This window comes from Paratractidigestivibacter faecalis (assembly GCF_003416765.1).
In the GTDB taxonomy this organism is placed as follows: Bacteria; Actinomycetota; Coriobacteriia; order Coriobacteriales; family Atopobiaceae; genus Paratractidigestivibacter; species Paratractidigestivibacter faecalis.
Window position 1 is genome coordinate 1,887,023 of the sequence record NZ_QSNG01000001.1, and the last position, 115,343, is coordinate 2,002,365.

At 64.1% G+C, this 115,343-nt stretch carries 93 protein-coding genes and 9 tRNA genes (1 of these 102 cut by a window edge); 78 read left to right on the top strand and 24 right to left on the bottom strand.

Annotated elements, in window-relative coordinates; translation table 11 throughout:
- Positions 1-2,761, bottom strand: the 5' portion of a protein-coding gene (locus tag DXV50_RS08480) for a helicase C-terminal domain-containing protein (protein WP_117205776.1). Its footprint begins 167 nt before the window's first position; 2,761 of the gene's 2,928 nt are visible here — the first part of the coding sequence; the start codon lies at positions 2,759-2,761; its stop codon lies beyond the left edge, outside the window.
- Between the two features lie 69 nt (positions 2,762-2,830).
- Entirely contained in the window at positions 2,831-3,784 is a 954-nt protein-coding gene (locus tag DXV50_RS08485) for a D-alanine--D-alanine ligase family protein (protein ID WP_117205777.1), read from the bottom strand.
- 138 nt (positions 3,785-3,922) lie between these two features.
- Here DXV50_RS08485 and rlmN point away from each other — a divergent pair, with 138 nt between their 5' ends.
- Positions 3,923-4,990 carry a 23S rRNA (adenine(2503)-C(2))-methyltransferase RlmN gene (rlmN, locus tag DXV50_RS08490; protein WP_117205778.1) on the top strand — a complete coding sequence of 356 codons (1,068 nt, stop codon included), beginning with the start codon at positions 3,923-3,925 and terminating at the stop codon, positions 4,988-4,990.
- Positions 4,991-5,098: 108 nt separating this feature from the next.
- Here rlmN and DXV50_RS08495 read toward each other — a convergent pair whose 3' ends face one another.
- The 9 genes from DXV50_RS08495 to rpmH all read right to left on the bottom strand — a co-directional run bounded on the left by DXV50_RS08495 (position 5,099) and on the right by rpmH (position 10,191).
- Complete coding sequence (locus DXV50_RS08495; RefSeq protein WP_117205779.1) at positions 5,099-5,341, bottom strand: hypothetical protein; 243 nt, start codon at positions 5,339-5,341, stop codon at positions 5,099-5,101.
- A 2-nt stretch (positions 5,342-5,343) separates the two neighbouring features.
- Complete coding sequence (locus DXV50_RS08500) at positions 5,344-6,216, bottom strand: ParB/RepB/Spo0J family partition protein (RefSeq protein ID WP_332871124.1); 873 nt, start codon at positions 6,214-6,216, stop codon at positions 5,344-5,346.
- Positions 6,209-7,009 carry a ParA family protein gene (locus DXV50_RS08505; RefSeq protein ID WP_117205781.1) on the bottom strand — a complete coding sequence of 267 codons (801 nt, stop codon included), beginning with the start codon at positions 7,007-7,009 and terminating at the stop codon, positions 6,209-6,211. The genes DXV50_RS08500 and DXV50_RS08505 overlap by 8 nt, the downstream gene beginning before the upstream one ends.
- 198 nt (positions 7,010-7,207) lie before the next feature.
- A complete protein-coding gene (gene rsmG / locus DXV50_RS08510; protein ID WP_232817494.1) occupies positions 7,208-7,945 on the bottom strand; it encodes a 16S rRNA (guanine(527)-N(7))-methyltransferase RsmG in 738 nt (245 codons plus the stop codon).
- A gap of 104 nt (positions 7,946-8,049) precedes the next feature.
- On the bottom strand, positions 8,050-8,634 hold the full coding sequence (locus tag DXV50_RS08515) for a Jag family protein (protein ID WP_117205782.1): 585 nt from the start codon (positions 8,632-8,634) through the stop codon (positions 8,050-8,052).
- Between the two features lie 74 nt (positions 8,635-8,708).
- On the bottom strand, positions 8,709-9,464 hold the full coding sequence (locus DXV50_RS08520; protein ID WP_117205783.1) for a YidC/Oxa1 family membrane protein insertase: 756 nt from the start codon (positions 9,462-9,464) through the stop codon (positions 8,709-8,711).
- Positions 9,465-9,487: 23 nt separating this feature from the next.
- The gene (yidD, locus tag DXV50_RS10000; RefSeq protein WP_408634268.1) at positions 9,488-9,679 is read right to left on the bottom strand and encodes a membrane protein insertion efficiency factor YidD; all 192 of its coding nucleotides are present in this window, start codon (positions 9,677-9,679) and stop codon (positions 9,488-9,490) included.
- Between the two features lie 46 nt (positions 9,680-9,725).
- Positions 9,726-10,046: a ribonuclease P protein component gene (gene rnpA / locus DXV50_RS08530; protein ID WP_117205785.1), complete on the bottom strand. Its 321-nt coding sequence runs from the start codon at positions 10,044-10,046 to the stop codon at positions 9,726-9,728.
- Between the two features lie 10 nt (positions 10,047-10,056).
- Positions 10,057-10,191: a 50S ribosomal protein L34 gene (gene rpmH, locus DXV50_RS08535; RefSeq protein ID WP_117205786.1), complete on the bottom strand. Its 135-nt coding sequence runs from the start codon at positions 10,189-10,191 to the stop codon at positions 10,057-10,059.
- 588 nt (positions 10,192-10,779) lie between these two features.
- Here rpmH and DXV50_RS08540 point away from each other — a divergent pair.
- The 7 genes from DXV50_RS08540 (at position 10,780) to gyrA (ending at position 21,673) form a co-directional block, all read left to right on the top strand.
- Positions 10,780-11,778: an ATP-binding protein gene (locus DXV50_RS08540; RefSeq protein WP_232817495.1), complete on the top strand. Its 999-nt coding sequence runs from the start codon at positions 10,780-10,782 to the stop codon at positions 11,776-11,778.
- Between the two features lie 82 nt (positions 11,779-11,860).
- Positions 11,861-13,567, top strand: coding sequence for a chromosomal replication initiator protein DnaA (locus DXV50_RS08545; protein WP_232817496.1), 1,707 nt, complete (start codon positions 11,861-11,863; stop codon positions 13,565-13,567).
- 326 nt (positions 13,568-13,893) lie between these two features.
- A complete protein-coding gene (dnaN, locus tag DXV50_RS08550) occupies positions 13,894-14,994 on the top strand; it encodes a DNA polymerase III subunit beta (protein WP_117205788.1) in 1,101 nt (366 codons plus the stop codon).
- Between the two features lie 15 nt (positions 14,995-15,009).
- The gene (gene recF, locus DXV50_RS08555) at positions 15,010-16,098 is read left to right on the top strand and encodes a DNA replication/repair protein RecF (RefSeq protein ID WP_117205789.1); all 1,089 of its coding nucleotides are present in this window, start codon (positions 15,010-15,012) and stop codon (positions 16,096-16,098) included.
- Positions 16,088-16,636: a hypothetical protein gene (locus DXV50_RS08560; protein ID WP_117205790.1), complete on the top strand. Its 549-nt coding sequence runs from the start codon at positions 16,088-16,090 to the stop codon at positions 16,634-16,636. The genes recF and DXV50_RS08560 overlap by 11 nt, the downstream gene beginning before the upstream one ends.
- A gap of 140 nt (positions 16,637-16,776) precedes the next feature.
- Positions 16,777-18,804 carry a DNA topoisomerase (ATP-hydrolyzing) subunit B gene (gyrB, locus tag DXV50_RS08565; protein WP_117205791.1) on the top strand — a complete coding sequence of 676 codons (2,028 nt, stop codon included), beginning with the start codon at positions 16,777-16,779 and terminating at the stop codon, positions 18,802-18,804.
- 91 nt (positions 18,805-18,895) lie between these two features.
- Positions 18,896-21,673 (top strand): DNA gyrase subunit A, encoded by a 2,778-nt coding sequence (gene gyrA / locus DXV50_RS08570; RefSeq protein ID WP_117205792.1) that lies wholly within the window; start codon positions 18,896-18,898, stop codon positions 21,671-21,673.
- 133 nt (positions 21,674-21,806) lie between these two features.
- Here the strand turns inward: gyrA and DXV50_RS08575 are convergent, their stop codons facing one another.
- Positions 21,807-22,346: a bifunctional nuclease family protein gene (locus DXV50_RS08575; RefSeq protein ID WP_117205793.1), complete on the bottom strand. Its 540-nt coding sequence runs from the start codon at positions 22,344-22,346 to the stop codon at positions 21,807-21,809.
- A gap of 141 nt (positions 22,347-22,487) precedes the next feature.
- On the opposite strand from DXV50_RS08575, the gene DXV50_RS08580 reads away from it, so the two are divergent.
- From DXV50_RS08580 to typA, 7 genes are all read left to right on the top strand, one after another.
- Positions 22,488-22,564 (top strand) — tRNA-Ile (locus DXV50_RS08580).
- 79 nt (positions 22,565-22,643) lie between these two features.
- A tRNA-Ala gene (locus DXV50_RS08585) sits at positions 22,644-22,719 on the top strand.
- Positions 22,720-22,970: 251 nt separating this feature from the next.
- A complete protein-coding gene (locus DXV50_RS08590) occupies positions 22,971-24,431 on the top strand; it encodes a helix-turn-helix transcriptional regulator (RefSeq protein WP_117205794.1) in 1,461 nt (486 codons plus the stop codon).
- A gap of 104 nt (positions 24,432-24,535) precedes the next feature.
- Entirely contained in the window at positions 24,536-31,546 is a 7,011-nt protein-coding gene (locus DXV50_RS08595) for a Spy0128 family protein (protein WP_117205795.1), read from the top strand.
- 253 nt (positions 31,547-31,799) lie between these two features.
- A complete protein-coding gene (locus DXV50_RS08600) occupies positions 31,800-32,984 on the top strand; it encodes an MFS transporter (protein ID WP_232817497.1) in 1,185 nt (394 codons plus the stop codon).
- A gap of 71 nt (positions 32,985-33,055) precedes the next feature.
- Complete coding sequence (locus tag DXV50_RS08605) at positions 33,056-33,520, top strand: hypothetical protein (RefSeq protein ID WP_117205796.1); 465 nt, start codon at positions 33,056-33,058, stop codon at positions 33,518-33,520.
- A 99-nt stretch (positions 33,521-33,619) separates the two neighbouring features.
- Entirely contained in the window at positions 33,620-35,458 is a 1,839-nt protein-coding gene (typA, locus tag DXV50_RS08610) for a translational GTPase TypA (RefSeq protein WP_117205797.1), read from the top strand.
- Positions 35,459-35,614: 156 nt separating this feature from the next.
- On the opposite strand, the gene DXV50_RS08615 is transcribed toward typA, so the two are convergent.
- Positions 35,615-36,337 carry a trimeric intracellular cation channel family protein gene (locus DXV50_RS08615; protein WP_232817498.1) on the bottom strand — a complete coding sequence of 241 codons (723 nt, stop codon included), beginning with the start codon at positions 36,335-36,337 and terminating at the stop codon, positions 35,615-35,617.
- Positions 36,338-36,474: 137 nt separating this feature from the next.
- Between DXV50_RS08615 and DXV50_RS08620 the strand changes: the two genes are divergently transcribed.
- From DXV50_RS08620 to DXV50_RS08695, 17 genes are all read left to right on the top strand, one after another.
- Positions 36,475-36,565, top strand: a tRNA-Ser gene (locus DXV50_RS08620).
- Positions 36,566-36,605: 40 nt separating this feature from the next.
- Positions 36,606-36,696 (top strand) — tRNA-Ser (locus tag DXV50_RS08625).
- Positions 36,697-36,853: 157 nt separating this feature from the next.
- Entirely contained in the window at positions 36,854-38,044 is a 1,191-nt protein-coding gene (locus DXV50_RS08630) for a DUF4013 domain-containing protein (protein ID WP_160118133.1), read from the top strand.
- Positions 38,045-38,459: 415 nt separating this feature from the next.
- Positions 38,460-38,753 carry a 30S ribosomal protein S6 gene (rpsF, locus tag DXV50_RS08635; RefSeq protein WP_117205800.1) on the top strand — a complete coding sequence of 98 codons (294 nt, stop codon included), beginning with the start codon at positions 38,460-38,462 and terminating at the stop codon, positions 38,751-38,753.
- Positions 38,754-38,798: 45 nt separating this feature from the next.
- Positions 38,799-39,290 (top strand): single-stranded DNA-binding protein, encoded by a 492-nt coding sequence (locus DXV50_RS08640; RefSeq protein ID WP_117205801.1) that lies wholly within the window; start codon positions 38,799-38,801, stop codon positions 39,288-39,290.
- A 63-nt stretch (positions 39,291-39,353) separates the two neighbouring features.
- Positions 39,354-39,626, top strand: a complete 273-nt coding sequence (rpsR, locus tag DXV50_RS08645) for a 30S ribosomal protein S18 (RefSeq protein WP_117205802.1) — start codon at positions 39,354-39,356, stop codon at positions 39,624-39,626.
- Positions 39,627-39,660: 34 nt separating this feature from the next.
- Positions 39,661-40,689 (top strand): DUF2232 domain-containing protein, encoded by a 1,029-nt coding sequence (locus DXV50_RS08650; RefSeq protein ID WP_117205803.1) that lies wholly within the window; start codon positions 39,661-39,663, stop codon positions 40,687-40,689.
- 33 nt (positions 40,690-40,722) lie between these two features.
- Positions 40,723-41,244, top strand: a complete 522-nt coding sequence (gene rplI, locus DXV50_RS08655; protein WP_117205804.1) for a 50S ribosomal protein L9 — start codon at positions 40,723-40,725, stop codon at positions 41,242-41,244.
- A 472-nt stretch (positions 41,245-41,716) separates the two neighbouring features.
- Positions 41,717-43,111, top strand: a complete 1,395-nt coding sequence (gene dnaB / locus DXV50_RS08660; protein ID WP_407418589.1) for a replicative DNA helicase — start codon at positions 41,717-41,719, stop codon at positions 43,109-43,111.
- 132 nt (positions 43,112-43,243) lie between these two features.
- Complete coding sequence (locus tag DXV50_RS08665) at positions 43,244-44,155, top strand: MalY/PatB family protein (protein WP_232817499.1); 912 nt, start codon at positions 43,244-43,246, stop codon at positions 44,153-44,155.
- A gap of 63 nt (positions 44,156-44,218) precedes the next feature.
- The gene (locus DXV50_RS09890) at positions 44,219-44,449 is read left to right on the top strand and encodes a hypothetical protein (RefSeq protein ID WP_232817500.1); all 231 of its coding nucleotides are present in this window, start codon (positions 44,219-44,221) and stop codon (positions 44,447-44,449) included.
- Positions 44,450-44,510: 61 nt separating this feature from the next.
- Complete coding sequence (locus tag DXV50_RS08670; RefSeq protein WP_117205805.1) at positions 44,511-45,797, top strand: adenylosuccinate synthase; 1,287 nt, start codon at positions 44,511-44,513, stop codon at positions 45,795-45,797.
- A 5-nt stretch (positions 45,798-45,802) separates the two neighbouring features.
- Positions 45,803-46,753 (top strand): DegV family protein, encoded by a 951-nt coding sequence (locus DXV50_RS08675; RefSeq protein ID WP_157966997.1) that lies wholly within the window; start codon positions 45,803-45,805, stop codon positions 46,751-46,753.
- 13 nt (positions 46,754-46,766) lie between these two features.
- Positions 46,767-48,059, top strand: coding sequence for a phosphoribosylamine--glycine ligase (gene purD, locus DXV50_RS08680; RefSeq protein ID WP_117205807.1), 1,293 nt, complete (start codon positions 46,767-46,769; stop codon positions 48,057-48,059).
- Between the two features lie 135 nt (positions 48,060-48,194).
- A complete protein-coding gene (locus DXV50_RS08685) occupies positions 48,195-48,869 on the top strand; it encodes an NUDIX domain-containing protein (RefSeq protein ID WP_117206039.1) in 675 nt (224 codons plus the stop codon).
- A 545-nt stretch (positions 48,870-49,414) separates the two neighbouring features.
- The gene (locus DXV50_RS08690) at positions 49,415-52,291 is read left to right on the top strand and encodes a Spy0128 family protein (RefSeq protein WP_269801657.1); all 2,877 of its coding nucleotides are present in this window, start codon (positions 49,415-49,417) and stop codon (positions 52,289-52,291) included.
- An 84-nt stretch (positions 52,292-52,375) separates the two neighbouring features.
- Positions 52,376-52,633, top strand: coding sequence for a hypothetical protein (locus DXV50_RS08695; RefSeq protein WP_117205809.1), 258 nt, complete (start codon positions 52,376-52,378; stop codon positions 52,631-52,633).
- Between the two features lie 60 nt (positions 52,634-52,693).
- Here the strand turns inward: DXV50_RS08695 and DXV50_RS08700 are convergent, their stop codons facing one another.
- On the bottom strand, positions 52,694-55,864 hold the full coding sequence (locus tag DXV50_RS08700) for a SpaA isopeptide-forming pilin-related protein (protein ID WP_157966998.1): 3,171 nt from the start codon (positions 55,862-55,864) through the stop codon (positions 52,694-52,696).
- Positions 55,865-56,151: 287 nt separating this feature from the next.
- Between DXV50_RS08700 and DXV50_RS08705 the strand changes: the two genes are divergently transcribed.
- The 17 genes from DXV50_RS08705 (at position 56,152) to DXV50_RS08785 (ending at position 72,519) form a co-directional block, all read left to right on the top strand.
- Positions 56,152-56,226: transfer RNA gene (locus DXV50_RS08705), tRNA-Gly, on the top strand.
- A gap of 114 nt (positions 56,227-56,340) precedes the next feature.
- A complete protein-coding gene (locus DXV50_RS08710) occupies positions 56,341-57,621 on the top strand; it encodes an aminopeptidase (RefSeq protein WP_117205811.1) in 1,281 nt (426 codons plus the stop codon).
- Positions 57,622-57,668: 47 nt separating this feature from the next.
- Positions 57,669-57,744: transfer RNA gene (locus DXV50_RS08715), tRNA-Lys, on the top strand.
- A gap of 65 nt (positions 57,745-57,809) precedes the next feature.
- Complete coding sequence (deoC, locus tag DXV50_RS08720; RefSeq protein ID WP_117205812.1) at positions 57,810-58,451, top strand: deoxyribose-phosphate aldolase; 642 nt, start codon at positions 57,810-57,812, stop codon at positions 58,449-58,451.
- 143 nt (positions 58,452-58,594) lie between these two features.
- Positions 58,595-59,086 carry a helix-turn-helix domain-containing protein gene (locus DXV50_RS08725; protein ID WP_117204406.1) on the top strand — a complete coding sequence of 164 codons (492 nt, stop codon included), beginning with the start codon at positions 58,595-58,597 and terminating at the stop codon, positions 59,084-59,086.
- 20 nt (positions 59,087-59,106) lie between these two features.
- On the top strand, positions 59,107-59,958 hold the full coding sequence (locus DXV50_RS08730; protein ID WP_198666371.1) for an IS3 family transposase: 852 nt from the start codon (positions 59,107-59,109) through the stop codon (positions 59,956-59,958).
- A 715-nt stretch (positions 59,959-60,673) separates the two neighbouring features.
- The gene (locus tag DXV50_RS08735; protein WP_117205813.1) at positions 60,674-61,903 is read left to right on the top strand and encodes an argininosuccinate synthase; all 1,230 of its coding nucleotides are present in this window, start codon (positions 60,674-60,676) and stop codon (positions 61,901-61,903) included.
- Between the two features lie 128 nt (positions 61,904-62,031).
- Positions 62,032-63,414 (top strand): argininosuccinate lyase, encoded by a 1,383-nt coding sequence (argH, locus tag DXV50_RS08740; RefSeq protein WP_117205814.1) that lies wholly within the window; start codon positions 62,032-62,034, stop codon positions 63,412-63,414.
- A gap of 305 nt (positions 63,415-63,719) precedes the next feature.
- Positions 63,720-65,192: an ATP-binding protein gene (locus DXV50_RS08745; RefSeq protein WP_117205815.1), complete on the top strand. Its 1,473-nt coding sequence runs from the start codon at positions 63,720-63,722 to the stop codon at positions 65,190-65,192.
- Between the two features lie 177 nt (positions 65,193-65,369).
- Positions 65,370-66,716: an adenylosuccinate lyase gene (gene purB / locus DXV50_RS08750; protein ID WP_117205816.1), complete on the top strand. Its 1,347-nt coding sequence runs from the start codon at positions 65,370-65,372 to the stop codon at positions 66,714-66,716.
- 132 nt (positions 66,717-66,848) lie between these two features.
- The gene (locus DXV50_RS08755; RefSeq protein WP_117205817.1) at positions 66,849-67,136 is read left to right on the top strand and encodes a TIGR03905 family TSCPD domain-containing protein; all 288 of its coding nucleotides are present in this window, start codon (positions 66,849-66,851) and stop codon (positions 67,134-67,136) included.
- Positions 67,137-67,145: 9 nt separating this feature from the next.
- Complete coding sequence (locus DXV50_RS08760; RefSeq protein ID WP_117205818.1) at positions 67,146-68,354, top strand: Tat pathway signal protein; 1,209 nt, start codon at positions 67,146-67,148, stop codon at positions 68,352-68,354.
- A gap of 98 nt (positions 68,355-68,452) precedes the next feature.
- Positions 68,453-69,169 (top strand): response regulator transcription factor, encoded by a 717-nt coding sequence (locus tag DXV50_RS08765; RefSeq protein ID WP_117205819.1) that lies wholly within the window; start codon positions 68,453-68,455, stop codon positions 69,167-69,169.
- Between the two features lie 22 nt (positions 69,170-69,191).
- Positions 69,192-70,718, top strand: coding sequence for a HAMP domain-containing sensor histidine kinase (locus DXV50_RS08770; RefSeq protein WP_332871125.1), 1,527 nt, complete (start codon positions 69,192-69,194; stop codon positions 70,716-70,718).
- A 147-nt stretch (positions 70,719-70,865) separates the two neighbouring features.
- Positions 70,866-71,747 carry a phosphoribosylaminoimidazolesuccinocarboxamide synthase gene (locus DXV50_RS08775; RefSeq protein WP_408634269.1) on the top strand — a complete coding sequence of 294 codons (882 nt, stop codon included), beginning with the start codon at positions 70,866-70,868 and terminating at the stop codon, positions 71,745-71,747.
- Positions 71,734-72,393 (top strand): APC family permease, encoded by a 660-nt coding sequence (locus DXV50_RS08780; RefSeq protein ID WP_117205820.1) that lies wholly within the window; start codon positions 71,734-71,736, stop codon positions 72,391-72,393. Before DXV50_RS08775 ends, DXV50_RS08780 begins: the two co-directional genes overlap by 14 nt.
- A 50-nt stretch (positions 72,394-72,443) precedes the next feature.
- Positions 72,444-72,519: transfer RNA gene (locus tag DXV50_RS08785), tRNA-Arg, on the top strand.
- 108 nt (positions 72,520-72,627) lie between these two features.
- Here DXV50_RS08785 and DXV50_RS08790 read toward each other — a convergent pair.
- Positions 72,628-73,902 (bottom strand): tyrosine-type recombinase/integrase, encoded by a 1,275-nt coding sequence (locus tag DXV50_RS08790; RefSeq protein ID WP_157966999.1) that lies wholly within the window; start codon positions 73,900-73,902, stop codon positions 72,628-72,630.
- Positions 73,903-74,121: 219 nt separating this feature from the next.
- Between DXV50_RS08790 and DXV50_RS08795 the strand changes: the two genes are divergently transcribed.
- From DXV50_RS08795 to DXV50_RS09625, 6 genes are all read left to right on the top strand, one after another.
- Positions 74,122-74,340, top strand: coding sequence for a helix-turn-helix domain-containing protein (locus tag DXV50_RS08795; RefSeq protein ID WP_117205822.1), 219 nt, complete (start codon positions 74,122-74,124; stop codon positions 74,338-74,340).
- A gap of 2 nt (positions 74,341-74,342) precedes the next feature.
- Entirely contained in the window at positions 74,343-75,020 is a 678-nt protein-coding gene (locus DXV50_RS09620; protein ID WP_147556714.1) for a zinc ribbon domain-containing protein, read from the top strand.
- A gap of 32 nt (positions 75,021-75,052) precedes the next feature.
- Positions 75,053-75,427: a hypothetical protein gene (locus DXV50_RS08800; RefSeq protein ID WP_198666452.1), complete on the top strand. Its 375-nt coding sequence runs from the start codon at positions 75,053-75,055 to the stop codon at positions 75,425-75,427.
- Positions 75,428-75,883 carry a terminase small subunit gene (locus tag DXV50_RS08805; protein ID WP_117205824.1) on the top strand — a complete coding sequence of 152 codons (456 nt, stop codon included), beginning with the start codon at positions 75,428-75,430 and terminating at the stop codon, positions 75,881-75,883.
- 28 nt (positions 75,884-75,911) lie between these two features.
- Positions 75,912-76,460, top strand: a complete 549-nt coding sequence (locus tag DXV50_RS08810) for a hypothetical protein (protein WP_117205825.1) — start codon at positions 75,912-75,914, stop codon at positions 76,458-76,460.
- Between the two features lie 223 nt (positions 76,461-76,683).
- Positions 76,684-76,762, top strand: a tRNA-OTHER gene (locus tag DXV50_RS09625).
- 77 nt (positions 76,763-76,839) lie between these two features.
- On the opposite strand, the gene DXV50_RS08815 is transcribed toward DXV50_RS09625, so the two are convergent.
- From DXV50_RS08815 to DXV50_RS08845, 7 genes are all read right to left on the bottom strand, one after another.
- Positions 76,840-77,928 carry an alpha/beta hydrolase gene (locus tag DXV50_RS08815; RefSeq protein WP_117205826.1) on the bottom strand — a complete coding sequence of 363 codons (1,089 nt, stop codon included), beginning with the start codon at positions 77,926-77,928 and terminating at the stop codon, positions 76,840-76,842.
- Between the two features lie 312 nt (positions 77,929-78,240).
- Complete coding sequence (pknB, locus tag DXV50_RS08820; RefSeq protein WP_117205827.1) at positions 78,241-80,238, bottom strand: Stk1 family PASTA domain-containing Ser/Thr kinase; 1,998 nt, start codon at positions 80,236-80,238, stop codon at positions 78,241-78,243.
- A gap of 121 nt (positions 80,239-80,359) precedes the next feature.
- Complete coding sequence (locus tag DXV50_RS08825; RefSeq protein WP_117205828.1) at positions 80,360-83,341, bottom strand: FtsW/RodA/SpoVE family cell cycle protein; 2,982 nt, start codon at positions 83,339-83,341, stop codon at positions 80,360-80,362.
- Between the two features lie 3 nt (positions 83,342-83,344).
- The gene (locus DXV50_RS08830; RefSeq protein ID WP_117205829.1) at positions 83,345-84,625 is read right to left on the bottom strand and encodes a Stp1/IreP family PP2C-type Ser/Thr phosphatase; all 1,281 of its coding nucleotides are present in this window, start codon (positions 84,623-84,625) and stop codon (positions 83,345-83,347) included.
- Entirely contained in the window at positions 84,622-85,035 is a 414-nt protein-coding gene (locus DXV50_RS08835) for an FHA domain-containing protein (RefSeq protein WP_117205830.1), read from the bottom strand. Before DXV50_RS08835 ends, DXV50_RS08830 begins: the two co-directional genes overlap by 4 nt.
- Positions 85,032-86,192, bottom strand: coding sequence for an FhaA domain-containing protein (locus DXV50_RS08840; RefSeq protein ID WP_117205831.1), 1,161 nt, complete (start codon positions 86,190-86,192; stop codon positions 85,032-85,034). The genes DXV50_RS08835 and DXV50_RS08840 overlap by 4 nt, the downstream gene beginning before the upstream one ends.
- Positions 86,189-87,952, bottom strand: coding sequence for a serine/threonine-protein kinase (locus tag DXV50_RS08845; protein WP_232817502.1), 1,764 nt, complete (start codon positions 87,950-87,952; stop codon positions 86,189-86,191). Before DXV50_RS08845 ends, DXV50_RS08840 begins: the two co-directional genes overlap by 4 nt.
- Before the next feature lie 121 nt (positions 87,953-88,073).
- Here DXV50_RS08845 and DXV50_RS08850 point away from each other — a divergent pair.
- A tRNA-Leu gene (locus tag DXV50_RS08850) sits at positions 88,074-88,160 on the top strand.
- Positions 88,161-88,405: 245 nt separating this feature from the next.
- Here the strand turns inward: DXV50_RS08850 and DXV50_RS08855 are convergent.
- Positions 88,406-88,600, bottom strand: a complete 195-nt coding sequence (locus DXV50_RS08855; RefSeq protein WP_117205833.1) for a DUF6724 family protein — start codon at positions 88,598-88,600, stop codon at positions 88,406-88,408.
- A gap of 122 nt (positions 88,601-88,722) precedes the next feature.
- On the opposite strand from DXV50_RS08855, the gene serS reads away from it, so the two are divergent.
- From serS to DXV50_RS08955, 20 genes are all read left to right on the top strand, one after another.
- Positions 88,723-90,009: a serine--tRNA ligase gene (gene serS, locus DXV50_RS08860; RefSeq protein ID WP_117205834.1), complete on the top strand. Its 1,287-nt coding sequence runs from the start codon at positions 88,723-88,725 to the stop codon at positions 90,007-90,009.
- Positions 90,010-90,132: 123 nt separating this feature from the next.
- A complete protein-coding gene (locus tag DXV50_RS08865; protein WP_117205835.1) occupies positions 90,133-91,899 on the top strand; it encodes an ABC transporter ATP-binding protein in 1,767 nt (588 codons plus the stop codon).
- Between the two features lie 99 nt (positions 91,900-91,998).
- On the top strand, positions 91,999-92,799 hold the full coding sequence (locus DXV50_RS08870) for a hypothetical protein (RefSeq protein WP_198666453.1): 801 nt from the start codon (positions 91,999-92,001) through the stop codon (positions 92,797-92,799).
- 198 nt (positions 92,800-92,997) lie between these two features.
- Positions 92,998-94,662 (top strand): DUF6273 domain-containing protein, encoded by a 1,665-nt coding sequence (locus DXV50_RS08875; protein WP_157967001.1) that lies wholly within the window; start codon positions 92,998-93,000, stop codon positions 94,660-94,662.
- 202 nt (positions 94,663-94,864) lie between these two features.
- Positions 94,865-95,326, top strand: a complete 462-nt coding sequence (gene purE / locus DXV50_RS08880; protein WP_117205837.1) for a 5-(carboxyamino)imidazole ribonucleotide mutase — start codon at positions 94,865-94,867, stop codon at positions 95,324-95,326.
- Positions 95,327-95,329: 3 nt separating this feature from the next.
- Positions 95,330-96,376, top strand: a complete 1,047-nt coding sequence (gene srtB, locus DXV50_RS08885; protein ID WP_117205838.1) for a class B sortase — start codon at positions 95,330-95,332, stop codon at positions 96,374-96,376.
- Positions 96,377-96,399: 23 nt separating this feature from the next.
- The gene (purF, locus tag DXV50_RS08890; protein ID WP_117205839.1) at positions 96,400-97,953 is read left to right on the top strand and encodes an amidophosphoribosyltransferase; all 1,554 of its coding nucleotides are present in this window, start codon (positions 96,400-96,402) and stop codon (positions 97,951-97,953) included.
- A gap of 1 nt (position 97,954) precedes the next feature.
- Positions 97,955-99,025, top strand: a complete 1,071-nt coding sequence (gene purM / locus DXV50_RS08895; RefSeq protein ID WP_117205840.1) for a phosphoribosylformylglycinamidine cyclo-ligase — start codon at positions 97,955-97,957, stop codon at positions 99,023-99,025.
- Complete coding sequence (purN, locus tag DXV50_RS08900; protein ID WP_117205841.1) at positions 99,022-99,720, top strand: phosphoribosylglycinamide formyltransferase; 699 nt, start codon at positions 99,022-99,024, stop codon at positions 99,718-99,720. Before purM ends, purN begins: the two co-directional genes overlap by 4 nt.
- Positions 99,721-99,893: 173 nt before the next feature.
- Complete coding sequence (locus DXV50_RS08905) at positions 99,894-100,721, top strand: GntR family transcriptional regulator (protein WP_232817503.1); 828 nt, start codon at positions 99,894-99,896, stop codon at positions 100,719-100,721.
- Positions 100,722-100,921: 200 nt separating this feature from the next.
- Entirely contained in the window at positions 100,922-101,626 is a 705-nt protein-coding gene (locus tag DXV50_RS08910; RefSeq protein WP_117205842.1) for a triose-phosphate isomerase, read from the top strand.
- 3 nt (positions 101,627-101,629) lie between these two features.
- Entirely contained in the window at positions 101,630-102,151 is a 522-nt protein-coding gene (locus tag DXV50_RS08915; RefSeq protein WP_117205843.1) for a YjbQ family protein, read from the top strand.
- 71 nt (positions 102,152-102,222) lie between these two features.
- The gene (locus DXV50_RS08920; RefSeq protein ID WP_117205844.1) at positions 102,223-102,522 is read left to right on the top strand and encodes a PTS sugar transporter subunit IIB; all 300 of its coding nucleotides are present in this window, start codon (positions 102,223-102,225) and stop codon (positions 102,520-102,522) included.
- A 124-nt stretch (positions 102,523-102,646) separates the two neighbouring features.
- Positions 102,647-104,032: a PTS galactitol transporter subunit IIC gene (locus DXV50_RS08925; protein WP_117205845.1), complete on the top strand. Its 1,386-nt coding sequence runs from the start codon at positions 102,647-102,649 to the stop codon at positions 104,030-104,032.
- Between the two features lie 98 nt (positions 104,033-104,130).
- On the top strand, positions 104,131-104,730 hold the full coding sequence (locus DXV50_RS08930) for a hypothetical protein (RefSeq protein WP_117205846.1): 600 nt from the start codon (positions 104,131-104,133) through the stop codon (positions 104,728-104,730).
- Entirely contained in the window at positions 104,731-105,414 is a 684-nt protein-coding gene (locus tag DXV50_RS08935; protein WP_117205847.1) for a class II aldolase/adducin family protein, read from the top strand. It begins immediately after the preceding gene.
- A gap of 89 nt (positions 105,415-105,503) precedes the next feature.
- A complete protein-coding gene (locus tag DXV50_RS08940) occupies positions 105,504-106,385 on the top strand; it encodes a class II fructose-bisphosphate aldolase (protein WP_117205848.1) in 882 nt (293 codons plus the stop codon).
- A 59-nt stretch (positions 106,386-106,444) separates the two neighbouring features.
- Positions 106,445-106,918, top strand: coding sequence for a PTS sugar transporter subunit IIA (locus tag DXV50_RS08945; RefSeq protein WP_117205849.1), 474 nt, complete (start codon positions 106,445-106,447; stop codon positions 106,916-106,918).
- Between the two features lie 98 nt (positions 106,919-107,016).
- Positions 107,017-107,721, top strand: coding sequence for an L-ribulose-5-phosphate 4-epimerase (locus tag DXV50_RS08950; RefSeq protein WP_117205850.1), 705 nt, complete (start codon positions 107,017-107,019; stop codon positions 107,719-107,721).
- Positions 107,722-108,078: 357 nt separating this feature from the next.
- Positions 108,079-109,353, top strand: coding sequence for an ATP-binding protein (locus DXV50_RS08955; protein WP_117205851.1), 1,275 nt, complete (start codon positions 108,079-108,081; stop codon positions 109,351-109,353).
- 747 nt (positions 109,354-110,100) lie between these two features.
- Here the strand turns inward: DXV50_RS08955 and rlmD are convergent.
- Entirely contained in the window at positions 110,101-111,282 is a 1,182-nt protein-coding gene (gene rlmD / locus DXV50_RS08960) for a 23S rRNA (uracil(1939)-C(5))-methyltransferase RlmD (RefSeq protein WP_117205852.1), read from the bottom strand.
- Positions 111,283-111,517: 235 nt separating this feature from the next.
- Here rlmD and DXV50_RS08965 point away from each other — a divergent pair, with 235 nt between their 5' ends.
- Positions 111,518-112,987: a radical SAM protein gene (locus tag DXV50_RS08965; protein ID WP_117205853.1), complete on the top strand. Its 1,470-nt coding sequence runs from the start codon at positions 111,518-111,520 to the stop codon at positions 112,985-112,987.
- A gap of 229 nt (positions 112,988-113,216) precedes the next feature.
- Positions 113,217-115,292, top strand: coding sequence for an elongation factor G (locus tag DXV50_RS08970; RefSeq protein ID WP_117205854.1), 2,076 nt, complete (start codon positions 113,217-113,219; stop codon positions 115,290-115,292).
- Positions 115,293-115,343 lie beyond the last annotated feature (51 nt).

The window sequence follows — 115,343 nt, forward strand, 5'->3', positions numbered from 1 at the left end:
TGAGGCGCCCGGCGGCCTGCTTGACGGAGATCACTGCCTCCGGCAGCGAGTACCTCCACCAGGCACGCTCCTCGCGGGCATCGCGCTCGCGGACCAGCGGGTCATTGGGGCTGGCAAACGGCAGCTTGGGAATCACCACGCAGCGCAGCGTGTCTCCCTGCGCGTCAAACCCCTCCCAGAAGGACTTGAGCGCCAGCAGAGAAAGGCTCTCCTCCTTCATGAAGCGGTCGCGAAGGCGGCGCGGGCTGGTGCCGCGCTCCTGGCAGGCCAGGTCAAGGCCCTCGGCGGCCAGACGCGGGCGCAGCCCCTCGTAGACGCGCTCCATGTCGCGCCTGTTGGTGAACAGCGTCAGCACCGAGCCGCCCATGGAGACGTGCACGTCAAACAGCAGGTCCTCCAGCGCGCCGATGTAGGCGCGGTCGCTGGGCGCCGGCATGTCCTTTGCAACCACCGCGGCCATGTGCGAGTCGTAGTCAAAGCTCGAGTCAAGCCGCAGAGCGCGGTGCTTGCCCTCCGGCAGCCTGGAAAGGCCCACGCCCTCGTTGAAGTGCTTGAAGTCGTCGCCAACAGCAATGGTCGCGCTGGTAAAGACAACGCTCTCCATCTCGGGCAGCCAGCGCTCGGCAAGGTCCGCGCCCACGTCGATCTTCTCGGCAACAAGGCGCTCGGCGGCCATACGGCGCTTGGAGCGGCTGAGCTGCGCAGAGTAGACGTAGCGGTCGTCCTCGCCGTCGCAGATAAGGCGGATGCCGGCCAGCAGATCACCCAGGAACCTGCAGGACTCGCCCAGGTCGGCCGCCAGCTGGGGAGAAGCCCCCGCCAGAAACGCCTGCGCCTCCTTGAGCTGCTTGACGCCCTCTGCCAGCACGGACGCAGCCTTCTGGCCGCAGTCGCGCACGGCTCCCCACTCTTCGCTGGCGCGCACGTCGGCGTCAATCCACAGGGTCATGAGGTCGTAGCCGCCGTCGGAGCGGGCCAGGCCGGCCAACTCGTGCACGGCCACAAAGAGGTCCGCCACGTCCACGGAGGCGCGGGCCACCGTTGCGGCGGCTTTGGTCAGAAGCCCCTGGATGGTGGTGGACCCGTCCAGCATGGCGGACTGCACCAGCAGACTGTGGATGACGCCGGTCTTGGTGCCGCCGAGCAGCTCAAACGCCATGCGGGCCTCTTCGCCGGAGACCTCCACGGCCCACTGGCGGCGCGCCTCGGACTCAAACGCGTGGGCCTCGTCGATGACCCAGTGGCGCACCGGCGGCAGGATCTTGCCCTCGGCCTCCACGTTGCGCAGCAGCAGCGAGTGGTTGGTCACCACCACGTCCGAGCTGGCCGCACGGCGACGGGCACCGTGGAGCAGGCACTCGTTGGGGTAGTACGGGCAGCGCGCGTGCAGGCACTCGCCGGACTTGATGGTGAGCATCTGGCGCGGCACGTATCGCCAGCGAATTCCCAGCGCGTCCAGGTCTCCGTCGGGGGACTGGCAGGCAAACGCATAGGTCACGGCTATGGCCGTGAGCATGTCCCCGCCCACGGCGTTATCGGAGCGGCCGTCGTGCTGCGCCAGCGAGAAGGGCAACTCGTCCTTGACCGCGCGGTCAAGGCGGTGCAGACACGGGTAGTGGTCGTAGCCCTTGAGACTGGCGAAGGTCAGGCCGTGCGGCAGGGCCTCCGCCAGGGCCGGCAGCTCGTGGGAGACCAGCTGGTCAGTGAGGGCATTTGTCTTTGTGGCCACGCCCACGGTGACATTGTTGCGCTGGGCAAAGAGCACCTCGGGCAGCAGGTACGCCACGGACTTGCCCACGCCGGTGCCGGCCTCTATGGCGCGGTGCGTGGAGGTTGCCAGGGCGTCGGCCACCTCGCAGGACATCTGGACCTGCTCGGGGCGGCTCTCCAGGCGCTCGTACATGCGGGCCACGGCGCCCGCGGAGCCAAACTCCTCGCGCACCTCGGTGGCGGCGACGGGCTTGACGTGGTCCTTCTCGGCTGCGTCGTCGCGCTGCTTGGCCACGGACTCTCCCAGCAGCTGCGCGCGCACTCCCTTGAGCGAGAAGCGCACGGGGCCGTCGGCGAGCGCCAGGTGAGAGAGCACCGGGCGGAAGGGCCAGTCAATCTCGGGGTGCATGTCTGCCAGGTGGCCGAGCAGCCCCGCCGGCAGGTCGGTGAGGGCACACAGGATGATGCGCCACATGCCGCAGAGGGCTGCCACGTCGTCGCCGGCGCGGTGGGTCACGGAGGCGCAGTCAAAGGCCTCCGCCATGTCCGCAAGGCGGTGAGAAGAGAGGCGCGGCAGGGCGATGCGTGACAGCGCCAGCGTGTCTATCCAGGTGTCCGAGACGTTCACGCCGCCGGGGACGGCCTCCACGAAGGTGCGGTCAAAGGTGGCGTTGTGGGCCAGCACCGGGGCGCCACCCACAAAGTCCGCCAGGGCCGCCACGGCCTCGCGGGCGTCCGGGGCGTCTGCCACGTCCACCTGGCTGATGCCCGTGAGCTGCACGATCTCTGCCGGGATGAGGCAGTGCGGGTTGACGAAGGTCTCGAAGGTCTCCACGACCTCGCGGCCGCGCAGGCGGGCGGCAGAGATCTCTATGAGCGTGCAGTCCTTGAACGAGAGGCCCGTGGTCTCGGTGTCAAGGACCACAACGTCGTCCTCGAGCAGGCCAAACTGCTGGGTATGGGCACGCTCGGCAAGCGTCGCGTAGGCCGCGCGGACAGAGGCCGGCGTGCAGGGAAGGATGAGGTCATCCAGCGTCTTGGATTGGGTCATCTAGGTGTCTACCTCGGGTTCTCTAGCGGGTTGGGTGCCTGAATGAGATAAAGGGACTGTCCCTTTTTCTCAGGCCTCGAGGGCAAGCTCGACGAAGCGGGTGCAGAGCTGCGGGAACTCTATGCCGGCGTGGCGGGCGGAGTCGGGCAGGAGGCTGCTTGCGGTCATGCCCGGGATGGTGTTGGTCTCCAGGATGACGGGCTCGCCCGCGGCGGTGACGATGAAGTCGCTGCGAGAGCAGCCGCGGCAGCCAAGGGCCTTGTGGGCGCGGCAGGCCATATCCTGCGCAAGGGCGTAGACCTCGGGAGAAAGGCGCGCCGGAATGATGTGGTGAAGCGCGGAGGGCTCGTACTTGACCTTGAGGTCGTAGAACTCGGCGTCGTAGGCAATCTCCACCACGGGCAGGGCCTCGGGCTCGTCGTTGCCAATGACGGGCACGGTGATCTCGGTGCCCTCGATGCACTCCTCCACAAGCACCCTCTGCCCGGCGGAGCCGGCCAGCTCGATGGCGGCCGCAAGCTCCTCGCGGCTGTTGACGCGGCTGATGCCAAAGCTGGAGCCGTTGCCGCAGGGTTTGACAAAGAGCGGCAGGCCCAGGTTCTGGATGACGGCGTCCACCTGCTCCTCGGTGAGGACGGTGCCGGGCCTCATGTCAAAGCCGCGCGGCGCGCGAATGCCCGCTGAGCGGTAGACGGCCTTGGCAAACTCCTTCTCGGTGCCCACGGCGCTGGCAAGCACGCCAGAGAACGCGTAGGGGATGTGGAGTATCTCGAGGAAGCCCTGGATGCAGCCGTCCTCGCCGTAGCGGCCGTGAAGCGCGGGGAAGGCCACGTCGTAGCCGCCGGCCACGAGCCTCTGCGGAAAGTCCTTCTCGGCAATGTCATAGAGGTCTACCTGCGCAAACCCAGCGTCGAGAAGTGCCTGGCGGCACTGAGTGCCAGACTGCATGGAGATGTCCCTCTCGTCTGACCAGCCACCGGCCAGAACGGCCACCCTGAGGGTCTTGAGTTGCTCTGCGTCCATTGAAGCTCCTTAGCGGCAGGCCCACGAGCTGGTATGCTCTTCAGGCAGTTAGTAAGTATCGTTCCCGTTGGTTGCCAACAGTGGTTTAGCTCTGTTGAGAATACTCCACCACGGGGATGCCACGCTGAGGGGAGCGTCATGACCAATTCCACCAACGGTGGTTCCGGGGCGGCCGCGGGTCTTGTCAACCTGAAGTCGCTCTCTCACAAGGAGCTTGCGGAGCTCATCGAGTCCCTGGGGCAGCCCAGCTTCCGCACCAAGCAGGTCGAGGACTGGATCTGGAACAAGAACGTCAGTTCTCTGGACGAGATGACCAACCTGCCCAAGACGCTGCGCGAGGCACTTGCCGCCAAGGTCAGCGTGGGAGGCGTGGAGGAGGTTGCCCGCCAGGTCTCTTCTGACGGCAGCCGCAAGTACCTGCTGCGCTACCCCGACGGTGTCACCGTCGAGTGCGTCGGCATGCCCACCAAGAACCGCCTTGCCGTCTGCGCCAGCACGCAGGCCGGATGCGCCATGGGCTGCGCCTTCTGCGCCACCGGCGCCGCTGGCCTCACGCGCTCCCTCACGTCCGCAGAGATCTACGAGCAGGTCATGCACGTGCGCGATGACTTCAACACGCGCGTGACCAGCGTCGTCCTCATGGGCCAGGGCGAGCCGTTCATGAACTACGACGCCACTCTGGGCGCCCTGCGCAAGCTCAACAACCCTGACGGCGGCGGCATTGGCGCCCGTCACCTCACTGTCTCCACCTGCGGCGTCATTCCCAACATCATCCGCTTTGCCAAGGAGCCGGAGCAGTTCACGCTGGCCGTCTCCCTGCACTCCGCGGTGCAGTCCACCCGCAACGCGCTCATGCCGGGCGTCAAGAAGTACTCCCTGGTCAACCTGTACAACACCATGGGCGAGTACGTGAACAAGACCGGTCGCCGTCCCACTTACGAGTACGCGCTCATCGGTGGCGTCAACGACACGGGAGAGGAGCTCAACGCGCTGTGCGACTTCTGCAAGGGCACGCTGGCGCACGTCAACCTCATCCAGCTCAACGAGGTCAGTGGCTCCAAGTTCAAGCCTTCCACGCCGCAGCGCGCTCAGGACTTTGTGCAGCGCCTTGCGCGCGTTGGCGTCGAGGCCACCATCAGGAACTCCCGCGGGTCCGACATTGACGCAGCCTGCGGTCAGCTCCGGCAGCGCATGGCGGGAAAGTAGTCCCTCTTACTGCCCGAGTGACGCAAAGGTCGGTTACCTGCATTTCGCTGGTGACCGACCTTTTTCTTTCACCTTTTGCCCTTTAGGCGAGAAGAACACGTGTTCTGTTTAGAATCCCAAAGCCTGCCATTGAGCTGCAGTTGACTGGGCGTTTGGCAGCGGACTCTCGTCTTTCATCGTCACGCCCTGGGCATCCTCAACGATTTGACTGATTTTGTCGTAGGAGGACTTGACCGAGGTGGCAGCTGACTTGAGCTGTGACTTGGCCTCATCGGAGAGACAGAACTTATAGAGATAGGCAGCCCCGATGGCGAGCAGACCCGCAGTTACAAGCGTTGTCTTCACGCGCACGGCTATTCATCTCCATACGGGTTCTGAGCAGCAATCATCTCCACGATGTGGGCAAGCATGTCCTCGTCGGCAAACTCTATTTCAATCTTGTTCTTGCCGCGGACGTTCTTGATCTTGACGTTGGTGTTCAGAGCCTGACGGAGCTCGCGAGCCGCCCTCTTGAAGGACTGAGGGGCTGGCTCTCTCCTGGGCTTGGAAGGCTCTTCTGTGCCAGAAAATAGCGGGGCAAGACGTTCTGTCTGACGGACCGACAGATTCTCGTTGACGACCTTCTCTGCCAGTCTGATGCGGCCTTCCTCAGTGGGCACGGCAAGGATGGCACGGGCGTGCCCGGCAGTGATGCGGCCATTCTCAAGGAGATCCTGCACCTCACTAGGCAGGTCCATCAGCCTCAGCGTGTTGGTGATCGCGGACCTGGACTTTGAAAGAATCTTTGAGAGCTCCTCCTGTGTGAGGTCCTTCTCGTCAAGGAGCTGGCGGTAGCCACGGGCCTCCTCAAGGGGAGTCAGGTTGGAGCGCTGCAGGTTCTCGATGAGGGCAAGCTTGAAAACGTCCTCATCGGAAATCTCCCGGATGACAACGGGAACCTCTTCAAGGCCCGCCAACTTTGCAGCCTGATATCGGCGCTCGCCAGCAACGATCTCGTAAGACGTTCCGTGCTTGCGAACAAGAATAGGCTGAAGGATGCCGTTCTGCTTGATTGAGTCCGCCAGCTCAGAGAGCTCGGTCTCATCAAAGGTCTTTCTTGGCTGTCCCTTGTTGGGCTTGACCTTGGAGATGGGAAGAACCGAGTCTGACTTCATTGCTGCAGTCTCAGCATCAGCCTCACCCATCAGAGAGACGAGACCTTTTCCCAAACCAGCCTTCTTAGCCACGGTTAATCACTTCCTTTGCAAGCTTTGCATAGGCAGAAGCACCCTTGGAAATGCGGGCATACATAGAAACTGGCATGCCATGGGAAGGCGCCTCAGCAATTTTGACGTTACGCGGAATGATGGTCTTGAACATCTTCTTACCAAAGAAGGCCTGAACCTCATCCACAACCTGCTTAGAGAGCGTTGTACGACTATCGAACATAGTCATAACAACGCCAAAGATTTCCAAATCAGGGTTCATGCGCTTCTTTACCATGTTCATGGATTCAAGAAGCTTAGTAACACCCTCAAGTGCGTAGTACTCACATTGAATCGGAATAATCAGCGAGTCTGCTGCGATGAGTGCATTGATTGTCAAAAGGCCTAAAGACGGGGGACAGTCGATGATTACGAAGTCAAACTCGTCCTTAACCGTCTCGAGGGCCTCTTTGAGCACAGATTCACGAGCCATCGTGTTGACAAGCTCGATTTCAGCACCTGCTAACTGAATGGTAGCTGGTGCAACAAACACCTTCGGCTCGCAAGTCTCCTGAATTACATCGGCAATGGGCACGTTATTGAGAATGACGTCATAAATGTCGTTCTCAAGCTCATCCTTCTCGATGCCAAAACCGCTGGAAGCATTTCCCTGCGGGTCAAAGTCAACGATAAGCACCTTTTTGTTGGCCTCGCCAAGACAAGCAGCAAGGTTAATCACCGTTGTAGACTTGCCAACACCGCCCTTTTGGTTAATCGTCGCAATAACCCTCGTGTTGCGACTGGGAAGTCCTCGTTTCACGTCTGTATAGCTCACGTGACCCTCCAAATGCAGTTCGTTGGCCTATGTAGATGGTGATTGGACTACATCATACGAGAATGTTCCACGTGAAACATTGTGATTCTCAACCTCTTTTGATTGGCATATGTTTCACGTGGAACATGAATGGCCCTAACGTTTCACGTGAAACGTTAGGGCCCTTAATATCAGTGAATTCGAATTGGACTTATACGACTAAATACCCAGCGGCTGATTCTTAGCCATTCCGTTCTGTCTCGGCAGCTTGATCTTAGACATGGCAATCTTCTGATACTGCAGAATCTCACGATGCCCAAGACCGTTAGGCAGCTCGCATGTTTCACGTGAAACAAACTTCATGCCACAGATCTTTGCCGCACGGTTGGCAGCAGACAACTCGTCCTCAGTCGGATTAGCCTTCTCAAGAACAAGAAACCCGTTCTTCTTGAGCAGCGGAGCCGCATACTCAACCAGAACATTGGACTGAGCCACGGCACGTGCAAACACATACGAGAAGGACTCAGGCCTCTCCAAGGCCAACTCTTCAGCCCTCACATGAAGAGCTTCGACGTTGTCCAACCCAAGCACCGTAGCAAAGTCATTGACTGCATTGACCTTCTTGCCAACAGAGTCAATCAACACCGCATGGGCACCCGTAGCAATGGCCAGAGGGATGCCAGGGAAGCCAGCACCAGTGCCTACGTCCAAAACGACGTCCTGAGAGCCTATCTGAGACGAGATAAAGGCAAGGGGCATAAGAGAGTCCAGGCAATGCAAGACAAGGCCTTCAGCAGGCTCCGTGATCCTCGTAAGGTTGACAACTTTGTTCTTCTCGATAACGAGGTCCAAATGGGCAACCATGAGACAGGCCTGATTCTCAGTCAAAGGGATGCCATAGTCATTCACATATTCAAGGAGCCTCTGCTCAAGGTCTCTTCTAAGCTCAATGTCCAAAATATGCCTCCTGCCAAAAACTCACGACACAAGAAGTTTTGTCATATAAGAAAAGGGAGGGTGAGAAACTCACCCTCCCTAGAGAATAGCCTATGTAGCTGGTCTTACCTGACGGCAGTCACAACCACGCGACGGTTGGGGTCCTCACCCTCGGAGTGGGTGGTGACGGACTCGTTGCCCAGCAACGTCATGTGGACGATGCGGCGCTCGTAGGCGTTCATGGGGGCCAGGGCAACGCGACCCTGCTTGCAGGCACGCTCTGCAGCGGAAAGAGCAATGGTCTCAAGCTTCTTCTTGCGACGGGTCTTGTAGCTCTCGATGTCCACCACGATGGGGTAGTAGAACTTGATGCGGCTGCTCATCAGGGAGGTCAGCACCATCTGAAGGGCATCCAGGGTACGGCCGTGACGACCAATGAGAACCGCGAGGTCACCACCGTTGACGTCAAGAATCAGTTCGCCCTCGTCACCGTCGTACTCGTCAATGGAAGACTCGGTCTCGCCAAAGAAGGCCAGAATCTTCTTCAGATAGTCAACGGCGAGGTCGGCGACCTTGTCGGTCTCCTCGTCAGTAAGGGCAATGCCGGACTCAAAGTGCTCGCGAATCTCTGCAAACTCGTCGTCCTCGGCAGTATTGAGGGTTCCCTCCACCAGAGTCTCCACCTGGTTCTCAGGGATGCTCTCCTCCATACCAACCTCCTGTAATAGCATCAAAAACGATGCTAATAAACGTAGTCTAACAGCAAATACTAGTAGCTAACTAGTTAGTTCTTCTTGTGGGGGCGAGGCTTCTTCTCCTTGCGCACCACATTGACCTCGACGGGCTTGTTCTTGGCAGCCTCCTCGGCCTCCTTGCGGGCCTTCTCCATGACCTTGTTGGTCACCAGCTGCTGCTGGGCCACCTGCCACAGGGAGGAAGTCACGTAGTAGAGAAGGACGGCAGCCGGGCAGGACCAGCCAAACCAGAGCATCATGATGGACATGACGGCGCCCATGGTGATGGACTGCATGCGCTGGTCACCCTGCATCTGGGTGTTCATCAGCATGGGGACGAGGGTCAGCACACCAAAGAGCAGGTCAAAGATGATGTAGGGGGCAGCAGCGGCCCAGCCGGAGGCGGCAAGCACGCCAGCGACGGAATCGGAGATGGACGGCAGAATACCAAAGAAGGAGGCGTCCACAGGCACGTTCTTCACGACGGTGAAGAGGGCGAAGAAGATGGGCATCTGCAGGAAGAGAGGCAGGCAACCCATGATCGGGTTGAAGTTTGCCTCGGAGTAGAGCTTCATCTGCTCCTCCTGCATGCGAACGGGGTCGTCCGCGTACTTCTCCTGAATCTCCGCAATCTTGGGCTGCATGACCTGCATGTTGGCCGTGGACTTGACCGACTTGGTCTGCAGCGGGGTCAGGATGAGGCGAATGATGAGGGTCAGGATGATGACAGCCAGGCCCCAGTCGCCAGAGACGCCATGGAGCCCCTCGAGCACCATGGTCAGGAAGTTAATGAACCAATCCCACATGTTTCCTCCGTGGCCGTCCCCGGTCAGGGAACGGGATCATACCCGCCATTATGGAAGGGATGGCACCTCAAGATCCTGCGCAGCGCAAGCCAGCCGCCCTTTGCCAGGCCGTAGCGCTCTATGGCCTGGCGGGCATACTCGGAACATGTCGGCATATAAATGCAGTGGGCCCCCATCAGGGGAGAGACTCTCCTCTGATAGAAGGCCACGACCACAAGTACGGCTTTGGCAGCCGCCGACTGCGGGCGGTTTTGGCCCACGTCAGATGCCGGCCTTGGCGAGCATCTTCTGCAGGGCGGCAGCCACAAGCTCGGGTGAGCTGTCATGGGTTCCCGCCGTGGAGAAGAGAATCACGTCATAGCCGTCACGCGGCATGTCGCAGGCACGCGCCGCCTCTCGGAGGACGCGCTTGCAACGGTTACGGTAGACGGCATTGCCTAGACGCTTTGGCGCGACGAAGGCGACCCTTCCGGTGTCGCCTTCGTCGCGTCTAGCTACACGTATGCGCAGGAGGGAGTTGCTAATCCTCTTCCCACGGGAGAAGACCAGCTCAAAATCTTGCTTTGATTTGATGGTCTTCATGCTTTGTTATTTAGACGGTGAGCTGGTGACGGCCCTTGGCACGACGACGAGCGAGCACGGCACGGCCGCCCTTGGTGGCCATACGAGCACGGAAGCCGTGGGTGGTGGCGCGCTTGCGCTTGTTGGGCTGGTAGGTACGCTTCATAGCTATTCCTCCCGGTTGGGTTTAGACGTCGGTAATAGAGCAATAAGCCCAAAGATTGTAAGGGTGTCAACCTCCAGATGTCAATTTCCTTCTCGCACACATCCCGCCCATATTCACAATCTCTTCCGAGGTCAAAGAGGTAGGACGCCACCCCTAGCGGATGGGCTTTCAGACAACACTATATGTAGTGAGATTGCCACGGCAGGCACTTCTCGGCGAGAAAAGTCCCCACAGACCGTCGCGACGTTGATGAAAGAAACGTTCCACAGAAGCGTGCAATGCGGCGGAACGCGGTGAAAAGTTTCGGTTGCATGCTATGATTTTCCAGCCGATTTCAGTGATGAATCCCGAGTTTTCAACAGGCTTTCACAACGTGTTGAAAACTTTCCTTCACATCGAATCTTGCGCGAAAAGTTTTCTTCAAGTGTCAAAACGTTGTTGAAAAGAAGGTTGGAGAGCATGGCCAGAGACTTCTATCCATTTGTGGAGAAAGACCCCTCTACCAGCGATTCTTCCCAACCTCGGGACGTTGTCAAAAACGGCGTCCAAAACCCTGATGAAAACATTTCATCACCCTCCCAGGCGCCCATGGAGGTCAGCACGCCCGCCCGCATTGCCGTCTACGACGACGCGGCGGCGGCCCCGCGCGTGGTCATGGTGGAGCCCAAGGACGTCCGCAGCTTCCTTGAGGAGATTACGGCCACGGTCAACCGTCTCTCGCACGAGCAGGGCGGCACCATCCCCTTCATGGTCATCAGAGAGATCGTCGAGAACTTCATCCACGCCTACTTCAAGGCGCCGACCATAACCATCCTGGACGGCGGAAACACCATCCGCTTCTCTGACCAGGGGCCCGGCATCAAGCAGAAGGACCTGGCCCTTGAGTACGGCACCTCCAGCGCCACCGAGGAGATGAAGCACTACATCCGCGGCGTGGGGAGCGGCCTGCCCTACGCGCAGCAGTACATGGTGGACAAGGGCGGCAGCCTGGACATCGAGGACAACCTGGGCGGCGGCACCGTGGTCACCATCTCCACGCACCCCCGCGAGGAGTCACCGGCCCCGCAGGCGCCCATGGCGGGGGCGTACGGACAGCCCTACCAGCAGCAATGGCCCCAGCAGCCTCAGCCCTTTGGCCAGGCGTACGGCCAGCAGTGGCCGACCCAGCCCTGGCCGCAGCCGTACGGGCAACAGGCTCCGGCAGGCATGCCGCAGCAGCAGCAGACGGGCTGGCAGCAGCCCCAGCCCTACGGCCTGCCCTGGCAGCAGCAGACTCCGGCCGGCATGCCCACCCAGCAGCAGCCCTGGCAGCAGGCAGCGCCGATGGGGCAGCCCGCGGCCCAGCAGCCCTACGCGCCCATGGTTGGCATGCCCGCGGCCGCGCCCCAGCTCAACGAGCGCAGCCAGGCAATCCTGGGCTTCCTGAGCGCCCACGAGCTCTGCGGCCCCACGGACCTGGCAAACGCCCTCGGCGGCTCAAACGCCACGTGGTCCCGCGCGCTGCAGGACCTGGCCGGCCAGGGCGTGGTGATAAAGGACTCCCAGAAGTACCGCCTAACCGGCTACGGGCAGTCTCTTCTCGGCTAGTTTTCAACATCGCGAGGAAGTTATCAACAATCGCGTATACTAGACGGCACTGGTTATAGGCACCCTAGGAAACGCAGCCAAAATGGAACTATCACTGGAATCAGATGCCGAGGCCCTGTGGCAGGACTCCCTTGACCTGCTGACGGGCGAGGGCGCCCCCGCCGCCCTGCTGGCCATGCTGCAGAAGTGCACTCCCGTGCAGCTGGAGGACGGCGTCCTCCACGTGGAGACCCCCATGCGCATGGTGGCAAAGAGCGTGGCAAAGAACGCGGCCGTAATAGAGGCGTGCCTCGAGCAGGCAGCCTTCGAGCCCGTAAGGCTTGACGTGCAGTTTCGCCAAGGGGCGGCTGTTGCCGCCGTGCCGGCCGCGGCGGCGCCCGCGCAGCCCGTGCCCGTTCCGGCCCCGGCCCCGGCCGCGTCAGTGCCGGAACCCGCGGCCGCCACGCCCTTCTCGCCGGTAAAGAAGCCCGGGCCCGCGCCGGAGCCGCGGGCAGAGAGGCCGCGCGGCCACGTGCTCATGGGCGCCGCCGGCTCCGTCATGACGCCCGAGGAGCTCAGGCGCTGGGACGCCGCCGTCAGCGGCGCCCCCGCAGCCACAGCCTCCCCAGCGGAGGCGGACGCCTGGGACGAGGAGAGCGAGGCCCAGGCCCACGAGCGCCTGGCCCGAGAGCGCCGCGAGAAGAACCCGCTGGCAAACGAGGAGGTGGCCGCGGACTCAAAGCTCACCTTCGACCGCTTTGTCATGGGAGACGAGAACGAGTTTGCCTACAACGCGGCCCTGCAGGTGGCCAACGGCAACAAGGACAGCTACAACCCGCTGTTCATCTACGGCAAGAGCGGCCTGGGCAAGACCCACCTGCTGCGCGCCATCCAGAACTACATAGTGACCAACGACCCGTCGCGCATCTGCGTCTACCGCGACGCCTCGCAGTTCATCAACGAGTACGTCGGGGCCATGCGCGAGGCGGGAAGCGCCGCAGACGCGTTGCGGCGCAACTACGAGGACATAGACGTCCTGATCATCGACGATGTGCAGGGGCTGGCCGGCAAGGCGGGCACCATCACGTTCTTCTTCAACATCTTCAACACGCTGAAGTCAAACGGCAAGCAGGTCGTCATCGCCGCCGACCGCACCCCCGCCGAGCTGGGCATGGGCAAGGACGGCTTTGACGAGCGCGTGACCAGCCGCATTGGCGGCGGTTTCACCGTCAGCGTCCAGGTGCCCAGCTACGAGCTCAAGCTGCGCCTCATCGGCACCTTCTGCGACCGCATGCGGGAGGACAGCGCCCGCGAGCACGTGGGCGAGCCCCTGCCAGAGATCCCCGAGCACCTGCAGGGCCTCATGGCCGAGCGCGCCGGGACAAACATCCGCACCATCGAGGGCTTCTGCCAGAAGTGCCTCATCACGGCCGCCATGTGCCGCAAGCAGGGCAGGGAGCTCACCGAGGACGACGTGCGCACCATAGCCAAGGAGAGCTGGCCCGAGAACGCCCGCGGCGTGACCATAGAGAACGTGCAGAAGTACGTGGAGAAGGTCTACGACGTCTCGCACGAGGACCTCGTCGGGCCCAAGCGCGTGAAGGAGATCATGATGACCCGCCACGTGGCCATCTGGCTCTGCCGCGAGCTCTGCAACCGCACGCTGGCCGACATCGGCAAGAAGTTCGGCGGGCGCAGCCACGCCACCATCAAGCACAGCATCCACACCGTTGAGGAGCTTGCCAAGGACGACAAGGTCTTCTTCGACCAGCTGCAGCGCATGAAGGAGGGCATCACCAGCGAGGCCTAGCAACCGCAGACGAGCGCGTGCCGTTGGGGACGGGGGTGAATGGCACGCTGGGGGTACGTGTGCCATTCACCCCCGTCCCCAATGGCACGACCGCGATGTTCAGAAGCGGTTGAAGAGCGTGTGAGAACGTGTAGAAAACCGTCCAGTTGGTGTAGACAATTTTGGGAGGGGTTGGGAAATGTTGAGGAGCGTTGGCTCTCAGACGAGTTTCTCGACAAGCAGGTTAAGGCTCTGAGCTGGGAAGACGCAGGTTTTAGACTTTTCTACAACCCCTATTACTACTGTTGTTCTTTGTTATTCATTAAGTACATATAGAAAGGGAAGCCATGAAATTCACCGTAAGCCAGAGTTCCCTCATGAAGGCTCTCTCCGTGGTCTCCAAGGGAATGGGTGCCAACTCCACGCTCCCCATCCTCTCGGGCATCTACATCAAGGCGGCCGACGGCACCCTTGAGTTCCAGACCAACAACCTCACCATCAGCATCCGCCACCTCATTCCGGCAAACGTCGAGGAGCCGGGCGAGACCGTGGTCTCCGGCAAGGTGCTCTCCAACATAGTGAAGAACCTCTCCGACGCCGCGGTGACCTTCGAGGGCGGCGAGAGGACCATCGAGATCTCCTGCGACAAGTCCACCTTCCGTCTGAACACCCTCTCCGCCGGCGACTGGTCCGGCTTCCCGGAGGTCAACCCGGAGCGCCAGATCGAGCTTCCGTGTGACCTTCTCTCCACCATGGTGGACAAGGTCTACAAGGTCACGTCCAAGGAGAGCTCGCGGCCCATCCTGCAGGGCATCCTGCTGACCGTCGAGGACAACACCATCCGCCTGGTGGCCACCGACTCCTTCCGCCTGGCCGTCTGCGACGCCTCCGTGGAGTCCCCGGCCGACGAGGCCTTCCGTGCCATCGTGAGCGGCAACGTGTTCCACGACGTGCTCAGCATGCCCACCCTGGAGGACAGCATCCAGATCGGCATCACCGAGAGCCAGGTGGTCTTCACCTTTGGCACCACGACGTTTGTCTCCCGCCGCATCGAGGGCAACTTCCCGGACTACAAGCAGCTGCTGCCGGCCTCCTGCGCCACGGCGGTGGACATCGACGTGGCCGAGTTTGCCGCCGCGCTCAAGCGCGTGTCCGTCATCGCGCTCACCAACGCCTCCGTGCGCTTTGACATCGACGCCGACGGCAGGCTGATGAAGCTCTCCGCCAGCTCCCCGGAGCAGGGCGAGTCCTCCGAGATCATGAACACCGACGTGGAGGGCCAGAGCCTCTCCATCGCCCTCAACTACCACTACGTCTTTGACTGCGTGAACGCGGTCTCTGGCTCCAAGAGCCTGCGCCTGGAGCTTCAGGGCTCCACGCAGCCGGGCATCTTCAAGTCAAACGGCGAGGTCAACTACCTGTACCTGCTCATGCCGGTGCGCCTCTAGCGGAGCGGCGGGCTCGTGGGACTTCTGGTCAAGACGCTTGAGCTCCAGGACTTCAGGAGCTTTGGGGAGAAGGTCGTCGGCCTCGCGCCGGCGACCACCATCCTGTGCGGCCCCAACGCGGCGGGCAAGACCAACACCGTCGAGGCCCTGCAGCTGCTGACGGCCGGCTACTCCTTCAGGCACCCCACGCCAGCCCAGCTGGTGCGCGAGGGTGCCCAGACCGCCCGCGCCTCGGCGCGCCTGGAGGGGGACGGCCGCGTGGTCGACCTGCGCTGCGACGTGGTCTCGGGCCGCAGGCAGTTCTTCCGCAACGGAAAGCGCATCCAGGCCTCCGAGGTCTCCGGCACCCTGATGAGTGTGCTCTTTACCCCCGACGACCTGCAGCTGGTCAAGCGCAGCGCCTCCTTCCGGCGAGACGAGCTCGACGACTTTGGCCGTCAGGCAAACCGCGGCTTTGCGAGCGTGCTGGCAACCTACACGCGTTCCATCGAGCAGAGGAACCGCCTGCTCAAGGAGGAGAGGCCCGACCTTGACCTGCTGGACGCATGGGACGCCTCGGTGGCCCTGGGCGGCGCCACGCTGCTCCACGGCCGCCTACGGCTCTTCGAGCGGCTGCGGGCCAAGGTCTGCGAGGTCTACGGCGAGCTTGCCGCGGGGGAGGGCCTGGAGTGCCGCTACCTCTGCAGCCTGGGCGAAGAGGCCCTGGGCCTCTCCAAGGACGAGCTGCGAGAGCTCTTCTGTGCCCGCCTTGCCGCGGCGCGCCCCGACGACCTGCGCCGCCAGCAGACCACGGTGGGCCCGCACCGCGACGACGTGGCGTTTCTCATCGAGGGCCGCGACGCCCGCGCATACGGCAGCCAGGGCCAGCAGCGCTCCGTGGTGTTGGCGCTCAAGATGGCCGAGGTGCTGCTCTCGGCCGAGGTGGTGGGCAACCAGCCGCTGCTGCTCCTGGACGACGTCATGAGCGAGCTTGACGAGCGCCGCCGCGAGGCCGTCACGCGCTTTGCCCGGCGCGGCGTGCAGACGGTCATCACCACCACCAACCTGGGGTACTTCTCGCCTGAGCTGCTGGACGGGGCGGAGGTGGTTGGCTATGGCGACTGAGATGGACTGGCGCGGCCACGACGAGAGCCTGGGAGGCGTGCTCTCGGACTTCTTTGAGAGCCCGGAGGTGCGCGCCAAGATGGGCGCCGGCCACGCTGCGGGCCTGGCCTGGCACTCCGTCATCGGCGACATAGAGCGCAAGCACACCACCGGCGTCTTTGTGGGCAAGCCCAAGGCGCCCGGCATGGCGCCCGCCCTGTGCGTCTACGTGGACAGCCGCATGCGCATGGTGGACTTCAACGCCAACCGCGAGATCTACCTGGCGCGCCTCCAGACCGCCGGCTTTGACTACTCTGAGGTCCGCTTTCTGCAGAACAAGCGGCCGCGGCCCAAGGCCCAACCGGCGCCACCCGAAAAAGGATACGAAGGGACTGTCCCTTTTTCTCATTCCGAGCCGCTGCCGGAGCTGAGCGAGGCGGAGCGGGCGCAGATTGAGGCACAGACGGCGGGGCTTTCCCCAGCGCTGCGCGAGAGCGTCTCTAAGGCCATGGCCGCGTGCATGCGCCGCCAGAGGTATGAGGGACGCAAGAACTTGTGAAGGGGCCTCAGAAGGCCTCTCACGGCCTTTTGATGGGCTATCATGGTCTGGCTATGCCTGTTTTTGGCATCAGCCCGTAATTCAACAAAGGTTGCGTGAACAGCCGATGCGGGGAGAAGAGCCCCGAGAGAGGACGACGCGTGGCAAAGAAGAACAGCTACGACGGCAGCGAGATCAAGATCCTCGAGGGTCTTGAGGCCGTTCGCAAGCGCCCGGGCATGTACATCGGCTCGACGAGCGCCAGCGGACTGCACCACCTGGTGTACGAGATCGTGGACAACGCCGTTGACGAGGCCCTTGCCGGCTTCTGCAACAAGATCCAGGTGACCATCCACGCCGACAACTCCATCACCGTCGTAGACAACGGCCGCGGCATCCCCGTGGACAAGCACCCCATCAAGAAGATTCCGACCCTTGAGGTCGTCCTGACCATCCTGCATGCGGGCGGCAAGTTCGACAACGCCGCCTACAAGGTCTCCGGCGGCCTGCACGGCGTGGGCAGCTCCGTCGTCAACGCCCTCTCCAAGCGCCTCGTGGTGCAGGTCAAGCGCGACGGCAACATCTACGAGATGGAGTTTGCCCGCGGCAAGACCGTCAAGAAGATGACCGTGGTGGGCAAGTCCCAGGCCACGGGCACCACCATCACCTTCTGGCCCGACGACGAGATCTTCGAGACCACGGTCTACAGCTTTGACACGCTGCACGACCGCCTGCAGGAGATGGCCTTCCTCAACCGCGACCTCAAGATCGTGCTCACCGACGAGCGTGAGCTCACCCCGCGCGTGGAGGAGTTCTGCTACTCCGGCGGCATCATCGACTTCGTGAAGTTCCTGAACGAGGGCAAGGAGGTTGCCGACGGCCTCAAGCGCCCCATCTACCTGGAGGGCAAGAACGAGGCGGACAACCCCGCCAAGCGCGGTGAGGTCGAGGTGGCCATCCAGTGGAACACCTCCTACTCCGAGAACGTCATGAGCTTTGCCAACAACATCTACACCCCCGAGGGCGGCATGCACCTCGAGGGCTTCCGCACGGCGCTCACCCGCGTGGTCAACGACTACGCCCGCAAGCAGAACATCCTCAAGGAGAAGGACGCCAACCTCACCGGCGACGACATCCGCGAGGGCCTGACGGCCATTGTCTCCGTCAAGCTGGGAGACCCGCAGTTCGAGGGCCAGACAAAGGCCAAGCTGGGCAGCTCCTTCATGCGCCCGCTGGTCATGAAGGTGGTCTCCGACGGCCTTGCCGAGTACCTCGAGGAGCACCCCAAGCAGGGCCGCACCATCGTCAACAAGGCCATGCAGGCCTCCAAGGCCCGCACCGCCGCCCGCAAGGCCCGCGAGGCCACGCGCCGCAAGTCCCTCCTGGAGACCGCGCACCTTCCCGGCAAGCTGGCGGACTGCTCCGTCCGAGACGCAGAGCTCACCGAGCTCTTCATCGTGGAGGGCGACTCGGCAGGCGGCTCGGCCAAGGACGGCCGTCGCCGAGACATCCAGGCAATTCTCCCCTTGCGCGGCAAGATCTTGAACGTGGAGCGCGTGGGTGACCACCGCGCCTTCTCGAGCGACACCATCCAGGCGCTCATCACCGCCATCGGCACCGGCGTGACCAACGCGTCCGGCGACGGCGGGGACTTCGACATCTCCAAGGCGCGCTACCACAAGATCATCATCATGACCGATGCAGACGTCGACGGCGCGCACATCCGCATCCTGCTGCTGACGTTCTTCTACAAGTACATGCGCCCGCTCATCGACGCCGGCTACGTCTACGCCGCCTGCCCGCCCATCTTTGGCATCAAGGTGCGCAAGAAGATCTACTACGTCTACCCCAACGGCAAGGAGCCGGAGGAGGACATCCTGCGCCGCAAGATCCGCGAGCTGGGCTTTGACTACGACAACGACGAGGAGGTGGAGGACTCCACCAACGGCAAGGTCAAGAAGAAGAAGCGCCCGTACACCGTCCAACGCTACAAGGGCCTTGGCGAGATGGACCCCAAGCAGCTGGCCTCCACCACCATGGACCCGCGCACCCGCATCCTGCAACGCGTGACCATCGAGGACGCCTCTGCCGCCGAGCGAGCCGTGCGCGAGCTCATGGGCAACCAGGTGGAGTACCGCCGCGAGTACATCGAGCGCCACGCCCACGACGCGCGCTTCCTTGACGCGTAGGTGATGCCCGGGCCCCGCGCCATCGCATCGTTCAGGCGAGAGGGACACGTCCTTCTCGCCAGCAGAAACGCCACCTAGAGAAAGGCCTTACGTGGCAGACGACAACATCAACAACGGCAGCTCCGACGAGCAGCTTCCCGAGGACCTGAGGCGCCTTCTGGACCGCGCCCAGGCCGACGACTCCGGCGAGGACGTCTACGACCCCGACGCCGAGGGCGAGGACGCGGACGACGATGACGACGACGGCGAGCTCGAGGAGGAGTTCGGCGACGGCGGACGCGGCGAGGCCACCGGCGAGACCGACGAGCACGGCGGCACCCTGCAGATCTCCGAGTTCGGCCACGAGATGCGCCAGTCGTTCATCGAGTACTCCATGTCCGTCATCACGGCGCGCGCCCTCCCGGACGTGCGCGACGGTCTGAAGCCCGTCCACAGGCGCATCCTGTACGCCATGAACGAGTCCGGCATCTTCCCCAACCGCCCGCACAAGAAGAGTGCGTGGACGGTCGGCGAGGTCATCGGCAAGTACCACCCGCACGGTGACTACGCTGTCTACGAGGCCATGGTCCGCCTGGCCCAGTGGTTCTCCGTGAGGACGCCCCTGGTCGACGGCCACGGCAACTTCGGCAACATCGACGGCGACGGCGCCGCCGCAATGCGTTACACCGAGTCCCGCCTGGCCAAGCCCGCCATGGAGCTGCTGCGCGACCTGCAGAAGGACACCGTGGACTGGCAGCCCAACTACGACGAGTCCCTCCAGGAGCCGCAGGTCCTGCCCGCGCGCTTCCCCAACCTGCTGGTCAACGGCTCGTCGGGCATCGCCGTCGGCATGGCCACCAACATTCCGCCGCACAACCTGGGCGAGGCCGTCGAGGCCACCTGCATGCTCATCGACAATCCCGACGCCACCGTCGACGAGCTCATGACCGTCATGCCCGGTCCGGACTTCCCGACCGGCGCCGTCATCATGGGCACCGACGGCATCCGCGAGGCCTACGAGACCGGCCGCGGCTCCATCACCGTGCGTGCCAAGGCCCACGTGGAGACCACCAAGACCGGCCGCAGCCGCCTGGTGTTCACCGAGATTCCGTATCAGGTCAACAAGGGCGCCCTGCAGGAGAAGATTGCCCAGCTGGTCAACGAGAAGCGCATCGAGGGCGTCTCCGACATGCGCGACGAGTCAAACCAGAAGGGCATCCGCCTGGTCATCGAGCTCAAGAAGGACATCATCCCGCAGGTCGTGCTCAACAACCTGTACAAGTTCACGCAGCTCCAGACCACCTTTGGCGTCAACAACCTGGCGCTTGTCCACGGCGTGCCCAAGTGCCTCTCCCTGCGCGAGATCCTGCAGAACTACATCGAGCACCAGGTCGAGGTCGTCACCCGTCGCACCCGCTTTGACCTCAAGAAGGCCCAGGCCCGCGCGCACATCCTCGAGGGCTACCTCATGGCCCTCGACAACATCGACGAGGTCATCCACATCATCCGCTCCAGCCGCACCGACGCCGAGGCCTCCCAGCGCCTCATTGAGCGCTTCGGCTTCTCCGTGGAGCAGACCACGGCCATCCTCGAGATGCGCCTGCGCCGCCTGACCGGCCTCTCCCGCGACCAGATCGAGGAGGAGCTGGCGGGCCTGCGCCGCGCCATCGCCTACTACGAGGACCTTCTCGCCAACCCCGAGAAGATCCTGGCGGTCATCAAGGACGAGATGCGCGAGATCAGCCGCAAGTTCTCCGACAAGCGCCGCACCGAGATCTCCACCGAGGGCACCAAGGAGCTCAACGTGGAGGACCTCATCGCCGACGAGGACATGGTGGTCACGGTCACCCACGCCGGCTACGTCAAGCGCACGCCGGTTGCCACCTATCGCAGCCAGAAACGCGGCGGCAAGGGCGTCCAGGGCGTCAACCTCAAGGACGAGGACTTCGTGGAGGAGCTCTTTGTTGCCTCCACCCACGACTACGTGCTGTTCTTCTCCAACAAGGGCAAGGTCTACCGCCTGAAGGTCCACGAGCTGCCCATCGGGGCCCGCACCGCCCGCGGCAGCGCCATCGTGAACCTCGTGCCGTTTGCCGATGGCGAGAAGATCGCCGCCGTCATCACGTGCCGCTCCTTCCCCGAGGACGAGTACCTGATGTTTGCGACCACGTCCGGCACCGTGAAGAAGACCTCCATGAGCGCCTACGACCGCACCCGCCGCGACGGCATCATCGCCATCAAGCTGCGCGCCGACGACGAGCTGGTCAACGTCCGCCGCGTCAAGGAGGGCGAGAAGGTCATGCTCGTCTCCACTGACGGCAAGGCCATCATGTTCCCCGAGAGCGACGTGCGCCCGATGGGCCGCGACACCTCCGGCGTCCGCGGCATCACCCTCAAGGGCGACGCCAAGATGCTGGGCATGGAGATCACCAACGGCAACGGTGACCTCTTCGTCATCACCGAGAAGGGCTACGGCAAGCGCACGCCGGTCTCCGAGTACCCGGAGCACAAGCGCGGCGGCCAGGGCGTCTACACCATCACGATGACGGTGAAGAAGGGCAACCTGGTTGCGTGCCGCATCGTGGGCCCGCAGCACGAGCTGATGATCATGTCCAACGAGGGCGTCATCATCCGCGTGAAGGTCAAGGACATCAGCCGCCTTGGTCGCTCCACGCAGGGCGTGAAGATCATGAACATGGCGGACAAGGACAGCGTGTCCACCATCGCCCGCATGGCGGTCCGCACGAAGAAGGCCGCCAAGGCCGATGGCGGTCAGGGCGCTCTTGACCTGGCCTCCGCCGGCGCCGCCGATGCTGACGAGGAAGAGCCCGTCGACCTTGGCGACGGCGAGGAGCTGTCCGAGGACCTTCTCGACGGCGACGACGAGTAGCGCAAGAGACGCGGCGCCTCAAGCAAGGAGGCCCTCCCAGCCGGGAGGGCCTCCTCTTTGCGTGACTGACGTTAGGGTTGACAAAGGGACAGTCCCTTTGTCAACTCATGAAAAAAGGAACAGCCTCTATTACTCACTGGCCGTCTGCGTTGCCGTCGGTGGGGACGTTGAAGTCCTCGGGGGAGAGGCTCTCGACGAACTGGTGGAACTCGGCCAGCTCGGCCTCCCGCTCGTCCTTCTCCACCGCGGCAAAGTCCGGGAGCGCGGCGGTGGTGAGGACGGACTCCTCGGCATAGACCGGGGCGCCCGTGCGCACGGCCAGGGCGATGGCGTCGGAGGGGCGGGCGTCCAGGTACTCGTGGCTGCCGTCTGCGGCGACAAGCTCCACCTGGGCGTAGAACGTGGTGCCGCTGACCGACGTCACGCGGACGCTGGCGACCTTTCCGCCGAGCGCCACCACGGCGTTGACCAGAAGGTCGTGCGTCATGGGCCTGCCGCCCTCGGGGCGCTCGACGCCCATGCTGATGGCCGAGGCCTCGACCGTTCCGATGCGAATGGGCAGCTTGATGGCGCCCTCGCCGGTCTTGCGCTCCTGCGGGCAGAGGACCACCAGGGAGGCGACGGGGCCTCCTCCGATGACGACCGACTTTATGTCCATCCTTCTGAGTGACAAGAAAACCTCCTGAAGCGTCTGTTGCGGTGGTAATCCTACCCGCAAACGGGGACGGGGTTAAGGGAATTTGGCCCGCCGAAAAGTTTTCTCAAAAAGTTGTTGACGAAGGTAGGGGCGGCGCGTAATATTACTTCTCGCGTTGGGCCTGTAGCTCAGTTGGTCAGAGCGTCCGGCTGATAACCGGGAGGTCACAAGTTCGAACCTTGTCAGGCCCACCAACTTTTTCTGACAATAGTCGCCCCAGTGTTAGCCGAGTCGCCGCTGGGGCGATTATTATGTAAGTCAGAGAAAGAACTTGGGGACATAGCTCAGCTGGGAGAGCGCGGGCTTTGCAAGCCTGAGGTCGTGGGTTCGAACCCCATTGTCTCCACCAAGACAGCACAGCCGCCGGGGTTATCCTTGGCGGCTTTTTTTCAACCTCCCCCCCCCTTCACGTCTCTTCTGCCCACCGCCGTGAGGTATAACGACAAATGTCCGTGAGACGCGGGTATGTCGTAGTGACACTGTCGGTTTGGCTCCGCCCTCGTTTTGCGATACCCAATCAGTGTTGGGACAACTGTCGCTTTTTTGTTGTCCCCCCACCCCAAAAAATACGGGGGACGAAAAGGGGAGAGGAGGTCCAGGATGAGCGAGGCTAGCAAGTCCCATCGTGCCGACTGTCCCCATGCCGCATCCTGGCCCCTCTTGATTGAGACGGCGGCGTTCGCACTCTACTTCTTCACCTGGAAGCTCTGTATGGCCGTGACGCTTGCCCGTGTGCCTCGTTTGGCGAAGGTTGGCGTCCTTGGCTCTGCATATGCGCTTCTGCTGGCTTTCACGGGCCTTGGCTATGTCCTGTTCTGGGTTGCCCGCTCCTATCTGCCTAGCCCAAAAGAGAGGAAGAGCTTGGCGGCAGTCGTCCTTGCGTTCTGCTTCGGCGGCTCTATCGTGATGATGACCACCCAACGCATCGAGATTCTTCTCGCTGCGAGTTGCGTGACGGTTCTTGCGCTCGGCTACACCGGCGGAGGCATTCACTACGGATTTAGCCTGGTGTCTTATGGCAGCGAATTCTCCGGCAGGGCCCTCGGAATTGGGATGGGTGCGTCTTCTCTGCTTCAATATGTTGTCGAGGCGATGGGACTGACACCCGTTGCGTTTGTCATCTGTGTGGTCCTGAGTTTGTTCACCATCATGTGGTTGGCAACGCGCCCCGCCAAGAGGTGGCGGCGCGATCAGGACTCCGCCGCGAAGCAGGCTCCCACCGTGGGGAGGCGCCCTATCACCATCCTCGTGATTGCCGCGGTTGCCATGACCCTCGACTATGGTCTTCTCGATAGCGTTCTCGTCTGGAAGTATGCGAGTGGCAAGATCGTCACTGCGGGTCTGTCTAAGATCATCAATGCGCTGTCCCTCCCGCTTGTGGGCGCGCTCTTTGACCTAAAGAAGGGTAATCTCAGATCCCTCATCACGGTGTGCGCGATGTTTCTCATCGCTGTGGCAACGCCCGCTGCCGCGGAGGACGAGTGGGCGGGTGTGGCCACCGTCATGGCGGGGGTCTACGGTGCCTTCTACGTCATGTATCTCAGTGCGACCTTCATGAGAATCGCGCCGGATACGTCGCGCCCGGAGGTCATCGCGAGCGTGGGTAGAGTCGTCAGCTGCCTCATGGGTGCCGTTGGTGCGTTGTTCGCGCGGCCTTTCTTCGAGTCGTGCGGCGTGGTGGCGACGGTGGGCGTGTCGTGTCTGCTCTCGATCATCTGCCTTCTGGTCCTTCTTCGCGACATTGCCTGGGGCGTCGTGAAGGGCCTGGGGGGGGAGGGTGGCGCGGCGTTTGGCGGTGACCTTCCGCAGCCTTCCGGCCCGTCACGCGTGGAGGCCCTCGATACCTATATTGAGAAGCTCGGCCTTACCGCCCGAGAGGCGCAAGTGTGCGGCTTCCTCCTCTCCACAGACCTTGGCGTTCAGGAGATAGCCGATGAGCTTTTTATCTCTCGGCGCGTCGCCCAGCGACACATCGCTTCCATCTACGAGAAGGCGGGAGTGACCACACGCATTGGCCTCTATCGCGATTTTGATGCCTGGTTTGACGAGGGTGCCAACTAATCTACCTGGGGGTATCTCAAGTTGGCACATGTGTGACCTATCAGTTTTGCTTCAGTTCCCGGACGATAAGCTAGGTTAGCTGGCTTTCGCTTGAGGAGGTCACCATGAAGCGTCTAAGGCTCTTGTTGTTGTTCGTTGTACTTCTCGCATTAGCTCCGACGACGACCCTTGCCGCGACGGTGGGTGCCACGACGTTGGCAGATCCCTCCTCCGCGTCGACATGGCGCGACTGGGGTCTTGAAAACTCGACGGAGAACGTCGGCCGCATTTGGACTGACAAGACCGTCTCCGACGGCGACATCGTGCTCACGGGCGCGGGTGGCGAGAAGATCATCCCCAAAGAAAAGGGCTCTGACTTCCTTACGGCCTTCAGTGCTATCTCCTCGACGTCCAACCTGCGCGAGACTGCGACCGAGCCGCTGGACATCGTGCTGGTGCTGGATGCTTCCGGCTCCATGGATGACCCGATGGGGCGTACCGATAGTACCAAGCGCATCGACGCACTCAAGGCCGCTGCTAACTCTTTCATTGACGAGATCGCGGCGAGAAACGCGGGCATCTCCGAGGCGGACCAGCGCCACTCCGTCGCCGTGGTCAAGTTCTCAGGCGACAAGACGGACCGCGTGGGAAACGACAAATATCGAGACGGGGGGTACACCTACAACTATAGCCAGGTCATGCAGAACCTGACCGTGGTGGACACCAATGGTGCCTCCAACCTCAAGGCCAAGGTTAACGCCATCAGCCCTGCCGGCGCAACGCGTTCCGACTACGGTCTGCAGCTCGCGCAGACCCAGCTCGAGGCCCCCGGCCGCGCCGGTGCACGCAAGGTGGTCGTGTTCTTCACTGACGGTGAGCCAAATTCGTACAGCGGATTTGACGATGACGTTGCGAGTAGTGCGATAGCAACTGCTAAAGCAATCAAAGATGCCGGTGGCACGGTCTATACCATCGGTATTTTTAGCGGTGCGAACGCTACTGCAGATCCAACCGCAAATGGAACCAGCAGTGAGAATAAGTTTATGCAGGCCGTTTCCAGTAACTACCCCAATGCGACCTATGCGTATTCCTGGGGTGGTTACAGCTGGAACCTCGGTACTCACGTCGACGGCGCTGCCTTCTACAAGACGGCGACCAACGCCGATGAGCTGAAGAAGGTCTTTGACGGCATTTCCAAGGAGATCTCCGACGCAGCAGGCTACCCCACCGACGTGACGGACGGCCTCGAGCACGCTTCCGGCTACGTCACCTTCACCGACCAGCTTGGCGACTACATGCAGGTAGATGACTTCAACTGCATCGTCTTTGCCAACCAGGTCTTTAAGGCCAAGACAAAGACCACGTCCGGCAACACGGACACCCACGTGTTTAGCGGCACTGCGGGCACCGTCCTGTATCCTGCGGGTGACCTCTCCAGCATCGTCATTGAGGTCCGCCGCTCCGGCGAGGGTGACGTTCGCACTGGCGATCACGTGACCATCAAGGTTCCTGCGGCCCTCATCCCGCTGCGTGCCTTCAACGTCAACGCTGACGACAACACGGGCTCCGTGAGCCTGACCTTCCCCATCCGCGTCTTCTTTGGCTCAAGTCTGAAGCCGCAGGCGGCGGCCCTTCTCGCCAATCCAGACGCGCAGATGGCCGACTACATGAAGACGCACAGGGACGAGTCCGGAAACGTGTTCTTCCTGGTCAGCGCATGGTCTGGCAAGGCCAATGGCGACGCCGCGGCAACCTTCACCCCGGCGGAGGAGAACAGCTACTACTACATCACCCGCGACACGCCCATCTACGAGGATGAGGCTCTGACCCAGCCGGCGGCGTATCCGCTGGTAAAAGGCAAGACCTACTACTATGAGCGCACGTTCTGGAACATCAGCGGCACCTCCGCCTCCCAGGGCAGCCACATCGTGAGCTTTGACTCAAGTGCCGTGGAGAGCATCGACGGCTACATCAGCGACACGGGTGACGGCCATGCGCAGCTCTCCCAGGGAACGCGCCGCATGACCTACATCAACGAGCTCCACACCGACAAGGACTCAAACGACACCGGCACCGCCACGAGCTTCATCAACCCCAAGTGGTCTGGTAACCAGGTCTTCGTCTGGCTGGGCAACAACGGCAAGCTCAGCCTGCCCGAGCCCGGCTCCCTTGAGGTCTCCAAGACCATCGTGGTTCCCGAGGGCTTTGACGCGGCAGTCTACGCCAACCAGGATTTCGACTTCACCGTGAGCATTCCCGAGGCTAAGGACAAGACCGTGACCGGCACCGTGACCGACGCCTCCGGCCGGGTCACGGGCGATGCGAACTTCTCGATTGCCTTTGATGCCAACGGCACGTACACGCACAAGCTCAAGGGTGGCCAGAAGCTCACCATCACCGGCCTTTCAGCCGGTTGGAAGTACGAGGTCACCGAGGCCTCGCTCTCTGGTTGGACCGCTTCCTCCGAGGGTGCTTCCGGAGCCATCACAGTTGGCGAGAAGAGCGCGGCTGCGTTCACTAACACCTACGGGGCCACCGGAACGCTTTTCGGCGGCACCTCCCTTAACGGCGAGAAGACCTTGACCGGCCGTGACTGGACCATGCAGGACAAGTTCGTCTTCGTACTCACGGGTATCGACGGTGCTCCCATGCCCGAGAACTCCGTGGACGGTAAGTTTGCGCTTGGGCTGACTCAGTCCGAGGGAACCACCGAGAGTACCGCCGTTGGTTTCAACTTCGGCGACATCACCTATACCAAGCCAGGTACCTACGTCTACAACATCGTCGAGGCGCGCGCGGGCGATGGCTACGACGTGAGCATCCTGCCCGGCATGTCCGTCAGCCAGGCTCTCTACCGCGTGACCGTCACCGTGACCGATGAGGCTCACGACGGCACGCTCAAGGTCGAGTCCACCATGCTGCGCCTCAAGGACGATACCGGTGCCACGCTCGCCGATGGCGCGGGCGTGAAGACTGACCGTGCCGCCTTCACCAACGTCTTCGACGTCAAGGAGGCCGAGTGGGACCTCCGCGGCACCAAGAACTATGAGGACAAGACGGGTTCCCACCCGCTGAGCTCCGGAATGTTCCAATTTGAGCTCACAGCCAAGACCGAGGGTGCTCCCATGCCTGCCAATACTGTGGGCGACAAGGCCACGGCCAACGTTGACGCCACCGGCCGTTTTGCCTTCGAGCAGGTCACGTTTGACGAGAATGACGTCAATGCTGACAAGACGCCCAAGTCCTACGAGTATGAGCTTCGCGAGGTCAACAGCGGCGTCAACGGCATGACCTACGACGGCACCGTCTGGCACATCACCGTGACCGCGAGCTTGAACGAGGCGGGCGAGGTCGTCTTCAGCGTCCAGAACACCCGTGAGGGGCAGACGGCCGTTCCCGGCGAGACCATCTCTTTCTCCAACACCTATGAGGCCACGCCTGCCACGGTTCAGAGCTTCATCCACGGCACCAAGACCCTCAAGGGCCGCGATTCCCTTGACGGCGAGAAGTTCGCGTTCTCGTTGACACAGACTTCAGGCCCCGAGGGCGGCTGCGCGGGCTTCTCGCGTGAGGTTGAGGTTGGGGACCTTGCGGACTCTGAGGCCAAGTCTTTCAACTTTGGTACCGCCACGTTCACCAAGGCTGGCACCTACGTCTTTGAGGTCCGCGAGGTCGCGCCCGACCAGCCTGCTGGCGGCATGACCTATGACGGGCACGTCTACACCGTGACCGTGAAGATTGCGGACCAGGGCGGGCAGCTCTACGTCCAGTCCACCACCTACTCCGACGAGGCCGCCCGTGACGTCGAGGCTGCGACCTTCATCAACACCTACAGGCCGGCCGACACCGACTATGCGGGCATCACGGTCAGCAAGACCCTCATCGGCCGCACCATGCGCGAGCGCGAGTTCAAGTTCACCATCACGGGCGAGGACGAGCAGTCCCAGGCACTTCTCGCCAGCTCTGACCGCGCGTTTGCCAATGACGGACAGCGCGCGTCCGGCGAGAAGAACGCAATGACCAAGCTCTCCGGCCTGCACTTCGACCGCAGCGACGTGGGCACGTACCGCTTCAAGGTTGCCGAGGTTGTGCCCACCGTCGACGCCAAGCTTCCCGGCGTGACCTATGACGCAGTCGAGCACGAGGTCATTATTACCGTTGAGGACGCCCTTGACGGAACCCTGCACGTGACCACCACCGTTGACGGTGCCCCCGGCAACGAGGTTGCGTTCCAAAACACCTACCAGGCTACTCCCGGTAGCTTTGACACCGCAAACTTTGGCCTGGCAAAGGTACTCGAGGGTCGTGACTGGGCTTCGACCGACGCCTTCACGTTCAAGCTTGTTGGCCTCTCCGGCGCTCCCATGCCCGCAAACTCGCAGGTCACCGTTAAGGCCGCTGATGCCAGCTCTGGCCACGCCCCGTTCGACTTTGGTGAGATCATCTACACCGCCGCGGGCACCTATGACTACGAGGTCCACGAGGTCAACGCGGGCCAGACCATCGCCGGCGTTGGGTACACCACCAACGTCGCCCACTTCCGTGTGACGGTCACCGACTCCACGGCAACGGGCCAGCTCGTGGCCTCTTCTCGCCTGGTATCTGGCTCTGCGGCCTTCGTGAACAGGTACAGCGCGGAGCTTGACTACAACGCCATGGGTGGCCTGACCATCACCAAGGCGCTTGAGGGCACGTCTGCCGCGGCCGACAGGTTTGGCTTCACCATCTCCACCAAGGGTGATGACGTGCTAGGCATCGCCGGCACCTACAGCTCTTCCGAGATTGCCGATGGCGGTACCGTGACCATTGCCGCCACCAGCGGAGAGATCGTCTTCACGCAGAACGACGCGGGAAAGACCTGGAAATACACCGTCACTGAGAAAGAGCCCGATCCAGGCTATTCCTGCGACTGCTCCACGTGGAACGTTTCCGTGAGCGTGGCCAATGACGTCGAGAACGGCAGGCTGCTTGTGACCACGACCGTCTCTGGCGAGGGTGGCACCCGCAGCTGGACGTATGCCTCTGACGGCGAGGCCGCGGCCCCCGGTGCCACGGTGGCGTTTGTGAACCGCTATGCCGCCACGGGCACCACTGCGGAGATCGTGGGTACAAAGACCCTTAACGGCCGCCTGATGAGCGCCCGTGAATTTGAGTTCCAGCTAGTTGATGAGGCTGGGGACGTTGTGGCCACTGCCCGCAACGACGAGTCCGGAAGCGTCAACTTCGGCCGTCTGAGCTATACGGCGCCCGGCACGTACACCTATACGGCCCGCGAGGTCACCGATGGCCTGAAGGCGGAGGGCGTCACGCCCGTGACCAGCAGCTTTACCGTCACGGTCACCGTGACCGACCACGACAACGGAACCCTTACCTGCGACGTCGACTATCCCGAGGGCGGGCTGGCATTTGAGAACTCCTATGGCACCGGCGATGCCGAGATTGAGGTCTCCGGCACTAAGGTCCTTGAGGGCCGTGACCTGCGCGATGGCGAGTTCGGCTTCACCATCACGGGCGAGTATGGCGCCCCCATGCCCGAGCGCACCGAGGTGACCAACGCCAACGGCGGCTTCTCCTTTGGCAAGATCACGTTCACTCTTGATAACGTCTTTGGCGGCGTCGTGATTCAGGACGCCGACGGGGAAGCCGGACAAAGCGGCGAGGTGCCGTCCGACGAGAAGCCAGTGGCCGACTCCGAGTCCGAGGCGGGTCCGCGTGTCGAGGCCCCATCCTCCGCGACTGGCGAGAAGGACGCGGAGCTTGAACCTGCTGCGCCCGAGACCGAGCCTGTGAGTGACCCCAGTGACTCTCCCGCTCCTGCCGAGGAGCCTCAGCAGGACGAGCTTCTCACCCAGGACGAGGTCGCTGACCTGGGTACCCCTGTCGTAGAGGAGGTCTCCGCCCTTGACGCCGAGGCTGCGTCGACCCCTGACGCCACCGACGTCGCGACGGTCAACGCCGCCCGCAGGCAGACGTTCCGCCGCAACCTTTTCCACATTGCGAGCGAGGTCGTGGAGCCGCTGGCAGGCACTTCTCGCCAGAGGACCTTCCACTACGTCGTGACCGAGACCGGCTCCGCCACTGGCGTGACCAACGACTTGCGCAACACCCGTGACATCTACATCACGGTCACGGATGACGGCCACGGCAAGCTGACGGCCGAGTTCACCGACGCCGATGGAGCGCCCCTCACCGCCGGCCAGCCCGACCTGACGTTCACCAACGTCTACAAGCCTGCGCCCACGCCCTCCAGCGTTACCGATCAGGTGAGCGTCTCCAAGGTCCTGACCGGCCGCAGCATGGTCGCTGGGGAGTTCTGCTTTGAGATGCTCGAGGACGGCAAAGTGGTGGCCACTGGCACCAACGCTGCCGACGGAACCGTGGCGCTGAGTCCCATCACCTACGACGTGCCCGGTACCCACAGCTATGAGATTCGCGAGGTCAACGCTGGTAAGACCATCGATGGCGTGCGCTACTCTGGTACGACGTACCACGTCAACACCACGGTCTCTGACACGGGCGACGGCGCGCTTGCCGTGAAGCATGAGCTGGTGGAGGAGGGCCCGGCAACCTTCACCAACGCCTATGAGACGACTCCCGCCGACGTGACCATCACGGCCCACAAGGAGCTTCTGGGCGCGACCCTGACAGACGGGCAGTTTGCGTTCCAGCTCACGGGCATGGGCTCTGACCTGCGCGCCACCAACGACGCCCAGGGCAACGTGGCGTTCCCGCACCTGCTCCTTACCGAGCCGGGAACCTACACCTACGAGCTGTGCGAGCTCAATGACGGGCAGGAGGGTGTGACCTACGACGAGCGCGTCTTTGCCCTGACGGTCACGGTTGTGGATGACGGCTTTGGCCACCTCAGCGCGACGGTGACCACGGATGCCCCCGAAGGCTCCCTTGCCTTCGAGAACACCTACACCCCGCCGACCGTGCCCGAAGAGCCCAAGGAGCCCGAGGGCCCCAAGGCCCCCGAACAGCCCAGGGTGCCCAGCAAGCCGGCCAGTCCCAAGCCGACCCGCGCCATCCCCAAGGCTGGGGACGTGCTCTTTGACTCCGCCGCGGCGGCCGCGCTCGCGCTTGGGGCGGTTGTCCTTCTCGCCGGCGGCCTGGTGATTCGTCGCAGGAGGTAGGCAGCGGTCAGAGTTGCGGGTGAACGTGGACGGTTTTCTCACTGAGAGGGACCACAATCACCTGCAACCCAAACGCAACCCGAACTTGCGGGTGGTTGTGGTCGCTTTCGGCCGTCTGGCCGTCCACAACCACCCGCAACGTCTTGACTCGCGGCGCGCGGCCCAAATGTGGGTATACCTCGCAAATTGGGGACGTGTTCAAACTTGCGCAAAAACGAACACGTCCCCAATTTGAGGACGAGAGGAGAAGAGGTTGCCTGCGCTGCTGCCTGTGATCTACCTGACTTTTGTGAGTCTGGGCTTGCCCGACTCGGCCCTGGGCGCCGCGTGGCCGTCCATGTATGGTGGGCTTGGGGCCGGCGTCTCTTGGGTCGGCCTGGTCTCGGCCATCATCTGCCTGGGGACCATCGCCTCAAGCGTGGCGTCGGTCTCCGTGGTGAGGAGGCTGGGCACGGGCAAGACCTCGGCCGTCTCCGTGGTCATGACCGCGGCGGGCCTCATGGGCTTCTCGCTGTGCACGGAGTTCTGGCAGCTCTGCCTGTGGGCAGTGCCTTACGGTCTCGGCGCCGGTGCCATCGATGCCGCGCTCAACAGCTACGTTGCCATTCATTACGCCTCTCGTCACATGAGCTGGCTGCACTGCATGTGGGGCGTCGGCGCCAGTGCCGGTCCCATGATCGTCGCTCGCTGCCTGGTTGGCTCCACGTGGAACGTCGGCTTCAGGGTCCTGGGCGTGATCCAGCTGGTCATTGCCGCGGTGGTCACTGCCTCCCTACCGTTTTGGAACCGTGTCGGCGAGAAGGTCGGCGAGAAGTTCGCTGGTCGCGCTGCCTCTGACGAGGACGTTAGGCCCTCGGACGCCTCCCGTCGCGAGCTGCTGCGCGTTCCTGGCGTCCGTGAGTGTCTGATCTGCTTCTTCTGCTACTGTGCCTTTGAGAGCACCTGTGGTGCCTGGGCTGCGAGCTACTGCACCCTCGCGCGTGGCGTCTCCGCAGGCGACGCGGCCGCCTGGGCATCCTTGTTCTACGTGGGTATCACCGCCGGACGCGCCGTTTCGGGCTTTCTGACGATGCGCCTCAATGACGGTCAACTCATCCGCCTGGGCCAGGTGCTCATCGCCGTGGGCCTGGCCCTGCTGCTGGCTCCGCTTCCCAACGCGGCTGCCATGGTGGGGCTCGTGGTCTGCGGCCTGGGCTGCGCACCCATCTACCCGAGCATCATCCATTCCACGCCCGAGAACTTCGGCGCCTCCAACGCGCTGGCGCTCACGGGCCTCCAGATGGCGTTTGCCTACGTGGGCTCCCTGGTGATGTCACCCCTCTTCGGCGTGCTAGCCGAGGGCGTCTCTCCCGCGATCTACCCCTTCTACCTGGCCGCACTTCTCGCCGTCATGGCACTCATGGCCGAGGCCGTGAACCGCGCCTGCCGCCGCGCGTGACAATTGCCCCGTCCCCGCCGCCATGCCGCGGGTATGATGTGACGCATAAGACCGATGACCGAGGGGTGCGCATGACTGCTGATTCCAACGGCGCCGAGCTTCGCGAGGGCGTCTCCGCAAAGACCGACGAGCTTGCCAGCCAGCTTCTGGGCAAGGCGCTGGACGTCCTGGCCGTTGGCGAGGAGCTTGACGTGCTCTTGGCCGTCCAGGACGCGTCTGGCGCCGTTGCCAGCTACGAGTTTGCCGATGACGGTCCCGAGGAGTGCCTCGAGGGCGCCCACAAGCGCGTGGGCGAGCTGGCTCGCGACCACGGTGACCCCCGCGCCCACCTGGGCGAGCCCCTGCGCTACGCCCTTGCCTACCGTGGCGCCATCGCAGACGAGAAGGGCGCCTACCAGGACGCCGTCCTGCTGGAGTTTGGCGAGCGCGGCTGGCGCAGCTACTCTGCGTTCTCGCTGGTTGAGGTCACCGGCGATGAGGATACCTTTGGCTGGACGGAGCCCCAGCCCGCAGGAGAGCTTGACCCGCTGCTGTAGAACACGTGACAGCACCGCCTGGCACGCCCTTCTCGCCGTTCGCGCTGTATAATTCTCCAGTTGCCGAAAACTGAGGCAGAGACCAAGCGAGAGGGACATATGCGCCAGGAGAACATCAGGAACATCGCAATCATTGCGCACGTCGACCACGGCAAGACCACGCTCGTGGACCAGCTGTTGAAGGCCACTGATGCCTTCCGTGCAAACCAGCAGGTCGAGGAGCGCGTGCTTGACTCCAACGACCAGGAGCGCGAGCGAGGCATCACCATCCTGGCCAAGAACATCTCCATCGAGTACAAGGACGTCAAGATCAACGTCATTGACACTCCGGGCCACGCTGACTTTGGCGGCGAGGTCGAGCGCGTCCTGCGCATGGCCGATGGCGCCCTGCTGCTGTGCGATGCCGCCGAGGGCCCCATGCCCCAGACCCGCTTCGTGCTCTCCCACGCCATTGCTGCCGGCCTGGCCGTCATGATCGTTGTCAACAAGATTGACAAGCCCGGCGCCGACCCTGAGAAGGCCTACAACGACTGCCTCGACCTCATGGCCGACCTCGGCGCTACCGACGAGCAGCTCGAGTTTGCCATGGAGCACGTCATCTACGCCTCCGCGGTCAACGGCTTTGCCCGACTGGACCCCGAGGACGGCAACATGGACATGTTCCCCATGCTCGACATGATCGTGGACGACATGCCTGCCCCCGACGTGGACCCCGACGGCCCCCTCGCCATGCAGTGCGTCACCATCGACCACTCCGACTACGTGGGCCGCATCGGCATCGGCCGCGTCTACTCCGGCACCATCCACGACGGCGACAAGATCCTCGTCGTGAAGAACGACGGCTCCCGCGCCATGAGCCAGGTCAAGCAGCTCTTCACCTTTGACTACCTGGGCCGCAAGGAGTGCACCGAGGCCGTCGCCGGCGACATCGCCGCCGTCGTGGGCATTGACTCCACCGACATCGGCGACGTCTACACCGACCCCGAGAACCCCGTCGAGCTCGAGCCCATCGAGATCGACCCGCCGACTCTTTCCATCATCTTCGAGGCTTCCACGTCCCCGCTCGTGGGCCGCGAGGGCGACATCGTCGGCGGCCGCCAGCTCAAGGAGCGCCTGTTCCAGGAGCGCGAGAACAACGTCACCATGCGCATCGAGGAGCTGCCCGACAAGACCGGCATCGAGGTTTCCGGCCGCGGCATCCTGCACCTCTCCGTCCTGATGGAGACCATGCGCCGCGAGGGCTTTGAGTTCCAGGTCGGCCGCCCGCGCGTCCTGTTCAAGAAGGGCGACGACGGCAAGATGATGGAGCCCGTCGAGCAGGCCGTCGTCGAGTGCCCCGGCGAGTACTCCGGCAAGGTCATCGAGGTCTTCGGCAACGCCGGCGGCACCATGGTCAGCATGGACGCGGGCACCACGCAGACCCACCTCGAGTTCAAGATCCCCACGCGCGGCATCATGGGCCTCAAGAACCGCATCTTGAACGTCACCCACGGCGACGCCGTCTTCTATCACACCTTCCTGGAGTACGGCCCTTACGCCGGCGAGATTGGCGTCCGCCAGAATGGCGCCATGATCTCCATGAGCACCGAGAAGGCCGTGGCCTACGCCCTGGGCACCCTGCAGGACCGCGGCCAGCTCTTCGTGGGTCCTGGCGACGAGTGCTACGAGGGCATGCTCGTCGGCGAGCGCTCCAAGCCCGGCGACATGGTGGTCAACATCGCCCGCACCAAGAGCCTGGGCAACCAGCGCTCCTCCACCGCCGACATCGCCGTGCAGCTCACCCCGCCGCGCACCTTCACCCTCGAGGAGGCGCTGGAGTACATCATGGACGACGAGCTCGTGGAGATCACGCCGCAGTCCATCCGCATGCGCAAGCGCATCCTCAACGAGACCGACCGCCGCAAGTGGGCGGTTCGCAATGGCAAGGTGAACAAGTAGGCGAGAAGTGCTTGTCGGTGGGGTGGCCGCATAGATAGGTTGCCTGCTCAGACATACTCGGAGGCCCGGTCGACTTTCAGTCGGCCGGGCCTTCTGCGGAACTCGCATTCAACTAAATGTTTTTGGGGCGGCGACGAGCCATGGCTCGCGGGATGCCTATTTGTCTTTGCGGCGTTGGTGGGTGCGGGTGACGTGGGCGGTTCTCGCCAGGCGCTTGAGCTGGGGGACCAGGTTGACGTCGGCGGGGGTGGTGGCGCCCACGGAGAGGGACCAGCGGCGCAGGCCCACGGTGACGGCCATGAGCAGGATGGCGGCCAGGTACTTGTTTGCCCCCAGGAACATGACCAGCACGTAGTAGACGGCGCTGCCGGCAACGGCGCAGACGGCGTAGAAGTTGCTTGGCTTGAAGATCCCGGGCACGTCTCCCAGGAAGACGTCTCTCAGCATGCCGCCGCCTACGCCGGTCAGCGTGCCCATGAGCACGGCCGATATGGGGAGAAGCCCATGGACGATGGCCTTGTCAGTGCCGCCGAGGGCAAAGAGTGCCACGGAGATGATGTCCACCCACTCGATGAGGTTGGGAATGCGCGCGAAGGGCCCGGGGAAGAGGAACGCCACCAGGCCGATGAGCACCGCGGCGGGAATGGCGTAGGGATTGTCGAGCATGTAGACGCCGCCGGACTGCATGGCCATGTCGCGGATGAGGCCGCCGCCCAGGCCGCAGAGCATGGAGAGCCCAATGAAGCCGATGGGGTCGAGCCTGCGCTCGCGGGCCACGAGCGCGCCGGTCAGGCCGCCGACGGCGACGGATGCGAGGTCAAGCCACGCGGGAAGCGACACGGCGACGTTGGGGCTGAGGTATTCAAAGAAGTCTGGCACGGGTTTCTCCACAAGGGGCGTGGCGGTTGATGCCCGTCCATTGTGAACCATCGCCGTCCCAAAAAAGAAAAAAGATGGCGGATTGGCGCTTTACAAAGGCAAACGGTTTCTAGTAGACTAGCTAACGCACCAGACATGGAGAGTTGTCCGAGTGGCCGAAGGAGCACGATTGGAAATCGTGTATACGCCTAAAGCGTATCCTGGGTTCAAATCCCAGACTCTCCGCCAGTAAATTCTCGGGCGCCCAAGGGCGCCCGTTTTGCTAACTGGAGGGATGGCAGAGCGGCTGAATGCGGCGGTCTCGAAAACCGTTTAGCTCCTCTGGAGCTACGAGGGTTCAAATCCCTCTCCCTCCGCCAGAATGACCGACCGGTCCGCACATGCGGGCCGGTTTTTTGTTGCCTGGGGAGTTGCGCCCCGGAGCACAAAGATGCCACCATGGACCTGTTTGGGTATCAACCTGGTAACCGCATCCATGACATGCCGCCCGTGCCCTGTGCGACGAGAGGAGAAGCAATGGCAACGTCTGACCTTGCCACTAGCGGTGGCTTTGAGAGGGGCAGGTACTTCTCGCGTGCCTGGTCCCTGCTTACGCGCGAGAAGGGCTGGTGGAAGCCCGTGGCCGTCTGTGCGGCGGCCGACCTCGTGCCCGTGGCCGGACCGCTGGGCGTGCTTGGCTACAAGCTTGAGTGGGCGCGCCTTGTTGCTTGGGGCGCCGACGTGAGCCCCAAGCGCCATGGCGTCCGCGTGGGCAGCTGCATCTCGAGCGGCTGGCGCGGCTTTCTGGTCCTGCTGGTCTGGAGCCTGGTCATGGGCGTCATCGGCGGCGTCTGCGGCGCGCTGCCCCTGATTGGCGGCCTGTTGAGCACGCTGTGGACCATCTGCTGCCTCTACCTGGGCATGGTCGTCTCTGTGGCGACGCTGCGCGCAACCATCTACCAGAAGGCCGGCGCGGGCTTCTCTTGGAAGAACCTCGTGGAGCTCGGTCGTCGCGACCCGAGCGGCCTGCTTAGCATCCTGGGCTGGGAGATGCTGTGCTACCTGGTGATTGCCCTTGTCAGCGGGATAGTCCTGTCCGTCACCGCGCTCGGTGCCATGCCGCGCATCATCTCGCTGACGAGTGAGCTTGGCTACTACAACAGCGGCCTCTCCCCCTACGGCGACCTCGAGTACTACGTCACCCAGCTCGCCATGGAGCTGTTCTTCTATGTCATCGCCGCCTTTGGGCCCACGTTGATCGTCCTCGGCCTCATTGCCCTGGTCCTTCGCAACGGGATCAGCATGGTGGTCTATGCCGCCCTAGGTCTTTGGATTCGCCAGTTTGACGTTGCCAACTGGGGCCGCAGCGAGGAGCCCCTGCCGAGCACGGCGTTTGCCGGCGAGAAGGTCACGGATGCAGCGCCGCCCGTGGCACCTGCGACAGTGGCGGACGCTCCTGCCGAGGCGCCCGTGCGGCCGACGGAGCCCGCGGCGCCGGTGGCGGAGCCTGAGCCGGCGGCGGTGGAGCCCACGCCGGTGGCAGTGGAGCCTGAGCCCGTGGCGGCTCCCGCGGAGCCCGAGGAGCCCGTGGCGCCCGAGCCCGAATATGCGCCTGACGGCTCCGAGGTCATTGGGGTGGAGCCCATCGCCAAGGCTGCTTCCGAGCAGAACGAACCCGCTGGTGAGGGACCTGCCGACGAGGAATCTGACGCGCCCGCGCAAGAATAGACACGCACTTCTCGAGTGATGATGGGGGACGGCCTGTGGCAACGCGGACCGTCCTTTTTTTTTGCGACAAAACCGCAGGATTCCGGCATGCGGTCCTGCCCAGTTGTGGCGGATGCGTGGATAATCTCGATCCCGAAAACGTGGTGCAAGCTAGCTGCAAGCGCCTCTTCATGGAGAGACACGATTTGCGGTACGCGTGCGGTAAGCTGCGGGAAAGCTAGCTGTCCGTTGCCTCTGCTACGCTCTGCCGCAAAGAAACGAGACTGCGTGGGACAGGATGACGCGGGCGTTTGGTAGGCAAAACGTGGATTTGCAAGGTGCCTGGCAAATCCTGTGCTAACATCTACCGCCGAACCTTTCCTGCTTCGGGTGCACCTTCACTTCCCGAAGCCATTAGCCCAGAGGAGGTGACCACATGAAGGCTTATGAACTGCTGTTCTTCGTCGCTCCCAACACTGACGAGGAGACCCGCGCTGGTGTTATGAAGCGCATCGACGTTGCTATCACCGCCGAGGGCGGCGTCGTCGATTCCGTCGAGGACTGGGGCAAGCGCAAGCTCGCCTTTGAGATCGACGACCTCACCGAGGGTGACTACACCCTCATCAACTTCCACGCAGACCCCCAGCAGATCGCCGAGCTCGACCGAGTTCTGCGCATCAACGACGCTGTCAAGCGCCACATGGTCGTGTGCCGTTCCGACAGGGACTAAGCATGGAAGCGCGGGGCCTGCCCCCGCGAGAGAGGTAGTGAAAAGATGAGCATCAACAGGGTTAACATTTCCGGAAACCTCACGCGTGACCCCGAGCTGCGCGCCACGGGCAGTGGCATGCAGATTCTGCGCTTCGGCGTCGCGGTCAACGACCGCGCGAGGAACCAGCAGACCGGCGAGTGGGAGGACCGTCCCAACTTCGTGGACTGCGTGGTCTTCGGCAACCGCGCCGATGCCCTCTCCCGACTCCTCTCTAAGGGTTCGAAGGTTGCCATCGAGGGCAAGCTTCGCTACAGCTCCTGGGAGACGCAGGACGGCCAGCGCAGAAGCAAGCTGGAGGTCGTGGTCGACGAGGTGGAGTTCCTCTCCTCGAGGAACCAGGGCGGCGCAGGTGCTCCGGCGCCCGCCCAGTACCAGCAGCAGGGTGGCTACCAGCAGGCGGCTCCCTCCTACAACGCCCCGGCGCCCGCGCCTGCGCAGCGCCCCGTCCAGACCCCGCCTGCGGCGGACGTCTACGACGAGGACATCCCGTTCTAATCATTCCGGCGGTGCCCGCACCGCGAGGTACCTTGGGTACCGCCAATAGAAAGGCAACAAGACATGGCTCAGCAGAAGCAAGATTTTCAGCGCCAGCCGCGTCGCAAGTACTGCCAGTTCTGCAAGGAGCAGACTGAGTTCATCGACTACAAGGACACTCAGCTCCTCCGCAAGTACATGACCGACCGCGGCAAGATCAAGCCGCGCCGCGTCACTGGCGCCTGCACGCAGCACCAGCACGACATCGCGAACGCCATCAAGCGTGCTCGCGAGATGGCGCTCCTGCCCTACACCGTTCCCGTGGTCTCCAGCCGCGGCGGCCGTAGCCGCGGTTAGGGACTGGCTGCGATTCGAGAGGGAGCGCGCGCCGTTGGACAGGCAAACCGGTGACGGCCTGCCTCCCGTCCCTTCTGGAGCAATCCGTCCCCAGGACGGGGAGCCCCCAAGAAGAGCCGGGGGAGAGATAAGCGTCTTTCTGGGGTACCTGTTCTGCGCGCTGGGTGGTCTGGCCGCAACGGCATCGCCGCTGGCCGCCGCCCTGTTCGTCGGGTTTGGAATGAGCGTCGTCTCGTCGAGAAGGCCGATTTCCGCCCGGGCCCTTGGAGTCCTTGCGTGCGTCGTTCCGGCGCTGGTCTTGGGACTCCAGCTGGACTCGTCCTCGCTCGCGTCCGCACTTGTCGCCTGCTGCCTTGGTGTGGCGGTGGCGGTTGCGTTCTGCGATGGGAGGGCGACCGCAGGCGTGCTCTGCATGCTTGTCGGAATGGCGACTCTTGTCCAGCTTGGGTCTGACGCGCTTCTCGCCGCGGGCCGGGGTACGACGCTGGCCAGCAGCATGAGCTCGCTGGTTGACGTCTACCTGCAGCAGCTCGGCAGCCTCGGCAACGGGGTGTCCGAGCAGGTTGCGCTCGTGCAGGCAATACTGCGCGTGGTCTGGCCTGTCACGTACGTTGTGCCCGCCCTGGGCGAGCTTCTGCTCGCCTATCTGGGAGTGAGGATTGCGTCCACCCGCATGGGCGAGCGCAACCCGGACCTTCCGGACTTCGCGGAGTTTGACCTCCCTCTGTGGGTGGTCGCGCTCTTCGTCGGGGCGCTCGTGGGCCTGGCCGTCTGTCTCACCGCCAAGGTGCCGACGGACGGAATCTGGTTCATGGCATGCGCAAACGTGATCCTTGCCGTGAGGTTTGCCTTTGCGGCACAGGGCCTGGCCGTTCTTTCCTGGTTCATCCGGAAGAGGCGGCCCAGCGGGCTCATGGCGGCTCTGGCCGTCATCGCGGCACTGTATCTTGAGATGCAGTTCATCGTAATGAGCATCGTGGGACTCATGGACGTGTGGAGCGACATCCGCCACCTCAACCGTGGCAAGACGGTCACCGTCCAGGACAACGCGAGGCAAGACTAGGGCCGGCACACCCGGCCGAAGAAGGAGTATCCCATGAAAGTCATCCTCACGGATGAGCTCAGGGGTAAGGGCGGCGAGGGCGACATCGTCGAGGTCGCCCAGGGCTACGCGGAGAACTTCCTGTTCCCCAACAAGATGGCCCTGCCCGCCACCCCGGGCAACATCAAGCAGCTCGAGGAGCGCCGTCACAACATCGAGAAGCGCGAGGCCGAGCGCATCGCCGCTGCCGAGGCTCTGAAGGCCGCCATCGATGGCAAGTCCGTCACCGTTGACGCCAAGATCGGCGAGGAGGGCCAGCTCTTTGGCTCCGTCACCCCCGCCCAGATCGCCGAGGCCATCAAGGCCGAGCTCGGCGTCGAGGTCGACCGCAAGCGCGTCGGCCGTGGCAACGCCATCAAGACCTCCGGCAAGCACGAGGTCGAGGTCAACTTCTACCGCGAGATCAGCGCCACGGTCACCGTCCTTGTCGGCGTGACCGAGGAGGAGCCCGCCGAGGAGGAGGCCGCCGAGGCTGAGGTTGAGGCCGAGGTCGAGACCACCGAGGTCGCCGAGTAGCACGGTTTTCAACGCTCGCCGCTGAGCTGGGGATTTCTACAAGAACCGCAGGTCAGCAGCGTGTAGTAAAAACCACCTGCAACTCGCGAGGTGCACATGATCCGCCCCGGGAGGACGTTGGTCCTTCCGGGGCGGCTTCTTTTTTGACAGGATTTCAAACGGTGCCATCTACCTGCGGTTTTGTGAGCATTGGATTTAAATGGTTGCTATGTTTACGTGCTTCTCGCCGTGTGAGCTGCGCGTTTTGGATTGACGTGTATAGGGCCTTCAGACGGCTTCCGTCGGTGTTGAAAACTTGACAAACGCCCAGTTGGCTAATTGTTGAAAACGTTGAAAAGTCGAGAAACTCAAGGTAGACGGACTGACTTGCAAACACGTGCCAGATTGGGGATGCCACCGGCGAAAGCCCCTTTGCAGCATACGTGCTGCTAAAGTAGGAAGTCGCCAAAATCTGACCGACCGAGGAGAGCCCGTGCCTTCCGACGACTACGACATCAACCCGACGAGAATGACCGTCTCGGAGCCTGGCGTCATGCCACAGGACCGCGAGGCGGAGTCTTCTGTGCTCTCCGCGATGATGATCTCTCCGGACGCGCTTCAGGAGTGCCTCATCGAGCTGACGCCGGATGACTTCTACTTTCCGGCTAACCAGACCATCTTTTTGGCCGTGCGCGAGATGTTCAACCGCAACCAGCCGGTGGACAGCATCTCCCTTGCCGACTACCTCAAGAGCACCGGCGAGCTGGAGAAGATAGGCGGCCGCTCCTACCTGCTGGGCCTTGCCAACAACTCGCTTGCCCTTCTCGGCTGGCGCCGCCACATGGAGATGCTCCACCGCGACACCACGCTGCGCAAGATGATTCTGGCGTCCGCGCAGATCACGGCCCTTGCCTACGACGCGCCCGAGGACACCAAGGAGGTCATCGACCGCGCCGAGAAGATGCTGCTGGACGTCACCAACCGCGACGTGCACACCAACGAGCAGTCCCTCGAGGACGTCATGGCCGACCTCTACGAGGAGCTGCAGGCCGCGGCCGAGCACAAGGACGAGCCCCTGGGCGTCCAGACGGGCTTCCCGTCCATCGACAGCTGCCTGCTTGGCCTGCGACCTGGCCAGATGGTGGTCATCGGCGCCCGACCGGGCGTGGGCAAGACGTCCTTTGCGCTCAACCTCGCAACAAACGCGGCCTTTGCCGGCGCGTCCGTGGCGCTCTTCTCGCTGGAGATGTCCAAGACGGAGATCGCGCAGCGCCTGCTGGCGGCCAACGCCCGCATCGGCCTGCAGGAGATCCGCTCCGGCAACATCCGCGCCGAGCAGTGGCCGCAGATTCTGGAAGCGACCGAGCAGCTCTCCAAGCTGGACATCGTCATCGACGACACCCCCGGCACCACGGTGACGGAGATTCGCGCCAAGGCCCGCCGCATCCTGCGTGGCAAGAAGCTCGGCGTGGTCATCGTGGACTATCTGCAGCTCATTTCGCCCCCGTCCGGCGGTCACCGTGCCGACAGCCGCGCCACCGAGGTCGGCGAGATGTCCCGTGGCATCAAGATCATGGCCAAGGACCTCGAGGTGCCGGTCATCACGCTGTCCCAGCTCAACCGTACCGTCGAGAACCGCACGGGCAAGCGTCCGCAGCTCTCGGACCTGCGAGAGTCCGGCTCCATCGAGCAGGACGCCGACATCGTTGCCCTGCTCGACCGTTCCATGAACGAGGAGGAGGCCGCGCGCGAGGACCGGCCTGCCATGGGCGAGACCACGTTCATCATCGCCAAGAACCGTTCCGGCGCCCTGGCCGACGTCCCGCTGACATTCCTGCCCGGCTCCACCAAGTTCGTCGAGATCGACAAGCAGTTCCGCGGCGAGTAACCCACCGCCACAGCCCCGCCACCGGGGACGGAGGCTTTTTGCAGGTAATGGGGACACATCCCACAAGATATGTCCCCATTACCTGCAAAAAGCCTCCGTCCCCGGTGGCGGGGCCTGAAAGGATTGAAGAGCATGAGGTACGACTTCACTAGTCACATGGAGCGTCACGGCAAGGACTCCATCGCTGTTGACGGGCTGGGCACGGGGTTTGCGCCCGAGCCGCCGGAGGAGGGCTTTGACGTCATCCCCATGTGGGTGGCGGACATGAACTTCCCGACGGTCCCCACGGTGACTGACGCCATCATCGAGCGTGCCAAGCATCCCGCGTTTGGGTACTTCTCGGCGACTGACGAGTACTACGACTCAATAATCCGCTGGCAGGAGACCCGCAATGGCGTCACCGGCCTCGCGCCCGAGCACATTGGCTACGAGAACGGCGTGCTTGGCGGCGTGGTGGCCACGCTCAACAGCTTTGTTGCGCCCGGCGACAAGGTCCTTCTCCACAGCCCGACCTACATCGGCTTCACCAAGAGCCTGGAGAACAACGGGCTCTCCATCGTGCACTCGCCGCTCAAGATCGACGAGGACGGCGTCTGGCGGATGGACTTCGAGGACATGGAGGCCAAGCTCGCCCAGAATGACATCCACGCCGCCGTGTTCTGCTCGCCGCACAACCCGTGCGGGCGCGTCTGGGAGCGCTGGGAGGTCGAGCGCGCCATGGAGCTGTACCGCAAGTACGACTGCGTGGTGGTCTCCGACGAGATCTGGAGCGACCTCATCCTGCCGGGCCACAGGCACGTGCCCACGCAGAGCGTCTCCGACGACGCCCGCCGCCGCACGGTGGCCCTCTACGCACCGAGCAAGACCTTCAACCTGGCCGGCCTGGTTGGCTCCTACCACGTCATATACGACAAGAGCCTGCGAGACCGCGTCACTTCTCGCAGCTCCAAGTGCCACTACAACGACATGAACGTGCTCTCCATGCACGCGCTCGTGGGCGCGTACAGGCCGGAGGGATACGAGTGGCTGGACGAGCTCACCTAGGTCCTGGGTGCAAACGTTGACTGGGCCTGCGACTACATTGCCGAGCACTTTGACGGCGTGAGCGTGCAGAAGCCCCAGGGCACCTACATGCTCTTTGTCGACTGCTCGGAGTGGTGCGCCGCCAATGGCCGCGACATCGACTGGGTGGAGCGCGCGTGCTGGCGCGTAGGCGTTGCGGTGCAGGATGGCCGCATGTTCCACGGACCCTGCCACCTGCGCATGAACCTGGCACTGCCGCTTGACCGCGTCCAGGAGGCCTTCGACCGCATGGACCGCTACGTCTTCAACGCCTAGCCCGCGCGAGGACGTATACTTATGACCGAATGGCAAGTTCACTTCTCTGAGAGGGACGCTTATGTCAGCATCTGTTCTTGTGGGTACCCAGTGGGGCGACGAGGGCAAGGGTAAGATCACCGACCTCATCTCTGGTGACTTCGACGTCGTCTGCCGCTACGGCGGCGGTGCCAACGCCGGTCACACGGTCGTCGCCAACGGCCACAAGCTGGCTCTTCACCAGATTCCCTCCGGCATCGTCCACGAGGACGCCCTGTCGGTCGTCGGCAACGGCTGCATCGTCGACCCGACGGTCATCCTCGAGGAGATCGACACCCTCAAGGCCCAGGGCCTCAGCTGCGAGGGCCTGCGCATCTCGGGCAACGCGCACATCGTCATGCCCTACCACCGCGACCTCGACGGTGCCCACGAGAAGAACCTCGGCAAGAACCTCATCGGCACCACCAAGCGCGGCATCGGCCCCTGCTACATGGACAAGATGAACCGCACCGGCCTGCGCATGCAGGACATGCTCGACGACGACACCTTCCGCGAGAAGCTCGCCGCCGCGCTGGCCTACCAGAACCCCATCCTCGAGAAGGTCTACGGCCTGCCCACCTACACCGTCGAGCAGATCTGCGAGGACTTCCTGCCCTACGCCGAGCGCCTGCGCCCCTACATCATCGAGAGCTCCAAGCTGCTGAACGAGGAGCTTGCCGCCGGCAAGAACATCCTCTTCGAGGGCGCCCAGGCCACGATGCTCGACATCGACCACGGCACCTACCCCTTTGTGACCTCCTCCAACTGCACCGCCGGCGGCGCCGTCACCGGCTCCGGCGTGGGCCCCTGCAACATCGAGCGCGTCCTTGGCGTTGCCAAGGCCTACCTCACCCGCGTGGGCTCCGGCCCCTTCCCCACGGAGCTCGACTTCAACGAGGGCGTGGGCAAGTTCCTGCTGGAGACCGGCCACGAGTACGGCGTGACCACTGGCCGCAAGCGCCGCTGCGGCTGGTACGACGCCGTGGTGGTCAAGTACGCCGCCCAGATCAACGGCCTGACCGACCTCGCCATCACCAAGCTCGACGTCCTCACCGGCCTTGACACCATCAAGGTCTGCACCGCCTATGACTGCGACGGCGTCGAGTACGATACCGTTCCCGAGCACCGCGCGGTCTTCGACCACGCCAAGCCCAAGTACATCGAGGTTCCTGGCTGGCAGGAGGACATCACCGGCTGCAAGTCCTTCGACGAGCTGCCGCAGGCCGCCCAGGACTACATCAAGCTCATCGAGGACCTCTCCGGCGTCAAGGTCTCCCTCGTCGCCGTTGGTCCCGACCGCGAGCAGACCATCAACCGCTTCTGGAAGTAGGCTCTGTGACGGACACTGCCGTGGGCGAGAAGAGCTTCGGGATTGTCTGTGACAGCGGGTGCGACCTCACGCCAGCCCAGCTCGGCCGGCTTGGGGTCGCACTCGTGCCCCATCATGTGAATGCGGGCCAGCAGAGTTGGCTCGACCGCGTGGACGTCTCCGACGACGACGCGCTCGAGCGCATGGGCGTCCGGGGGACCGACGCCGTGGTGGAGGAGGCCGGAGCGGACGAGCTTCTCGCCGCGTACCAGCGTCTTGTTGACGAGGGATGCAAGACCATAGTCTCCGTGCACTCCGCCGAGGCGCTGTCTGCGATGTGTGGGCGCGCCCGCGAGGCGGCGGCCCGGCTGGGGGACGTCACGCGCGTTGAGGTGCTGGACACCGGCACCGCGTCCATTGGCACCGGCATCGTCGTTGAGCGACTGTCCGCGATGCGCGCGGCCGGCGTGCCCCTCGAGGACGCGCTCCTTGCCGCGCGCGAGATTGCCGCCGGCGTCCGCCTGATGTTCATACCCGCAAGCTCTTCTCGCCTGGTGCGCAGGAGGGCTCGCTCGAGGCACTCCGGGCTGGTCAGTCGCGCCTCCATGCTCCGTGTCCGCCTGGTGGGGGAGCGGGGCCTCTTTCTTGTGTCGCGCGGCGAGGTCACCCAGACCGTGCGCTCCACCGACATCGCCGACCTCTGCGGTCGCATCGCCCATGCCATGAGCGCGGTCGCCCACGCGGAGGGCCCGCTTGACTACGTCGAGCTCTACGGATGCGACCGCAAGGCCCTGCGTCCCCTCGAGAAGCCCCTTGACACCAACGAGTTCGAGGCCGAGCGCATGGGAGTGACGCGCGTCTCTCCCAGCAACGTCGGCTTTGTGGGCAGGCCCGCCGTGGGCGTTGCCTTTGTTCCGGATTCACTCTTCGAGCGCGTGGGGGCCAACCAGCCCACCGACGTGCCCGCAGACGACTAGACGAGGAGACCTAATGAGCGACAGCAAGATCGACATTCTTCTTCTGGGTTCCGGTGGGCGCGAGCACGCGCTTCTGACCAAGCTGGCGGAGTCCCCGCGCGCCGGCAAGATGTGGGTCGCTCCCGGCAACGGCGGCATGGACGCCACCGCCGAGGTGGCAGACCTTGACCCGGAGTCTCCCGAGGGCGTTGCCGCCTGGGCGACGGGGCACGGCATCGGCCTTGTGGTCATTGGCCCGGAGGCCCCGCTGGTGGCGGGCGTCGCCGACGCGGTGCGCGCCGCGGGCATCCCCACGTTTGGCCCCAACGGCAAGGCCGCCCAGATGGAGGGCTCCAAGAAGTTTGCCAAGGAGGTCATGGAGCGCGCCGGCGTGCCCACCGCCGCCTACCGCAGCTTCACCGACGAGGAGTCTTGCTCGGCCTACGTGCGCGAGGTCGGCGGACCCATCGTGGTCAAGGCCGACGGCCTGGCTGCCGGCAAGGGCGTCATCGTCGCCAAGACCACCGAGGAGGCGCTCGAGGGCGTCCACGAGTGCTTCTCTGGCGCGTTTGGCCAGGCAGGCGCCACCGTCGTGGTCGAGGAGATGATGGAGGGGCCGGAGTGCTCGCTGCTGGCCCTGACCGACGGCAAGACGCTGGTGCCGCTGGCCACCTCCCAGGACCACAAGCGCGCGCTGGACGGGGACCTCGGCCCCAACACGGGCGGCATGGGCGTCTACAGCCCCGTGCCCATGGTCACGCCTGACGAGCTTGCCCAGATGATCGACGTCGAGAAGCGCGTGGTGGCCGAGCTCGCCGCCGAGGGCATCACCTACTCCGGCTGCCTCTACGGCGGCTTCATGCTCACCAAGGACGGTCCCAAGGTCCTGGAGTTCAACGCCCGCTTTGGCGATCCCGAGACCCAGGTGGTGCTCCCGCGCATGAAGGGTGACCTCGTCGAGGCCTTCCTGGCCTGCGACAACGGCACCCTCGGCGAGGACCAGGTTGCCTGGGACGACGACTGGGCGGTCTCCGTGGTGCTTACCTCCGCCGGCTATCCCGGCAAGTACGAGAAGGGCAAGGCCATCACCGGCATCGACCGCGCCGAGCAGCTCGAGGGCGTGACCGTCTACCACGCCGGCACCAAGGTCGACGAGAGCGGCCAGCTGGTCACCAACGGCGGCCGCGTGCTGGACGTCACCGCCGTGGCGCCCACCTTCGAGGCCGCTCGCGCCCAGGCGTACGCCGCGGTCGAGCTTATCGACTTTGAGGGCAAGACCTTCAGGACCGACATTGGCATGAGGGCCATCAAGGGTCGCGAGGCCTAGGCTCGGGGAGGTTTGAGAGCGATGGCAGACATTCAGAAGGTCAACGGCGCCCACGACGAGCAGGCCGGCGAGACGGACGCGCTCGCCGTGCAGGCCTCCCTGCGCGAGGACGAGCTTGCCGACGCCACCGCCGACATGCGCGACTCCGTGGCGAGCTTCACCTTTGACGGGGACCGTGACGACGTGGACCACGTCTCTGGCGCGCCCGTCGAGCGCGAGCTGGTACTTGGCAGCGAGGACCCGCGCGACGCGTCACTGGAGGAGAGACCCCTCTCCGAGGACGTTGCCTGGACGGGACGCATCTTCAACGTCAACCGACTGCAGGTCGAACTGCCCGACGGGCGCCACGCGGTGCGCGACGTGGTGCGCCACCCCGGCGCGGTGGCCATTGTCGCCCTGACGGACGAGGGCCGCATCTGCCTGGTGCGCCAGTACCGCACGGCGCTCGGCCGCGTGACGGTGGAGATTCCCGCCGGAAAGCTCACTCCCGGGGAGGATCCGCTCGAGGCTGCGAGCCGCGAGCTCCTCGAGGAGACGGGTATGACCGCCGGGAAGATCGCGTTTCTGACCACCATCGCCAGCTCGGACGGGTTCTGCGACGAGCTCATCCACATCTACATGGCGACGGGCCTGGAGTTCTCCAAGTCCAGCCCGGATGCGGACGAGTTCATCAACGTCGACCTGGTGGAGCTCTCCGAGCTGGTGGATGCCGTGCTCGACGGGCGCATCGAGGACGCCAAGACCGTGGTGGGCGCCCTTTTGTGCGACTCCATCTCCCACCGACTGAACTTCTCTCAGGAAGAGGAGTAGCAAGGCGCGGCGGATTGGCTGGCAGGTCTTGACGAGAGAGGGCCCTGGGGAGCTAATATGTTCCCCAGGGTCCTTTAACTTGCATGGGTAAAACGATTATTTTACTGCGGTCAAGTAAAATCCGGTCAATATTAAATACCAGCCAGGATGCAGTATTCAGAAATATGGTTACCTCATTGATTTAAGACCCCCTCCCCATAAAATATTATTCAAATAACAAGCTTTCCCTTCATACACTCGATGTAACTGCACACCTGTGGGGTTTATCCCCCGAGGAATGAAGGAGCTGCCATGACGAGCAAGGTAAGAAATGTCTGGGGGGGGGGTGCTTCCTTGCCAAGGCTGCCGGCCTAGCCGCCTCCGTCGCGCTGGCACTGGGCATTGGGCTTGCGACGCCGTGCACGGCCCAGGCCATTGACCTGGCCGCCCCGGAGCACAGCAAGACCATCTCGAGCAATGACGACGGGACCTACACGCTGTCCCTGGACGTCACGGGCCGCAAGGGCTCCCAGAGCGAGACCGTAACCCAGAAGACCGACATCGTCCTGGTAATGGACACATCCGGCAGCATGGACTTCCGGATGGACAAGGACAAGGACGCCCGACCCGGGGAGTCCCGACTGGATTACGCCAAGACTGCGGCAAACGACCTGGTGAACTCCGTGGTGAAGGACGGCAGCGACGACGTCCGCGTTGCCGTTGTTTCCTTCAGCAATGACGCCCAGACCGTCGTCGGCTACAGCAGCGACAAGGGCGAGCTGCGCCGCGGCATCAACGGTCTTGGTGCCGACGACGGCACCAACTGGGAGGCCGGCCTTGCGGCGGCCAACGGGCTCACCGCAAGGGACGGTGCCAAGAAGTACGTCGTCTTCCTCTCTGACGGCGAGCCTACGTATAGGTACGAGACCGTGGAGTACTGGTTCTTCGGCTGGCACACGAAGACTGTGGTTGCCGGCTCCGGCAGGTACTACGAGCAGGCCAACTTCGACCACGCCGTGACCGAGGCCGAGAAGCGCGGAGACGCGACGCTCTTCTCCGTCGCCGTTGGCTCGACCCAGAAGGTCTCCGAGCGCATGAGCTCCTTCCAGAAGGAGGCCACCGGCTCGACCGACGGGTGCTACTCCGCCACCACGCCGGAGGCCCTCAAGCAGGCCTTTGCGAGCATCACGCAGACCATCACCCAGAGCGCCCAGTACACCAACGTCACCATGACCGACGTGCTGACCGACTACGTCGACTTTGTCGGCGCGGACGGCAACGTGCGTGTGAGCGCCCGCGACGCCGAGGGCAACGAGGTCTCGCTCTCTCCGTCCGACTACGAGCTCAGCGTGGACGCCGCCACCAAGCGCGCCACGCTGCGCTTCAGGCAGGGTCAGAACGGCCAGGCCGGCTTTGTCCTTGGCGAGGACGTCACCTACACCCTGAGCTTTGACGTCAAGCTGACCCAGGCCGCCTACGACGCCGCGGCCGCCGCCGGCAAGACCATCACGCTGCCCACCAACTCCGAGGGCAAGCTCTCCTACAGCGTGGTCAACGACAACGGCGCCGCCCAGACCGTCGTCGCCGGGGCGGATCAGTCCTACCAGCCTCAGAGCGTCGACGTGCCCGTCAACGTCGTGAGCATCCAGAAGACCTGGGTCGGCGGCACCGTGCGCCCCGACTCCCTCACCGTCGACCTTCTGCGTGACAATCAGACGTACAAGACCGTGGCGCTTGACGCGGCGGCCGGCTACAAGGCCGATGTCGTGGTGCCCGCAGGCGTTGGCGACAGCGTGTGGAGCGTGAGCGAGGCCAACGTCCCCGCCGGCTACACGCCGACCTACGGTGACGCCGTCACCAACTCCGGCACGCTGAGCATCACCAACACGTACTCCGTCTCTCCCGTTAAGGTGTATGGCAAGGAGAGCCTCTCTGGCCACAAGACCCTGACCGGCCGCACCCTCAGGGCCGGCGAGTTCCAGTTCCAGCTCAAGGACTCCCAGGGCAAGGTGGTCTCCACCGTCACCAACGACGCGGACGGCAACTTTGCCTTTGGCGACCTTGTCTTCGACGCCGCGGGCACGTACTACTACACCGTCTCTGAGGACACCTCCCATCTGCCGGCCGGCGTCTCCGCCGTCACGACTGGCTCCAAGTCCGTCACCATCTACGTCACCGACAACGGCGACGGCACCCTTTCCGCCGACGTCCGCAAGGACGCCCTGGAATTTGAGAACTCCTACGAGGTCAGCGCCGCCATGGTGCAGCTGAGCTTTGCCAAGAAGCTCTCTGGCCGCCCGACCGCACTTGCCGCCGGCGAGTTCCAGTTCCAGCTCAAGGACGAGCAGGGCAACGTGGTCGCCACCGCCAGCAATGACGCCGCGGGCAACGTGACCTTCCCGCGCATGGCCTTTGGCGAGGCGGGAACCTACGTCTACAAGGTCAGCGAGGTCGCGGGCAGCGCCGCGGGCGTCACCTATGACGCCGGCGTCCGCACGGTGACCATCAAGGTCACGGACGACCGCCAGGGCTCCCTCGTCGCCGAGACGAGCATCGATGGCGACACCACCTTTGCCAACACGTACAAGGCCGCTCCCGTGAGCTATGACGTGACCCAGGACGTCAAGATTTCCAAGACCCTGACCGGCCGTGCCCTCAGGGCCGGCGAGTTTGAGTTCAAGCTGGTGGAGAACGGCAACGTCGTGGCGACTGCCTCCAACGACGCAGAGGGCAAAGTGAGCTTCGGCGCCCTTGCGTACAATGAGGCCGGAACCCACACCTATGTGGTTCGCGAGGCCAAGGGCGGCCTCGGCGGCGTGACGTATGACTCCTCCGAGCACGTGGTTACCGTCTCCGTCACCGACGACGGCTCCGGCAGGCTCTCTGCCAAGGCCACGTCCGCCGACGGCCAGATTGTCTTCAAGAACGCCTACTCCGCCGCTCCCACCTCCATCACCTTTGGTGGCACCAAGGTCCTGACCGGCGCCGAGCTCGCTGCTGGCCAGTTTGCCTTCCAGCTCAAGGACGCCCAGGGCAACGTGGTTGCCACCGCCACCAACGCGGCTGACGGCTCCCTGGTCTTTGAGCCCGTCAGCCTTGACGCGGCGGGCGAGTATCACCTCACCCTCTCCGAGGTCAATGACGCCCAGGACAACGTGACCTATGACGACCACGTCTACCAGCTCGACGTGACCGTGGCCGATGACGGCGAGGGCAGCCTCTACGTGGCCTCCTACACCGTCGACGGCGGTACCGACCTGCCCGTCTTTGAGAACGCCTACGTGGCTCCCGAGGCGCCGAGCGAGCCTGCGGCCCCGCAGGCCCCGGCGGCCGTTCCCAACACCGGCGACGCCACTTCCCCAGCGCTTCCGCTGGCGATTGGCGCCTGCGCCCTCGCGGCCGCGTGCGCCGTGCTTCTCCTCGTTCGCCGTAACAACAGCTAACAGCAAACCCCGCCTGGCGAGAGGCCCTTCTCGCCAGGCGGACCTCTTCCAGAAAGCAGATGCGTCATGGACAAAGAAGCTCCCGTGAAGACAACCGCCGAGTACGAGGCCGCCTCTGCCTGGAAGCCCACGCCTACGGCTAGAAAGATCATCTCCTTTGTTGAGCGGCACGACGGAATGCCGTGCTCCAAGGCGCAGATTGCCGTTGCTCTGGGAAGAAACGAGAAGACCATCGACCGCCTGATCGCCCGCATGCGCCACGAGGGCATCCTTGAGGCCGAGCCGCAGTGGGCCGAGAACGGCGGCCAGCTGGCAAACACCTATCACGTGGTCCACAAGTAGCCATGAACTGCTCTGGGCGGGGCGGAGGAAGCGAAACCTCCGTCCCGCCCTTTTTTGCCGCTAGCTGCGGCGAACCAGCAGGTAGCCCATGAAGGCGCATCCGGCGGAGATGCCGGCCAGGACGGCACCGATGGGAAGGCCTTCGCCGGTGGAGGGAAGTTCCTGGGGTGTGGGAAGCCTGAGGTCTGTCATGCTCACCTCCTGCACGTCGGTGACTTCGGCGACGGTGAAGTCGATGGGGTCGGCCTTGAGGTAGCCCTCGGGGGCCTCGCTCTCGGCAAGGGTGTAGGCGCCTGGGAGCAGACGCTCGATGGTGTGCGGCACCTCGTCGCTCACCCAGCTGTCGACGACCTCCTTGTTGGCGTCCAGCAGAGCGAGATGCGCGCCGGCAAGGTGCTCGCCCTTCTCGTCGAGCTTTGAGAGCCGGACCGTGGTGAAGTCGTTCGTTGCCATTGCCTCGACGGTGACGACGGGCGTGAGCTGGTCCTGGTAGCCAATCGTGAACTCATGGGGAGTCGGGTCGACGACGTAGCCGGCCGGCGCCGCGGTCTCCACGAAGGCGTAGCCCGCTCCGCCGGGAGAGAGCGCAAGGCCGTCTGCCGAGGCCATGCCGTTCTCGTCGGTGGTGACGTGGGCGACGACGTCATCCGCCTCGTGCGCGAGCGAGCCGTCGTAGTCGACGACGTCGGCCGTGGCCACGACGTCAAACTCCGCCCCGGCGAGGGCGGCACCCGTCCTCAGGTCGGTCTTGCGAATGGACGCGGAGCCCACGGCAAGCGCGTTCTGGGCCTCGGCCTCTGCCCAGACAACGGCCGTCTGCTGGTCCTCCCAGCAAACCGTGAACTCGTGCGGAGTCTCGTCCAGGACAAAGCCCTCCGGCGCCAGGGTCTCCACAAAGGCGTAGCCTGCCTCGCCCGTGCCCAGGGGCAGCCCCTCGACCGTGGCCTCGCCCTTCTCGTCCGTGGACACGTGGGCCATGACCTGACCCTCAACGGCCTGGATGGTTCCGTCCGGGGCGACGACGTCCTGCTGCGCCACCACGTCAAACTCGGCCCCCGTCAGGGGCGTCCCGCTTTCCGACGTCTTGGTCAGTTTGGCCGACCCCGAGGCCTGCTCGTCGGAAAGGCTCGCTATGACCACGGGCGGAAGCGTGGCGTCGGCGGGCACATCGATGCGGACGTCCTCGCCTCTTAGCAGGTAGGGGGCCTGTGCGGCGACCTCATGGATGTAGTACGTGCCTGGAATCAGGCTTTGCGGCAGGGTGACGCAGCCGCTCTCGTCCGTCACAAAGCGGTCGAGCGTGACATGGTTTGGATACCAGCTCTCCTGCGTCAGGGGGTTGCCGTCGGCGTCAAGGATCTGGAACGCAAAGCCCGGCAGCGCCACCACCTGCCCAGAGGAGGCGTCGCGCTTCACCACCTGCAGCCTGGTTGCCAGGGCGTGGTTGTCTGCGATGTACTGCAGCTTGGCGCCGTCCGCCATCTGCTGGGCGCTGATGGTCCAGTCTCCAATGTGAGAGAAGCCCGCAGGTACCGTGGACTCGACCTCGTGAATGGTGTAGCCGCCGGCGTCGTAGGGAAGGGCGCCGTGCACGCCGGGCGCGCGGGTGCCCGTGCCAAACCAAAGCGAGCCGTCGGCGGAGGTGTCCGCAAAGCCGTAGGGGTTGGTGACGAGCTCTCCCACCACGCCGCCCGTGGTGTTGCTGATGACCTGGAAGCGCACGCCGCCCGCCGGCTGCTCCAGGCCGGACCCCTCCTGCCCGTAGTCCTTGAACTTTGCGATCTCAAGGTCAAAGGCCACGACGTCCTCCTTGAGGGCGGATTCCATGGATATGCTGGCGATGCCGTTTTGTCCAACCTGGGCTGCCGTCGCCTCGGCCTCGAGGACCTGCTGGCTTGCCATGTATCCCTCCGGTGCCCGAGACTCCGTCACGCGGACTCGCCCCAGAGGAAGACCGTCAAAGCTGGCCCGGCCCTCGGCGTCGGTCGTGGAGACGTGCGTGCGGCCCTGGGCGTCGACGAGCGTGAGTTCTGCCCCCGCAAGGCTCGCGCCAGGTTGGGCGGCCCCTCCCGTCGAGGAGTCCACCTTCTGGACGCGCACCTCGGCGGTTGCGGGGACGTCGTCGAGACCTACGACCTGCCCGGCCTTGGCCTCAAACTCCACCCTGCCGCTTGCGAGCAGGTAGCCGGCGGGAGCCCTGGTCTCCTGGGCGTAGTAGCGCACGCCGGGTCTGAGCGAGCAGCTGGCGCGGCCGGTCGCGTCGGTGGTGACGGTCGCGGCCAGCGCATCGTCGCCACACTGGCGAATCTCGTAGGTGGCGCCGGCCAGGCTGTAGGCGTCGTTGCCAAACGTGAGGCTGGCGTCGGCGGAGCCCTTCTGCATCGCAACCTCCACCTGCGGCGTCCTTCTGGTCACGAGGGACTGGGTCTGGTCGTCGGGGGAGGGCCAGATGATGGAGCTCCCGGCCTCGGGGCCTCCTCCGCCGGCGGCGACGTAGGCTGCGGACTCCGCCCGCATCTTTGCCACGGCGTCGGCGACGTCGGTGTAGATGCGGGTCAGCTCGAACTCCGCCCAGTCGAGGTCGTTCGTCTCGTAGGAGTGGGGCAGGGCAAACCAGACCACGTACTGCGTGGCCATCATGAAGTGCGAGGACGAGAGTCCGTACTCGGTCTGGTGCGTTGGGCTCCAGCCGTGGCACATGATCCAGTCAAGCGCCGGGTTGTTTGACGCGTAGCCGCCGGTGAAGACCCTGCCGGCCTCCGGCGAGTGGAGGCTCTTTGCGCCGCAGTAGGCAATGCCGTCCTCCGAGTTGACCTCAAAGTGGTGCATGCGGGAGAAGCTGTCGTTGACGTCGTCAAAGTCCGAGTAGGACGTCGCCTTGGAGACCGTGAGCGTGCCCAGATCCTCTGCCAGGGCGGACGTCGCCGGCGCGGCGGCAAGGCCCAGGCCAAGCAGCTGGCTCAGCACCAGGAAGAGGGCCGAGAGCGCCGCCGCGGACCTTCTGGCCAGGTCTTTTGCCTTGCGTCTTGCAACTTCTTGCCTCGAGCGTACCGCAAGGCTCACGCGGGCGCGCCCGGCATGGCCCGCCGCTCCCGGAGCACCTCCCTGCTGGCGGTCGCCGCCGCGAAGCCTTGCGCGTGGCGACGGCCTTCGGCCTGGGCCTGCGTCCTTCTCGCCGTTCCGGAACACGCCGTGTGGAACGCCCGCGCGGGTTCCTCTCTGCCTTTCCATGCTGCCTCCCTTTGCTCAAAAACGCGGATGGGAGGCGAAGCCTAGCTGGTGACACTTGCAGCTAGCGGACACCTGGCGGACAGGAGCCTTTCCGCACGCTTGCGGCTGGCTTTCAGGGTTTTCAACATCCCGCTGACCATGTCATTGGCAGACGGGTGGGGCCGCGGTGGGATGCAGCTTGCGGCAAAAAACGACCCTTTCCGAATCTCTTCAATTCCAACACAACTCACCCGGCGAGAAGGGCTTCTCGCCGCCGCTCCGATGGCTGTGGTAGAATCAAAGCCCATGCGGGCATCGCCAAGTGGTAAGGCATCAGCTTCCCAAGCTGACATCCGCGGGTTCGAGTCCCGTTGCCCGCTCCATAGATGTTCGGGGCCCCGGAAGGGGCCCTTTTCATGCGCGGCCACGCCATGCGCCGGCTTGTCGTCCGGCCGCGCGAAGACCCGCCCCGCGCGGGCAGACCGAGAGGAGTCCCCATGTCTCCCATTCCCATGACCGACGAGGAGTGCCGCGTTGCCACCGAGGCGCTCTCCGACCAGCTTGACCTCTATGCCGACCTGCTGGTGAAGAAGGGTGCCGCCGTCCGGCCTGGCCAGGAGCTCGTCGTCGAGTGCCCCGTCGAGCGCGCCGACTTTGCCCGCCGCGTTGTGGCGGCCGGCTACCGCGCCGGCGCCGGCCACGTCACCGTCATCTGGGACGACGACGCCATCAGCCGCCTGACCTACGAGAACGTGGACGTCGACTGGTTCCGCCACACGCCCTCCTGGAAGGTCGAGCAGCTCAACTCCCTTGCCGAGGCGGGCGCCACCTTCCTCTTCCTGGAGGGCTCCGACCCCTCCGCGCTCAAGGGCATAGACCCGGCCAAGCCGGCCGCGGCCTCCAAGGCGCGCAACACCGAGTGCAAGTCCTTCCGCGACGGAATGGACTTTGGCCGCAACGTCTGGTGCATTGCCGGCGTCCCCGTGGCCGCGTGGGCGCGCGAGGTCTTCCCCGGCGCGTCTGACGCCGAGGCCACCTACCGCCTGTGGAACCTCATCCTCTCCGTGGCCCGCGCCGACGGAGACGATCCCGAGAGCGCTTGGGAGACCCACAACGCCTCCTTCGAGAAGACCAAGCGCTTCCTCAACGGTCACCGCTTTGACTCCCTGCGCTACGAGGCGTCCAACGGAACCAACCTCGTCGTGGGCATGAACCCGGGCCACGTCTGGGACGGCGGAGCAGCCCGCACGCAGGACGGCACCACGTTCTTCCCCAACATCCCGACCGAGGAGGTCTTCACCTCGCCGGACCGCGCCCGCGCCGAGGGCATCGTGTACTCCGCCATGCCGCTGGTCCACGCCGGCCAGATCGTGCGCGACTTCTGGCTGCGCTTTGAGGCCGGCCGCGTGGTGGACTTCGGTGCCGAGCAGGGCGCCGAGGTGCTGCGCCACATCATCGAGACCGACGATAACAGCTGCCGCCTTGGCGAGTGCGCGCTCATCTCCAAGAACACGCCCATCCGCCAGAGCGAGACCCTCTTCTTCGACACGCTCTACGACGAGAACGCGTCCTGTCACCTGGCGCTTGGCATGGGCTTCCCGGAGTGCCTGGAGGGCGGCGTCAACCTGGGCAAGGAGGAGCTTCTCGCCCGCGGCGTCAACCAGAGCGTGGCCCACGTGGACTTCATGATCGGCACCGACGACCTCAACGTCTGGGGCGTCTGCGAGGACGGCACCGAGGTCCCCGTCTTCGAGAACGGCCAGTGGGCCTGGGAGTAGCCCCCCGGCGCGCCCGGGCATGGGTCCCGTGGTAGAATCAACCCCACGCGCCGTTAGCTCAGCTGGTAGAGCAGGGGACTTTTAATCCCAAGGCCCAGGGTTCGAACCCCTGACGGCGCACCACCGCAAGGACGGGGCGGCGAGAAGAGCGCTCTTCTCGCCGCCCCTGTTGTTTGAGAGGAGCTCGGATGAGCCTCAACAAGATGATCGACCACACGCTCCTGGCGGCAAACGCCACCCGCGAGCAGATTGCGCGGCTGTGCGACGAGGCGGTCGAGCACGGGTTTGCCTCCGTCTGCGTGAACTCCTGCTGGGTGGGCGCATGCGCTTCTCGCCTGACGGAGACCGACGTCAACGTCTGCACCGTCATCGGCTTCCCGCTGGGCGCCATGTCTACTGCCGGCAAGGCCGCCGAGGCCGAGGCCGCCGTCTCCGACGGCGCCAACGAGCTGGACATGGTCATCAACGTGGGCTGGCTGCTTGCCGGCGAGGACGGCCTGGTCCGGCGCGACATCGAGGCCGTGGAGGCCGCGGCCCAGGGACGCTGCGTGAAGGTCATCATCGAGACCTGCCTGCTCTCTGACGAGCAGATTGTCCGCGCGTGCGAGATCGCCGTGGAGGCCGGCGCCTCCTTCGTCAAGACCAGCACGGGCTTCTCTACGGGTGGCGCCACCGTCGAGGGCGTGGCGCTCATGGCTCGCACCGTGGCTGGCCGATGCAAGGTCAAGGCGTCCGGCGGCATTCACACAGCAGCCGAGGCCGAGGCCATGGTCGCCGCGGGGGCCTCCCGCATCGGCACCTCCAGCGGCTTGGCCATCATCGGCGCCTGACGCTGGGGACGTTGTTAATTACCTGGTAAAAGGGACACTCGTGGTCCCGCAAATTGGGGACGTGTTCGTATTTGCGCAAAAACGAACACGTCCCCAATTGAACTGCCTCCCATTTCTTGGACACGAGAAATGGGAGGCTTTTTATGCGTGTCGACTTGAGGGTGAAGCACGACATCGAGGCCAGGAAGGCGGCGATCGGGCTCTTCGAGCGAGGCAACGGCTACAAGTCTGCGGCGAAGGCGCTGTCGGTCCCGCGCGGAACCGTGAGACAATGGCTCTGCGTATACCGGTCGTTCGGAAGCGGGGTGCTGCTATCCATGGACGGCAAGCAGGCCAGGTACACATACGAGCAGAAGGTCGCCGCAGCCTCCGCCGTGGTCGACGGCGGCATGACGAAGGCCGAGGCGATGGCGGCGTTCGGCATAATGTCGATGTCGCCGCTCAAGAAGTGGTGCGCGCTATACCGCCGGGGCGGCGCGGAGGCCCTGCGCCCGAGGCCCAAGGGCCGGCCGAGCGGTTCCAAGGCGAGGCCGCGGACCCGCGAGGAGGAGCTCGAGGAGCGCTGCCGAAGGCTCGAGACCGAGGTGGCCTACCTAAAAAAATTGCGTGCCCTGGTCGAGAGGGACGGGCTCTGACCAGGGCGAAGGTCGAGGCCGTGAGGGTCCTGCGCGAAGAGGGGCACGGGCTGGGGCGCCTGCTGGAGTGCGCCGGCATGGCCCGGTCCAGCTACTACTACGCGCTGTCGCACCCGAAGGCTCCCACCAGGCCCGAGCTCTGGGAGGCCGCCGCCGAGATATTCTCGCGCACCGCCAACGGGTGCGGCCACAGGCAGATCGCCATGTGCCTGCGCGCCGAGCAGGGCGTGCGCATAGCCTACAAGACGACGCTGAAGATGATGCGCGAGATGGGCATCAGCTGCGGGATCCGCCGCGAGACCGACTACCACAGGTACAACTCGTACAGGGGCAAGGTCGGAAAGACCTTCGAGAACGTCATCGGCAGGGACTTCGCCGCCGACGGGCCGTGGGAAAAGATGGGCACCGACGTCACCGAGTTCAAGCAGCCCTGGGGCAAGGCCTACTTCGCGCCGGTCTACGACTTCGGCAGCAAGGAGATCGTCGCCTGGTCCACGTCGCTGCACCCCAACATGGCTCAGCAGCACGAGCTGCTCGACCAGCTCGTGTCCAAGAAGCCCAAGGGCTCCAGGCCGATCCTGCACTCGGACATGGGCTGGCAGTACCAGCAGGCCGGTTGGTGCAGGCGGTTGGAGGAGGCCGGCGTGGTGCAGAGCATGTCCCGGAAGGGCAACTGCATCGACAACGGCGCGACGGAGCAGGTGTTCGGCCACATCAAGGACGAGTTCTTCCGTGGAAGGACGTGGCCGGACTTCGAGTCCTTCAAGGCGGACCTCGACGACTTCGTGGTCCATTGGAACACGAGGAGGCGCCAGGTTAAACTGAAGGGACTGACCCCGGAGGAGTTCCGGAGACAGTCCCTTGCGGCGTAGTTCTTATTTAAGCCGTCCAAGTTTTGGGGTGCAGTTCAAATTTGCGTGCAGGGGCGGCGTTGGTGAGACGGGCGCCGCGGCCCCGAATCCTGCACAGAAGTGGCCTTCGTGCGAGCATTTTCGCTAGTCCCGTGCAGAAGTGGCCTTCGTGCGAGCCCTCCTGGGCCGTTGGCGCTGCCATACGGCTTCGTCTATACATTTGGCACTTTGCCCAACAGGCATTTTCTTTGAAAATATACATTTGATTTTTGATATAGAGCAAAAGTCGCGATATTGGGCTCACACCAAGCGGACTTCTGCGCGCGGGAGTCCGCCCGTGCCGCCCACCGCTTGGCGCCCGTTATGTTTCGAACGCAAATCCAAACGCAATGTGTGCTGCATGTGGCGTGCGCATCGGCCTATAGTCCGTGTCAACGATTACAGCCCCGCGGCAATAGTCGCGGGCCACATGTCTTATGGGGAGGCGGAGAAGCCATATGCAGCGCATGAGCGCCATGTTTGCAACTACCTGCGCAAGCAGCCAGGCAGCCACCCCCATGAACCGACGCCAGAACCGACGAATCTAGCCCGCAATATCGCGCGCTGCGTCCTGTTGTCTGGCGGCAACCTGCCTTCAAGATGATCTTCTCGCAACGTCCGATATTGTCGGGGGTTTGGCGCTGCTGTAATTGACCTGCTAACTTGCTTCATTTAGCCAATGGAAAGGAAACCAAAAATGGCTGAGAAAGAGAAGGTAGTCCTCGCGTACTCCGGTGGTCTCGATACGTCCGTTATCGTCAAGTGGCTGCAGGAGGAGAAGAACCTCGACGTCATCGCCATCTGCGGCAACGTTGGCCAGGACGAGAAGGACCTCTCCTGGATCAAGCAGAAGGCCCTCGACATGGGCGCCATTGCCTCTGAGGCCGTCGACATGCGCGAGGAGTACGCCGAGAAGATCCTGTCCAAGGCCATCTGGGCCAACGGCAAGTACGAGGGCGTCTACCCGCTGCTCTCTGCCCTTTCTCGCCCGCTGATCTCCAAGCACCTCGTTGACATCGCCCACCAGTACGGCGCCAAGTACGTGGCCCACGGCTGCACCGGCAAGGGCAACGACCAGGTGCGCTTTGAGACCTGCATCCGCGCTCTCGACCCCGAGCTCGAGATCATCGCCCCGGTCCGCGTCTGGGACCTCACCACGCGTGACTCCGAGATGGAGTGGGCCAAGCAGCACGGCGTGCCCGTGCCCACCACGCACAAGAAGCCCTACTCCATCGACGACAATCTCTGGGGCCGCGCCATCGAGTGCGGCGTCCTTGAGGACACCTGGAACAAGCCGCCCGCGGACATCTGGACGATGACCAAGAACCTCGACGAGTGCCCCGCCGACCCCGAGGAGGTCGTGATCTCCTTCGAGCAGGGCGTCCCGACCGCCATCAACGGCGAGAAGATGCCGCTGCTTGACCTCATCATCAAGTGCAACGAGATTGCCGGCCGTAACGGCTTTGGCCGCATCGACATGATCGAGGACCGCGTCGTGGGCATCAAGAGCCGCGAGTGCTACGAGTGCCCCGCCGCCCTGCTGCTCATCCAGGCCCACCAGTCCCTCGAGCAGCTCTGCCTTGACGCCGAGACCCTGAAGCAGAAGGCCAAGCTCGACGTCGAGTGGGCCTCCACCGTCTACCGCGGCCTGTGGTTCTCCCAGAACCGCAACGCCATCGACGCCTTCAACGCCTACACGCAGAAGTACGTCACCGGCGACGTCCGCATCATCCTGTGCAAGGGCGGCCTCTTCGTCGACGGCCTGCGCTCCGACTACAGCCTCTACGATTACAACCTGGCCACCTACGACGAGGGCGACACCTTCGACCACACCGCCGCCCGCGGCTTCATCGACCTTCACGGCCTGCAGTCCAAGACCTGGTCTCGCGTCCAGGGTCCCGGCTCCGGCCTCCAGCCGGTGGAGTAGCTCCCGCAAGGAGTTGCTGCAGGAGGCACTTCTGAACAGATGGGGCCGTCCGTTGCGCGCGGGCGGCCCCTTTGCGAGCATGCGCTAATCTAGCTGGGACAACAATCACGAGAGGAACGGAGGGCCCGATGGCTCTTTGGGGTGGCAGGTTTGAGAAGGGCGTCGACGCCTTCACGCAGGAGTTCGGTGCGTCCCTCGAGGTGGACAAGGCCATGGCGCAACAGGACATCGCCGGCAGCCGCGCCCACGCCAAGATGCTCGCCGAGCAGGGCATCATCTCCGAGGCCGACCAGCAGGCCATCGACGCCGGCCTGGCCGACATCTCGGGTCAGATCGCCAACGGCGACTTTGCCTGGGACGTCAACGACGAGGACATCCACATGGCCGTGGAGGGCGCCCTCACGCGCAACATCGGCACGCCGGGCGCGCGCCTGCACACGGGCCGCAGCCGCAACGACCAGGTGGCGACGGACATCCGCCTCTACGCCAAGGAGCTCTGCTCGCACCTCATGGAGGGCAATCGCTCCCTGCGCCGCGTGTTTCTCGACGTCGTCGAGAAGAACATGGGCGTGGTGATGCCCGGCTACACGCACCTGCAGCACGCGCAGCCGGTGCTGTTCAGCCACCACATGCTGGCCTACTTCTGGATGTTCACGCGTGACTACACGCGCCTGGCCGCTGCGTGCGACGCCGCCGACGCCAACCCGCTCGGCGCCGCGGCGCTTGCCGGCACCACCTACCCGCTCGACCGCCAGCGCACCACCGAGCTGCTGGGCTTTGACCACGCCATCCCCAACTCGCTGGACGCCGTCTCCGATCGCGACTACCTGCTCGACCTGGAGTACGCGTGCAGCGTCAGCATGATGCACCTCTCGCGCCTGTGCGAGGAGATCGTGCTGTGGAGCTCGACGGAGTTTGGCTTTGTGACGCTGTCCGACAGCTACTCCACCGGCTCCTCCATCATGCCGCAGAAGAAGAACCCCGACTTTGCCGAGCTTACCCGCGGCAAGTGCGGTCGCGTCTACGGCGACCTCATGGCGCTTCTGACCACGATGAAGTCGCTGCCGCTCGCGTACAACAAGGACCTCCAGGAGTGCAAGGAGGGCCCGATGGACGCCGCAAAGACGCTCTCCGACTGCATGGAGATCGCCGCCGGCATGCTCGAGACCATGACGGTCAACGCCGACGTCATGCTTGACCAGGCCCGCCGCGGCTTTACCGCCGCGACCGACGTGGCCGACTACCTGGCCAAGAAGGGCATGCCGTTCCGCGACGCCCACCGTGTGGTCGGCGAGCTCGTGCTTTATTGCGAGAAGCACGGCAAGGGCCTCGAGGACCTTACCGCCGACGAGTTCCGCGCCGCCAGCGACCTGTTCGAGGACGACATCGCCGCCGACCTTGACCCCGAGGGCATCGCCCGTGCCCGCACGACCTACGGCGGCACCGGTCACTCCGTCGTCGTCGCCCAGCTCGAGGAGGCCCGTGCCATCCTCGCCGCCGCCGAGGCCTAGCCACCAGACGCGGGGACGCTGTTAGTTACCTGGTAAAAGGGACACCCCTGGCGAGAAGTTCGCGCTTCTCGCCAGGGGTGCGATGCTCGCGTAGTCGGCGGTGGCCTCAAAGCGCCCTTCGCTTTTGGTGGAGTCCGCCACGGCCGCCGGCCACGATGGCTGGCCTACTGCAGATGATGCGCCCGCCCGTCATGTTGCAGCTTCGCAGCAACTTAACACTTAACTTCGCACTTAACATCGCAGCTGCGAAGTTGCTGTTAAGTTAAGTGTTAAGCTGATGCGAAGTTGAGCCGAACGGAGGGGCAATGAACGAGCAGTGGCTTGCGAACACCATCAATGAGCTGCGAAGAATCGGAAATGACTCTCAGCGCTTTGAGGTAAAGGAAGCAAAGCAGTCCTTGCCCAAGAGCCTTGTTGAGACCATGTCGGCCTTTTCCAACTCATCCGGCGGCTTCATCATTCTGGGAATTTCCGAAAAGAACGGATTTGCACCGGTTGAGGGCTTTGAAGCCCGGCGAATCCAAGACGCCCTTGCGAACGAGTGCGATAAGCTCACTCCGCCCGTGCGGCCACAGATCGAGGTGATTCCCTTCGAGGAGTCTCTTGTTGTATGCGCCCGGGTCAAGGAGATGCACCCGAGGGACAAGCCGTGCTACATCACCGCGCGTGGGATGTACGACTCCTCCTACGTGAGGACGGGCGACGGCGACAGGCGAATGACCTCCTATGAGGTCGACCGCTATATGGAGGAGCATCTCCAGCCCACCTACGATGACGACGCGGTCGAGGGCGCCGAGCTCGCCGATCTGGATGCGGAGCTGCTCGCCGGCTTCGTCAGGCGGCAGAAGGAACTCCACCCTCGCATCCTGGGTTCTCGCAGCGACGAGGAGGTCCTTCTCGACCTGCACGTTGTAAAGCGGCAGGGAGATGCCCTTGTGCCGACGCTTGCCGGTTTGATGGCGACGGGCTCTTTTCCGCAGAAGTTCTTTCCGAGGCTCAACGTGACGTTCACCGCATACCCTGGAACGTCAAGGACCGAGCGGGTGAACGATAGCCGGAGGTTTCTCGACAACCAGTCGATAGTTGGCTCCATCCCCGTGATGATCGAGGACGCAATCGCCGCTGTGGTGCGGAACACCAGGACCGGCGCGGTGATTGAGGGGGCGTTTCGAAGGGACGTGCCTGACTATCCGGCCACGGCGGTGCGCGAGGCGATTGCAAACGCCCTCATGCACCGAGACTACTCTCCGGAATCGCGAGGGTCACAGGTGCAGGTGAACCTCTACGTTGACCGTCTGGAGATCATCAACCCGGGTGGGCTGTATGGAGACGTGACCATAGAGTCACTCGGCACCAGTGGCGTCTCGTCTGCGCGAAACCAGTTCCTCTCCAACATTCTGGAGACGACTCCCTATCCGGCCGGCGGCTACGTGGTCGAGAACAGGGGCACCGGATATCAGGAGATTGGTGAGCAGCTCAGGCGCGCTTTGATGCCTCCCGCCCGACCTCACAACTCAACGGTTGCGTTCTCTCTGACGTTCGACCGGCGCCGAGTTGCCCCAAGCGAAAGGAAGAACGGCGCCGCCGGGGGAGTGGACGATGCGATACTTGACTACCTTGCGAAGCACTCCTCTGCATCCATGGCCGAGCTGGTTTCGGAGTCCGGCCTGTCGAGGTCGAGCATCACGAGCCATGTGAGGTCTCTGATAGAGTCGGGCTCGGTCGAGCCAATGGAACCACCAAGGAGCCCCAAGCAGCGATACAGGCTCGTCAGATAGAAACGGATGGCAACTTAACACTTAACTTCGCACTTAACATCGCAGCTGCGAAGTTGCTGTTAAGGTAAGTGTTAAGAAGCCGGTGCCGCATGCGAGCGGCACCCCAGCCCGCCGCGCTAAAATCGAAAACGTTGTGCAAAGGCATGTTGGCAGCCGCGACCTCACAGGAGGACCCACATGATCGATCGCTACACCCGTCCGGAGATGGGCCACATCTTCTCGCTCGAGAACAAGTACGCCGTCTGGCAGGAGATCGAGGTGCTGGCCTGCGAGGCGCACGCGGAGATCGGCGAGAGCGGCATCACCCGTGAGGAGGCCGCCTGGATCCGCGAGCATGCGGCCTTCAACAAGGACGAGGTGGACGCCATCGAGGCCGTGACCAACCACGACGTCATCGCCTTTCTCACCAACATGGGCTCCTACATCGACAAGGACGTGCCGGAGGGAAGCCCCAAGCCCAGCCGCTGGGTCCACTACGGCATGACCAGCTCCGACCTGGGCGACACCGCCCTGTGCTACCAGCTCGTCCAGGCCACCGACATCCTCATCGAGGACTGCAAGAGGCTCGGCGAGATCTGCAAGCGCCGCGCCTTCGAGGAGAAGGACACCCTCTGCGTGGGCCGCACCCACGGCATCCACGCCGAGCCTATGACCTTTGGCATGAAGTTCGGCAGCTGGGCCTGGGAGCTCAAGCGCGACCTCGACCGCCTGCGCGACGCCCGCAACAACGTGGCCTTTGGCGCCATCTCCGGCGCGGTGGGCACCTACTCCAGCATTGACCCGCGCGTCGAGGAGTACGTCTGCGAGCACCTGGGCCTCACGCACGACCCGCTCTCCACGCAGGTCATCTCCCGCGACCACCACGCCTACCTGGCCGGCGTCCTGGCCACCACGGCCGCCACGTGCGAGCGCATTGCCACCGAGATCCGCAACCTGCAGAAGACCGACACCCTCGAGGCCGAGGAGCCCTTCCGCAAGGGTCAGAAGGGCAGCTCCGCCATGCCCCACAAGCGCAACCCCATCACCGTCGAGAAGGTCTGCGGCCTCTCCCGCGTGGTGAAGGCCAACGCGCAGGTGGCCTTTGACAACGTGGCCCTGTGGCACGAGCGCGACATCTCGCACTCCAGCGCCGAGCGCGTCGCCCAGGCGGACAGCTTCATCGCGCTCGACCACATGTTCCAGTGTCTCATCCGCATCGTGGACGGCCTGGTGCTCTACCCGGCTCAGATGCTGGCCAACCTCAACAAGACCCGCGGCCTGATCTACTCCTCCAAGGTGCTGCTGCACCTGGTGGACACCGGCATCACGCGCGAGGACGCGTACAAGATCGTGCAGGAGAACGCCATGGCCACGTGGCGCGAGGTGCAGCAGTGCGAGTCTGGCACCACCTTCCGCCAGAAGATCGAGGCTGACCCACGCTGCGGCAAGCTCAAGCCCGCCGAGCTGGACGCCATCTTCGACCCGCGCAGCTTCCTCACGCGCACCGGCGTGGTCTTCGACCGCCTGGAGCAGCTGGAGTTCTAGCAATCGCACACCAGGCGAGAAGCGCACACTTCTTGCCGCCCAACCCCAGAGCGTACGGCGCCCGTCGCGGGAGATTCCGGCGGCGGGCGCTGGGTATACTGTGACGACACCGAAGAGAGGGGAAGCTCCACCATGCAGCACGTTGACTTCAAGCCGCGCGGCGTCTGCTCGCGCATGATCCACATCGACCTTTCCGACGACGGCAAGACCATCGAGGACGTGAACTTTGACGGAGGCTGCTCCGGCAACCTGGCCGCCATCGGCAAGCTCGTCTCCGGCCGTCCCACCGAGGAGGTGGCCCAGATTCTGAAGGGCAACACCTGCGGCCCCCGCAAGACCTCCTGCGCGGATCAGTTCTCGCAGGCGCTCCTGCAGGCCATGGAGCAGATCCAGGCCGCCGGCACCGTCCAGGCGGAGTAGGTCCGACCGGTGAGGGGCCCCAAGCTCTCAAGGCGCGGCTTCTTCAAGGCGGCGGCCACCACGGCCGCGGCCAGTGCCGCCGTGACCATTCTCTCCGGCTGCACCCATGGAGCGGAGAAGGGCGCGGACACCTCGTCGCCCGTCGTGGTGGACGAGGGCTCGGCGCCCAGCGTGACTGATGACTACCAGTACGACGACTCGGCGATGGCCCCGGCCCACGAGTGGTCCCTGCCCCTGGGCAACGTGCTCCACGCCGCGGAGGGCACCTGGATCCCGGTGGCAACCGCCGGCTCCTCCGCCACGCCCATGGTGGTGGCCTCCGCGCTCTCGCTTGAGTCCGGCAAGCTCCTCGAGGTGGTCTCCGCCCCCAAGGGACAGGCCACCACGACGGTCATCTACGACGTCGCCTGCTCCGACTCCGTCTACGCCTGGGTGGAGCTGGACACCACCACGCGCTCCTGGACGCTCTACGGCTCGCGCTTCTCGGCTGGTGCGCTCACGGGCGACACCAAGACCCTGTGGCAGGCCACGTCCGACTATGACCCGGCGCCCATCGCCTGCTCAGGCGAGCGCGTGCTCTGGCAGGTCCAACCCTCGCTCTCGGGCACAAAGACGGCGGAGTCCAGCTACTGCTACCTGTGGCACGCCGGCAGCGGCGACGCCACCGCAGTCGTGGAGTCCCCCGGGCGCTTTGCCACCAAGCCCAACGTGTCTGGCGACTGCGCCATCCTCACGCCGCGCGTCCGCGCGAACGAGGGTACCTACTACGGCGTCACGGCCTACTCGCTCTCCGACGACCTAGCCACCAAGATCGACCAGCTCGTCATGCCGGCCGGCGTGAAGCCCTTCCGCGCCACGCGCGTGGGGGAGCGCTTCCTGGTCTCGGTGGAGGCCAGCTACAGCACGGGAGGCCTTTTGGGCCAGATGGGCACCTACATGGGCACGGAGTCCGCGGGCTTCGTCAAGCTCAACCGAGAGCCGTCCGAGGTGGGATGCGGCAAGGGCGACAAGTTCGTCATCAAGAGCCGGTCCTCCTACTTTGTGGTAGACCTCGCCAACAAGACTTACGGCAGCCTTGACTCGGCCGACCGCTGCGTCGACTACGGCGAGTTTCCGGCCCGGGTGGGGGACTGCTCGACCTTCGTGACCTTCTCGACGGTCAAGAACGCGGACACCGGCTACCCCGATTCCGTGACGGTTCGCACCTTCCAGCTGTAAGGGTCGGACTACACCCCGCGGCTTGTGGGGTAAACTAGGGAACATCTACGGGCCTGGCCCGCCAGGCCGTGCAGTCGACATCACACAGGGAGGCCAACATGGCTTCGGATGAGAAGAAGATTCTGCTTGTTGAGGACGAGAAGGCAATCCGCGATGCCGTGGCTGCCTACCTCGAGCGCGAGGGCTACATCGTGCGCGGCGTCGGCGACGGCCAGAGCGCCGTCGAGGAGTTCGAGAAGCACTCCTTTGACCTCGTGATCCTTGACCTCATGCTGCCCAAGCTCTCCGGCGAGCGCGTCTGTCGCACCATCCGCGAGACCTCCAACGTGCCCATCATCATGCTGACCGCAAAGGGCGAGGTCGAGGACCGCATCATCGGCCTGGAGCTGGGCGCCGACGACTACCTCATCAAGCCCTTCTCGCCGCGCGAGCTCGTTGCCCGCGTGCGCGCCCTGCTGCGCCGCGCCCACACCGAGGCCGAGCCGGCCCTCGAGGTGCTGGACTTCGGCGACCTGGTGATCGACATCTCCGGCCACAAGGTCATCGTCGAGGGCACCGAGGTTGACCTCACCGCCTCCGAGTTCAAGCTCCTGACCACCCTCGCCCGCTACCCGGGCCGCGTCTACACCCGCATGGAGCTGGTGGAGAAGGTCCTGGGCTATGACTTCGAGGGCTACGAGCGCACCATTGACTCCCACGTCAAGAACCTGCGTGCCAAGCTTGGCGACGACCCGCGCAACCCGCGCTGGCTCTACACCGTCCACGGCGTGGGATATCGCTTCGAGGCTCCCGAGAAGCCCGCTGACGCCAAGTAGAACGTAGCCGAGGAGGTCCGCCTTGGCGGCCAAGTTCGTAACAGGCAGGAACGCACGCGCAGACGAGGGCTCCCAGCAGCCCTCGTCTCGCAATTCGTGGAACACCATCCAGCCGGACCCCAAGAGGTCCCAGCCCTACTCGACGAGCATGACCCTGGCCTTTGCCCTGACGGCAATCATGACCGCGGCCGTGCTCGTTGCCGTTCTGGGCATTGTGTGGGAGGGCCAGTTCAAGGCGTACACGCGCCAGAACATGCAGGCCCTGGCCAACTCCGCGGCGGAGAGCATCTCCACCGTCTACAAGCGCGAGGGCTCCTGGGACGGCACCGTCCTTGCCGAGGCCAAGAACGCCAGTGCCATGTCCTCTGACGTGGGGATCCAGGTCATTGGTCCCGACGGCCAGGTGCTCTACGACGACACGTGGGAGCACACGCGCGAGTCCGCCGGCCACGCAGACCCCGTCTCCAACGCCCCGACCGGGGCGGACTCCGCGGTGACGGCGCCCATCCTTGGCGCAAACGACAGCCAGGTGGGAACCCTGCGCCTGTGGGCCTTTGGCTCCGAGACGCTCCTCACCCGCGCGGACGCCGCCTTCCGCAGCAACTCCTACGGGGCCATTGCCGTGGCCGCCGCCATTGCGGTGGTCCTGGCCTGCGTGATCGGCTACTTCACGTCCAAGCGCCTCTCCACGCCCATCCAACGCATCACCAACACCGCGCGCCAGCTCAGGAACGGAGACCTCACCGCCCGCTCCGGCGTGCGCGGCTCCGACGAGATTGGCCAGCTGGGAGAAACCTTTGACGACATGGCCACCTCCCTTGAGCGCGACCTCAAGCTGGAGCACCGCCTGACCGGCGACGTGGCCCACGAGCTGCGCACGCCCCTCATGGCCATGCAGGCCACCGTGGAGGCCATGCAGGACGGCGTGCTCCCCGCCGACGACGAGCACTTCGAGACCGTGGCCGCCGAGGTGAGACGCCTTTCTCGCCTGGTGGACGCCATGCTCAAGCTGTCCCGCCTGGAGAACGGATCAACCGAGCTCAAGACCGAGCGCACCGACGTGGTCTATCTCATCCGCAGCCTGGTGACCTCGCAGCACCAGCTCTTCCACGAGAAGGGCCTCCACCTGCGCTTTGTTGACGAGTCTCAGTACGGAGAGCTCAACGCGGACATTGACCCGGACCTCATCCGCGAGGCTGTGGTCAACCTCATGAGCAACGCCATGCGCTACACCGACGAGGACGGCTGGGTCACGGTCACCGTGCGCCAGGACAAGTCCGACGTGCTCATTGCTGTCCAGGATACCGGCATCGGCATTGCCAAGGAGGACATCCCCCAGACGTTCAGCCGCTTCTGGCGCTCCGACGTCAGCCGCGAGCGCGTCTCCGGCGGCCTTGGCGTGGGCCTCTCGCTTACCAAGGAGATCGTGGACAAGCACAACGGCACCATCCTCGTCGAGTCCGAGCTGGGCAAGGGCACCACGTTCACCCTGCGCATCCCCCAGAACCGCGGCCGTCGCAACCTTGCCCAGGCCATCCAGGAGGGCTAGCGCCCCAACAGGCGAGAAGCCCATCCTTCCGTGGGCTTGACTCGCTCAACGGTGTAAACTAAAACCTGTATGCTTCGGCATGGCCTCGCGTCAGAGAGGCAAATTACAACGTCTTGGAAGGTGGGCTCCAGCGTGGCACAGATTGAGATGCGTCCGGATTCGCACGGCAAGGTTCGTGACATCTACGATTGCGGCGACAAGCTGCTGATGGTCGCGAGCGACCGCATCAGCGCGTTCGACTTCATCCTGCCGGACGAGATTCCCCACAAGGGAGAGATCCTGACCCGCATCTCGGCCTTCTGGTTCAACCGCTTCAAGGACCTCATGCCCAACCACATGATCTCCTGCGACGTGGCTGACCTGCCCGAGGAGTTCCAGCAGTACTCCGACTACCTGGCCGGCCGCTCCATGCTGGTCAAGAAGGCCCAGACGGTGCCCATCGAGTGCATCGTGCGCGGCTACCTCACTGGCAGCGGCAAGAAGACCTACGACCAGGACGGCACCGTGTGCGGCATCAAGCTGCCCGAGGGCCTGACCGAGGCCTCCAAGCTGCCCGAGCCCATCTTCACGCCTTCCACCAAGGCCGAGCTGGGCGACCATGACGAGAACATCTCGTTCGAGCGCTGCTGCGAGATCGTGGGCACCGACGTGGCGACGCAGCTGCGCGACGCGTCACTGGCCATCTACAAGGCTGCGGCCGAGTACGCCGCCACCCGCGGCATCATCATCGCCGACACCAAGTTTGAGTTTGGCTTCATCGACGGCCAGCTCACGCTCATTGACGAGTGCCTCACGCCTGACTCCAGCCGCTTCTGGCCGGCTGAGGGCTACCAGGAGGGTTCTGTCCAGCCGAGCTACGACAAGCAGTACGTCCGCGACTGGCTGCGTGCCAACTGGGACATGCAGGGCGATGCCCCGCACCTGCCCGCGGACGTGCTCGAGGGAACCTCCAAACGTTACCAGGAGGCCTTCCAGATCATTACCGGTACCGAGTTCACGCCCATGAAGGAGTCAAATGTCTCTGCGTAGCACCATCGACGCCGCCCGCGAGGAGGCCAAGGAGGTCGCCGCCGACCGCAGCGTCTCCAAGGAGAAGCCCGAGGAGAAGAAGGCTGGCGACAAGCCCGCCTACGATCCCATGAACCTCGGCAAGCGCACCGCCGCAAACGCCAAGCCCGTGAGCGAGGCTGGCGCGTCCGTGCGCACCGGTTCGGGCAAGTCCAAGGCCAACATTGCCACCATGAGCAAGGAGCAGAAGAAGGCCGAGAAGCAGCGCCGCCGCGAGGAGGAGGACATCCGCACCCGCGCGTACGACATCGCGCTGCGTTCCAACCCGGACTACAAGAGGACCGAGCGTGTCTGGTGGGTCCTTCTGGGCATCGGCTTTGCCATGACCATCCTGAGCCTCGTCATGGCCTACGCCTTCCCGGCCGAGGCCAGCAGCACCGACTCCATGCAGGGCATCCTCGCCATCGCGTCCCTTGTGCTCGCGTACGTCTTCATCATCGGTGGCTTTGTCTATGACCTGGTCAAGCGTCGTCCGTACCGCAAGGCCGCGGAGCGCAAGATCCAGGGCATGACCGACAAGAAGCTCGCCGAGCTCTTTGAGGCCGACCGCCAGCGTCGCATTGCCGACGAGGAGGCCCGCGCCGCCAAGAAGGGCAAGAGCAAGTAGTCACTCGTTCTGCGCGGGCGGAGTGAGTCCGTGCTAGAATATGGTTTCATGCCTTCGTAGCTCAGGGGATAGAGCACCGCTCTCCTAAAGCGGGTGTCGGCCGTTCGAATCGGCCCGGGGGCACCAGAAAGAACAGCAGGTCAGAGGGGTTGTCTCCTCTGGCCTGCTTTTGTTTTGCGGGTTGATTCTGCCTAACAATCCCAGAATCGTCCCAGAATGCCTTCGGAGGGATGTTCACGACACGAGCTTGAAGCGCTTGCTGGCGACAATCTCGCCGAACAGCTCGCCCGCCTTCTTGTCCTCCTCGTCCAGGCTGTGGGAGTAGAAGTCGTACGTCGTGGACACCTTCGAGTGCCCAAGCCTCTTCGCGACCGTGGGGACGGGGACGCCGCTGGCTATGAGAATGCTGGTCTGAGTGTGCCTGAGCTCGTGGAACCTCAGGTCACCGCATCCCAGCTCGCCCCTGTGCCCTGCCCACCAACGCGAAAAGTTCGACGTGCCGATGTGACCGCCCGTCGAGGAGCAGACAACGGGCGTCTCCGCCGTCTGCTCGATGGAAAGCCCGGCGAGGTATTGGGCTTGCCTCTCTTGCCATGTCCTCAAGTGGCCAATGGTGTCCCCGTCAACGGGGATGGAGCGAACGCCCGCGCTCGTCTTCGGGGATTTGAGGTCACCGTCCACCGTAAGGCTCTTATCGACGAGGATACGCCGACCGTCGAAATCGACCGATGCCCAGTCGAGCGCCAGAACCTCCCCACGGCGGCACCCGGTGGCGAAGGCGATGCGGACGGCGATGATTCGGGACACGCCGTCTATGCCGGCTATCCGCGTCCTCGCGTCGGTGCGGCCTCGCTCGTCCCTGCCGAGTTCCAGCGCCCCGATTCTCGCATACGCCTCCGCCTCGGCATCGTCGAGCCTCGCGGCGAGCTGCCCTGCCTCCTCGTACTCGAGGGTGTTGCGCTTGCGCTCCTCGCAGACGGGGGCGTCCACCTGCTCCATGGGGTTCCGAATCACGAGGTCGTACTTCAGGGCGAGCTTGAAGACCCCGTTCAGAACGACGTAGTACTTCTTTAGGCGCGAGCCGGTCAGAGGCTTGTCGCGCTCCTCGTTGAGCTTGTCGAACAGCTTGTCGATTGCGTAATGGTCGAGGCTCGTCAGGCGAGCATCGCCGATGTACTTGCACAGGCTCTCGAGAATCGACCGATTGTCGGACACGGTGGTCTTCGCCGGCCTGCCCGTCTCCTCGCACGCCTTCTCGCGGCGGGCCAGCCACACGCCTACGGCGAACTCCTCGAAGGTCATGCGCGAGCCGTCGTAGGAAAGCCCGCTGTTGTGCTGTTTCCTCAGCTCGTCGCGTACCTTGCGGGCGTCCGCCTTCGTGCCGTGCACCGTCCTGCTGACGCTTCGGTACCTGCCCGTCACGCTGTCCTTGCCGAACGCGACGCGAACCTCCCAGACGCCCTTGCCCTTGCTGCGAATGGAGCCGTCTCCCTTCGTCGCCCTTGCCATCATCCCCACTCCTCTCCAGACGTTCAAGCTGCGAGATTACTTGCCGTAGTATGACTGCACTGTCTTGGCTTTGTCCACTTAACGCGTTTCTACATATGACTGGTTAATATAATACCATATGGACAAATTAGATATATAGAAATACAGTTATACCAGCGGAAATAACCATTTTAAGGAGGAATAATATCATTCGATAACACATATAAGGAAGTCAATTTGATGCAAGGGGTGAATCTCGAGGCCAGCAAAAGCCTGTTCGGCGAATACGGCGACCTTCTGACGATGGAGGATTGCGCCGAGATTACCCACCAAACGACCCAGACCGTAAGGGCGCTTTGTCGCGAGAAGGTGTTGCCCAGCGCCCGCATCGGGAGAAGGCTCTACGTGCCTAAGGCTCTGCTCATCGACTACATCCAGTCTCAGATTGCGGGCGAGTAGCGATGGGCAAGGCGATGTTCAGTTCGGACGTGGTGGGTACGGACTCTTTCCTCGACTTGCCGGAGGAGGCGCAGCTTCTTTATCACCGTCTAGGGTTCGAAGGCGCGTACGGCAAGATTGTGGGAATCCGCAGAATCGCACGAGGGTTCGGGGCGAGCACCGACGCGTTGGACGCCCTCTACAAATCGGGCTACCTGTTCGACTACGGCGACGCTTGCTGGGTGCGTCACTACTGGGTAAACAACACCTTCAAAAAGCCCAACAACAACCCCGCCAAGAACATACCCGAGATAGCGTCAGGCGAAATCGGGTTCGCGGGGGAGGAGTTTAGGAGCGCATTTGTGTGCCCAAGCGTCGACAAACCTTCGAACGGCCTTACGGCAGCCTACCGGGCAGCCTACCAGGCAGGCTACACAGTAACAGGAACAGTAACAGGCCCAGCCTCGGCTACAGGAGCGGAAACAGGTTCAACGACAGAGGCATTGGCAGACTCAATTTCAAACTCAGACACAGCCGCATCAACAGGAACAGGGGAAGAGGCACGCGGAGAGGGGGACGGTTCACACCCCTGCTGTTGCCAAAAATGCGGGAGCCAAAAGGCGACCTACCGCGAAGAGGGTGGAAAGATCTTCATTCGTTGCCCCGATTGCGGCGAGTCCGAGTTTTCCTATTCCCACTGAGAGAAAGAGGTTCAATGACGGAAAGACAAACGATGAGTACCCCCGTCCCTGCCATGCTTGGCGGCGACGCAGGAGACGGGGGCGCCAGAGCCGGCGAGAACGCCGACAACGCCAAGTATAAGGCGACGCTCTTGAGGGAGCGCGAGTGGAGGCGCCTGAACCCACGTCTCTGGTCTGAGATTGAGGCATGGGCGCTCGCAGAGGCCGCTGCCGGGCGCAAGTTCGCGATGCAGACCGCTCTCGAGCGCGTCCGCTGGAAAGACTACGCGAACGACGAGGGCAACCCTACCAAGGTGCCCAACGACTTCGGAGCCATTTGGGCGCGTCTTCTCGTCGCGACGCACCCCGAGGTCAGGCCGTTCGTTACCATGCGGCCTTCCGTCTACGACGGATTTGAGGTGCGCTAGGTGACCCCGAAGAGGCGGGCATTCGCCCGCGCCCTCATAGAGGGCAACAACCCGAGCGAGGCGTACCGAATGGCCTATTCGACCGCTGGCATGAGCGCGAAGAGTGTCGCCAACGAGGCCAACAAGCTCAAGCAAGACCCTGAGATTGCCCGGATGGTATCGGACGGAGAGAAGAGGGCGATGGAGAACAGCGTTTGGAACAGGGCAAAGGCCATCGAGCGACTAGAGGACGTGAACCTCAAATGCTACCAGGCTCTGATGAGAGGCGTCGACAGGGATGCACTGAACGGGTTCATGGAGACCACCCGCGAGCTGGATTCCCTGTGCAACGTCTCGGCCGAGGTGGCCGAGGATTACCAGACACGCTTCCAGACCAAGGAGAAGCTGATAGAGGCGGCTCGCCGCAGCCAAATGGCCTCCGACGCCCAGTTCGAGGCGTTCGCAACATCGTTTTAGAGTAATTCGACATAAGGAGAATTGAGACATGGCATTTATCAACGACGTAGACGGCATCCTGCGGAGGTACGAGACCGACCGAAACGTCCTCCTGGAGAAGCGCGACAGAGTAGAGCCGAGCGGCTACCGCAGCCGCGCCGCTCTGGAGGCCATGAGGGCGGAGCACGCCGAGGAGGTGGACGCCGAGCTGGCAAGGCTCCTGGACACCACCAGGGAGAGGCTGGACGCCGCGCTTGACGGCTACGTCTCCGGCCTCTCGTCCAGGTACACGAAGACGCCAGAGACCATTGACGCCGCCGACCTCGCCCTGCTCACCTCGGGCGTGAGCCTCAGCGCGCAGGACGTCCAGGCCATGTACGGCAGGTGCAAGAACGACGCCATGCGCGAGGTGGTCGCGGCCTACGAGGCCGAGCACCAGACGGGCGCGGGCGTGACGTTCTTCTCCCAGGAGCAGCGCGCCGAGGCGGCGAGGGAATACGCGGCAGCCGCCAGGGACGCCGTGGGCAAGCCGGACGGCCTCGCGTTCGCCATGCTGCTTGACGGCAAGGCCGTGCCCGACAGCCTGACCGGAGAGTAGCCACCAGAGGCCACAAGAGGCCGCTAGGAGGCTTTTGCAATGAGGAGTGGGTAAGTGGCCGGGTCTGAGCAATCGAGCCTTCTGGCGGCTTCTGTGCCCTCCGGGAATGGTCGTGCTCAGGCTCCGTACATCCCAGAACCATCCCATAATCAACCCAGAATGCGAACGATTATGGGATGTTCTAGTTATACGTAGATAATGACAAAACACAACGTAAACAGTGGTATTTCACTTTTGGTAATGTGACTCAGCCTTCACTCCTAAAGCGGGTGTCGGCCGTTCGAATCGGCCCGGGGGCACCAGAAAGAACAGCAGGTCAGAGGGGTTGTCTCCTCTGGCCTGCTTTTGTTTTTGCGGGCTTCTCGGCAGCGCTTCTCGGCTAGAAGAAGGCCAGGAGGGAGTTGTAGAGGTCGAGGGCCCAGCAGTCGTAGTCGTGGGTGCCGCCAGGGAAGCTCACCCAGCAGTAGTTCTGGCCGTCTGCAAAGCGGTCGCCCATCTGGCCCAGCACGTTGTCCCTGAACTCCTCGTGGTTCTGGAGCGAGAAGTCCTTGCTGCCGTTACCGTTGTACCAGTAGCGCACGGGCAGCTCGGCGTACTTGCCCTCGAGGATGCCCCTGAACTCGTCAAAGTCCGCCCAGATGCCGGAGTAGGAGCCTATCCAGCCAAAGAGGTCCAGGCAGTGCATCATGGCGCTGTTCACGCTGGTCATGGATCCGCGAGAAAGGCCCGCAAAGGCCCTGTGGTCTCTGCTTGCCGCAAGGCTCGCGTCAGAGACGTCGCCGGCCGCGTGCGTGGGATAGGTGGACTCCACCAGCGGAATCACGCTCTCGCGCAGCTCCTTCCAGAAGAGGCGCGGCCAGTCATCAGCGTGAGGGTCTGCCTGGTGGTAGGCCAGGACGTCAGCGGGCTCCTCTCCGGCAGGGAAGGAGTAGTAGGACGGGCACGCCACAATGACGTCCTTGATGAGGCCGTCCTCAACCATGCCGTCCAGCAGGCCGCGCGTCTGGGTGCCGTGGCAGTCCTCCTCGTCCGTGAGCCAGTAGCCGGCGCCCTCGTGCCCGGTGCCGTGCATGAGGTACAGAACGTCGTAGGTGCAGCTGGCATCGTAGTCAGCCGGAAGCCACATGTTGATGACCTTGCTAACAAGAAACTCCTGGCCGGGATTTGCCTCCTCCCAGACGTAGGAGTGCGTCTGGTACGTGAGCTGCTCGACGCGGCCTTGGGCGCCTCGCGGCTGGCGGATGGTCTCGAAGCTGCCAAGCCCGGTGAGAAGTTCGCGTCCCTTTGCCTGGTAGGTCGTGCTGCGACCGGAGTCGTCCTTGGAATAGCCGTCGCCTGGCGCAAGGGGTGCCTGCGTCGTGACGTTGCCGGCCTGCGTGCCCTTCTTGCCAGACTCGCAGGCAGAGAGGGCAAGGCTTCCCGCTCCAAGTGCCGCTAGACCCAACAGGCCCCTACGCGTGAGATTCATGGTTCTCCTCCCTATCTGAGTACGGCAATTCTGCGCTTGATTCTTGGATGAGGGAGGTCAGCGGCAACAAGATGCCGCGAGGGAGTCACGAACTGTCAGACATCACGCGGGCGGCGTCGGCCGGTCCTGTGGCGCCGATTCCCTCATAAAAATGCGCTGTAGAGCCAATAATTCGCTCATAAAAGTGTAGAGATGGGCCAAAAACTCGCTCATGAAATTGTAAATGCGCAGCTAGTTGCCCTAAAGCAAAAGCCGGGACGCGCATCCTGGTGGAATGCGCGTCCCGGCTTGTCTGAGTCTTTGTCGCAGGCCCTACTGCTGCGTGCTGCCGCCCGTGCCGCCGTTGCTGCCGCCGGTGGTTCCGGTGCCGCTGCCGTTGCTGCCGGAGCCGCCGTTGCTGCTGGACTCCACCTTGGTGGTGAGGTAGATGGTGTCGCCCTTGGTGGCGGTGGTCTCGGACTGGTCCGTCACAATGCCGCTGCTGCTAGAGCCGCTGGCAAGGCCGGCGTAGAAGCCGTTGGCCTTGAGCTTGTCGGCGGCGTCGGAGTAGGTCATGCCGATGACGCTGGGCACGCTGACCTTGGAGGGCGCCTTGCCCACGGTGATGGTGACGGTGCTGCCCTTGGTCGCGGAGTTGCCGTTCTTGGGGCTGGTGCTGATGACCTTGCCCACGCTGTCGGAGCTCTCGCTGTACTGGACGCTCACCTCAAAGCCGGCGTTCTTGAGGGTGGTGGTGGCGCTGTCCTCGGAGTCACCCACCACGTTGGGAATGACGACCTGGCTCGTGCCCTTGGAGATGTGGTAGGTCACCTTGGTGCCCTTCTCCGCAGAGGAGTAGGCCTCCACGTCCTGCTTGGCAATGCGGCCCTCCTCGATGTTGTCGTCCTCGACCTCGTCACCCGCGACGGCGGTCAGGCCCACCTCGGTGCAGGCCTCCTGGGCCTCCTTGGGCGTCATGTTGGTGAGGTTGGGCACGCTGACCTGCTCCTTGGGCTCCTCGCCCTTGGAGATGACGATGTTGATGGTGGTGCCCTCCGGCATCTGGCGAGAAGCGCGCGGGTCCTGGTCCATGACCTTGCCCTGCTCGACGCTGCTGGAGTAGCTCTCCTTGGTCTCGCCCATCTTGAAGTGCCCGTCCTGCGTGATGGCCGTCTGGGCCTGGTCCGCCGTCATACCGGCGAGGTTGGGCACCGGGTAGGTCTTGGAGGCACTGCCCAGGACGTTGACCAGCGCGAAGACGATGGCCACTGCGGCAATGACGCCGCACACCGCGCCAATGACGATGTTGCGCTTGCGCTTGCGGTCGCGCTCTTCTTCCTGCTCCGCAGCCTCCTCGGTGGCGCGCTGCGGTCGGTACTGCCCGGTGCGAGAAACGCGCGGCATGGAGGCGGTGTTGCCGGGGGCCATGCCCTGGCCGGGCTCGAGCTTGGAGGTGGCGGCGACGGCCGCAGCGGAGCCGGGCAGAACGGCGGTGGCGCTGTTGACCTGCGCCATGCGTCCTGCGAGGTAGTCGCGCAGGACGTGGTAGAGCTCCTGGGCGGTCTGGAAGCGGTCGGCGGGGTTCTTCTGCATGCACTTGAGGATGATGGACTCAAGCGAGGGGTCCACGGCGGGGTTGAGCTGCGAGGGCGGCTTGGGCTGCTCGTTGACCTGCTTCAGGGCGACGGAGATGGCGTCGTCGCCCTGGAAGGGCACCTGGCCCGTGGCGGCCTCGTACATGACGATGCCCAGGGAGTAGATGTCGGTGGTGGGGCCAAGCTCCTTGCCCTGCGTCTGCTCGGGGGAGACGTAGTGGGCGGTGCCCAGGACAGAGTTGTCCTGCGTGAGGTGGCTGTTCTTGGCGCGGGCGATGCCGAAGTCCATCACCTTGATGTTGCCGTCGGGCTGCACCATGATGTTCTGCGGCTTGATGTCGCGGTGGATGATGTCGTGACGGTGGGCCACGGAGAGCGCCTGGGCAATCTGGGAGCCAATCTGGGCAACCTTCTTGCAGTCGAGGGCGCCGTGCTTCTTGATGCCGCTCTTGAGGTCGGTGCCGCGCAGGTACTCCATGATGATGTAGTACGTGTCGCCGTCCTTGCCCCAGTCATAGACCGAGACGATGTACGGGCTCTGCAGCGCTGCCGCGGCCTGGGCCTCCTGCTTGAAGCGCGCCGCAAACGAGGGGTCGTTGGCGTACTGCGGCAGCATCGTCTTGATGGCCACGGTGCGGCCCAGGACCTCGTCCTGTCCGCGGTAGACCGTGGCCATGCCGCCGGTGCCAATCCTGTCCTGAACCTGGTAGCGTCCGCCTAGAAGCCTGCCTGGCATGTGTTTCTCCCATCCCGCTCGCGGTGGTGCCGCGCGTGTCTTGCCGTGTCCTCGTGTCTGCTGCGTTTGCGGTGCGTTGTGGTGCGTCTGAAAACCTGGTGCCGGAAGTGCGGTGTCCTCATCACTTGCCCGAGCCGTTTGACTGCGTGTTGAGCGCGGACGAGAGGACCTTGCCGGCAACTGCCGCCGCGTATCCCTCGACGTCCGAGCCATCGTTGCCCTCGATGACCACCGAGATGGCCAGGGTGGGCGTGTCAAACGGGGCAAAGCCCATGAAGAACGAGTTGATCTTGCCGCTCTCGATCTGAGCGGTGCCGGTCTTGCCCGCCACCTTCACGCCGCGAATCTGCGCGCGGGTGCCGGTGCCGTGGTCCACGACGTCGGCCATGGCGTCCTTGACCTTGGAGGCGGTGTCGGCGCTTATGGCCTGCCCCAGGGACTTTGCCTGGGTGGTGGAGGTGACGGTGCCCTCGGGGGAGAGCACGTGCTCAACCACGTAGGGGTTCATGACCACGCCGCCGTTGGCGATGGCGGCCGCGGTCACGGCGTTCTGCATGACGGTGAGCTGCGGGCCCGCGGGGCTGGCGTGCTGTCCGACGGGCTGGCCGCAGGCGGACCACGCGGTCTCCCAATCCGTCATCTCGGACGGGTCGGGCATGACGGAGGCCTTGCAGCTGAAGTCCTGGCCCAGCGTCTGGCCAAAGCCAAAGGCGTTGCAGTACTTGACCAGGTTCTTGGCACCCACCTCGACGCCCAGCTGGCCAAAGGCCGTGTTGGACGAGAGGGCGAAGGCCTCCTGCAGCGTGGGGCTGCCGTAGTCGTACTTGCCGTAGTTGTTGATGTCCGCGCCGCCGATTTCGACGGTGGGGCCCGCGTAGACGATATCGTCCAGCTTGGCCGTCGCAGTGTCCAGTGCGGCGGAGAGCGTAATGGCCTTCATGGAGGAGCCCGGGGCGTAGAGGGCCTGCGTGGTGCGGTCCAGAAGCTGGCTGCCGCCGGAGCTCACGATGTCGTCGAGCTGGTCGTACTTGTACGTGGGGCTGGAGGCCTTGGCCAGGACGGCGCCCGTCTTGGGGTCAAGCACCACGATGGCGCCGGTGTAGCCGTCAAGTGCGTTCTCGGCCGCCTGCTGGATCTGCGAGTTGATGGTCAGCTGGACCGTGGAGCCCGCCTGCTGGAGGCCGGCCAGGGAGTATAGGGCGTTCTTCCAACTGGAGTAGTCGGCGTGGCCGGTCAGGGTCTCGTTCATGGTGGACTCTATGCCCGTGGTGCCGTACCTGGTGGAGATGTAGCCCACCGTGTGCGCCGCGAGGGAGCCCTGCGGATAGCTGCGCAGGTAGGTGCCGTCCTCCTGCTGGACGCTCTCGGCCAGGGTGACGCCGTCGGAGGTGATGATGGCGCCGCGCTGCACGTAGGCGCTCTTGGCGATGGTGTGGTTGTTGGACGGCATGCTCTGGATGGCCTCCGCGTCAACCTGCATGACGTACGTCAGGTTGCCGATGAGCGCGGCAAACAGAAGCGAGAAGACCGTGATGAGCGTGGTCAGGCGCTTGCCCAAGGCCACGCGGCCCAGGACGCCGGACTCGGCGGACTGCACGTTGAAGTGGCCGCGGGCGTGCTTGCCGTGGACCACCGCGTCGGCGTGGGCGCCCATGCGGGACTCGGCCCCGGCGGCGGCAATGCGGCCGGCGGCAACGGAGAGCGGGTCGCGCGAGGAGTCCTGGGCGCCAGCGGTCTCTATGAGGGCCTCGCGGCCGGTGGCCTCGTCCCCGGCGCGAAGCAGCAGCGCCACGATGATGAAGCTGGCCAGAAGGGACGTTCCGCCCTGGCTCATGAAGGGCAGGGTGACGCCCGTGAGCGGCAGGAACTTGGTCACGCCGCCCACGATGAGAAACGCCTGGAAGCCCAGGGCGCTCGTGAGGCCCACGGCTGCGAAGGCGGAGGAGTCGGACTTGGCGCGGGCTGCGGTGGCAAAGCCGCGCACGCACAGGAGCAGGAACAGCACCAGCACGGCGGAGGAGCCCAGAAGGCCCATCTCCTCGCCGACGGCAGAGAAGATGAAGTCGGACTCAACCACGGGGATGTAGGTGGGCAGGCCCTTGCCGATGCCCGTGCCCACCAGGCCGCCGTCGGCCAGGGAGTAGAGCGACTGGACGATCTGGTAGCCGCCTCCCTGGGCGTCTGACCACGGGTCAAGCCAGATGTTGATGCGCGTCTGGACGTGGCCGAAGAAGCGGTAGCAGAAGGCGCCGCCCACGGCCAGCAGCAGGAAGCTCACCACGACGTAGCTCACGCGACCCGTGGACACAAACAGCATGATGACGAAGAAGACGAAGAACAGCAGGGCGCTGCCCAGGTCCCTCTCAAAGACGACGAGCAGCAGGCTGATGCCCCACATGATGAGCAGCGGCAGCAGCATGCGGATGCGCGGCACCTTGAAGGGGCCCACCTGGCGCATGGAGACAGAGAGCGCCTCCCTGTTGGCCGCCAGGTAGAAGGCCAGGAAGAGGACGATGAGGATCTTGGCGAACTCTCCCGGCTGGAAGCTGAAGCTGCCGATGCCAACCCACAGTTTGGAGCCGTACTTCTCGGTGCCCACGAGCATGGGGAGCAGCAGAAGCGCCACGCCCACGATGCCCAGCGTGTACTTGTACTCGGCGAGCTTGTCGAGGTTGCGCACCACAAACAGCACGCCCACCATGGCCGCCACGGAGAGGAAGAGCCAGATGACCTGGTTGACCGCATAGGCCTCGTTCAGGCGCGTGAGCATGGTGATGCCCACGCCCGAGAGGACGAAAACTATGGGCAGGATGGCGGGGTCGGCCCCGGGAGCCAGCCACCTGATGGAGATGTGCGCGGCAAGAAACGCCAGGCAGAGCGCTATGGGCACGCCCAGGGTGGAGAGGCTGACCTCAAGCCCCGCGTTCATGACGTACAGGGCGTAGAGGAGAAGGACCGGAACGGCTCCCAGCACCAGCAGAAAGAGCTCGGTGTTGCGGCGGTTGCTGCCGCGCTTCTCGTCCTGGGGCGCAATGGCGGCGCTGGCAGCGGTGAGGGCCGCCTCGGCCTCGGCGCGGCTCAGAACCCTGTGTCTTCTCTTCATGGTCTACTCTCCTCCCTTCTGGGTCTCTGCGGGGGCGCCCTCTGCAGGCGCGGCCTCGGCGTCGGCGGGGACGGGGTTGCCGTCCGAGCCCGCCTGGGCCTCCTCGGCCGTCTGCGCGGCTTTGCTCTTGTCGGCGTCAATCTGGTCGCGGTACTGCGAGATGGTCTCCATGGCCTGGTCCTCGTTGCGGACGCGGATGCCGCGGGCGAGCTGGTCCTGGACGGAGGAGGGCAGGTCCGAGACCTCGACGGAGCTTGTCCCCACGAGGGCGGAGAGGCTTATGCCCAGAAAGTCCCCGTTCATTCCCTGGTAGATGCCCACGGTGTCCCCGTCGGGCGCAAGGTACCACTCGGAGCGGATGAAGAACACGGCGGCAACGGCCACCACGGCCACCAGGGCCGCGAGCACGCCGCCGATGATGGCCGCGCGCTTGCGCAGGTTGGCATGGTTTGCGGCGGCGACGCCGTCGTTTAGCACGTCCACCACGATGACGGTCACGTTGTCGGAGCCGCCCGCGGTGAGGGCGGAGGCAACGAGGTTGTCGGCCGCCTGCTGGGCGGACGCGGCGGAGACGGCCACGGACTCAATGTCCGCGTCGGAGATCATGGACGAGAGGCCGTCGGAGCACACGATGATGCGGTCACCGTTTGCCACCTCGAGCGAGAAGTGGTCCGCGTACATCTCTGGGTCTGAGCCCAGGGCGCGGGTGATGATGGAGCGCGAGGGGTGCACGCGCGCCTCGTCGGCCGTGATCTGGCCGGAGTCCACAAGCTCCTCGACGTAGGAGTGGTCGTGCGTCACACGCACCAGGGTGCCGCGGCGCAGCAGGTAGACGCGGGAGTCTCCCACGTGGCCCACGGCCATCTTGTTGCCCTCGACGAGCACGGCGGAGGCGGTGCAGCCCATGCCGGGCTTGCCGATGCCGTTCTCCGCGCCGTTGATGACGGCGAGGTTGGCGGCCTCGATGGCGGCGCCCAGCAGGGTGTCGTCCGCGGTGCCGGGGGCGTTTCTGCCAATGGTGTCTACGGCGATGGAGCTTGCGACCTCGCCGGCGGCGTGGCCGCCCATGCCGTCGCAGACCGCAAAGAGCGGCGCGCGGAGAAGGAAGGAGTCCTCGTTGTGGCCGCGGACCAGGCCCACGTCGCTGCGGGAGCCCCAGGACAGGTACTGGTTGGATCCCTGGACGGCGTCCGCGCCGGCCCTTCCCTCGACGGGCATCTCGGCCCTGCCGGGGGCGTTGCCAGGCTCCTGGACGGGGGCCGACATGGTCTCGTCGGCCGTCATCCGCGGCTCACCCTCATGATGGTGTCGCCCACCTGCACCTCGTCGTTCTCGCGCAGGGTGACGGGCTGGGCGATGGGGTGGCCGTTGACCATGGTCCCGTTGGTGGAGCCGAGGTCCTCGACGACCAGGGCCGGGCCCTGGATGGTGAAGCGTGCGTGCGTTGACGAGACGTACGGCTCGTCAACGACGATGTCGGAGTTGGGAGAGCGTCCCACCACGACGGGGCCGAGGATGTCCACGTGCAGGCCGCGCAGCTGCCTGGTGCCCTTCTCGACGTCAATGGCCCAGATGGCGGAGTCCCTGCGCTGGCCGCGCACCAGGCCCACGCCGGTGCGCATGACGGCAAACAGGAAGATGTAGAGGACGACGACGAGAAGGACGCGTCCTACAAAGAGGACGAGGTCGATCATCGGTTCTCCCTGAACTCGAGGTTGACGAGGCCGACGGTGATGAGGTCGCCGTCGCGCAGGACGCACTCCTTGACGTCGACGTCGTTGACCAGGGTGCCGTTGGTGGAGTTGAGGTCGGCGATGCGCCAGTCGCGCCCGTCGAAGCGCAGCTCCGCGTGGCGGCGCGAGACGTTGGGGTCGCGCAGGACGATCTGCGCCTGGCTGCGCTCGCGGCCGATGACGGCGGTGGGGGCGCTGCCGGTGAAGGTGCGGCCGGTCTGGCGGTCGATGAGCAGGCAGGACGCCACCTGCTGCTGGGCGGGGCGGGGCTGCGGCATGGGCGCGGCGAGCGGGTCTGCCGCGGGCTGCGGGGCGGCCTGGGCGGCGGCCATGCTGGCGGCGCCGATGGCGGCACCCACGCCGACGCCGCGGTTGGGGTCGACGAGGGGGACGTTCCTGCGCTGGGTCACGGGCACGGGGACGGCCACGGGCTGGGCCGCGGGGCTCACCAGGGGAGCGGCCACGCCGGCGACGGGCATGGGCGTGGACTCGCTGGCGGACGCCACGGGCACGGGCTCGGGCATGGGCGTGTCAAAGTCGAAGGGCATGACGTCCAGGCCGGCGTCGGTGCCAGAGAGGGGCGCCGAGGGGGCCGGAGCGGCGGAGGCAAGCGGCGTGGGGTCGATGCTGCCGGGGCGATAGGCGCCCTTGGGCTGGCCCGCGCGGGGCTGGACCATGGCGGCCGCGCCGCCGACGCTGGAGTTGCCGCCCAGGAAGACGCGCTCCTCCTCGCGCAGGCGCACGAGGGTGCGGGAGTCCACGTTCTCGGCGAAGACGGCGAACTTGCCGGACTTGAGGGACGGGTCGACCATGAAGCGCACCAGCGGCTCTCCCACGAAGGCGTAGCCCTTCTTCTGGGCCTGGGCCGTCACGAAGGCGCTGGTCTCGTAGGTGATCTGCTCGTAGAGCGGGCGCATGAGGGAATCGTCGGACGGGGAGACCAGCACGGTGTAGAGGGCCGGCGCGGTGTCCACGCCGTCGATCTCGTAGGTCTCGTTCTCCATCTCGCGAGCGGCCCGCTTGGCCAGCTTCTTAAACGAGAAGGGCTCGGTGTAGCCCTGGGGGGCCGCACCAAAGACGGAGCTGATGCGCCCCTCGAAGTCATTCAGAAAGCTCATAGTGAGTCCTCGCCTTCCTGGCCCCCGAACAGCGGGCCTCTCAGGACAGTCGCAATGCACAGAAACGCATACAAGAGTAACGCAAGCCCCACGTGGACCCAGTTGGGCGGGGCCCATATACCGCCATTCTCCACTCCGGCAGCCAGGCACTCGGCGGCCAGGAGGACCGCCAGGCCAACGCCCTGGCCAATGATTCCCGAGGTCACGGAGCCCCTCATTGCGATGGCGGAAGAGGCCGCGGCGGCAAGGGCCGCCCCGGCGAGAAGCGCCCAGGAGCCCGGGGACTCGGCCAGCGCCAGGAGCTCCGGGACGGCCTGCTGGGCATAGAAGCCCGTGGCGGCCAGCGTGGGAAACGCCAGCCCGAGCGCGCAGCTCACGGCTCCGGTAACCGCGGCGGGCGCCGGGTCCAGGGCAAAGCCGGCCATGGTGGCGCCGGCCCCGGGGAAGGGCAGACAGCAGGGGAGAAGCGTCGCCGCGCCCGCGAGCTTCTCGCCGTGCCCGGCGTAGAGCCACCAGGCGGCCGCGACGGCGCCGAGGAGCAGCGCCAGCGGGAACGACGCGCTGGTGGCGTGGGACGTTGCCGCCGCAAAGACCGCCGCGGAGAGGGTCAGCGCGCTGCCGACGGGCGGCCAGGCAAGGGCCGCAGCCGTGGCCACGAGGGTTCCCAACAGGACGAAGTCGGACGTGGCTCCCGGAAAGCACGGCAGCGCCAGGCGGATGGCCAGCAGCGTGGCCGCCGCGCTGGTCACGCGCTCGAGCGCCGGGTAGAGCCAGGGGTAGCGCGTCCTCCAGGGGAGGTGGCGCTCGCGCCAGGTGGTCTGCTCGGCCTCGTCGTCCTTCTCGCTTTGGTTGACCAGGTGCTCCAGGGACTCCTGCCCGGCTGCCGGGTCACCCAGGTCGGGGAGAAGCGCGTCCACGAGGTCGTCCACGCAGGCGGTGCGCTCCGAGGCCTGGGGCGCCAGGGCCCGCATGAGGGCGTCCTGGGTGGTGAGGTCTGCCGTGGGGTCGAGCTTGACGAGCGGGTCCTTGGGGCCGTGGAAGATCTTGGTGAGCGAGTCCGCGGCGCGGACGGCCGCAAAGGGGTCCGTGCCGCAGAGCGCCTGCCAGGTCACCACGGCCAGCGAGAAGACGTCGGCGCGCTCGTCCACTAGCATGCCCTGAATCTGCTCGGGAGGCATGTAGCCCACGGTGCCGCCGCGCGCGTCTCCGTAGCCGGCGGCCGAGGCCAGGGTGGCCATGCCAAAGTCGGCGAGCTTAACCGTGCCGCGCCGGTCGACCATTATGTTGGTGGGCTTGATGTCCAGGTGGAGGACGCCGTTCTCATGGGCAAACGCGAGGGCTCGGCCGACAGATGCCACCATGTGGGCGCACTCGTCGTGGCTGAGGGTTCCGCCCTCCACGCGCGAGAGGAGCTCGGCCAGGTTGAGGCCGTCCACGTACTCCATGATGAGGTAGGCGTAGGCCCCCTCCATCTCAAAGTCCAGGACGCTCACTATGTTGGGGTGGGCCAGAAGGCAGGCGGTGCGGGCCTCGCCCAGGGCCTCCTCGGCCGTGGACGCGCTGATGCCGTCGTCCATGTCCAGGACGGGGATGCGCTTGATGGCCACGCGACGCTGCAGGCGGGTGTCCCAGCAGGTGCACACCGTCCCGAAGCCGCCCGTGCCCCTGCGGGCCAGCACGCGGTAGCGGTTGAGGAGCACCTCCTCGGAGGGCTTCTCGGCGGCGCCCAAGGACACCGGCTCTGGCTGTTGGTCTCTCACGGCGCCTCCTTTGTTTGAGCTGCGTTGCGGCCGTGACGGTGGGGACATTCTACCCCAGGTTCCCCATGTCAGAAAAAAGTCTTGCACCGCGTGGGAAGTTTGCGGTATGCTAGCAAAGCACGCGGGCGTGGCGGAATTGGCAGACGCGTACGGTTCAGGTCCGTATGAGAGCAATCTCATGAAGGTTCAAGTCCTTTCGCCCGCACCATGAATTTGAGAGGCCCCCGTCTCCGGTCGGGGGCCTTTTTCTGTGTGGTGGACAAGACCGACAAAGGCCGACGCCCAAGACAAACTCCGTCGCCCGGGGACGTTTCGTTGGCCAAAACGTCCCCGGGCGACGGAGTTTTGCCTCTAAGCCCGGCTGGCCCGCGCCCCGCCCAACGAAAGGCGCCCGGCGAGAAGTGCGTTCTTCTCGCCGGGCGCTTCTGTGTGCTTGGGTGAGCCGCGTGGTGGCTACTTGTCCGAGTCCTCGTCGTCGAAGAGGGACCAGTCGTTGTCGGTCTTCTCGTGCTCGAAGTAGGTCTGCTTGGTCTTGCGCTCCATGACGACGGCGATGACCAGGCAGAGCAGGATGCCTCCGATGACCAGGAAGATGACCCCCGTCTTGTTGGTGAAGAGCCACGTGAAGAAGTCGGAGATAGCCTGCATGAACAGCCTCCCTGGGAGATGGGTGTCTAACGTGCGCATCTAACAAGTATATACTGTATCCCAGCTGTGCCGCTCCGGCGCACGGCGCCAGAAGCAAGTACCCAGAGCTGAGGAGAGTCAAGATGCTCGACATCAAGTTCGTTCGCGAGAACCCCGACCTTGTGGACAAGGCCTGCGAGTCCCGCCAGAACGCTCACTGGGACCGCGAGAAGTTCTTTGAGCTTGACGAGGAGCGCCGCTCCGTCATCGCCGAGGTCGAGGCGCTCCAGGCGGCCCGCAACAGCGCCTCCAAGGAGATTGGCCAGCTGATGCGCGAGGGCAAGAAGGAGGAGGCCGAGGCCAAGAAGGCCGAGGTCGCCGCCAACAAGGAGCGCATCGCCACGCTGGACGACCGTCGCGACGCCGTGGAGAAGGAGCTCTTTGACCTCGTCGCCGCCATCCCCAACATCCCGCACGAGGACGTCCCTTACGGCAAGGACGACTCCGACAACCCCGAGGTGCGCCGCTGGGGTACCCCGCGCGAGTTTGACTTTGAGCCCAAGGCCCACTGGGACCTTGGTCCCGAGCTGGGCATCATTGACTTCGACCGCGGCGTGAAGCTTGCCGGCACCCGCTTCTACCTGCTGGGCGGCATGGGCGCCCGCATGGAGCGCGCGCTCATCAACTTCTTCATCGACATGCACAACAAGGCCGGCTTCAAGGAGTGGTGGCCCCCCGTCATCACCAACCACGACAGCCTGTTTGGCACCGGCCAGCTGCCCAAGTTCGACGAGGACCTCTACCACGTGCAGCCTGACCTCTACCTCATCCCCACGGCCGAGGTCCAGCTGACCAACATCCACCGGGACGAGGTGCTCGACGGCTCCAAGCTGCCGCTCATGTACACCGCCTTCACCCCGTGCTTCCGCGAGGAGGCTGGCTCTGCCGGCCGCGACACCCGTGGCATCATCCGCGTCCACGAGTTCGACAAGGTCGAGATGGTCAAGTTCGCCAAGCCCGAGGACTCCATGAACCAGCTCGAGTCCATGGTGGCCGAGGCCGAGCTGTGCCTGCAGACCCTGGGCCTTCCGTACCACGTGGTTACCCTCTGCACCGGCGACATTGGCTTCAGTGCCACCAAGTGCTACGACATCGAGGTCTGGCTGCCCAGCTACAACAACTACAAGGAGATCTCCAGCTGCTCCAACTGCTGGGACTTCCAGGCCCGTCGCGCCAACATCAAGTACCGCGACCCGTCCGAGTTCAAGGGTACCCGCTACGTGCACACCCTCAACGGCTCTGGCCTGGCCGTCGGCCGCACCATGGCTGCCATCATCGAGAACTACCAGAACGAGGACGGCACCATCACCGTGCCGGAGGCCCTGCGCCCCTACATGGGCGGCATCGAGGTCATCACCCCCGAGGAGTAGCTCTTCTCGCCTGATTTGAACGGAAGCCGGCGGCCCGTTGCGGCGGCCGGCTTCCTTGTGTATGGGGGCGCGTCGCCGGAGACACGGCGCCGGAACCGCCCGAGAGCACCGCAAAGGAGCAACATGCAACGCACTTCTCGCCAGCTGATGGGGAAGTTCCTCTCTTACTACAAGGGCCAGGTGGGCCTGTTTGTGGCGGACATAGCCTGCTCGCTGGCCGTGGCCGGCATTGACCTGGCCTTCCCGCAGATCCTGCGTACCTGCACCCGAGGCATCTTTGGCGAGGGCGCCGACGCCATCATGGGCGCCCTCGTCTACCTGGCCGTTGGCCTGGTGCTCATGTACCTGGTGCGCTTTGGCTGCCGCTACTTTGTGTGCTTCTGGGGCCACGTCATGGGCGCTCGCATGGAGAGCCGCATGCGCGAGGACCTCTTTGACGCCTACGAGCGCATGAGCTTCTCGTTCTTTGACCGCAACAAGTCGGGCGACCTCATGAGCCGTCTGGTCTCGGACCTCTTTGACATCGCCGAGACGGCCCACCACGGCCCGGAGTTCCTCATCATTGGCGTGGTGGAGATCGTGGGCTCCTTTGTGATCCTGGGCTCCATCAACGCCACGCTCACGCTGGTGCTGGTCGTCATCTGCGCCGTGCTCATTGCCTACAACGCGTGGGCCAACCTGCGCATGAAGGCCGTCTTTGCCGAGAACCGCATCAAGATCTCCGGCGTGAACTCCCGCCTGGAGGACTCGCTGGCCGGCTCTCGTGTGGTCAAGAGCTTTGCGGCCGAAGACCTGGAGCGCCGCAAGTTCCGTGACTCCAACGACGCCTACCTGGACTCCAAGACGCGCATGTACCGGGCCATGGGCCAGTACCAGGCCGCGATCTCGGCCATGATGGGCGGGCTCAACACGGTCATCCTGGTCATGGGTGGCTGGCTCATTGCCAAGGGGCAGATGGAGGCCTCCGACCTGGCTACCTACGCGCTCTACATCAGCATGTTCACCACCCCCATCACCAACATCCTCAACTTCACCGAGACCTTCCAGAAGGCCATCGCCGGCTTCCGCCGCTTCTGCGACGTGCTGGACACTCGCCCCGACATCGAGGACAAGCCGGGTGCGCCGGACCTTGCCGTGAGCGAGGGCGCCATCTGCTACCAGAACGTGCGCTTTGCCTACGCCGGTGGCGAGGGAGACGTCATCCGTGGGCTTGACCTGGACATTCGCCCTGGCGAGACCATCGCTTTGGTGGGCCCCTCGGGTGGCGGCAAGTCCACCACCTGCAGCCTGCTGCCGCGCTTCTACGACGTGCGCGAGGGCTCCATCACCATCGACGGCCAGGACGTGCGCGACGTCACGCAGAAGAGCCTGCGCCAGAGCATTGGCCTGGTGCAGCAGGACGTCTACCTGTTTGACGGCACCATTGCCGAGAACATTGCCTACGGACGGCCGGACGCCAGTGCCCAGGAGATTCGCGACGCGGCCAGGAGGGCCAACATCGCCGACTTCATCGAGGGGCTGCCCGACGGCTACGAGACCCGCGTGGGCGAGCGCGGCGCCCGTCTCTCCGGCGGTCAGAAGCAGCGCATCGCCATCGCGCGCGTCTTCCTCAAGAACCCGCCGATCCTGATCTTTGACGAGGCCACCTCTGCCCTGGACAACGAGTCCGAGCGCGCGGTGCAGGCGTCTTTATCCGAGCTTGCGCAGGGCAGGACGACGCTGGTCATCGCGCACCGCCTCTCCACCATCAAGAACGCCGACGAGATTGTGACCATGGAGAACGGCCGGGTCTCCGAGCGTGGCACGCACGAGGAGCTTCTCGCCAAGAACGGGACGTACGCGCGCTACTACCGTATGCAGTTCGCGGAGGGGGAGACCGAGGCCCGCTAGCCGGTCTCGCTTGCGTATACTTGCAGCATGTCCGTTGAGGGCCGCCACAGGCAAGGGCGGTCCCGCAGTGCCCCAGGGCGCCTGACGGGAAGAGAGCACATGGCCAAGAAGTATGAGATAGCACGCATCCAGAAGGGCGCCCTTAACGCCGACGAGGCTGAGGCGCTGTTTGCAAAGGTAGACGAGACGGGCCACACCGACGAGGAGCGCGCCCGCCGCGAGCGTCGCCACCGCAAGGAGAAGGGCACGTCCGTCGACGTGGACCCGCTTGCCGGCGACGACCCGTCCGGTTCCAACGTCGAGAAGGTCATTGCCCGCACGGCCGTGGGCTTTGTGCTGCTGTTCCTGGTTGGTGTCGTTGTCTTCCAGGTGGGCTTTGGCGTCATCCGTCGCGCCAACACGGCAAACCTCTCCGAGAACGCCAATGTCCGCACCGTGGCCTCCGCGCTGCGAGGCGGCGTGGAGTGGGGCAACGGCTTCACGCAGTTCCCCGAGGACTTCTCCGTTCAGGAGGCTGACGAGAATACGGGCCGCATCGAGGTCACCGTCACGGACACCAGCTCTGAGAAGGCCCTCGAGTGCTTTGCCGGCTCTCAGGTGCAGGCCACGGCCTTTGCCGTGAACGCCCTGCTCAACCCCAAGATCAACACCGTTGTCTACCACGTCAACGTGCACATGAGCGCTGATGGCGAGATCGAGCGCACGCGCCTCTTTGGCTTCCTCAAGCCTACGGGTGACGTCACGTCCTACATGACGTTCGTGTGGACCAAGACGCAGTCCGCCAACGGCGGCGTCAACTTTGGCTGCACTATCACGGGCATCAACGACGCCATCCAGGACGAGATTCGCGACCAGATCACGACGTCCTTCACGCCGGTCCAGATTCTGACAGGCAAGTAGGCCAACCTCACATATATGTAGGGTCACGAGGGGCGCGGAGCTTCGGCTTTGCGCCCCTTTTTGCGTCGTGAGAAGTTTCGGTTGGTAAATGTTAATGAAAACGGGCTTGGCCGTCCGTCTGCGCCTGCTGAACTTCGCCCTCCGTGGGGTTTCAAGTATGATGGGGAGCAACTGGCACGAGGGGGCAGGAGGGCCGCTGTGAAGTGCAACAACTGTGGGGCAGAAATCTCTGACGAGGCGCGCTTCTGCGAGAAGTGCGGTGCGCCGGTGAGTTCCGATGCCGCGCCGGACCCTGCCGCCGGCGAGGCCATTCCCGCGCCCAAGCCGCTTGAGCAGCCGCTCTCTGCCGGTGCCGTTCCCTTTGTGCCCATGGCTCCCGCGCCGCGCGCAATGCCTCGCTCCATGAGGGCGCCGAGGCCCTACGAGCCGCGCCCGGGCTTCTCGCCCGCGCAGCCGGGGACGAGCAAGCCCAAGCGGGCCTCTTCGCTGGCAGACCTTGCGGCGCAGGTTCCTCCCGCACCCGACCCGGAGCTTCCGCGCGAGCAGCGCGAGGATGAGGCGGCTCTCGCGACGGATCAGGCAACCTGGGACAAGTATCCCGCAGCCAATGCCGGGACCGACCTTTCTTCCGAGGAGGAGGCGCGCGACGCCCGCCGCCGCGAGCGCGAGGAGGAGCAGCGCCGTCGCAAGGAGGCCAGGGAGCAGCGCGCCCAGGCCAAGCGCGAGGAGCGGGAGCGTCGCGAGGCCGAGCGTGCGGCGGCCGCAGCCGAGCGAGCTGCCGCTGTGGAAGCCGACCGCCTTGCGGCCGAGCAGGCCCTTGCGCCCGAAGCCGAGGAGCCGGCCGCGCCTGTCGACCCCAATGCAACCGCGCAGCTCAGGATGCCCGCTGCCCAGAGCGCGTCCGTTGCCGCCCCTGCCAGGCCGGGGGTTTCTCGCCGCACGATTGCCGCCATTGCGGCGGTTGTGGTCATTGCCATAGTTGGCGTGGTGGCCGTTGGCGCCATGAACCGTCCGGCCCAGGCGCCCACGGAGGCTCCGGGCCAGACCACCCCCAAGGGCGAAGCTGGCGATGCTAGCTCCGACCCCACCGACGGCGGAAACGACGCGACGGACTCCGTGGTCGTGAAGTCCTCCGTGGAGGACTACAGCTGGGACGAGCTCTCCGAGCTCTCCGCCCAGATTGCCTCTGCAGACAGCGACTCCGCTGCCATGGAGATTGCCAAGAAGCACAACCTGTGCACCGCCTCGGGCAAGCTCGACGGCAAGCAGACCAAGAAGCTGCAGTTCAGCGATGGCAAGACCGTGACCATGCGCATCGTAGGCTTCCGTCAGGACGATTGCGCGGACGGCTCCGGCAAGGCCGGCATCACCATGATCTCGGAGGACGCCGCGGCAACGCACTATGTCTCTCAGACGGGGACCTACTCCGGCTGGGAGGGCAGCGAGCTTCGCGCCTGGATGAACGACACCCTGCTGTCCGAGCTGCCCGACGAGGTCTCCTCCAAGGTTGTCGAGGTCTCCAAGAAGACAGTTGGCTACGAGTCCGCGACTGCCACGTCCGTGAGCGACAAGCTGTGGGTGCCCTCGTTCTCCGAAGTGGTGGGCAAGCTGACCGCAGGCATGAAGCGCTCTGACTCCTACGTTGCCGAGGGCGACCAGTACCAGCTCTTCTCGGACGAGGGCGTCCAGTGGGGTGGCGCCTACTCCATCCTGGGTACCAAGGGCTCGGACGCCTATTGGTGGCTGCGCTCCATCGACCCGCTCAACGCCCAGTACTACCTCTGCGTGAGCGAGTCCGGCGAGCCCTGGTACTCTCACCTGCCTGCCACCGAGCACGCCATCCTCATGGGCTTCTGTCTCTAGGCGAGAAGCGCCTCTCGCCGGCGGCTCCCCGCCTCGCCACGCGCTAACAAAAGGTCAACCTCGCAGACAAAAGACGAGGTTAACGGTACTGTGACGAGTTCCCAAGCCGTCTGGCCGGAAGCCTTGCCTCGCGTATACTGAAGACCGAATGGCGATAAACGCGCGTCACGCAAAAGCGTCGCGCAAACGGGAGGAGCGTCTTATGGCAGACCAGCCGCTGGTTGGCATCATCATGGGTTCCAAGTCCGACCTGCCCACCATGGAGGCGTGCACCAAGCAGCTCGAGGAGCTGGGCGTGCCGTACGAGCTGGTCATTGCCAGCGCCCACCGCAACCCTGCGAAGGTCCACGAGTGGGCCTCCACCGCTGCGGACCGCGGCCTCAAGGTCATCATCGCTGCAGCCGGCAAGGCTGCCCACTTGGGCGGAGTCGTTGCCGCCTATACTCCGCTGCCCATCATCGGCGTGCCCATGAAGACCTCTGACCTGGGCGGCCTTGACTCCCTGCTTTCCATGGTCCAGATGCCCTCCGGCGTCCCGGTGGCCTGCGTGGCCATCAACGGTGCAAAGAATGCGGCCATCTACGCCACCCAGATCTTGGGCGCCACGCTGCCCGAGTACCGCCAGAAGATGGTGGACTTCAAGCAGCAGATGGCTGAGGCCTAGCCCATGGCGTCCCACTTCAAGGAGCCCGAGGAGAGGCCCCGCCGCGGTCGGGACGCTGCGGCCGGCGCCCACACGCCGGTGAGCACGCCTGCGCATCGCGGCGGCGACGAGTCCTACCACGCTCCGGTCGGAAACCCCCACGCGGCCGCCAACGCCGGGCGCGCGGCCCAGGGCTTTGTGCCGGTGACCTCGGCCAACGCCGACGCGGGCTCTTCTCGTCATGGAAGGCGCACGGACCCGTACGACCTCTCTGGCCGGCGCGAGAACAACCCCAAGCGTCGTCGCAACCGCATCATCTCCGGCGTCCTGTTTGCGCTGGGCGTCATCCTCATCCTTGTGGCGGCCGGCATGTGGGGCTACAACCAGTGGCAGTACCACGAGCAGGACCAGATCAACGAGAAGCTCGCCGCGTACGCCACCATCGACCCCAAGGGCAGCGAGGCGCCCGTGGTTGACTGGGCGTCCCTCAAGGCGGTCAACCAGGATGTGGTCGGCTGGGTCCAGATTCCCAACACGGTGGTCAACTTCCCTGTCTACCAGGGCGCGGACAACGACGAGTACCTCCACACCAACGCGGAGGGCAGTTACTCGCTGGGCGGCCAGATCTTCCTTGACGCAGAGAACGCCGCGCCGGGCATGCAGGACGCCCAGTCCATCATCTACGGCCACCACCTGCGCAACGGTGCCATGTTCAAGCCCATCGCCGACATGGAGAACCAGGAGTACTTTGACTCCGTGAGCACCGTCTGGTACGTCACGGAGGACGCAAACTACGAGCTGGAGCCCCTCATGCTCTACAAAACGGACGAGAACGACGCCAACGTCCGCCAGTTCTCCTTTGCCTCTGACGACGACTTCCATACCTACCTGGCGGGCCTTCTGGGCAAGGCCGTGGCCAAGCGCTCCGACGCCGACGCGCTCATAGCCGGCGCGGACAAGGTTCTCACGCTCTGCACCTGCAACTACACCAACAACGAGACGGGCCGCACCATCCTGGTCTGCGTGCCCAAGGCCTCCGCCGCCGCGGACGCCGCCGCAACGTCCAACTAGCCCCCAAGAGAGGAACGAGCTTCGTGACAAGCAACGTCGAGAAGTACGTCCGCCCGTCGGCCCCAGCCGCCCAGGACGCTCCCGAGCCCGACGACAAGCTCCATGAGGAGTGCGGCGTCTTTGGCGTCTGGGCACCCGGCCGCGACGTGGCCCGCATCACCTACTTTGGCCTGCGGGCCCTGCAGCACCGCGGCCAGGACTCCGCCGGCATCGCCGTGGGCGACGGCAAGACCGTCCTCGTCCGCAAGGACCTGGGCCTGGTTACGCAGGTCTTCACCGACGCGGATCTCTCCGCCATGCCTGGCAAGGTGGCCTGCGGCCACTGCCGCTACGGCACGGCGGGCGCCAAGGGCTGGGAGTCCGCGCAGCCACACCTCTCCATGATCAACGACGTGATCATTGCCCTGGCCCACAACGGCACGCTGGTCAACTTTGACTCCCTGCGCCACGAGCTCATCGAGATGGGTATTCCCTTCAGGTCAAACACCGACTCCGAGGTGGCCGCCAAGCTCATCGGCTACTTCACCCAGCGCGGGCACCGCCTGCGCACGGGCATCGCGCACACGATGCGCATGCTCGAGGGCGGCTACGCCATGGTCCTGGTGCGCGAGAACGCCCTCTACGCTTTCCGCGACCCGCACGGCATCCGCCCGCTGGTCCTGGGCAAGCTGGACGACGGCGCCGGCTGGGTCGTGGCCAGCGAGACGTGCGCGCTGGACATTGCCGGCGCCACCTACGTGCGTGAGGTTGCCCCCGGGGAGATCATCCGCATCTCCGACGATGGCTTTCGCTCCGAGATGGGCTGCCGCCCGCGCACCCCGGCCAACTGCATCTTTGAGCACGTCTACTTCTCGCGTCCTGACTCCGTCAAGGATGGCAGCTCCATCTACCTGGTGCGTCACAACATGGGCCGCCGCCTTGCGCAGGAGACTCCCGTCGACGCCGACCTGGTCATCTCCGTGCCCGACTCCGGCACGCCGGCGGCCGAGGGATTTGCGGAGGAGTCCGGCATTCCCTACGGCACGGGCCTCATCAAGAACCGCTACGTGGCCCGCACCTTCATTGCCCCCACGCAGGAGCTGCGCGAGATGGGCGTGCGCCTCAAGCTCAACGCGCTGGCAGACGTCGTGCGCGGCAAGCGCCTGGTCATGGTGGACGACTCCATCGTCCGCGGCACCACGTCCGCGCAGATCGTGCGCCTGCTCAAGGAGGCCGGCGCCACGGAGGTCCACGTGCGCAGCGCCAGTCCCATGGTCACCTGGCCGTGCTTCTACGGCATCGACACGGCTGACCAGGACCAGCTCATTGCCGCAAACATGACGCTGGAGGAGATCCGCGACCACATTGGCGCGGATTCCGTGGGCTTCCTCTCGCTGGAGGGCCTCATGGCCTGCGTGCCTGAGGGGGTGGGCTACTGCAAGGCCTGCTTCAACGGCGAGTACCCCGTCGCCATCCCGCGCACGTTCTACGAGGAGAAGTTCCTCCCCGGCTACGAGCCCAACAACCTGAACCCGGTGAGCGCCGAGTCCAAGATGAACCTCGAAGACGTCCTCAACCTTGAAGAGAAGGAGAACTAGCATGGCTGACCAGCCCAAGCACGTGACCTACGCCGACGCCGGCGTTGATGTGGACGAGGGTGCCCGCGCTGTCGACTGCATCAAGGACGCAGTCAAGGCCACCAACCGCCCCGAGGTCATCGGCGGCCTCGGCGGATTCGGAAGCTGCTTCTCCATGAAGGGCTTCAAGGACATGGAGGACCCGGTGCTGGTCTCTGGCACCGACGGCGTGGGCACCAAGCTGGCCATTGCCCAGCTGCTCGACCGCCACGACACGGTGGGCGAGGACCTCGTGGCCATGTGCGTGGACGACGTGGTGCCCATCGGCGCCGAGCCCCTCTTCTTCCTGGACTACGTGGCCATCGGCAAGCTGCGCGCGGAGCACGTGGCCCAGATCGTGGCGGGCATTGCCGAGGGCTGCAAGAAGTCCGGCTGCGCCCTGGTGGGCGGAGAGATGGCCGAGCATCCCGGCGTCATGAATCCCGATGACTACGACCTGGCCGGCTTTGTGGTGGGCGTCGTCGACCGCCCCAAGATGATCGGGCCCGAGAAGGTCAAGGTGGGTGACGTCATCCTCGGCCTGCCCAGCTCCGGCATCCACTCCAACGGCTACTCCCTGGTGCGTAAGGTCGCCATCGAGGGCAAGACCGTCGAGGAGCTCAACGAGCCCCTGGCAGAGCTGGGCGGAGAGAGCCTGGCCGACGCCGTCCTGCGCCCCACGACCATCTACGCGGGCGGTCTTGTTCGCGCGCTCAAGGCCGGCGCCCCCATTCACGCCATGGCCCACATCACCGGCGGCGGCATCACCGAGAACCTCAACCGCGCCCTGCCGGCTGACGTTGACGCCGTGGTCTACCGCGGCGGCGAGGACGGTCCCGCCTGGGACATGCCGCCCGTCATCCCGTACATGGTCAAGGCCGCCGGCCTCACCTCGGACGAGGCCTACAAGACCTTCAACATGGGCGTCGGCATGAGCATCATCTGCTCTCCGGAGGACAAGGACGAGGTCGTGGCCAAGCTCGAGGCCGAGGGCTTCAAGCCGTTCGTGATGGGCGAGTGCGTGCCGGGCGAGGGCAAGGTGACCTATCGATGAGCCACTGGAGCTGCGAGGGCGGCGTCTGTCGCCTTGTTGAGGATGACGAGAAGCCCGTGGAGGCTGCTGCGTCCCAGGCGGAGCCTCTGACCATCGGCGTCCTCATCAGCGGAAGCGGCACCAACCTCCAGGCGCTTATCGACCGCATTTCCGACGGCAGCCTGAACGCGCGCATTGGCCTGGTGGTGAGCTCGCGCCCGAGCGCCTACGGCCTCAAGCGCGCCGAGGCCGCCGGCATCCAGACGCTGACCCTCAGCAAGGAGATCTACGCCGACCCCATTGCCGCCGACGAGGTCATTGCCGCCGAGCTCAAAGCCCATGGCTGTCAGTATGTCATCATGGCCGGCTACATGCGCATGGTGCACGAGCCTCTGCTGGCGAGCTTTCCCAACCGCGTGGTCAACATCCACCCGGCGCTGCTGCCCAGCTTCAAGGGCGCGCACGCCATCCAGGACGCCTTTGACTACGGCGTCAAGGTGACGGGCGTGACCGTCCACTTTGCCGACGACAAGTACGACTGCGGCCCCATCATCGCCCAGCGCGCGCTGACGGTGGAGGAGGGCTGGGACGTGGACGAGCTCGAGGCCCACATCCACCAGATCGAGCACGAGCTCTACCCCGAGGTGGTGGGTCTTCTCGCCGCCGGACGCGTTCACGTAGGGGAGAACGGCAAGGTCTCGGTAGACCCGCGGTAGGGACACTCCAATTCATCTTGTGCGCAACACCGGCCCAGGCCATTCTTGGGCCGGTGTTTTTGCCGTCCACCGCACAGTCCGTATGGAGTGCGGAATTGATGGCGCCGACTTGTCTATGGACATGTACAGTACAACTTATGTTGTACAAGACCCGCGCGAGTGAGAAGAACGACATGTGCCCCCCTTCCGAGGACGTCACAAAGATTGCGACAAGCGAAAGTTCCGTGCGTCAGCCCTTTGCCCCGACGGCGGCTGACCTCCTCATGCCGGGACTCAGCATGTCGAGCGCAACCCCAAAGCACGTCCAGCTCGCCGACCTTCTCCGCGAGAAGATTTACTCAAAGCAGTGGGCGGTCTCCAGTCGTATTCCGTCAGAGCATGACCTGATGTCACTGTTTGGCGTATCGCGCGGAACCGTTCGCCGGGCAATCAAGTCGCTTGTTGACGAGGGCCTTCTGGTGCAAAGGCACGGGCGGGGGACCTTTGTCGCCAAGCCCGAGATAACGCATCCTGCGGGGATGAGACCGCTCTCCTTTGCGGAGTCGCTCAGGCAGCAGGGAAAGGACTACGTCACGCACGTCATAGAGAGGCGCGTGACCAAGGCGCCCGCCGACGTTGCCCGCGAGCTTGGCCTTGAGACCACCGACAACGTCCTTCTGCTCCGTCGCCTTCGAACGGTGGACGGTGAGCCCGTCCTTTGTCAGGAGAGCTGGTCCAACCTCAGGGCCTGTCCCGGCCTTGACGAGGTCGACTATGCTACTACATCAATGTTTGATGCCGTAGAGATGTGCTCTGGCAAGAAGATCAGGTACTCTGACATGCGCTATCGTGCACGCGTGGCAGGCAAGGAGCACGGCCGCATGCTGGGGTGCGAAGAGTCTGCCGCAGTGCTGGTGCTCGAGCAGAACATCCACCTGGAGAACGGCGTCGCCATCGAGTGGAGCAGCACCTGGCTCACGCCGGGGCAGGCCATCGTGAGCAAGGCCTACCAGCCGGAGTAGCCGTCTGATTGGGTACACCAATGAACGATGGGCTCCCGTTTATGGATGGTTTGATACCGTTCGCCGCTTGTCTTCACGTTTCCAGCAAAAACTTGTCCACTGACCGCTATACAAGTTCTTGTTCACACTGAACTGAACAAGTTGGTGTGCAGATTTGCCGGGAAGCTGGCCGAAAGGCCGCACAAGACAAGAGGTGCCATATGGAGAAGTTCAAGCTCAGGAAGCCGTTCTTTGTCGTCAACCCCAAGTCCTATCTGTATGGCGAGGAGATCTACAAGCTTGCCAAGAAGACGGACGAGCTCTGCGAGAAGTACGACTTTGACTGCCTGTTCACCGCGCAGCTCATCGACCTTCCCAAGATCATCGCCGACTGCCCGCATCTCGTTCCCTGCGCGCAGTTCATGGAGAGCCTGAAGCCGGGCCGTGGCATGGGCCACGTCCTGCCCGAGGCTCTGGCCGCCGCCGGCGTCAAGGCCACCTTCCTCAACCACGCCGAGAACCCCATGACCGTTCACGAGCTGGCTGCCACCATCGCCCGCGCCAACGAGGTCGGCATCCTGACCGTCGTCTGCGCTGACTCCGTCGAGGAGGGCAAGGCCATCGCCGAGCTTCACCCCGACGTAATGGTCTGCGAGCTCACCAGCCTCATCGGCACCGGCCAGGTCGCCGGCGAGGACTACATGCGCGGCTCCACCGAGGCCGTCAAGGCCGTCTCCCCCGAGACCCAGGTCCTGCAGGCCGCTGGCATCCACAACGGCGCCAACGTCTACGACGCCATCAAGTACGGCGCCGACGGCACGGGCGGCACCTCCGGCATCGTTGCCGCCGAGGACCCCTTCGCCACGCTGGACGAGATGTTCGAGGCCCTGGACCGTGCCCGCACCGACTTCTGCAAGGAGGACTAGCAGATGACTGTCTACAAGGGTCAGATTACCGTTGACACCCTCGCCGGCAAGCCCACCTACATCGACGTGACCAAGGGCGTTGCCGACATCGTCGCCGAGTCCGGCGTCAAGGAGGGCATCGTTACCGTCATCTCCGCTCACACCACCTGTGCGGTCTTCTCCGAAGAGTATGACCACGACACCACCCCGACGGGTGACACCTTCCTGCAGGCCGACCTCTCTGACGGCCTGAACAAGATCTTCCCCGAGCAGCACGACTGGAGCACCTACCGCTACCCGGGCCTGGATCACTTCGAGGAGGTCGAGTCCTGGCCGAGCGCGGCGTCCTACCTGCCTGGTGGCGACCGCACCATGCTCTGGAACGGCGACGCCCACCTGCGCTCCACCATCGTCGGTGGCAACCAGACCTTCGAGGTTGCCGACGGCAAGCTCCAGATGAACGGCCTGGCCAGCATCTTTTTCGTTGACTACGACCGCACTCGCGAGCGCACCCGCAAGGTTCGCGTTATCGTTGTTGGAGAGTAGACCTTCTCGCCAATGAGCAAGGTCCCAAATCAAGGCGCGGCTCGTCCGCGCGACTAGGAGGAATGATTCAAATGGCAAACGGTAAGAAGCGCATCATGTTCGCTTGCGGCTCTGGCATCTGCACCTCCACCGCCGTCCGCAAGAAGGTCGAGGCCATGCTCGACGAGAACGGCTACAAGGGCCAGTACGAGATCACCCAGTACAAGATCTCCGAGTGCCCCGCTCAGTCCGTGAACTACGACTTCCTGGTGGCCACCACCATGGCTCCCGCCGGCCTCAAGTGCCCCTACGTCAACGGCATCCCCTACCTCACCGGTCGCGGCACCGATGTCCCCAACAAGGCCATCCTGGAGCTCATGGCTGCCGAGTAGGCATCCAACCTCAGCGGATTCTCGGCGAGCTGAAAGCTAGCCGTCGAGTCAAAAAGTGTCTTTAGCTGTTCAGAGTTTCGTAACGTACACAAGGAGAGCAAGGAAAGAAAGGAAGTAAGGTCACATGGACGCAATCCTTAGTGTCTTCTCCTTCATTCAGGGCCTGGGCGTCTCCGTTATGATGCCGATCCTCCTGACTATTCTTGGCTGCTGCTTTGGTGCGGGCTTCGGCAAGAGCCTTCGTGCTGGCCTCACGGTCGGCATCGGCTTCATCGGCCTGAACCTCGTCATCAACAGCCTTCTGGGAACCACGCTTGCCCCGGCAGCCTCCGACATGGTCGCTCGCTTCGGCCTGTCCCTGACCACGGTTGACGTCGGCTGGCCCGCCGCTGCCGCCATCGCCATGGGCTCCAACGTCGGCATGCTCATCATCCCGCTCGGCCTCGTCGTCAACATCGTGATGCTGCTCACCAACACCACGCAGACCGTCGACGTCGACATCTGGGACTACTGGCACTTCGCCTTCACCGGTGCCCTCGTTGCCATCGTCACCGACAACATCATGATGGGCTTCGCTGCCGCCATCATCAACATGATCATCATCATGGTCCTCGGCGACTACACCGCTCCGCTGGTTGAGGAGTCCCTCTCCATGCCCGGCGTGTCCCTGCCTCACGGCTTCACCACCGCTTACGCTCCTATCGCCATGCTCTTCAACTGGATCTTCGACAAGATCCCCGGCATCCGCGACATCGATGTCAACACCGACATGCTTCAGGAGAAGTTCGGCGTCTTCGGTGAGCCCATGATCATCGGCACCGTCATCGGCCTCGTCATCGGCGTCCTCGCCGGCTACGACGTCACCGGTGTCCTCCAGCTCGCCGTCTCCCTGGGCGCCGTCCTGGTCCTCATCCCGCGTATGGCCTCCCTGCTCATGGAGGGCCTGCTGCCCGTCTCCGACGCTGCCTCTGACTTCGTCGAGAAGCGCTTCTCCAACCGCGGCAAGATCTACATCGGTCTTGACTCCGCCGTCGGCGTTGGCCACCCCGTTACGCTGGCCATCTCCTTCGTCCTGGTCCCGCTGTGCATCTTCCTGGCCGTCCTGCTTCCTGGCAACACGGTCCTGCCCTTCGCTGACCTCGCCGTCATCCCCTGGATGTTCGTCCTGATCACCCCGTGCGTGCACAACAACGGCTTCCGCGGCATCATCATCGGCATCATTGTCCTGGCCATCGGCCTCTACATTGCTACCGACCTTGCTCCGCTCATCACCACCGCTGCTGCCAACGTGCAGTTCGACATGGGCGGTGCTGCTCAGATTTCCTCCATCTGCGACGGTGCTAACCCGCTGACCTGGGTCATCGTCCGTGCTTCCAGCTTCCTGGGTATCGCTGGCCTTGGCATCACCGGTGTCATCGCCATCATCCTGGCCCTCTGGAACCGCAAGCGCATCCTCAAGGAGGCCGCTGAGCTCCACGAGGCTGAGGCTGCTGAGGAGAGCGCCAACTAGGCACAGCCTCCCCATGCTCTGACAGATAGACACTACTTGCTATAACCGCATGGGGTCCGTATCAGTCTTGGTGCGGACCCCATTTATGAGAGGCAACAATGGAGTCGAAGACCTACACGTACCAGGAGCCGTACTTCACCATGGAAGTGAAGGCCGAGGGAGCCTTCTGCGTTCTGATCTTCTTCGCATGCGCCTGGCTGATCTACACCAACGCATACAACATGTGGGGCCTGTACGTCGTCTTCGCCGTTGCTGCGCTCTACCAGGTGTGGAACACCTTTGTGGCACGCTGCTATGCGCACTCGGTCACCCTTTCCGACGACCAGATCAGCTTCGAGCTCTTTGGAAAAGCCCAGAGCTACAAGCTCTCTGATCTCCACGAGTTCCGCGTCCGCGAGTATCCCTCGTCGGGAAAGATGTACCTGCGCGTTGGCGACCACAACGCACTGCATGGCCGCTTCTGGCTCTCCACCAAGACCTTCACCGATGGCCAGGAGCTCTTCGGTCGCCTTCGCGACCTCGAGTACGAGATTCACCCGGACACCCTCAAGGCACGCGCGCGCCGTACCAACGAGGAGTACGTGAAGACGTTCGGCTACGGACGTCATAAGCAGAAGTCCCAGAACAGGAGCCGCGTGCTCAAGGCGGTCCTTACGGGCAAAGGCGATACGCTCACAAGAAAGTCGAGGGAGAAGTAGATGTTCGAGAAGGAAAAGCAGCAGATGCTGGACTATGCGCTCAAGATGGACCGCTATGGTCTCATCGCGCTGTCCGGCGGCAACCTGAGCTGGCGCATGCCCTCCGGCGAGGTTATCGTCACCCCGTCCGGCATGATTTACGACGAGATGGTCGCTGACGACATGCTCGTCGTCGACCTCGACGGCAACATCATCGAGGGCACGCGCAAGGCGTCCGTCGACACCGAGGCCCTGCTCTACATCTACAAGAACATGCCCAAGGTCAACGCCGTCATCCACACCCACCAGCCCTACGCCACCGGTCTTGGCCTGGTCATGGACGAGATTCCCTGCAACCTCTCCACGCTTGCCAATGCCACCGAGGGCCCGGTCAACGTGGCTGCCTACGGCGACCCTGGCAACCTCGCCATGGGCGTCGAGGCCGTCAAGGCAATCGGCGACCGTCTCGCCGTCGTCCTCAAGCACCACGGCGTCATCGCCGTCGGCCGCGACCTACGCCAGGCGCTCTTTGCCTGCGTCTACCTCGAGGAGGCCTGCAAGACCATCCAGGTTGCCCTTTCCACTGGCCTGCCGATGGCAACCATGACGCAGGAGCAGATCGACGAGGCCGTTGCCGTCTTCCACCGCTATGGCCAGGTCACCCTCAACGAGCGCGACGCCGCCGAGGCCGCAAAGAACAACTAACAGGCGGCGGTCCGGCCCGCACCTGCGGTGGCACGGCGGGCCGGGCCGTTTGCTCTTATCGCCAGCAAGGACATGAGAAGGGAAACCAAATGATCGTCAACCTCCGAGACATCTGCGCCATCGCCGAGCAGAAGAACATGGCCATCGCCTCGTTCAACGTGCCGAGCCTCGAGGCCACCCGCGCCGCCCTGGACGCTGCCGAGGAGACCGGCTATCCGGTCATTCTCTCCCACGCCGAGGGTCACGACGCCTTTACGCCGCTCGATGCCATGGGCCCGACCATGGTTGCCCTGGCCGAGCGCTCCAGCGCCATGGTCTGCGTGCACCTCGACCACTGCGAGAACCTCTCCTACATGCGTCGTGCCCTCGAGATGGGCTTCACCGGTGCCATGTACGACGGCTCCATGGAGCCCTATGAGGTCAACATTGAGAACTCCCAGCGTGCCGCCGACATGTGCGCCAGCTTTGACTGCGGCCTTGAGTGCGAGCTCGGCAGCATGGGCACCCGCGAGAATGGCGTCGGTCACGAGAACGACCACGTCTCCGAGGCCGTCTACACCGACCCCGAGCAGGCCGACGAGTTCATCAAGGAGACTGGCCTTGACATCCTGGCCTGCTCCTTCGGCACCGTCCACGGCATCTACAAGGGCGAGCCGCACCTCAACTTCGACGTCCTGACCGAGATCCGCAAGCGCAACAACGTGCCCCTGGTCATGCACGGCGGCTCCGGCGTCTCCGACGACGACTACCGCAAGGCCATCGACGCCGGCATCCGCAAGATCAACTACTACACCTACGGCGTGAAGTACGCCGGCGAGGCCGTCCAGCAGGTCATTGCCGACTTCAAGTCCAAGAACGCCGACGCCAACGTCTACTGGCACGACATGACCATGGCAGCCTACCAGCGCCTCTACGAGGACTTCACCTCCGTCATCAAGGTCTTCGCCAACGGCGCCGACCCCGTGGCTTAGCGATTCTGCCACCTGCCAGCACAAGGCCTTTGCCCACCAAAACCCGAAGGGACTGACGCATGTCTGCCATTGAGACCGATCTTCTGAAGCCCGAGCTCGTCTTCTTTGACTTTGAGGCCACCGACCGCATCGACTTCTTCACCAAGCTTGGCGAGAAGCTCAAGGAGGGCGGCTACGTCAAGGACTCCTGGCTTGACGCCATTCTTGAGCGCGAGAAGAACTACCCCACCGGCCTTGAGTGCACCTCGATCTCCGTTGCCCTGCCGCACGTGGACCCGCAGCACCTCAACAAGCCCTACATTGCCATCATCAAGCCGAAGAACCCCATCGAGTTTGACGGCATGGCTGATACCGGCCTTGTGAACGCCCAGCTCATCGTCAACCTCGGCCTGCTGGCTCACGAGGAGGGCCAGGTCGCCGTTCTCCAGGCTTTCCTGGGCATCTTCATCGATGACGCCGCCTCTGCGGACATCATGGCCCAGACCACGCCTCAGGGCATGGTTGACACCGTCATCAAGTACTGCGCGGAGTAGGCAAGTCCGCGTCGTCCTGATACAACGCGAGGACCCGTTCGCTTCGGCCCGTGCCGTTGCGGGCGGGTTCTTGCATTTCTCGAGAAAGGGGAGTCCAAATGATGCTCAAGGAGCTGCGCGAGAAGGTCTACGAGGCAAACATGCAGTTGCCTCACTTGGGGCTTGTCATCTTCACGTGGGGCAATGCCTCGGAGTTTGATCCCGAGACGGGACTGTTTGTGATTAAGCCCTCCGGAGTTGCCTATGACGAGCTGACGCCAGAGAAGTTGGTTGTCTGCGACCTTGACGGAAAGCGCGTTGAGGGTGATCTGAACCCCTCGAGTGACACGGACACGCATGCATGGATCTATCGCTCCTGGGCAGACAGGGGCATCCATGGCGTGGTTCACACGCACTCCTCTGCCGCCACCGCATGGGCGCAGGCGGGGCGTGACCTTCCCGCCTACGGCACGACGCACGCCGACTACTTCTATGGACCCGTCCCTTGCATGAGGGGACTGACGAAAGAGGAGATCGGGGAGGCCTACGAGCTCAACACGGGTAAGGTCATTGCTACCGGCTTTGAGGAGCGCGACATTGACCCCGTTGCCGTGCCCGCGGTTCTCGTGCGCAACCACGGCCCGTTTAGCTGGGGAAAGGACGCCAAGAAGGCCGTCTACCATGCGGCGGTTCTTGAGGAGTGTGCCAAGATTGCCCGCGATACAGAGATCCTTGCCCCGCACTGTGGCCCGGCGCCTCAGTATCTTCAGGATAAGCACTACCTGCGGAAGCACGGTCCCAACGCGACGTACGGACAGCAGTAGCCTGACAATCTACGCCCTACCAAAGAACGTGGTTGGTAACGACGCGGAGCGGTTGAGGGGCCTCTTCGCGGAGGAGCTCGGGAGGAGCTTCCACGTTCGGGCGTAGTGCGCAGAGCGACGAGTCTTATGCGGCCAGGTCAGATAACCTGGCCGCTTTTTTGCGTTGGCGTTCCGGCTCCGACACACGCTGCAACATGTCATATGGGTGTCTTGTTGCCACGTCCCGCGCGAGGCAGGGAGAATGGCGCGGCTGCTACGGTGCTTACTTGCATCGGCAACTCTGTCGGATTGGAAAGCTAACTAGTTACCATGCTATACTCCCAAAAAACAAATCTGATTTAAGTTTTGGGAGCAGATATGGCGAAGCCTCGTCTTGTGAGCCGCGCAACTTACTTGGACCGTGCGCTCATGTTCCGCGATACGGATCTCATCAAGGTGATTACGGGCGTTCGTCGTTGCGGCAAATCGAGCCTGCTGGCCCTTGTGCGAGGAAAAATCGAGTCGGAAGATGTGGAAGGCCGAGCTTTCGTTTCACTCAATCTCGAGAGCATGGCGTGTCCCGTCGCAACCAAGGAGGACTTGTATGCCTACTTTCGAGAGAGGCTATCTCCCAACGGTAAAACGTACATCTTCCTTGACGAGCCCCAGCGTATAGATGGCTGGCAGCTCGCCGTAAATGCCATGAGGGTTGATTTCGACTGTGATATTTACCTTACAGGATCAAATGCGTATCTACTTTCGAGCGAGCTTTCAACCTATTTGTCGGGAAGATACGTTGAGATTAAGATGCTGCCCCTCATGCTGGGCGAGTACCTTGAGTTTTGTGGCTTGTCGTTAGGTGCATCTTCTGCGGCCATAGCTCCAGATGGAAGCGTTGTCCTGTTCGACGATATTCTCGAGCGCTATCTGACTTATGGCGGCATGCCCGCGATTGCCTCTTTGGACCTAACGCAAGAGGCCCACTCCATCTACACCGCAGGTCTCTATGACGCCGTGGTGACGAGGGACGTGCTTAACAGGGAGAGGAGCCTTGGGCAAAGCAAGGTGATGGATGCCGCGCTTCTCGAAAAGGTGGCTGCGTTTCTCGGTGACAATATCGGAAACTGTCTTTCTATGAAGCGGATAGCCGATTCGCTGACGTCAGCAGGGTCGAAGACAACGAACAAGACCGTCGACTCCTATGTTAGGGCGCTCAATGAGGCATATCTGTATTACAAGGCGGACCGCTATGACCTTCACGGCAAGGAAATACTGAGAACAAATCCCAAGGAATACATCGTTGACCTTGGCATCAGGTCTTATTTGGGCGGATACAGATCAACCGACATGGGACGGCTATTTGAGAACGCGGTCTATTTGCAGCTGCTCTATATGGGGTGGCGAGTTCATGTTGGCAAGCTCTACGACAAAGAGGTTGACTTTGTTGCGGTTAAGGATGGGAGGACCGTTTACCTTCAGGTCACGGACGAGATGATGTCGGACAAGACGCGGGAGCGAGAGCTTGGGCCGCTGCGTTCAATTCGAGACGCGTACGAGAAGTGCGTTATCGTACGCCAGGGAAGGTACGAAGCGGATGCGGAAGGCATCAGAATCATCCAAGCGAAAGACTTTTTCCTTGACGGTTCGTTCTGAGGGATGAAGCCGATTGTGTTGGCTCGTGGCTGTCGGGTAGAGGCAGTTTCAATGCGGGCCAAAAGTGAACCGGCTGAGGCGGGAAGCAGCCTTAGGCTGCTCCTTCCATGCAGTGCTGGCGAGTATAAAGAGCTCAACGTCGCTCCGTATGCAACGGAAGGACGGTCCGGATAGCTTGAGGACTCTGAGTCCTTTTCGCAGGTTTGCCTGCTTCCCGATGGGTTGGGACCCGAATGATCCGACGGTCAAGAAAATGTCCCTCTTCCTTCTTATCCCATAGTTGAAATTGGGTAATAGCGCGACGATTCCGCTGAGTCATCCGCTCGATCGGACCATGCCGTCGTTTCTCGGCATAGAACTGCCTTTAGTGCGAGTCGAAACGGAAAGTGTGCGCAGAACCCCGCTTAGTGCGAATCCTGTTTTGGCGATTGGAGACAATATAAGAAATGTAATGTATATTTTTCGTATGAAAGGCCTGTTGACGACGGCTGCCATTGCATAAAGTTGCTGCCCGCCTTGCGGAAGGGCCGAAAGGCCACTCGCACTAAGCGGGGTTCGGCGCAGCCGGCGCCACAAGACTCGCACTAAGGCGAGTTTTATGCAGCGTTTGCAGAGCCTGGGCGGCAAACAGCTCGCCAGGGGTCTGCAGGTTAAGGTGCGAGGGCCCGCGTGCGACCTAGTCGGCCAGAATCATGTCCACGAGGGCTCGGATGTGATCCCGCATTATGTCAATGTGGGCTAGGGCTCCTACCTGCGCACGCGGCGCAGCGTTGCCACGCACTCGACGTGCTTGGTGTGGGGGAACATGTCCACGGGCGTCACGCTGCGCAGCGTGTAGCCGCGGCCAAGAAGAACCTCGAGGTCGCGTGCCTGCGTCTGAACGTTGCAGCTGACGTAGACCACGCGCTCGGGGGCCAGGTCAGCCACTCCGTGGAGAAACTCGGGCGTGCTGCCTGCGCGAGGCGGATCCATGAGAACCACGTCAAAGTGCCTCTCGCCGGCCTTTTTCGACATCCACTCGGTGGCGTCGGCGGCCACAAAGTCACAGCGCTCGGCAACGCCGTTTGCCCGCGCGTTTCGCTCGGCGCACCTGACGGCGCTGGCTACGCGCTCGACGCCCGTGACCTCGACGCCGCTGTTTGCGGCAGCGGCGCAGATTCCGATGGTGCCCGTTCCGCAGTAGGCATCCAGCACGCTCATGCCACCCTCGAGGTCCGCTGCGTCAAGGGCCAGCTGGTAGAGGACCTCGGTCTGCTCGGGGTTGGTCTGGTAGAAGCTCGAGGGGCCAATCTCAAAGGTGCAGCCAAGCAGCTTGTCGTGCATGACGCCGGTGCCCCACAGGGTCCGGTTCTGCTTGCCGAGGATGGCGTTGGTCCTGCGCGGGTTGACGTTCTGGACGATGCTCGTGACCTCGGGGCACTCCTCGCGCAAGGCGGCCACCACGCGGTCGGGTCCGCGCAGCTCGGGAACGTTGGTCACCAGCGTGAGCAGCACGTCGTCGGTGGCATAGCCGCAGCGCACCACCGCGTGGCGAAGGACGCCGATGCTGCGGTCCTCCTCATAGGCGGGAATGTGCAGGCACTCGGCAACGCGTGCCACGCCGTTGAGGATCTTGCGGGCGCGGGGGTCCTCGACCAGGCACTTCTCGCAGGGAATGATGCGGTGGGTGCCTGCGGCGTAGAAGCCGCAGCGGATGCGTCCGTGGCCGGCGGGGGCAAAGGGCGTGGCAGCCTTGTGGCGGTAGGCCAGGGGCTCGCCGGCGACGCCGCAGATCTTGTCGATGCGCGCGCCGCAGCTGGCGGCCATGTCGCCCAGAAGGGATTCGACCTGCTCCTGCTTGCGTCGCAGCTGGATGGGGTAGGGCACGCTCAGCCACTCGCAGCCTCCGCAGTTGCGCGCGATCTTGCATGTGTAGGTGCGAAAGCCCATGTGAATCCCCTCGTTGACGTCGTGCGTTCAAGCATACACGGACACGAGCGCCTCCGGGCTCCATCGGAGCGCGGTCGTACAAGATCAACTATTTGCTGCGGCGTCGGAAATTTTGACTCCAAGACAAAAATAATTGTTGAAAAAGGGAATAAGGAATAACATCGTGCCGTTATTGAAACGGGTTCAAAAATGCCGAACCTGACGGCAGGGGACCTGTGATTGGAGAGGAACGCACATGCAGTCCAAGATTGCCCACAAGGCGGAGCGCGCGGCGTTTGGCCTGGCGCTTGACCAGATCATCAAGGCGGCCAGCGGCCCCGACCGCGAGAAGAACCTCGACAAGCTCCTGGACATGGCCGGCAACCTGCTGAAGGACACCGCCCCCGGCGCCATTCGCGGCGTTCGCAACGGCCTGTACCCGGGCTCCAAGTGGGAGCAGTTCCTCTGGGACGTCATCGACAACACCGATCACCACGTGCTCAAGACGTCCATCCTGAACGGTGCCTACGAGGCCGCCTTCCGTGGTCTGCGCAACACCACCGCCAGCGCCGAGAAGTACCAGTGCAACGTGCCCTGGATCATCCTGTTTGACCCGACGAGCGCCTGCAACAAGCACTGCGTGGGCTGTTGGGCCGCCGACTACGGCAACAAGCTCAACCTCACCTACGAGGAGATGGACCGCCTGGTGACCGAGGGCTCCGAGCTGGGCTGCCACCTCTACATGCTCACCGGCGGCGAGCCCCTCGTCCGCAAGAAGGACGTCGTGCGCCTGGCCGAGGCCCACAACGACTGCCTCTTCAACATCTTCACCAACGCCTCCCTCATTGACCAGGCGTTCTGCGACGATGTCAAGCGCGTGGGCAACATCGTCTTCAGCGTCTCGCTCGAGGGCACCGAGGACTCCAACGACGGCCGCCGCGGCGACGGCTCCTACAAGGAGGTCATGGCCGCCTTCGACCTCATGCGCGAGAACGGTCTGCTCTTCGGCACCTCCACGGCATACACCCGTGCCAACACCGAGATGGTCAGCTCCGACGAGTACTTTGACACCATCATCTCCAAGGGCTGCCGCTGGGCCTGGTACTTCCACTACATGCCCGTCGGCGAGGGCGCCACGGTCGACCTCTGCCCCAGCGTCGAGCAGCGCGAGTACATGCTGCGCCGCATCCGCGAGGTCCGTGGCGTGACCGGCGGCAAGCCCATCTTTGCCATGGACTTCCAGAACGACGGCGAGTACGTGGGTGGCTGCATCGCCGGCGGCCGCGTGTTCTGCCACATCAACGCCCGCGGCGACGTGGAGCCCTGCGTCTTCATCCACTACTCCAACGCCAACATCAAGGAGAAGTCCCTGCTGGAGTGCCTGCAGCAGCCCATCTTCCAGGCCTACCGCAAGCACTACCCCTGGAACGACAACATGCTGCGCCCCTGCCCCATGCTGGAGAACCCGGAGATCCTGCCCGAGATCGTCCACGAGTCCGACGCCCAGTGCACCGAGTACGTCACGCCCGAGGACGTCGACCACCTCTGCGCCCGCACCTCGGTCTACGCCAAGAGCTGGGAGCAGCGCGCCGAGGAGCTCTGGCTCGAGCAGCACCCCACCGGCAAGAAGATCTACGCCGACGAGCTCTCTGACGGCACCATCGCCGAGAAGGCCAAGCTCATCGCCGAGCACGACGCCGAGGCCGACAAGGCCCTCCAGGAGTAGCTCCTCCACCAGGCGAGAAGCGCCTCGCACCAGCGACTCTGGCCGCGAGCCCATCCGGGCCCGCGGCCTTTTTCGTGGCGCGAAGTCCGCCGCTGCACTGCCGCGCGCGCCGGGGGTCTTACCGTCCGCACGCACTTCTCCCGCGCTGCCCGATGCGTGCGCAACCGTTGGCCCGCGCGTGGGTATGGTTGCTGCAACGCTTCATAGAGACTCCGACGAGGGAGGCATCATGGCAGCAAAGGGTACCGAGAAGGTCAAGAACGTGGTCCTTGTGGGCCAAGGCGGCGTGGGCAAGACCATGCTGGCCGAGGCCATGCTTCACCTGACGGGCCGCACCACCCGCCTGGGAGGCCACGCCGGCACAAAGCCCACGCTGGACTACGACGGCGAGGAGGGGGAGCGCGGCTTCTCCATCTCAACGGCAATAGCCCCCGTCGAGTGGGAGGGCACCCGCATCAACGTCCTGGACGCCCCGTGCTACCCGGACTTTGTCGGCGACGCCTACGCAGCCATGAGCGCCTGCGAGACCGCCCTCTTCGTGGTCGACGCGGCCAGCGGCCCGGGCACCATCACCACGCGTCTGTGGTACGCCGCCGAGGACCTCTCGCTGTCTCGCGCGCTGTTCATCAACCGCGTGGACCGCGCCGACGCAGACTATGACCTGGCCTTCGCCACGCTCCAGGAGCGCTTTGGCACCAAGCTCGGTGCCGTGACCATCCCCATGGGCTCCGGCGATGCCTTCTCCGGCATCATCGACGTCGTCCACATGAAGGCCCGCCACCTCGAGGGCGGCAAGCCCGTGGTGACGGACATCCCCGACGAGTTCCGCGCCGCCGCCGACGACGCCCGTGCCCAGCTCACCGACCTTGTGGCCGAGGCTGACGACGAGATCATGATGAAGTACCTGGAGGGCGAGGAGATCACCCAGGACGAGCTCGAGGGGCTTCTCGCCAAGGCCATTGCCGGGCGCATCTTTGTGCCGGTCTTTGCCGGCTCCTGCGTGCGCGAGGAAGGCGTCATCTCCTTCATGGACGCCGTCGTGGCGTGGTTCCCCGCCATGGCCGACTTCGGTCGCATTCCGCTGGTCAACGGCGAGCAGCTTGACATCTCTCCCGATGACGACCGCCCCGTCGCCTTTGCCTTCAAGTCCCTCAACGACCCGCAGAACGGCCGCCTGTCCTTCCTCAAGGTGCTGGCCGGCACGCTGACCCCGGGCCTGGAGCTCACCAACGCCCGTACGCGCAAGTCCGAGCGCCTGGGCCACCTCTACCTCATGTGCGGCAAGGAGACCACCGACGTCCAGTCCGCCGCTGCGGGCGACATCGTCGTGGTTCCCAAGCTTGAGGCCCAGACGGGCGACACCCTCTCCGTCACGGGCAAGGTCGAGGCCGCGGCCTTCCGCTTCCCCAACTCGCTCTACCGCATTGCCATCGAGCCCGACGCCCGCGGCACCGAGGGCAAGCTCTACGCCTTCCTCGAGAAGAGCGCGGACGCCGACCCCACCCTCAAGGTGGAGCGCGACGAGGACACCGGCCAGACCGTGGTCTCCGCCATCGGCGAGGCGCAGGTCAGCGTGCTGCTTGACCGCCTTGAGGCCCGTGCCGGCGTGACGGCCCACACCGTGGCGCTCAAGATTCCGTACCGCGAGACCATCCGCCGCGTGGCCTCTGCCCAGGGCCGTCACAAGAAGCAGACCGGCGGCGCCGGCCAGTACGGAGACTGCTGGCTGCGCGTGGAGCCCAACCCGGGCGCTGGCTACGAGTTTGTTGACGAGGTCGTGGGTGGCCACATCCCGCGCGGCTTCATCCCCGCCATCGACAAGGGCGTCCAGGAGACCATGCGCGATGGCGTCCTGGCCGGCTTCCCCATGATTGACGTGAAGGTCGCCGTCTACGAAGGCTCCTATCACCCCGTCGACTCCAACGAGATGGCCTTCAAGACCGCCGCTCGCATTGGCTTCCAGAAGGCCATCGACCAGGCCGAGCCCGTGCTGCTTGAGCCCATGGCCCACCTCAAGATCACCGTGCCCGACAGCTACGCCGGCTCCGTAATGGGCGATGTCTCCGCCAGTCGCGGCCGCGTCGAGGGCATGTCCGCCGGCTCCGGCGTCACCGCCGGCCAGACCACCGTCGAGGCTACCATCCCGTATGCCGAGGTCACGGACTATGCCACGCGCCTGCGTTCGCTCTCGCGCGGTACGGGCGAGTTCGAGCTCGAGCTCTCTGGCTACGAGCAGGTTCCTCACGACATTCAGCAGAGGCTCGCGGCCGACTACGCCGCCCGCCGCGCTGCCGGCGAGAAATAGCGTCCCCGCCGCATAGCCAACGCGGTGCGCATTGATGGAGCGCCGGTGGTC

Bases quoted from the DNA above. Each gene is read 5' to 3' on its own strand.
- DXV50_RS08485 (WP_117205777.1), bottom strand. From the start codon at position 3,784: ATGGACGCAGAGCAACTCAAGACCCTCAGGGTGGCCGTTCTGGCCGGT.
- rlmN (WP_117205778.1), top strand. From the start codon at position 3,923: ATGACCAATTCCACCAACGGTGGTTCCGGGGCGGCCGCGGGTCTTGTC.
- DXV50_RS08515 (WP_117205782.1), bottom strand. From the start codon at position 8,634: ATGGAGGAGAGCATCCCTGAGAACCAGGTGGAGACTCTGGTGGAGGGA.
- DXV50_RS08520 (WP_117205783.1), bottom strand. From the start codon at position 9,464: ATGTGGGATTGGTTCATTAACTTCCTGACCATGGTGCTCGAGGGGCTC.
- rnpA (WP_117205785.1), bottom strand. From the start codon at position 10,046: ATGAAGACCATCAAATCAAAGCAAGATTTTGAGCTGGTCTTCTCCCGT.
- rpmH (WP_117205786.1), bottom strand. From the start codon at position 10,191: ATGAAGCGTACCTACCAGCCCAACAAGCGCAAGCGCGCCACCACCCAC.
- DXV50_RS08540 (WP_232817495.1), top strand. From the start codon at position 10,780: ATGGAGGTCAGCACGCCCGCCCGCATTGCCGTCTACGACGACGCGGCG.
- DXV50_RS08545 (WP_232817496.1), top strand. From the start codon at position 11,861: ATGGAACTATCACTGGAATCAGATGCCGAGGCCCTGTGGCAGGACTCC.
- dnaN (WP_117205788.1), top strand. From the start codon at position 13,894: ATGAAATTCACCGTAAGCCAGAGTTCCCTCATGAAGGCTCTCTCCGTG.
- DXV50_RS08560 (WP_117205790.1), top strand. From the start codon at position 16,088: ATGGCGACTGAGATGGACTGGCGCGGCCACGACGAGAGCCTGGGAGGC.
- DXV50_RS08590 (WP_117205794.1), top strand. From the start codon at position 22,971: ATGAGCGAGGCTAGCAAGTCCCATCGTGCCGACTGTCCCCATGCCGCA.
- DXV50_RS08595 (WP_117205795.1), top strand. From the start codon at position 24,536: ATGAAGCGTCTAAGGCTCTTGTTGTTGTTCGTTGTACTTCTCGCATTA.
- DXV50_RS08605 (WP_117205796.1), top strand. From the start codon at position 33,056: ATGACTGCTGATTCCAACGGCGCCGAGCTTCGCGAGGGCGTCTCCGCA.
- typA (WP_117205797.1), top strand. From the start codon at position 33,620: ATGCGCCAGGAGAACATCAGGAACATCGCAATCATTGCGCACGTCGAC.
- DXV50_RS08630 (WP_160118133.1), top strand. From the start codon at position 36,854: ATGGCAACGTCTGACCTTGCCACTAGCGGTGGCTTTGAGAGGGGCAGG.
- rpsF (WP_117205800.1), top strand. From the start codon at position 38,460: ATGAAGGCTTATGAACTGCTGTTCTTCGTCGCTCCCAACACTGACGAG.
- DXV50_RS08640 (WP_117205801.1), top strand. From the start codon at position 38,799: ATGAGCATCAACAGGGTTAACATTTCCGGAAACCTCACGCGTGACCCC.
- rpsR (WP_117205802.1), top strand. From the start codon at position 39,354: ATGGCTCAGCAGAAGCAAGATTTTCAGCGCCAGCCGCGTCGCAAGTAC.
- rplI (WP_117205804.1), top strand. From the start codon at position 40,723: ATGAAAGTCATCCTCACGGATGAGCTCAGGGGTAAGGGCGGCGAGGGC.
- DXV50_RS08665 (WP_232817499.1), top strand. From the start codon at position 43,244: ATGAGGTACGACTTCACTAGTCACATGGAGCGTCACGGCAAGGACTCC.
- DXV50_RS08670 (WP_117205805.1), top strand. From the start codon at position 44,511: ATGTCAGCATCTGTTCTTGTGGGTACCCAGTGGGGCGACGAGGGCAAG.
- purD (WP_117205807.1), top strand. From the start codon at position 46,767: ATGAGCGACAGCAAGATCGACATTCTTCTTCTGGGTTCCGGTGGGCGC.
- DXV50_RS08685 (WP_117206039.1), top strand. From the start codon at position 48,195: ATGCGCGACTCCGTGGCGAGCTTCACCTTTGACGGGGACCGTGACGAC.
- DXV50_RS08700 (WP_157966998.1), bottom strand. From the start codon at position 55,864: ATGGAAAGGCAGAGAGGAACCCGCGCGGGCGTTCCACACGGCGTGTTC.
- DXV50_RS08710 (WP_117205811.1), top strand. From the start codon at position 56,341: ATGTCTCCCATTCCCATGACCGACGAGGAGTGCCGCGTTGCCACCGAG.
- deoC (WP_117205812.1), top strand. From the start codon at position 57,810: ATGAGCCTCAACAAGATGATCGACCACACGCTCCTGGCGGCAAACGCC.
- DXV50_RS08725 (WP_117204406.1), top strand. From the start codon at position 58,595: ATGCGTGTCGACTTGAGGGTGAAGCACGACATCGAGGCCAGGAAGGCG.
- DXV50_RS08735 (WP_117205813.1), top strand. From the start codon at position 60,674: ATGGCTGAGAAAGAGAAGGTAGTCCTCGCGTACTCCGGTGGTCTCGAT.
- argH (WP_117205814.1), top strand. From the start codon at position 62,032: ATGGCTCTTTGGGGTGGCAGGTTTGAGAAGGGCGTCGACGCCTTCACG.
- DXV50_RS08745 (WP_117205815.1), top strand. From the start codon at position 63,720: ATGAACGAGCAGTGGCTTGCGAACACCATCAATGAGCTGCGAAGAATC.
- purB (WP_117205816.1), top strand. From the start codon at position 65,370: ATGATCGATCGCTACACCCGTCCGGAGATGGGCCACATCTTCTCGCTC.
- DXV50_RS08755 (WP_117205817.1), top strand. From the start codon at position 66,849: ATGCAGCACGTTGACTTCAAGCCGCGCGGCGTCTGCTCGCGCATGATC.
- DXV50_RS08765 (WP_117205819.1), top strand. From the start codon at position 68,453: ATGGCTTCGGATGAGAAGAAGATTCTGCTTGTTGAGGACGAGAAGGCA.
- DXV50_RS08775 (WP_408634269.1), top strand. From the start codon at position 70,866: ATGCGTCCGGATTCGCACGGCAAGGTTCGTGACATCTACGATTGCGGC.
- DXV50_RS08780 (WP_117205820.1), top strand. From the start codon at position 71,734: ATGTCTCTGCGTAGCACCATCGACGCCGCCCGCGAGGAGGCCAAGGAG.
- DXV50_RS08790 (WP_157966999.1), bottom strand. From the start codon at position 73,902: ATGGCAAGGGCGACGAAGGGAGACGGCTCCATTCGCAGCAAGGGCAAG.
- DXV50_RS08795 (WP_117205822.1), top strand. From the start codon at position 74,122: ATGCAAGGGGTGAATCTCGAGGCCAGCAAAAGCCTGTTCGGCGAATAC.
- DXV50_RS09620 (WP_147556714.1), top strand. From the start codon at position 74,343: ATGGGCAAGGCGATGTTCAGTTCGGACGTGGTGGGTACGGACTCTTTC.
- DXV50_RS08800 (WP_198666452.1), top strand. From the start codon at position 75,053: ATGAGTACCCCCGTCCCTGCCATGCTTGGCGGCGACGCAGGAGACGGG.
- DXV50_RS08810 (WP_117205825.1), top strand. From the start codon at position 75,912: ATGGCATTTATCAACGACGTAGACGGCATCCTGCGGAGGTACGAGACC.
- DXV50_RS08815 (WP_117205826.1), bottom strand. From the start codon at position 77,928: ATGAATCTCACGCGTAGGGGCCTGTTGGGTCTAGCGGCACTTGGAGCG.
- pknB (WP_117205827.1), bottom strand. From the start codon at position 80,238: ATGCCAGGCAGGCTTCTAGGCGGACGCTACCAGGTTCAGGACAGGATT.
- DXV50_RS08825 (WP_117205828.1), bottom strand. From the start codon at position 83,341: ATGAAGAGAAGACACAGGGTTCTGAGCCGCGCCGAGGCCGAGGCGGCC.
- DXV50_RS08830 (WP_117205829.1), bottom strand. From the start codon at position 84,625: ATGACGGCCGACGAGACCATGTCGGCCCCCGTCCAGGAGCCTGGCAAC.
- DXV50_RS08835 (WP_117205830.1), bottom strand. From the start codon at position 85,035: ATGATCGACCTCGTCCTCTTTGTAGGACGCGTCCTTCTCGTCGTCGTC.
- DXV50_RS08840 (WP_117205831.1), bottom strand. From the start codon at position 86,192: ATGAGCTTTCTGAATGACTTCGAGGGGCGCATCAGCTCCGTCTTTGGT.
- DXV50_RS08855 (WP_117205833.1), bottom strand. From the start codon at position 88,600: ATGCAGGCTATCTCCGACTTCTTCACGTGGCTCTTCACCAACAAGACG.
- serS (WP_117205834.1), top strand. From the start codon at position 88,723: ATGCTCGACATCAAGTTCGTTCGCGAGAACCCCGACCTTGTGGACAAG.
- DXV50_RS08865 (WP_117205835.1), top strand. From the start codon at position 90,133: ATGCAACGCACTTCTCGCCAGCTGATGGGGAAGTTCCTCTCTTACTAC.
- DXV50_RS08870 (WP_198666453.1), top strand. From the start codon at position 91,999: ATGGCCAAGAAGTATGAGATAGCACGCATCCAGAAGGGCGCCCTTAAC.
- purE (WP_117205837.1), top strand. From the start codon at position 94,865: ATGGCAGACCAGCCGCTGGTTGGCATCATCATGGGTTCCAAGTCCGAC.
- srtB (WP_117205838.1), top strand. From the start codon at position 95,330: ATGGCGTCCCACTTCAAGGAGCCCGAGGAGAGGCCCCGCCGCGGTCGG.
- purM (WP_117205840.1), top strand. From the start codon at position 97,955: ATGGCTGACCAGCCCAAGCACGTGACCTACGCCGACGCCGGCGTTGAT.
- purN (WP_117205841.1), top strand. From the start codon at position 99,022: ATGAGCCACTGGAGCTGCGAGGGCGGCGTCTGTCGCCTTGTTGAGGAT.
- DXV50_RS08905 (WP_232817503.1), top strand. From the start codon at position 99,894: ATGTGCCCCCCTTCCGAGGACGTCACAAAGATTGCGACAAGCGAAAGT.
- DXV50_RS08910 (WP_117205842.1), top strand. From the start codon at position 100,922: ATGGAGAAGTTCAAGCTCAGGAAGCCGTTCTTTGTCGTCAACCCCAAG.
- DXV50_RS08915 (WP_117205843.1), top strand. From the start codon at position 101,630: ATGACTGTCTACAAGGGTCAGATTACCGTTGACACCCTCGCCGGCAAG.
- DXV50_RS08920 (WP_117205844.1), top strand. From the start codon at position 102,223: ATGGCAAACGGTAAGAAGCGCATCATGTTCGCTTGCGGCTCTGGCATC.
- DXV50_RS08925 (WP_117205845.1), top strand. From the start codon at position 102,647: ATGGACGCAATCCTTAGTGTCTTCTCCTTCATTCAGGGCCTGGGCGTC.
- DXV50_RS08930 (WP_117205846.1), top strand. From the start codon at position 104,131: ATGGAGTCGAAGACCTACACGTACCAGGAGCCGTACTTCACCATGGAA.
- DXV50_RS08935 (WP_117205847.1), top strand. From the start codon at position 104,731: ATGTTCGAGAAGGAAAAGCAGCAGATGCTGGACTATGCGCTCAAGATG.
- DXV50_RS08940 (WP_117205848.1), top strand. From the start codon at position 105,504: ATGATCGTCAACCTCCGAGACATCTGCGCCATCGCCGAGCAGAAGAAC.
- DXV50_RS08945 (WP_117205849.1), top strand. From the start codon at position 106,445: ATGTCTGCCATTGAGACCGATCTTCTGAAGCCCGAGCTCGTCTTCTTT.
- DXV50_RS08950 (WP_117205850.1), top strand. From the start codon at position 107,017: ATGATGCTCAAGGAGCTGCGCGAGAAGGTCTACGAGGCAAACATGCAG.
- DXV50_RS08955 (WP_117205851.1), top strand. From the start codon at position 108,079: ATGGCGAAGCCTCGTCTTGTGAGCCGCGCAACTTACTTGGACCGTGCG.
- rlmD (WP_117205852.1), bottom strand. From the start codon at position 111,282: ATGGGCTTTCGCACCTACACATGCAAGATCGCGCGCAACTGCGGAGGC.
- DXV50_RS08965 (WP_117205853.1), top strand. From the start codon at position 111,518: ATGCAGTCCAAGATTGCCCACAAGGCGGAGCGCGCGGCGTTTGGCCTG.
- DXV50_RS08970 (WP_117205854.1), top strand. From the start codon at position 113,217: ATGGCAGCAAAGGGTACCGAGAAGGTCAAGAACGTGGTCCTTGTGGGC.